The sequence below is a fragment of the Paenibacillus sp. J31R30 genome (genome assembly GCF_059692115.1).
On record NZ_JCAUAV010000005.1, the window covers coordinates 1 to 115,343 of the forward strand.

The 115,343-nt window shown below is 48.1% G+C and carries 102 protein-coding genes, 1 rRNA gene, 1 other RNA gene and 2 riboswitches (1 of these 106 running past the window's edge); of the genes, 32 read left to right on the forward strand and 72 right to left on the reverse strand.

Translation table 11 applies throughout. The annotated features are described in order from the left end of the window. The 17 genes from AC58QO_RS18750 to rpoE form a co-directional block, all read right to left on the reverse strand. Positions 1 to 186, reverse strand: a 16S ribosomal RNA gene (locus tag AC58QO_RS18750); the annotation flags it as partial. A gap of 288 nt (positions 187 to 474) precedes the next feature. After that, the gene (locus tag AC58QO_RS18755) at positions 475 to 744 is read right to left on the reverse strand and encodes a pro-sigmaK processing inhibitor BofA family protein (protein WP_497268163.1); all 270 of its coding nucleotides are present in this window, start codon (positions 742 to 744) and stop codon (positions 475 to 477) included. A gap of 3 nt (positions 745 to 747) precedes the next feature. Further along, positions 748 to 1,032 (reverse strand): DUF2508 family protein, encoded by a 285-nt coding sequence (locus AC58QO_RS18760; RefSeq protein ID WP_497268165.1) that lies wholly within the window; start codon positions 1,030 to 1,032, stop codon positions 748 to 750. A 133-nt stretch (positions 1,033 to 1,165) separates the two neighbouring features. Continuing rightward, complete coding sequence (gene recR, locus AC58QO_RS18765; protein ID WP_497246045.1) at positions 1,166 to 1,762, reverse strand: recombination mediator RecR; 597 nt, start codon at positions 1,760 to 1,762, stop codon at positions 1,166 to 1,168. A gap of 45 nt (positions 1,763 to 1,807) precedes the next feature. After that, the gene (locus AC58QO_RS18770; RefSeq protein WP_310501899.1) at positions 1,808 to 2,119 is read right to left on the reverse strand and encodes a YbaB/EbfC family nucleoid-associated protein; all 312 of its coding nucleotides are present in this window, start codon (positions 2,117 to 2,119) and stop codon (positions 1,808 to 1,810) included. A 20-nt stretch (positions 2,120 to 2,139) separates the two neighbouring features. Further along, a complete protein-coding gene (gene dnaX / locus AC58QO_RS18775) occupies positions 2,140 to 3,885 on the reverse strand; it encodes a DNA polymerase III subunit gamma/tau (RefSeq protein WP_497268167.1) in 1,746 nt (581 codons plus the stop codon). 78 nt (positions 3,886 to 3,963) lie between these two features. Continuing rightward, positions 3,964 to 5,400 carry an ATP-binding protein gene (locus AC58QO_RS18780; protein ID WP_497268169.1) on the reverse strand — a complete coding sequence of 479 codons (1,437 nt, stop codon included), beginning with the start codon at positions 5,398 to 5,400 and terminating at the stop codon, positions 3,964 to 3,966. 170 nt (positions 5,401 to 5,570) lie between these two features. Continuing rightward, an RNA gene (ffs, locus tag AC58QO_RS18785) (signal recognition particle sRNA large type) lies at positions 5,571 to 5,834 on the reverse strand. Between the two features lie 199 nt (positions 5,835 to 6,033). Continuing rightward, positions 6,034 to 6,444 carry a hypothetical protein gene (locus tag AC58QO_RS18790; protein WP_497268170.1) on the reverse strand — a complete coding sequence of 137 codons (411 nt, stop codon included), beginning with the start codon at positions 6,442 to 6,444 and terminating at the stop codon, positions 6,034 to 6,036. A gap of 91 nt (positions 6,445 to 6,535) precedes the next feature. Then, positions 6,536 to 6,733, reverse strand: a complete 198-nt coding sequence (gene rpmE, locus AC58QO_RS18795) for a 50S ribosomal protein L31 (RefSeq protein WP_056621960.1) — start codon at positions 6,731 to 6,733, stop codon at positions 6,536 to 6,538. Between the two features lie 130 nt (positions 6,734 to 6,863). Next, on the reverse strand, positions 6,864 to 8,138 hold the full coding sequence (locus tag AC58QO_RS18800; RefSeq protein WP_497268172.1) for a radical SAM family protein: 1,275 nt from the start codon (positions 8,136 to 8,138) through the stop codon (positions 6,864 to 6,866). 44 nt (positions 8,139 to 8,182) lie between these two features. After that, on the reverse strand, positions 8,183 to 9,481 hold the full coding sequence (rho, locus tag AC58QO_RS18805) for a transcription termination factor Rho (protein ID WP_497268174.1): 1,299 nt from the start codon (positions 9,479 to 9,481) through the stop codon (positions 8,183 to 8,185). Between the two features lie 62 nt (positions 9,482 to 9,543). Continuing rightward, positions 9,544 to 10,803, reverse strand: a complete 1,260-nt coding sequence (gene murA / locus AC58QO_RS18810; RefSeq protein ID WP_497268722.1) for a UDP-N-acetylglucosamine 1-carboxyvinyltransferase — start codon at positions 10,801 to 10,803, stop codon at positions 9,544 to 9,546. A gap of 322 nt (positions 10,804 to 11,125) precedes the next feature. Then, positions 11,126 to 11,980 carry a class II fructose-1,6-bisphosphate aldolase gene (fba, locus tag AC58QO_RS18815; protein WP_497268175.1) on the reverse strand — a complete coding sequence of 285 codons (855 nt, stop codon included), beginning with the start codon at positions 11,978 to 11,980 and terminating at the stop codon, positions 11,126 to 11,128. Between the two features lie 132 nt (positions 11,981 to 12,112). Next, positions 12,113 to 12,505 (reverse strand): response regulator, encoded by a 393-nt coding sequence (locus AC58QO_RS18820; RefSeq protein WP_497246057.1) that lies wholly within the window; start codon positions 12,503 to 12,505, stop codon positions 12,113 to 12,115. Between the two features lie 162 nt (positions 12,506 to 12,667). Beyond that, on the reverse strand, positions 12,668 to 14,269 hold the full coding sequence (pyrG, locus tag AC58QO_RS18825) for a CTP synthase (RefSeq protein WP_497268177.1): 1,602 nt from the start codon (positions 14,267 to 14,269) through the stop codon (positions 12,668 to 12,670). 379 nt (positions 14,270 to 14,648) lie between these two features. Next, entirely contained in the window at positions 14,649 to 15,230 is a 582-nt protein-coding gene (gene rpoE, locus AC58QO_RS18830; RefSeq protein ID WP_497268179.1) for a DNA-directed RNA polymerase subunit delta, read from the reverse strand. Between the two features lie 488 nt (positions 15,231 to 15,718). Between rpoE and AC58QO_RS18835 the strand changes: the two genes are divergently transcribed. Further along, a complete protein-coding gene (locus AC58QO_RS18835; RefSeq protein WP_497268181.1) occupies positions 15,719 to 16,885 on the forward strand; it encodes a S8 family peptidase in 1,167 nt (388 codons plus the stop codon). Between the two features lie 89 nt (positions 16,886 to 16,974). Here AC58QO_RS18835 and argS read toward each other — a convergent pair whose 3' ends face one another. The 4 genes from argS to speE form a co-directional block, all read right to left on the reverse strand. Then, positions 16,975 to 18,648 (reverse strand): arginine--tRNA ligase, encoded by a 1,674-nt coding sequence (gene argS, locus AC58QO_RS18840; RefSeq protein ID WP_497268183.1) that lies wholly within the window; start codon positions 18,646 to 18,648, stop codon positions 16,975 to 16,977. Between the two features lie 6 nt (positions 18,649 to 18,654). Then, complete coding sequence (locus AC58QO_RS18845) at positions 18,655 to 19,065, reverse strand: YwiB family protein (protein ID WP_436239119.1); 411 nt, start codon at positions 19,063 to 19,065, stop codon at positions 18,655 to 18,657. 206 nt (positions 19,066 to 19,271) lie between these two features. Beyond that, positions 19,272 to 19,775, reverse strand: coding sequence for a DinB family protein (locus AC58QO_RS18850; protein ID WP_497268186.1), 504 nt, complete (start codon positions 19,773 to 19,775; stop codon positions 19,272 to 19,274). Positions 19,776 to 20,299: 524 nt separating this feature from the next. Next, the gene (gene speE / locus AC58QO_RS18855; RefSeq protein WP_497268188.1) at positions 20,300 to 21,127 is read right to left on the reverse strand and encodes a polyamine aminopropyltransferase; all 828 of its coding nucleotides are present in this window, start codon (positions 21,125 to 21,127) and stop codon (positions 20,300 to 20,302) included. 287 nt (positions 21,128 to 21,414) lie between these two features. Here speE and AC58QO_RS18860 point away from each other — a divergent pair, with 287 nt between their 5' ends. After that, entirely contained in the window at positions 21,415 to 23,517 is a 2,103-nt protein-coding gene (locus AC58QO_RS18860) for a transglycosylase domain-containing protein (RefSeq protein ID WP_497268190.1), read from the forward strand. Positions 23,518 to 23,690: 173 nt separating this feature from the next. Here the strand turns inward: AC58QO_RS18860 and AC58QO_RS18865 are convergent, their stop codons facing one another. After that, entirely contained in the window at positions 23,691 to 24,182 is a 492-nt protein-coding gene (locus AC58QO_RS18865) for a YwhD family protein (protein WP_497268192.1), read from the reverse strand. Between the two features lie 188 nt (positions 24,183 to 24,370). On the opposite strand from AC58QO_RS18865, the gene AC58QO_RS18870 reads away from it, so the two are divergent. From AC58QO_RS18870 to sugE, 5 genes are all read left to right on the forward strand, one after another. Continuing rightward, positions 24,371 to 26,371, forward strand: a complete 2,001-nt coding sequence (locus AC58QO_RS18870) for a M1 family metallopeptidase (protein ID WP_497268194.1) — start codon at positions 24,371 to 24,373, stop codon at positions 26,369 to 26,371. 83 nt (positions 26,372 to 26,454) lie between these two features. Continuing rightward, entirely contained in the window at positions 26,455 to 27,273 is an 819-nt protein-coding gene (locus tag AC58QO_RS18875) for a hypothetical protein (RefSeq protein WP_497268196.1), read from the forward strand. Positions 27,274 to 27,441: 168 nt separating this feature from the next. Beyond that, a riboswitch (cyclic di-AMP (ydaO/yuaA leader) is annotated at positions 27,442 to 27,580 on the forward strand. 3 nt (positions 27,581 to 27,583) lie between these two features. Beyond that, positions 27,584 to 28,054, forward strand: coding sequence for a C40 family peptidase (locus AC58QO_RS18880; RefSeq protein WP_497268198.1), 471 nt, complete (start codon positions 27,584 to 27,586; stop codon positions 28,052 to 28,054). Positions 28,055 to 28,201: 147 nt separating this feature from the next. After that, a complete protein-coding gene (locus tag AC58QO_RS18885) occupies positions 28,202 to 28,813 on the forward strand; it encodes an MSMEG_1061 family FMN-dependent PPOX-type flavoprotein (RefSeq protein WP_497268200.1) in 612 nt (203 codons plus the stop codon). A gap of 65 nt (positions 28,814 to 28,878) precedes the next feature. Further along, positions 28,879 to 28,981, forward strand: a riboswitch (guanidine-I (ykkC/yxkD leader). Positions 28,982 to 29,067: 86 nt separating this feature from the next. Beyond that, complete coding sequence (sugE, locus tag AC58QO_RS18890; protein WP_497268202.1) at positions 29,068 to 29,388, forward strand: quaternary ammonium compound efflux SMR transporter SugE; 321 nt, start codon at positions 29,068 to 29,070, stop codon at positions 29,386 to 29,388. Between the two features lie 14 nt (positions 29,389 to 29,402). Here sugE and AC58QO_RS18895 read toward each other — a convergent pair whose 3' ends face one another. The 5 genes from AC58QO_RS18895 to AC58QO_RS18915 all read right to left on the reverse strand — a co-directional run bounded on the left by AC58QO_RS18895 (position 29,403) and on the right by AC58QO_RS18915 (position 35,257). Next, positions 29,403 to 29,852 (reverse strand): YdeI/OmpD-associated family protein, encoded by a 450-nt coding sequence (locus AC58QO_RS18895; protein WP_497268204.1) that lies wholly within the window; start codon positions 29,850 to 29,852, stop codon positions 29,403 to 29,405. A gap of 29 nt (positions 29,853 to 29,881) precedes the next feature. After that, on the reverse strand, positions 29,882 to 30,775 hold the full coding sequence (locus AC58QO_RS18900; RefSeq protein ID WP_497268206.1) for a methyltransferase domain-containing protein: 894 nt from the start codon (positions 30,773 to 30,775) through the stop codon (positions 29,882 to 29,884). Positions 30,776 to 31,355: 580 nt separating this feature from the next. Beyond that, on the reverse strand, positions 31,356 to 32,312 hold the full coding sequence (locus AC58QO_RS18905) for an ABC transporter permease subunit (RefSeq protein WP_497268208.1): 957 nt from the start codon (positions 32,310 to 32,312) through the stop codon (positions 31,356 to 31,358). Beyond that, positions 32,309 to 33,385, reverse strand: coding sequence for an ABC transporter permease subunit (locus AC58QO_RS18910; RefSeq protein WP_497268209.1), 1,077 nt, complete (start codon positions 33,383 to 33,385; stop codon positions 32,309 to 32,311). The genes AC58QO_RS18905 and AC58QO_RS18910 overlap by 4 nt, the downstream gene beginning before the upstream one ends. 156 nt (positions 33,386 to 33,541) lie before the next feature. Further along, the gene (locus tag AC58QO_RS18915) at positions 33,542 to 35,257 is read right to left on the reverse strand and encodes an ABC transporter ATP-binding protein (RefSeq protein WP_497268211.1); all 1,716 of its coding nucleotides are present in this window, start codon (positions 35,255 to 35,257) and stop codon (positions 33,542 to 33,544) included. A 175-nt stretch (positions 35,258 to 35,432) separates the two neighbouring features. Between AC58QO_RS18915 and AC58QO_RS18920 the strand changes: the two genes are divergently transcribed. After that, positions 35,433 to 36,215, forward strand: a complete 783-nt coding sequence (locus AC58QO_RS18920; RefSeq protein WP_497268213.1) for a lipase family protein — start codon at positions 35,433 to 35,435, stop codon at positions 36,213 to 36,215. A 404-nt stretch (positions 36,216 to 36,619) separates the two neighbouring features. On the opposite strand, the gene AC58QO_RS18925 is transcribed toward AC58QO_RS18920, so the two are convergent. From AC58QO_RS18925 to cysK, 6 genes are all read right to left on the reverse strand, one after another. Then, a complete protein-coding gene (locus AC58QO_RS18925) occupies positions 36,620 to 37,093 on the reverse strand; it encodes a DinB family protein (RefSeq protein ID WP_497268215.1) in 474 nt (157 codons plus the stop codon). Between the two features lie 23 nt (positions 37,094 to 37,116). Continuing rightward, the gene (locus AC58QO_RS18930; protein WP_497268217.1) at positions 37,117 to 37,626 is read right to left on the reverse strand and encodes a HugZ family pyridoxamine 5'-phosphate oxidase; all 510 of its coding nucleotides are present in this window, start codon (positions 37,624 to 37,626) and stop codon (positions 37,117 to 37,119) included. Continuing rightward, a complete protein-coding gene (locus tag AC58QO_RS18935) occupies positions 37,571 to 38,413 on the reverse strand; it encodes an ABC transporter ATP-binding protein (RefSeq protein ID WP_497268219.1) in 843 nt (280 codons plus the stop codon). The genes AC58QO_RS18930 and AC58QO_RS18935 overlap by 56 nt, the downstream gene beginning before the upstream one ends. Then, positions 38,406 to 39,410: a FecCD family ABC transporter permease gene (locus tag AC58QO_RS18940; protein WP_497268723.1), complete on the reverse strand. Its 1,005-nt coding sequence runs from the start codon at positions 39,408 to 39,410 to the stop codon at positions 38,406 to 38,408. The genes AC58QO_RS18935 and AC58QO_RS18940 overlap by 8 nt, the downstream gene beginning before the upstream one ends. Positions 39,411 to 39,425: 15 nt before the next feature. Next, entirely contained in the window at positions 39,426 to 40,430 is a 1,005-nt protein-coding gene (locus AC58QO_RS18945; RefSeq protein ID WP_497268221.1) for a helical backbone metal receptor, read from the reverse strand. Between the two features lie 188 nt (positions 40,431 to 40,618). Continuing rightward, a complete protein-coding gene (cysK, locus tag AC58QO_RS18950) occupies positions 40,619 to 41,557 on the reverse strand; it encodes a cysteine synthase A (protein ID WP_497268223.1) in 939 nt (312 codons plus the stop codon). A 227-nt stretch (positions 41,558 to 41,784) separates the two neighbouring features. On the opposite strand from cysK, the gene AC58QO_RS18955 reads away from it, so the two are divergent. The 3 genes from AC58QO_RS18955 to AC58QO_RS18965 all read left to right on the forward strand — a co-directional run bounded on the left by AC58QO_RS18955 (position 41,785) and on the right by AC58QO_RS18965 (position 43,737). Further along, positions 41,785 to 42,543, forward strand: coding sequence for an exodeoxyribonuclease III (locus tag AC58QO_RS18955; RefSeq protein ID WP_497268224.1), 759 nt, complete (start codon positions 41,785 to 41,787; stop codon positions 42,541 to 42,543). A 128-nt stretch (positions 42,544 to 42,671) separates the two neighbouring features. Further along, positions 42,672 to 43,328 (forward strand): DUF2306 domain-containing protein, encoded by a 657-nt coding sequence (locus AC58QO_RS18960; RefSeq protein ID WP_497268225.1) that lies wholly within the window; start codon positions 42,672 to 42,674, stop codon positions 43,326 to 43,328. 22 nt (positions 43,329 to 43,350) lie between these two features. After that, a complete protein-coding gene (locus tag AC58QO_RS18965; protein WP_497268227.1) occupies positions 43,351 to 43,737 on the forward strand; it encodes a hypothetical protein in 387 nt (128 codons plus the stop codon). Here the strand turns inward: AC58QO_RS18965 and AC58QO_RS18970 are convergent. The 3 genes from AC58QO_RS18970 to AC58QO_RS18980 form a co-directional block, all read right to left on the reverse strand. After that, positions 43,729 to 44,133, reverse strand: a complete 405-nt coding sequence (locus AC58QO_RS18970) for a VOC family protein (RefSeq protein ID WP_497268229.1) — start codon at positions 44,131 to 44,133, stop codon at positions 43,729 to 43,731. The two genes, AC58QO_RS18965 and AC58QO_RS18970, sit on opposite strands and share 9 nt — an antisense overlap. Positions 44,134 to 44,210: 77 nt before the next feature. After that, on the reverse strand, positions 44,211 to 44,654 hold the full coding sequence (locus tag AC58QO_RS18975) for an SRPBCC domain-containing protein (RefSeq protein WP_497268230.1): 444 nt from the start codon (positions 44,652 to 44,654) through the stop codon (positions 44,211 to 44,213). Between the two features lie 16 nt (positions 44,655 to 44,670). Continuing rightward, positions 44,671 to 46,242: an ABC-F family ATP-binding cassette domain-containing protein gene (locus AC58QO_RS18980; RefSeq protein WP_497268231.1), complete on the reverse strand. Its 1,572-nt coding sequence runs from the start codon at positions 46,240 to 46,242 to the stop codon at positions 44,671 to 44,673. A 171-nt stretch (positions 46,243 to 46,413) separates the two neighbouring features. On the opposite strand from AC58QO_RS18980, the gene AC58QO_RS18985 reads away from it, so the two are divergent. Genes AC58QO_RS18985 through AC58QO_RS18995 form a run of 3 tightly spaced genes read left to right on the forward strand, consistent with a single transcriptional unit; the run spans position 46,414 to position 48,130 of the window. Then, positions 46,414 to 46,860, forward strand: coding sequence for a hypothetical protein (locus AC58QO_RS18985; RefSeq protein WP_497268233.1), 447 nt, complete (start codon positions 46,414 to 46,416; stop codon positions 46,858 to 46,860). A 1-nt stretch (position 46,861) separates the two neighbouring features. Beyond that, the gene (locus tag AC58QO_RS18990) at positions 46,862 to 47,083 is read left to right on the forward strand and encodes a helix-turn-helix transcriptional regulator (RefSeq protein ID WP_497268235.1); all 222 of its coding nucleotides are present in this window, start codon (positions 46,862 to 46,864) and stop codon (positions 47,081 to 47,083) included. Positions 47,084 to 47,116: 33 nt separating this feature from the next. Continuing rightward, positions 47,117 to 48,130 carry an NAD(P)-dependent alcohol dehydrogenase gene (locus AC58QO_RS18995; protein WP_497268236.1) on the forward strand — a complete coding sequence of 338 codons (1,014 nt, stop codon included), beginning with the start codon at positions 47,117 to 47,119 and terminating at the stop codon, positions 48,128 to 48,130. Here the strand turns inward: AC58QO_RS18995 and AC58QO_RS19000 are convergent. Next, positions 48,090 to 48,980 carry a LysR family transcriptional regulator gene (locus AC58QO_RS19000; RefSeq protein ID WP_497268238.1) on the reverse strand — a complete coding sequence of 297 codons (891 nt, stop codon included), beginning with the start codon at positions 48,978 to 48,980 and terminating at the stop codon, positions 48,090 to 48,092. The two genes, AC58QO_RS18995 and AC58QO_RS19000, sit on opposite strands and share 41 nt — an antisense overlap. Positions 48,981 to 49,177: 197 nt before the next feature. On the opposite strand from AC58QO_RS19000, the gene AC58QO_RS19005 reads away from it, so the two are divergent. Next, a complete protein-coding gene (locus tag AC58QO_RS19005; protein ID WP_497268239.1) occupies positions 49,178 to 51,376 on the forward strand; it encodes a YhgE/Pip family protein in 2,199 nt (732 codons plus the stop codon). A 206-nt stretch (positions 51,377 to 51,582) separates the two neighbouring features. Next, positions 51,583 to 57,780, forward strand: coding sequence for a carboxypeptidase regulatory-like domain-containing protein (locus AC58QO_RS19010; RefSeq protein WP_497268241.1), 6,198 nt, complete (start codon positions 51,583 to 51,585; stop codon positions 57,778 to 57,780). A 53-nt stretch (positions 57,781 to 57,833) separates the two neighbouring features. Here AC58QO_RS19010 and AC58QO_RS19015 read toward each other — a convergent pair whose 3' ends face one another. Then, positions 57,834 to 59,036 carry a glycosyltransferase family 4 protein gene (locus AC58QO_RS19015; RefSeq protein ID WP_497268243.1) on the reverse strand — a complete coding sequence of 401 codons (1,203 nt, stop codon included), beginning with the start codon at positions 59,034 to 59,036 and terminating at the stop codon, positions 57,834 to 57,836. Beyond that, positions 59,026 to 59,991, reverse strand: coding sequence for a lysylphosphatidylglycerol synthase domain-containing protein (locus tag AC58QO_RS19020; protein WP_497268245.1), 966 nt, complete (start codon positions 59,989 to 59,991; stop codon positions 59,026 to 59,028). The genes AC58QO_RS19015 and AC58QO_RS19020 overlap by 11 nt, the downstream gene beginning before the upstream one ends. Positions 59,992 to 60,205: 214 nt before the next feature. On the opposite strand from AC58QO_RS19020, the gene AC58QO_RS19025 reads away from it, so the two are divergent. After that, a complete protein-coding gene (locus AC58QO_RS19025; protein WP_497268247.1) occupies positions 60,206 to 60,937 on the forward strand; it encodes a suppressor of fused domain protein in 732 nt (243 codons plus the stop codon). Here AC58QO_RS19025 and AC58QO_RS19030 read toward each other — a convergent pair. Both AC58QO_RS19030 and AC58QO_RS19035 read right to left on the reverse strand, forming a co-directional pair. After that, positions 60,934 to 61,161, reverse strand: coding sequence for an XRE family transcriptional regulator (locus AC58QO_RS19030; RefSeq protein WP_497268249.1), 228 nt, complete (start codon positions 61,159 to 61,161; stop codon positions 60,934 to 60,936). The two genes, AC58QO_RS19025 and AC58QO_RS19030, sit on opposite strands and share 4 nt — an antisense overlap. A gap of 120 nt (positions 61,162 to 61,281) precedes the next feature. Beyond that, the gene (locus AC58QO_RS19035) at positions 61,282 to 62,511 is read right to left on the reverse strand and encodes an MFS transporter (protein WP_497268251.1); all 1,230 of its coding nucleotides are present in this window, start codon (positions 62,509 to 62,511) and stop codon (positions 61,282 to 61,284) included. A 172-nt stretch (positions 62,512 to 62,683) separates the two neighbouring features. Here AC58QO_RS19035 and AC58QO_RS19040 point away from each other — a divergent pair, with 172 nt between their 5' ends. Then, positions 62,684 to 62,920 (forward strand): hypothetical protein, encoded by a 237-nt coding sequence (locus tag AC58QO_RS19040; protein ID WP_497268253.1) that lies wholly within the window; start codon positions 62,684 to 62,686, stop codon positions 62,918 to 62,920. A gap of 64 nt (positions 62,921 to 62,984) precedes the next feature. On the opposite strand, the gene AC58QO_RS19045 is transcribed toward AC58QO_RS19040, so the two are convergent. From AC58QO_RS19045 to AC58QO_RS19060, 4 genes are all read right to left on the reverse strand, one after another. After that, positions 62,985 to 63,422, reverse strand: coding sequence for a rhodanese-like domain-containing protein (locus tag AC58QO_RS19045; protein WP_497268255.1), 438 nt, complete (start codon positions 63,420 to 63,422; stop codon positions 62,985 to 62,987). Positions 63,423 to 63,514: 92 nt separating this feature from the next. Next, a complete protein-coding gene (locus tag AC58QO_RS19050) occupies positions 63,515 to 64,402 on the reverse strand; it encodes a LysR family transcriptional regulator (RefSeq protein ID WP_497268256.1) in 888 nt (295 codons plus the stop codon). A gap of 196 nt (positions 64,403 to 64,598) precedes the next feature. Next, complete coding sequence (locus AC58QO_RS19055) at positions 64,599 to 65,438, reverse strand: sulfurtransferase (RefSeq protein ID WP_497268258.1); 840 nt, start codon at positions 65,436 to 65,438, stop codon at positions 64,599 to 64,601. Positions 65,439 to 65,466: 28 nt separating this feature from the next. Continuing rightward, entirely contained in the window at positions 65,467 to 65,940 is a 474-nt protein-coding gene (locus AC58QO_RS19060) for a GNAT family N-acetyltransferase (protein WP_497268260.1), read from the reverse strand. Positions 65,941 to 66,150: 210 nt separating this feature from the next. Here AC58QO_RS19060 and AC58QO_RS19065 point away from each other — a divergent pair, with 210 nt between their 5' ends. Next, complete coding sequence (locus tag AC58QO_RS19065) at positions 66,151 to 66,684, forward strand: GNAT family N-acetyltransferase (protein ID WP_497268262.1); 534 nt, start codon at positions 66,151 to 66,153, stop codon at positions 66,682 to 66,684. Here the strand turns inward: AC58QO_RS19065 and AC58QO_RS19070 are convergent. The 3 genes from AC58QO_RS19070 to AC58QO_RS19080 are packed head-to-tail and all read right to left on the reverse strand — an operon-like array spanning position 66,673 to position 69,137. Then, positions 66,673 to 66,972, reverse strand: a complete 300-nt coding sequence (locus AC58QO_RS19070) for a 4a-hydroxytetrahydrobiopterin dehydratase (RefSeq protein ID WP_497268264.1) — start codon at positions 66,970 to 66,972, stop codon at positions 66,673 to 66,675. The genes AC58QO_RS19065 and AC58QO_RS19070 overlap by 12 nt on opposite strands. A gap of 20 nt (positions 66,973 to 66,992) precedes the next feature. Further along, positions 66,993 to 68,804, reverse strand: a complete 1,812-nt coding sequence (recQ, locus tag AC58QO_RS19075; protein WP_497268265.1) for a DNA helicase RecQ — start codon at positions 68,802 to 68,804, stop codon at positions 66,993 to 66,995. Between the two features lie 39 nt (positions 68,805 to 68,843). Beyond that, the gene (locus AC58QO_RS19080) at positions 68,844 to 69,137 is read right to left on the reverse strand and encodes a hypothetical protein (RefSeq protein WP_497268267.1); all 294 of its coding nucleotides are present in this window, start codon (positions 69,135 to 69,137) and stop codon (positions 68,844 to 68,846) included. 193 nt (positions 69,138 to 69,330) lie between these two features. Between AC58QO_RS19080 and AC58QO_RS19085 the strand changes: the two genes are divergently transcribed. Beyond that, positions 69,331 to 70,929, forward strand: a complete 1,599-nt coding sequence (locus AC58QO_RS19085) for an SWIM zinc finger family protein (protein ID WP_497268268.1) — start codon at positions 69,331 to 69,333, stop codon at positions 70,927 to 70,929. Beyond that, entirely contained in the window at positions 70,917 to 73,796 is a 2,880-nt protein-coding gene (locus AC58QO_RS19090; RefSeq protein WP_497268270.1) for a DEAD/DEAH box helicase, read from the forward strand. Before AC58QO_RS19085 ends, AC58QO_RS19090 begins: the two co-directional genes overlap by 13 nt. Positions 73,797 to 73,959: 163 nt before the next feature. Here the strand turns inward: AC58QO_RS19090 and AC58QO_RS19095 are convergent, their stop codons facing one another. Next, positions 73,960 to 75,141 carry an EAL domain-containing protein gene (locus AC58QO_RS19095; RefSeq protein ID WP_497268272.1) on the reverse strand — a complete coding sequence of 394 codons (1,182 nt, stop codon included), beginning with the start codon at positions 75,139 to 75,141 and terminating at the stop codon, positions 73,960 to 73,962. A 210-nt stretch (positions 75,142 to 75,351) separates the two neighbouring features. On the opposite strand from AC58QO_RS19095, the gene AC58QO_RS19100 reads away from it, so the two are divergent. The 3 genes from AC58QO_RS19100 (at position 75,352) to pyrH (ending at position 80,785) form a co-directional block, all read left to right on the forward strand. Then, positions 75,352 to 78,234 carry an ATP-binding protein gene (locus tag AC58QO_RS19100; protein WP_497268274.1) on the forward strand — a complete coding sequence of 961 codons (2,883 nt, stop codon included), beginning with the start codon at positions 75,352 to 75,354 and terminating at the stop codon, positions 78,232 to 78,234. Between the two features lie 330 nt (positions 78,235 to 78,564). Continuing rightward, on the forward strand, positions 78,565 to 79,890 hold the full coding sequence (locus AC58QO_RS19105; RefSeq protein WP_497268276.1) for an MFS transporter: 1,326 nt from the start codon (positions 78,565 to 78,567) through the stop codon (positions 79,888 to 79,890). A 154-nt stretch (positions 79,891 to 80,044) separates the two neighbouring features. Next, a complete protein-coding gene (gene pyrH / locus AC58QO_RS19110; RefSeq protein ID WP_497268278.1) occupies positions 80,045 to 80,785 on the forward strand; it encodes a UMP kinase in 741 nt (246 codons plus the stop codon). Positions 80,786 to 80,838: 53 nt separating this feature from the next. Here the strand turns inward: pyrH and AC58QO_RS19115 are convergent, their stop codons facing one another. Continuing rightward, on the reverse strand, positions 80,839 to 81,720 hold the full coding sequence (locus AC58QO_RS19115; RefSeq protein WP_497268280.1) for a GNAT family N-acetyltransferase: 882 nt from the start codon (positions 81,718 to 81,720) through the stop codon (positions 80,839 to 80,841). Positions 81,721 to 81,897: 177 nt separating this feature from the next. On the opposite strand from AC58QO_RS19115, the gene sigY reads away from it, so the two are divergent. The 4 genes from sigY to AC58QO_RS19135 all read left to right on the forward strand — a co-directional run bounded on the left by sigY (position 81,898) and on the right by AC58QO_RS19135 (position 84,447). Further along, on the forward strand, positions 81,898 to 82,422 hold the full coding sequence (gene sigY, locus AC58QO_RS19120; RefSeq protein WP_497268281.1) for an RNA polymerase sigma factor SigY: 525 nt from the start codon (positions 81,898 to 81,900) through the stop codon (positions 82,420 to 82,422). After that, positions 82,423 to 82,854: a YxlC family protein gene (locus tag AC58QO_RS19125; protein ID WP_497268283.1), complete on the forward strand. Its 432-nt coding sequence runs from the start codon at positions 82,423 to 82,425 to the stop codon at positions 82,852 to 82,854. It begins immediately after the preceding gene. Then, the gene (locus AC58QO_RS19130) at positions 82,841 to 83,053 is read left to right on the forward strand and encodes a sigmaY antisigma factor component (RefSeq protein ID WP_497268285.1); all 213 of its coding nucleotides are present in this window, start codon (positions 82,841 to 82,843) and stop codon (positions 83,051 to 83,053) included. The genes AC58QO_RS19125 and AC58QO_RS19130 overlap by 14 nt, the downstream gene beginning before the upstream one ends. A 188-nt stretch (positions 83,054 to 83,241) precedes the next feature. Beyond that, positions 83,242 to 84,447 (forward strand): MFS transporter, encoded by a 1,206-nt coding sequence (locus tag AC58QO_RS19135; RefSeq protein WP_497268287.1) that lies wholly within the window; start codon positions 83,242 to 83,244, stop codon positions 84,445 to 84,447. 15 nt (positions 84,448 to 84,462) lie between these two features. On the opposite strand, the gene AC58QO_RS19140 is transcribed toward AC58QO_RS19135, so the two are convergent. The 9 genes from AC58QO_RS19140 to AC58QO_RS19180 form a co-directional block, all read right to left on the reverse strand. Further along, positions 84,463 to 84,669, reverse strand: coding sequence for a GNAT family N-acetyltransferase (locus tag AC58QO_RS19140; protein WP_497268724.1), 207 nt, complete (start codon positions 84,667 to 84,669; stop codon positions 84,463 to 84,465). A gap of 182 nt (positions 84,670 to 84,851) precedes the next feature. Further along, complete coding sequence (locus tag AC58QO_RS19145) at positions 84,852 to 85,622, reverse strand: DeoR/GlpR family DNA-binding transcription regulator (protein ID WP_497268289.1); 771 nt, start codon at positions 85,620 to 85,622, stop codon at positions 84,852 to 84,854. Positions 85,623 to 85,679: 57 nt separating this feature from the next. Next, positions 85,680 to 86,720, reverse strand: a complete 1,041-nt coding sequence (locus AC58QO_RS19150; protein ID WP_497268291.1) for an aldose 1-epimerase family protein — start codon at positions 86,718 to 86,720, stop codon at positions 85,680 to 85,682. Positions 86,721 to 86,723: 3 nt separating this feature from the next. Beyond that, positions 86,724 to 87,275 (reverse strand): D-lyxose/D-mannose family sugar isomerase, encoded by a 552-nt coding sequence (locus tag AC58QO_RS19155; RefSeq protein WP_497268293.1) that lies wholly within the window; start codon positions 87,273 to 87,275, stop codon positions 86,724 to 86,726. A 4-nt stretch (positions 87,276 to 87,279) separates the two neighbouring features. Beyond that, a complete protein-coding gene (locus AC58QO_RS19160; protein ID WP_497268295.1) occupies positions 87,280 to 88,494 on the reverse strand; it encodes a carbohydrate kinase family protein in 1,215 nt (404 codons plus the stop codon). A 1-nt stretch (position 88,495) separates the two neighbouring features. Next, positions 88,496 to 89,653, reverse strand: coding sequence for a Gfo/Idh/MocA family protein (locus AC58QO_RS19165; RefSeq protein ID WP_497268297.1), 1,158 nt, complete (start codon positions 89,651 to 89,653; stop codon positions 88,496 to 88,498). Then, positions 89,653 to 90,495, reverse strand: coding sequence for a class I fructose-bisphosphate aldolase (locus AC58QO_RS19170; protein ID WP_497268299.1), 843 nt, complete (start codon positions 90,493 to 90,495; stop codon positions 89,653 to 89,655). The genes AC58QO_RS19165 and AC58QO_RS19170 overlap by 1 nt, the downstream gene beginning before the upstream one ends. A 131-nt stretch (positions 90,496 to 90,626) precedes the next feature. Next, positions 90,627 to 91,757: a trans-sulfuration enzyme family protein gene (locus AC58QO_RS19175; RefSeq protein ID WP_497268301.1), complete on the reverse strand. Its 1,131-nt coding sequence runs from the start codon at positions 91,755 to 91,757 to the stop codon at positions 90,627 to 90,629. Positions 91,758 to 91,794: 37 nt separating this feature from the next. After that, entirely contained in the window at positions 91,795 to 92,805 is a 1,011-nt protein-coding gene (locus tag AC58QO_RS19180) for a Gfo/Idh/MocA family protein (RefSeq protein WP_497268302.1), read from the reverse strand. Between the two features lie 107 nt (positions 92,806 to 92,912). Here AC58QO_RS19180 and AC58QO_RS19185 point away from each other — a divergent pair, with 107 nt between their 5' ends. Then, positions 92,913 to 94,721 carry a sensor histidine kinase gene (locus AC58QO_RS19185; RefSeq protein ID WP_497268304.1) on the forward strand — a complete coding sequence of 603 codons (1,809 nt, stop codon included), beginning with the start codon at positions 92,913 to 92,915 and terminating at the stop codon, positions 94,719 to 94,721. After that, positions 94,699 to 95,745 carry a response regulator gene (locus AC58QO_RS19190; RefSeq protein WP_497268305.1) on the forward strand — a complete coding sequence of 349 codons (1,047 nt, stop codon included), beginning with the start codon at positions 94,699 to 94,701 and terminating at the stop codon, positions 95,743 to 95,745. The genes AC58QO_RS19185 and AC58QO_RS19190 overlap by 23 nt, the downstream gene beginning before the upstream one ends. A 61-nt stretch (positions 95,746 to 95,806) precedes the next feature. Here AC58QO_RS19190 and AC58QO_RS19195 read toward each other — a convergent pair whose 3' ends face one another. The 8 genes from AC58QO_RS19195 to AC58QO_RS19230 form a co-directional block, all read right to left on the reverse strand. Continuing rightward, positions 95,807 to 98,281, reverse strand: a complete 2,475-nt coding sequence (locus AC58QO_RS19195; protein WP_497268306.1) for a hypothetical protein — start codon at positions 98,279 to 98,281, stop codon at positions 95,807 to 95,809. Then, the gene (locus tag AC58QO_RS19200; RefSeq protein WP_497268308.1) at positions 98,278 to 100,023 is read right to left on the reverse strand and encodes a polysaccharide deacetylase family protein; all 1,746 of its coding nucleotides are present in this window, start codon (positions 100,021 to 100,023) and stop codon (positions 98,278 to 98,280) included. The genes AC58QO_RS19195 and AC58QO_RS19200 overlap by 4 nt, the downstream gene beginning before the upstream one ends. A 44-nt stretch (positions 100,024 to 100,067) precedes the next feature. Next, positions 100,068 to 101,303: a DegT/DnrJ/EryC1/StrS family aminotransferase gene (locus AC58QO_RS19205; RefSeq protein ID WP_497268310.1), complete on the reverse strand. Its 1,236-nt coding sequence runs from the start codon at positions 101,301 to 101,303 to the stop codon at positions 100,068 to 100,070. Between the two features lie 18 nt (positions 101,304 to 101,321). Continuing rightward, a complete protein-coding gene (locus AC58QO_RS19210; RefSeq protein WP_497268312.1) occupies positions 101,322 to 103,796 on the reverse strand; it encodes a glycoside hydrolase family 38 N-terminal domain-containing protein in 2,475 nt (824 codons plus the stop codon). A gap of 56 nt (positions 103,797 to 103,852) precedes the next feature. Beyond that, positions 103,853 to 105,451, reverse strand: coding sequence for an extracellular solute-binding protein (locus tag AC58QO_RS19215; RefSeq protein ID WP_497268314.1), 1,599 nt, complete (start codon positions 105,449 to 105,451; stop codon positions 103,853 to 103,855). 38 nt (positions 105,452 to 105,489) lie between these two features. Continuing rightward, positions 105,490 to 106,359 carry a carbohydrate ABC transporter permease gene (locus AC58QO_RS19220; RefSeq protein ID WP_497268316.1) on the reverse strand — a complete coding sequence of 290 codons (870 nt, stop codon included), beginning with the start codon at positions 106,357 to 106,359 and terminating at the stop codon, positions 105,490 to 105,492. Positions 106,360 to 106,372: 13 nt separating this feature from the next. Beyond that, on the reverse strand, positions 106,373 to 107,326 hold the full coding sequence (locus AC58QO_RS19225; protein WP_497268318.1) for an ABC transporter permease: 954 nt from the start codon (positions 107,324 to 107,326) through the stop codon (positions 106,373 to 106,375). A 249-nt stretch (positions 107,327 to 107,575) separates the two neighbouring features. Further along, positions 107,576 to 108,409, reverse strand: coding sequence for a DUF6597 domain-containing transcriptional factor (locus AC58QO_RS19230; protein WP_497268320.1), 834 nt, complete (start codon positions 108,407 to 108,409; stop codon positions 107,576 to 107,578). A gap of 93 nt (positions 108,410 to 108,502) precedes the next feature. On the opposite strand from AC58QO_RS19230, the gene AC58QO_RS19235 reads away from it, so the two are divergent. Beyond that, positions 108,503 to 108,952: an SRPBCC domain-containing protein gene (locus tag AC58QO_RS19235; RefSeq protein WP_497268322.1), complete on the forward strand. Its 450-nt coding sequence runs from the start codon at positions 108,503 to 108,505 to the stop codon at positions 108,950 to 108,952. Positions 108,953 to 109,014: 62 nt separating this feature from the next. On the opposite strand, the gene AC58QO_RS19240 is transcribed toward AC58QO_RS19235, so the two are convergent. From AC58QO_RS19240 to AC58QO_RS19255, 4 genes are read right to left on the reverse strand one after another with little or no spacing between them, the layout of a single operon-like run. Then, complete coding sequence (locus AC58QO_RS19240) at positions 109,015 to 109,686, reverse strand: GNAT family N-acetyltransferase (RefSeq protein ID WP_497268324.1); 672 nt, start codon at positions 109,684 to 109,686, stop codon at positions 109,015 to 109,017. A gap of 20 nt (positions 109,687 to 109,706) precedes the next feature. Beyond that, the gene (locus tag AC58QO_RS19245) at positions 109,707 to 110,375 is read right to left on the reverse strand and encodes a GNAT family N-acetyltransferase (RefSeq protein ID WP_497268326.1); all 669 of its coding nucleotides are present in this window, start codon (positions 110,373 to 110,375) and stop codon (positions 109,707 to 109,709) included. 4 nt (positions 110,376 to 110,379) lie between these two features. After that, positions 110,380 to 111,237: a carbon-nitrogen hydrolase family protein gene (locus AC58QO_RS19250; RefSeq protein WP_497268328.1), complete on the reverse strand. Its 858-nt coding sequence runs from the start codon at positions 111,235 to 111,237 to the stop codon at positions 110,380 to 110,382. A gap of 58 nt (positions 111,238 to 111,295) precedes the next feature. Next, positions 111,296 to 112,285, reverse strand: coding sequence for an acrylyl-CoA reductase family protein (locus AC58QO_RS19255; protein ID WP_497268330.1), 990 nt, complete (start codon positions 112,283 to 112,285; stop codon positions 111,296 to 111,298). A gap of 160 nt (positions 112,286 to 112,445) precedes the next feature. Between AC58QO_RS19255 and AC58QO_RS19260 the strand changes: the two genes are divergently transcribed. Next, positions 112,446 to 114,032: a histidine kinase N-terminal 7TM domain-containing diguanylate cyclase gene (locus AC58QO_RS19260; protein WP_497268331.1), complete on the forward strand. Its 1,587-nt coding sequence runs from the start codon at positions 112,446 to 112,448 to the stop codon at positions 114,030 to 114,032. A 367-nt stretch (positions 114,033 to 114,399) separates the two neighbouring features. Here AC58QO_RS19260 and AC58QO_RS19265 read toward each other — a convergent pair whose 3' ends face one another. Next, positions 114,400 to 115,343, reverse strand: the 3' portion of a protein-coding gene (locus AC58QO_RS19265; RefSeq protein ID WP_497268333.1) for an ABC transporter ATP-binding protein. Its footprint extends 826 nt past the window's final position; only the last 944 of its 1,770 coding nucleotides appear in the window; the start codon falls outside the window, past its right edge; it ends in the stop codon at positions 114,400 to 114,402.

The window sequence follows — 115,343 nt, forward strand, 5'->3', positions numbered from 1 at the left end:
GCGAGAAAACCAGTTATCCGGTCTTAGCTATCGTTTCCGATAGTTATCCCAGTCTTAAAGGCAGGTTACCTACGTGTTACTCACCCGTCCGCCGCTAGCTTACCCCGAAGGGTAAACCCGCTCGACTTGCATGTATTAGGCACGCCGCCAGCGTTCGTCCTGAGCCAGGATCAAACTCTCCATAATAGAAAGATGACTTGCTCATTTGAAGCTAGCGAGATTTTGCAATCTCTTTTATAGTCGATTGCTCGACTGTGCTTACTCACTCGTTGTTCAGTTTTCAAAGATCAATTGGCTTGTCCTACCCGATCTCTCTCGAAAGCCGGAAGATCAATATACCATAGTTACTTTTGTTTTGCAACTTGTTTTTCTCAAGTTACTTTTGTATTTCCGCATGTCTCAGCGGCAACTTTTATAAGATAACACAGATGCCGCAACAGAGTCAACCCAAATACAGATGTATTATTTTTACATTTAAAGTAAAGCCAATTTCACTCCAACCAACAGCATAACGCCAGGGATCCCTAATAGGGTAGCCGTCCCTAAGGTTGCCGTATTAATAGGCAATTCTACATGTGTATACGTGCTCAGTAGATTTATTATGTATAACAGAAATGCTGCAACTACCACATTTAAACCTAGAGACGCTACTAGTCTGCCACCACCGCGGCTGCGGAATACAATTAACACCAACATGAGAGAGGAGAGTATTAACACCCCCCAAATAGCATATTTAAGAATCACGTTCTACACCTCCATTAGACGATCGCTGTCAATCATGCTTATCCCTAGCTTCTTAGCCTGTTTAATGAGCATTTCAAATCTCTTCTCTGCCGCTTCCATTGCATAAATCGTATAGTCGATCTGATCCTTGTCCACTGCGAAGTCAAAGTGAGCTTGTGCCGCTACCCAAGTCTGGTGTGCAGAACGTATCTCTTGAATCAACATAATCTTGTCCCTTTTCAGTTCTTCCTGAACAGTCTTCGCTCGCGGACTCTTAAATCCACGCATGCCTAATAGAGCCGGTTTCATAGGGCAAACCTCCATTCCTCCCACAATTGGGTTAATTCATACATATGGGGATTATGGAATTTTCAGAACTTGTACCGCTCTTTTTCTAGACAAAAAAAAGAGAGCTTCGCAGCTCTCCTTATCATGTATGCTTTTATAATTCCCTGCGACCTTCCATTGCCTTGGATAAGGTTACCTCATCCGCATATTCCAAATCGCCGCCTACCGGCAAGCCATGAGCAATACGAGTAACACGCAACCCAAAGGGTTTGATTAGTCTCGATAAATACATCGCTGTGGCCTCACCCTCAATGTTGGGATTGGTCGCCAGAATTAATTCCTGCACCGTTTCATCACCCAAACGCTTGAGCAATTCCGCAATATGAATTTGATCTGGACCTATTCCCTCCATCGGAGATATCGCACCATGCAGCACATGATAATAGCCTTCAAATTCTTTGGTTCGCTCTAGCGCAACCAAGTCCTTCGGCTCCTGCACGACACAGATGACGGAATTATCACGACTTTTATCCTGACAAATCCGACAAGGATCCACATCCGTAATATTGCAACAGATGGAGCAATAATGCAGGTTCCGCTTTACATTAACAAGCGACTTGGCAAAGTCGATCACGTCTTCTTCTTTCATACGAAGGACATGAAAAGCTAAGCGTCCCGCTGTCTTAGGACCTACCCCCGGCAATCGGGAGAAGGCATCGATTAACTTCGCTATCGGTTCGGGGTAATACAAAGGAAGTACTCCTTCATGGTACAGAATCGTTGGTTCTTGGCTATCTTAGAACAATCCAGGGATATTCATACCGCCTGTGAATTTGCCCATATCTTTGTTAGCGATTTCTTCTGCTTTGGACATTGCATCATTAACAGCAGTCAGAACTAGATCTTGCAGCATTTCAACATCCTCTGGGTCAACCGCTTCTGGTTTGATCGTGATGCTTTGTACTTTCTTGTGTCCGTTAATGATACAAGTTACTACACCGCCGCCAGCTGTTCCTTCAATCATTTTCGTGCCTAGCTCTTCTTGTGCCTTCATCATTTGCTCTTGCATTTTCTTCACTTGCTTCATCATTTGGTTCATGTTATTCATAATAGATCGCTCCCTTATCGTTAGTCTTCTTTAATAGTTACTAGGTTTTCACCAAACAATTGGATGGCTTCAGATATCCATTCCTCTTTGACCGCGTTGCCGCGACCATCCTCAGCCACTAATTCCATCTCTTCAGGCGGGGCGTGCGTTGCTTCATTCTTCGCATCATCCCATTCCTTACGCATCAAGGTTAACAAACGCATCGGCTTACCAAAGACAGAGGAAAGAACTTGTTCAATAATGACTTTATTCTCTGGCTTCTCTGTTGTATTGCGATGCATGTCATTCTTGAATGCAACAAGTACAACATCATCTAGCATGGCTACCAGATCACCATTAACAAACCAAGCATGAACGGTAATTTTCTTCTCTTTGACATCACCTAATACTTGACTCCACTTCAGAAGTGCGTTCTTCGTCTCTGGACCTTCGGAGGCTTTCAAATAAGGGTCCAGCTTAAGCCCCGACTTCTTGGATGGTGCCGAGGCAACGGCCACCTTCGCCGCAGGCGCTTGCTTAGAGCTATCACCCGAAGCAACTGTCACTCCCGATTTTACCAGTTGTGCTAGCTGATCTTCAAGTTGTTTCATTCTTTGGCTCATCTGAGCGATAAGATCACCTTGCGGAGCGCGTCCTCCTGCTTCCTCCAAGGAACGAACAACCGAGCTGCCTTCTGTCCCGCGATGGCCGCCACTTATTTTCATAATCGAAATTTCAAGTAAAGTTTGCGGCTGTACCGAGTATTTCATCTCACTCTGATAATGGTTCAGCGTTTCAATCATACTCATCATCTCACTAGGCGTGAAGTGACTCGCAATTTCTTTGAGCTCCGCCATATCAAATACGCGCTCGGAGATCACAGGTGAATTCGGCACCATGCGCACCATCAGCAAATCGCGGAAATAGTGAATCAAATTCTCGATACACTTGTCTGCGCTTTTCCCCTCTTGCATGAAAGTATCAATTAACTCTAGAGCAGCCCCTAGATTCTGTTCCTTGATATACGTGACCAGTCTCTTAAATTGGTCCGAAGCTATACCGCCTGTGATCGACAAAATATCTGCGAGTTGGATTTCTCCCGTAGCAAATGACGCCGCCTGATCCAGCAGACTTAACGCATCCCGCATCCCGCCATCCGATAATCTTGCTATATAGTGAAGAGCTTCTTTATCAATCGAAATTCGCTCTTGATCACAAACATACTGTAGACGCCCCACCTCATCCTCCATGGAAACGCGACGGAAGTCGAAGCGCTGACAGCGTGAAATAATCGTTGCGGGAATCTTGTGAGGCTCCGTTGTCGCCAAAATAAACATCACGTGCGCCGGCGGCTCTTCCAGTGTCTTCAATAAAGCATTGAACGCTTCTGTCGTCAGCATATGCACTTCATCGATAATGTACACTTTTTGCCTGACTTCGGTCGGTGCGTATTTAACTTTATCTCGGATATCACGAATTTCTTCCACACCACGGTTGGAAGCAGCATCAATCTCGACTACGTCCATTACAGCGCCTTCTGTGATACGTTCACAGGCAGAGCATTGATTGCACGGCTCTTCAGAGGGTCCGTTTAAGCAGTTGATGGCTTTGGCTAATATTTTGGCTGTACTTGTTTTACCCGTTCCACGGGGTCCGTTAAACAAATAAGCATGGGTTAGGCGATTTTCACGCAAAGAGTTCTGCAGTGTCTGTGTGATATGCCTCTGTCCGACAACATCACGAAACGTCTGCGACCTCCACGTACGATACAAAGCAATGTGTGCCATAGTGTTCCTCTCCAATAATCCCTGCGTGGATTGACTGTATCTATTATACTATAACGCTTCGAGGGATGAAATAGAGGATCACGTATAGGGAATCGTTATGGTAAATGTCGTTCCAAAGCCTTTGGAGGATACACGAATCGTCCCGCCCATATCATGAATGATCCGTTGACAGACAGAAAGTCCGAGTCCAGTGCCCGTATCCTTTGTGGTAAAGAAGGGATCGAAAATTTTATCAATGACGAACATTGGAATTCCTGAGCCCGTGTCATGAATATCCACACACACATTTCGCTCACTTGTGTCGACACGCTCCGAAATCGCTAATACCCCGCCATCAGGCATGGCTTCGATCCCATTTTTACATACATTTAAGAATACTTGCTTCAATAACTCATTATCCGCAATCACTTCAGGGAGGTGGGAAGAAGCGTCGTAGTGGAGCTGAACATTATAGAGGATCGCTTCATTATGAATAACCGGCACGATACCACGCAGCACCTCCGTAACGTGAATACGTTCGTAGGCAACATGTTTCGGCTTACTCAGCATTAGAAACTCGTTCACCAGCGCATTAATCCGATCAATCTCGCCCAGCATCACATCGGTAAAGTTCTGTTCCTTATCCATTCCACGATCACCGAATGTGCGTCGCAGCATCTGTAAAAAGCCCTTGATTGAGGTTAAAGGATTGCGGATTTCATGCGCCGTACCTGCGGCAATTTGTCCGATCATCGCAAGACGATCACTTCTTTGAACCATTTGTTCCAAAGAGCGCATATTGGTAACATCTTTGAAAATAATGTAGGCTCCCACGATAGTCCCTTGACTATCCTTCAACACATTAGAATCGAGAAGCAAGTCAAACCGTTCTTCATTATTCGTCCATGAAACGGCATGATTGCGAACAATCGCCCCATTTAAAATGGTTCGCTGCACAAGCCGATGCTGACTAGGCACCGTGGCAAAAATCTCATCCAACGACTTATTGAGAATATGTTCTTTCTCCATCGCTAGCATTTGACAGGCCCGATCACTGATATCGGCAAGTCGATAATCCATATTAATTAATAACACGCCTAAATTGATATCTTTTAGAAAGGCATCCGAAAAGCGTTGCAGCAAGTTTAACGTTTGGCCTTCTTCTTTATTTTTCAAAGACAATAGATATATACATGTATTCGCGTGAGTAAGTTTGAGCATCGAGAATTGAAAGTAGATCATTCCCCCGTTCTTACCAAGGAGAAAACCATGGGGCCACTCACCTACATCCATCTCACTTTTAAAATAAAACTCATACAACTCACGTAAGGAAGCCTTCACTTTAAAAAACTGAGAGAACGCAACACCTGTAATTTCATCTGCTGAATAGCCTGAAACTTTTAAGAGCTGATCCGTGGCAAGAAGAAGCTTCTCATCCTCATCAACCATCAGCATACCTGTTTGTAAACTATGATTGAATAACTTCCGTAATTCGTCTATCGATACCGTGTACATTTGAGGCGAATGAATGGGCATGTCAACAGCTCCTTCACTATCTCTTATCGAACGATCTTCGAGCGGCATCAGCACTTGTGTTGTGTAATTATTCTCTTTAAAGTCATTTTTTTCCTTCTACGGATAAAAGAAAAAACGCCCTGCATTCTGGGCGTTTGGTTATGTGTTCTTACATCTACGGTATGATTACACCGTGCACCTGTTATTGATAAAGTGATACAAGCGAACTCTTATCGTTGGCTCAAATCAGGCAGCCCCTCGGCACATGAAACATCTCACTTACGGCTGCTTCCTTCCAGACCTGACCGGGTTCATGAGCATCCATTGCGAAGGACCCAACTCTCAACACCACGTGTAAGAGCCAGACCTCACATCACAGTACCGCTAACAGGAATTCAACCTCGCTACAGCGGATTGCGAGTTACAGGGCACCGCTACCTCCCCGTCTAGCACAGTAAAAATAGTATATCTGATTCACTGCCAAATAGCAACCTGAGGGGAAAAAGTACCATATATAGGGATCTTTAGCGTTAGCTAAAGTCTCTCTGCTTTGGGATCTTTAGCGTTAGCTAAAGTCTCTCTGCTTTGGGATCTTTAGCGTTAGCTAAAGTCTCTCTGCTTTGGGATCTTTAGCGTTAGCTAAAGTCTCTCTGACTAACGAACCATTCTGACCTGTATTTTATACCGTGGCATGTTCGTTTCCAAAGCCATTTGCGCTTGCGAGCGCAGCTCTTCAACCTGGGCTGCAGTCAACGAAGCATTCGGTTGTATGCGCACGTTGGCCGAAGGCCCATTGATGGCAATATTGGTCTTCTCAATGCCTGACAGCTGAGCAAGCACGGCCTTCATGAGATTCGTATCATCCTCGTAATGATGATACGTAGGGTTCAACGGATTATTCGGGTTCACACTCGTGATGCCCAGCATGCCGTCTTGCTTATAATTCTGAACTTTATACGTAGAGTTGTCATTCGTTTTCTTGTTGTTCCCCGTCCACATGCCACAGCCTACTAAACTCGCTATCAGGAAAGCCGCTCCTGTTAGCTTAACTAGACCTTTGAACATAAAAACACCTCCCATTGGACTCTAAGCCTAAACTTAGGATGACCAAGGGAGGTTGTCTTATGCTGATTGGCAATCAAGCAAATGATACCAATTAGATTCCGTATTTCTTTTTGAACTTGTCGACACGGCCGCCTACATCGATAAACTTTTGTTTACCAGTGTAGAAAGGATGGCAATTCGAGCAAATCTCAACACGAAGATTTGGCTTGATTGAACCCGTTTCGAACACGTTACCACAAGCGCAAGTCACTGTGGTTGCATGATAAGTAGGATGAATTCCTGCTTTCATTTGGTTCACCTCTTTCCGCCCTGAATCATTTGCTGAAACAGAGTTAATGGACGTACCATTGCATTGTAGCATACTCGCAAGTCTGGATGCAACGAGAAATCATTGGTGTAATACTTCCACTTCGATTAGCTTAAAGCACCGTCGTAAGCGTACGATCACTCGTATAGAATTTCGGTGTGTGGGAGTAAGAACCTAGAACAACATCCGGTAATTCCTGTTCAAAAATCTCGATCATTTGCTTCATGCCTAACAGCTCTCCCTGAGCCTTAGGGATAATGCTTAAGTAACTCTCGGGATCAATATTCAGGTTGCGCAATTGAATCAATTTCAATCCCGTTCTGCGTACAAATTCAATCATCGCTTCAATTTCCTCTTCCCGATCGGTCACACCTGGGAATACGAGGTAGTTAATCGATGTGATGACACCTTTGTCAGTTGCATAACGAAGGGATTTCTCCACATTTTTAAGCGTATAAGCTCTAGGCTTGTAATAAGCGTTGTAGTGATCATCCAAAGCGCTGATCGTACTTACACGCATCAGATCAAGGCCTGCATCGACAATACCGCGAATATGGTCCGTAAGGCCTGCATTCGTGTTGATATTGATGTAGCCCATTTTCGTCTGCTCACGCACACGCTTGATGGCATCAATTATAATGACAGCCTGCGTGCTCGGCTCCCCTTCGCAGCCTTGTCCGAAGGAGATGATGCTATCCGGCGTCCGTAGATGCTCTAACATGATCTCGGTAATCTCTTCGACTTTCGGTTTGAAGTTCATGCGCGTCTGTGGAGCGACAAAGCCGCTCTCATCCGGCTGCTCTGAGATACAACCAAAGCATCCTGCGTTGCAGGAATACGAGACAGGGACAGCACCCTCCCAACGCTGCAAGAACGTATTCGAAGCCGTCAAGCATTCGTAGCCCAGCGCACAGTTCGACAAATGCGCATATAAGCGATTCTCGGGATACTTTGCGACTAGCCGTTTGACTTCAACCTCGAGCTCATCAGGGTCACAGTGAACCGGGTTCCAGAAGTACGGATTATCCGTCAGCCGCGCAGCTACGTAGAAGCCATCTTCTTTCCATACGACAGCCGTGTAACCGAACAAAGGTAATGCCTTCGTTTTATCCGATTTCACATACCCCGGGAGAAGAAGTCGTGTGAAGCCTTGCGGAAGCAACGCGCCAACAGCGTGATAATCCCCTTCCACCAACTTCATCTCCCCCGTTGCAGCATCAATGCCGACTGGACGCGTGAAGGGAAGACTAACGAGTGTTGACCCCTCAGGGAGAGGGATCAGTTCTTCATCTAATATTTCAGTGATCATTTCTGCATTTCGACCTAGGGCCAAATAATCAGGATGATCAAATACATTTCCTTGTGCATCTGAATAAACCAAGTTCATAACGGTACTCCTCTTTGTATAACGATCACTCGTTATCTGTAAACTTACGATGCTGAGTTTTTGACTTTCCCCTTGCTTGCTCCTGAGGACGCTCCCGCCCCTGGGGATGCCAGCGAGTCCAAAAACTCTTGATTCGTCTTCGTATCCGCAAGCTTTTTAATAAAGGCTTCGGTATATTCATGTGAATCATTCATGCCTTTGCGAAGGGCCCATACTTTCTCGAGCTCATCTTTGCTGAGCAACGCCTCCTCGCGGCGAGTCCCTGAACGACGAATATCGATAGCAGGGAAGATACGGCGCTCTGCCATTTTACGATCAAGATGAAGCTCTAAATTACCCGTACCTTTAAATTCTTCATAAATGACGTCATCCATACGCGAACCTGTTTCAACGAGTGCTGTAGCAAGAATGGTTAAGCTGCCGCCCTCTTCGATATTACGAGCAGCTCCGAAAAAACGCTTAGGACGATGGAAAGCAGCGGGGTCAACACCACCGGACAACGTCCGGCCTGAAGGCGGAACGACGAGGTTGTAAGCTCTAGCTAACCGAGTAATACTATCGAGCAAAATGACAACGTCTTTCTTATGTTCAACTAGACGCATTGCACGTTCTAGAACAAGTTCTGCAACTTTAATGTGATTTTCTGGAAGCTCATCAAAAGTTGAAGCTACGACTTCGCCTTTGACAGAGCGCTGCATATCGGTAACTTCTTCCGGACGCTCATCGATCAATAGAACGAATAGTTCAATCTCGGGATAGTTCGTAGAGATACTGTTGGCGATTTCTTTGAGCAGCAACGTTTTACCTGCTTTAGGAGGGGCAACAACAAGTCCACGCTGACCCAAACCGACTGGGGCAAGCAAATCCATAATACGCATGGAGATTTTGTTCGGCTCTGTCTCCAGCGTAATGCGTGTATCTGGATAGAGAGGCGTAAGTGCCGGGAAATGCAAGCGTTCCGAAGCTGTTTCAGGCTTCTCGCCATTCACGGCTTCTACCTGGAGAAGCCCATAATAGCGCTCGTTCTCTTTGGGAGGACGACATTTACCAGAGACGATATCCCCTGAACGTAAGTCAAACTTTCGAATTTGAGAGGCTGAAATATAGATATCCTCTGAACTAGGCAAGTAGTTGATTGGACGTAAGAATCCGAATCCCTCTTGCAAAATTTCCAGGACACCTTGCATGAACAGGAATCCGCTCTCTGCTGCTTGTGCACGTAAAATGGCAAAAATGAGTTCTCTTTTCTTCAGCGTACCGTAATATGGGATCTGAAATTTCTTAGCTAGTTTATATAATTCAGTAAGCTTGAGTACTTCAAGCTCAGCAAGCTGCATGCTCATGTTTCAACCACCAAACTATTAAATTTTCAATTGGATTCTAGCATTGCCTGTTGTTTGGCACTTTATTCCTCATTCTCACGCCAAACTTCGGCTCCTAGAGAAGATAGATTAAAAACTAAATTTTCATATCCGCGATCTATGAACTCCACACCTGACACTTCCGTAACTCCGCCTGTCATTACACTGAGGCCAGCAATGACCAAAGCTGCTCCCGCGCGCAAATCTGTCGCTCTTACTTTGGCTGAGCTCAGTTGTGAGCCTTCAATGATGGCCGAACGCCCTTCAACCTTCATCTTAGCCCCCATGCGTACAAGCTCTGGGATATGCTTAAAACGATTACTATAAACATGATCGGTTAATACACTCACACCCTTGGCTTGGCACAGCAGACTAGCCATTGGGGATTGTAGATCCGTTGCAAACCCAGGGTAAATTAATGCTTTCACATCTACGCTTTCATAAATAGGCTGACCTACAATACGGATCGATTCGTCCATTTCGTAGACATGTACACCCATCTCTTGCAGCTTTGCCGTAAGTGCCTCCAAATGCTTAGGAATCACATTGTCTACCGTAACATCCCCGCGTGTCGCTGCTGCAGCAATCATATACGTTCCTGCTTGGATCCGATCAGGGATAATGGAATGACGGCAGCCATGAAGTTCAGAAACCCCTTCAATACGAATCGTATCCGTACCAGCTCCCTTAATTTTCGCACCCATCGAATTCAAAAGTGTTGCCACATCTATAATTTCAGGCTCTTTCGCCGCATTTTCAATTGTTGTTAACCCTTTGGCACGTGAAGCTGCCAACATGATATTGATGGTTGCGCCAACACTTGCCATGTCCAAATAAATCTTAGCCCCGCGCAGTTCCTTCGCACGAATATGAAGCGCTCCGTTCTCATTGCTAACCACAGCACCTAAAGCTTCAAAACCTTTGATATGCAAGTCTATCGGACGCGGTTCAAAATTACACCCGCCTGGAAGTCCAATTGTCGCCTCGCCAAATCTCCCCAAAAGAGCGCCCATTAAATAATACGATGCCCGCAGCTTCTTCACTTTGCCATTCGGCATTGCAAGAGACTTCATTTGACTTGGGTCGATCGTCATCCGATCTTCATTCCAATCGATAGTTGCGCCTAGATCAGTCAAAATTTCTGTATATATAGCCACATCACTTAGATGCGGAAGGTTATCCAACGTTACTGGTGTTTCTGCAAGTACTGCGGCTGGAATAAGTGCAATCGCACTATTCTTTGCCCCACTGATTTGAACTGTTCCCCGTAGCGGACGTCCACCGACCACCATTAATTTCTCCAACATACTTCTCCCCCTAAACCAGGTGCCTTCTTACAAACGTTAATCAACAAATCCGACTAAATTGCACAAGCAGCGACAGAAAATCCAAAACATAAAAATGGAAAAAAATAAAAAAGCGTGAGGTAAAACAAACGACTTCGTCTTCCCATATGGATGAACGCGTTTGTCACATTTAATACGAAGCAAAAAGGATGACATTTCCTGCTATGTTATCAACAAACAGAAGAAGGAAACGCCTGTAATGACACAGACTGATGGCAACATTTGTCGACCATCCATCTGTGTATTACTGCATTTCCTATCCTGTCTATACAATTTGGAATTAAGCTTGGTTGCTGCTTCCGAACAATTGAATTTTGGATTTTACTACTTCGATCATAGCGTTACGAGCTGGGGTGAGATATTTACGAGGATCATAAATTTTAGCATCTTTGTTCAGAGCTGCGCGGATGCTCTCTGTGCATGCCACTTGATTCTCTGTGTTCACGTTGATTTTGCCAACGCCTGCTGCAATTGATCTACGGATCATTTCGTCTGGAACGCCAGATCCACCGTGCAATACAACTGGAACTGGGATTGCTTTGGAAACTGCTTCAATAATATCAAAGTGAATGTTCGGCTCGCCTGCGTACATACCGTGTGCAGTACCTACTGCGATTGCCAAACAATCCACGCCTGTTTCTTCGTAGAAACGGATCGCTTCTTCTGGTTTTGCAAGGTTAGCGTGCTCTTCATCAACGGAGATGTCATCCTCAACGCCACCAATTGTTCCAAGCTCACCCTCAACGGATACGCCCATTGCACGAGCAGCTTTAACAACTTCTTTCGTCAAACGAATGTTTTCTTCGAAAGAATAGTGGGAACCATCGAACATAACGGAGCTGAATCCTGCACGGATACATTTCATTGCTACTTCAAACGAACTACCGTGGTCCAAGTGCAAAGCGATTGGAAGACCGGATTTCTTAGCTGCTGCTTCAGCAATAGCTACAGTAAACTCGATACCCATATATTTCAGTGCGCCTTCGCTAACACCATAAATGAACGGGGATTTCAGTTCGATTGCAGCTTCAACAATCGCTTGAGCGAACTCAAGATTGTTCATGTTAAATTGTCCTACCGCGAACTTGTTTGCTTTTGCCTTAGGTAAAAATTCATTCATTGAAACCAATGCCATGTTTCTCTTCCTCCTAGAACCTCTTTAGTAGATGCGCATACCGCTCTCTGTCATTACCTGAGTTATTATAGCACATAACTTTTCAAATGATAACCAAGCCTTACTATTCGACAACAAAAAAAGACCCTATAACTAGGATCCTACAGCAAAACCACTGCTTGATTCATTATTCAATTGCATATTAACAGCCAGTCGGAGTTCATCAATATCAAATGGCTTCGTAAAATGCATAATCGCACCTAAATCCGTCGCTTCTTTGATCATATCCAGCTCACCATACGCCGTCATCATAATCACTTTGATCGACACATCAATTTCTTTGACATGTTTCAAAATATCAAGTCCATCCATACCGGGAATTTTCATGTCTAGCAGTATGAGGTCAGGTGAAACATTTCTTACAATATCCAAGGCCAACTTACCATTGGAAGCTTGATAGGTGTCGTACCCTTCGTTACTAAACACTTCCATGAGGAGTACACGAATTCCATTTTGATCATCCACTACTAACACTTTTTTCTTCATCTGCATAGTCCCCTCCCGAAAACGAATAACAAGTTCCAATCCTATGAGTCAAGGTATTCGCTATTCATTTTCGTTTTCCTTCTGAGGAGATAAGCTTTTTTTGAAAAGTTTTACATAAAAGTTGATTATCAGGAGACAACCCCCTGCATAATAACCCAAATTTTAACGCGTGATCAGTTGTGCAGCTTTCACGAATTCACGGAAAAGCGGCTGCGGACGGTTCGGACGGGATGTAAATTCCGGGTGGAATTGTACAGCCAAGAACCAAGGATGACCTGGAAGTTCTACCATTTCAACTAGACGACCATCCGGTGATGTACCTGAAATACGCAAGCCTGCGGATTCAATCAATTCACGGTATTCATTGTTAAATTCGTACCGGTGACGGTGTCTCTCATAGACAAGCTCATCATTATAAGTTGTAGCAGCTAAGGAGCCTGGAGTCAGCTTGCATGGGTATAGACCTAAACGCATCGTACCGCCTAGATTTTCGATATCCTTTTGCTCTGGCAATAGATCGATAACTGGGTAAGCCGTTGTTGGATTAATCTCAGAGCTATTCGCGCCATCCAAACCGCAAACAGAACGTGCGTATTCGATTACAGCAACCTGCATCCCTAAGCAAATACCGAAGAAAGGAATCTCCTTCTCACGCGCATAGCGAATTGCCGCGACTTTCCCTTCGATCCCGCGATCACCAAATCCGCCTGGAACAAGAATCCCTTGTACGCCAGAAAGAAGTGAGTGCACGTTGTGGTCGTAAATATCTTCTGCATTGACCCAACGAATATCAATCTCGGAATCATTATCGATACCAGCGTGTCCTAGAGCTTCAACGATACTCAGGTACGCATCATGAAGAGCAACGTACTTCCCTACGATAGCGATCTCCGTTTTCTTCGTTAAGGATTTGACCTTGCGAACAAGGCTCTCCCACTCCGTCATATCCGGTTGATTCGTTTGAAGTTTCAAGTGGTTCACAACGTAATCATCTAGACCTTGTTCGCGAAGCATCATCGGTACTTCATACAAAGTCTCTGCATCTTTACATTCAATCACTGCGGCTGGATCAATATCACAGAACAAAGCAAGCTTACGCTTCATATCTTCTGTCAATGAATGCTCTGTACGACAAACGATCACGTGCGGTTGAATGCCTAGGCCGCGTAATTCTTTGACGCTATGCTGGGTTGGTTTTGTTTTGACTTCTCCAGCTGCTTTGATATAAGGAATCAGCGTAACGTGAATGTACATGACGTTCTCGCGGCCGATATCATTTTTCATTTGACGAATCGCTTCTAGGAACGGCAAGCTCTCGATATCCCCTACAGTACCACCAATTTCGGTGATAACAACATCGGATCCAGCTTCACGACCTGCGCGAATCACACGCTCTTTAATTTCATTCGTAATGTGCGGGATAACTTGTACAGTCCCACCCAAATACTCCCCGCGGCGCTCTTTGGTAATGACAGAAGAGTATACTTTACCTGATGTCACGTTCGAGCTTTTGGACAAGTTAATGTCGATAAAACGCTCATAATGACCTAAATCCAAATCCGTTTCTGCACCATCGTCAGTTACGAAAACTTCGCCATGCTGGTAAGGACTCATCGTTCCTGGGTCCACGTTAATATAAGGATCGAACTTCTGGATCGTAACTTTCAAACCTCTGTTCTTGAGCAGTCTTCCCAAGGAAGCTGCGGTAATTCCTTTGCCAAGGGATGAAACTACGCCTCCCGTAACGAAAATGTATTTTGTCACTATGTACGCCTCCTCTAAGTTTATGCCAGAAAACTGGCTTCGTTAGCTTGAACTGAAAATGATTGTGAACAGGTGCTTGAAAAGCTAGTGCTTGGCTTTCATATCAAACTGACTTCATAGCATGAGCTAAACGTTTTCGCTAGAAAACTGGCTTCGTATGCGTAAGCTCTTGGGTGTCGCCAGAACAAAGGTGTGTTAGCATTAGCTTCTGCTAAATAAGTGTTTTCATGAACAAATTACAAAAAAAAAAGCGCAAAAAAACAAAAAAAGTGACACCCGTAGTGACGGGGCACTTTTTGAACGCATGCGCGAATTGTTAAGATTCTTTTAAAGCCCATGCAATAGTTTACTCTGAACGCGTAGTGACTGTCAAGACAAGTTATTTGTCGTCTTCGTCGTCATCCAAATCTTCGTCATCAGTATCCTCATCGGATTCCAAATCATCTTCGTCGTCCTCAGTATCATCGGTCTCTTCGATACCCGCTTCGCCAAGATCCTCTTCGATTTCTTCGTCTTCGAAGAATTCAGTATCCTCTTCCGCTTCTTCTTCCTCTTCGGTTTCGGTACCAAATGCATCGTACTCGTCTTCTTCTGCGTATGTATCTTCTTCTTCCGCGTAGACGTCTTCATCCAGATCATCATCTTCGTCGTTGATGATTCTAGGACGCTTCGCATTTCCAACCGCATCGTCGGACTTCTCAACTGGATACCAACGCTTCAAGCCCCATAGGTTCGTACCTACACAAGCAAAACGTCCATCGATGTTGATCTCCGTATATAGTTGGGCAATCACATTCATGACATTATCTTCAGAAAGCCCTTTTATTTTAGCAATTTCAGCCATAAGTTCTCGATAGTAAAACGGCGTATTCGCCGACTTCAGCAATTCGAACGCCAAATCCACCATGGGCATTTCGCGTGCTTGCTCTGTGGTGATTTTGAGTGTGTATTCGCTGCTCATCTAAGGCACATCCTTTTCGATCATTTCTTGACTACGTTATCTACCATAACCAATATCTTCATTAAGTAAAACCTATTTTTTCTAAAATTGCAACTACCCTAAAATAAACGTCTACACCGACCTCTTAGGTCGAGTGCGTTTATCATGAAATATAGCCCTGTTTATCGTGGAACATATAAAATCTATATTCTGAAATACACGGCTTCCTAACATCTAAAACATCCCATGAAACGGAATACAAGCGAAGGTCCCCCTTCGCCTGCGACTGTACCCAAAGGAACCGCCACTGATGAACAGATGACGTTTCCGCTACCTGAGAAAGAGACACTCCTGCCCGCGCCTCTCTATGTATCCTATGTTGAACCTACGCATCTGACACGGCTTTGCACCCATTTATTTCTATAAAGGCGATGACACGGTCAACCGAGATGACATGTACATAGGATAGGGGGAGATATGATCATATGTTGTAACGGGGGGATGGCACGATGGATACAGCCACCTTTCTTCATCTGCTCCATGAAGATCTAGGTCTTACTAAACAACCAGCTAAAAAGCATCTCATCCATTTCGCCTCAAAGACGGATTACTTCGCCTGCAAATCAGAGCTCCTTCGAATGACGTCTGACTTCCCCAACCTTGCCATGGTCTTGCCTCTAGACATTGTTCACGCCTTCTCCTGCACGCTGTGTCCAGATACCAAACTCAGAAGCTTTGCCAGCACGACACGTATCGAAGCGGATACGAAACTCCTAATAAATAAAGTTAAAGGCAGAAAAACCGTGCCCAAACGAGCTAGCATCTTATCCAGTTCACGCACGCGCACCATCCCTTGGGGGGTTGATCAAATCGGCGCTCCTGAAATCTGGAGTAAATCCGTTGGCCAGAACATTCATATCGGTGTTATTGATACCGGCATTGATTTCAGGCATCCTGATTTGAAAAACTCGATTTCTCAAGGCATCAACTTATTAAATCGCAGACTGCTGCCCCATGACGACAACGGACATGGCACGCATATAGCGGGTACGATCGCGGCAACAGGCCGTAATTCCGGCATTGTAGGTGTAGCGCCACGGGCGATCATTCATCCTGTTAAAGCTTTTGACCAAAATGGAAGCGCCTATGTATCCGACATTATTGCTGGTATCGATTGGTGTGTCCAAAACGACCTCGATATTATTAATATGAGCTTCGGCATGAAGACGTACAATCCCACGCTGGAGCAAGCGGTTCTTAACGCTTATTACAGAGGGAAGGTTATCGTAGCCTCCTCTGGTAATGATGGCAGAAAGAAAACGATTGATTACCCCGCTCGGTTTTCCCAAGTTGTCTCCGTTGGAGCCACAACACGAACCGGCAGGATTGCTCCCTTCAGCAATCGCGGGACACAAATCGACATCTACGCCCCTGGTGAGCGTGTGTATTCCGCTTGGATAGGCGGCAAATATAATGAGCTCAGCGGCACTTCGATGGCTACAGCGCATGTAAGCGGTGTTATCGCTTTAATGCTTTCGCTGCGATCCATGTCGCCGGCGCAAATCAAGAGCGCGCTGCGCCGCTGCTCGTTCCCGCTGAACAAGCGCGCGAACGCCCGCTGGCAGCCAGGGCAATTGAATGCCCAGCGAGCGATACGCGCAGCTGGGCAGGAGTGAAGGGCGCAGCGCGGCCCTCTGCGCCTGGAAAGTGAATAAGCTCCCCCTGACCACTGTGTCAGGGGGAGCTTATTCGTGCTGAGCGGGTGTTACATCCGCTCAGGGGCAGATACGCCAACCACGCGAAGCGTGTTGGCTAGGGTGGTGCGCAGCGCGCCGAGCAAGGCGAGGCGTGCTTGGGTTAAGGCTGCGTCATCTGTGATGACGTAGTGGCCTCTGTAGTAGCTATGGAACTGGCTTGCCAGTTCGTAGACATAGCGGATCAAGCGGTGCGGCGCGTACTGCTCAGCCGCGATGGCGATCTCTTCCGGAAGCTCGCCGATCTTGCGCAGCAAGTCGAACTCGGCTTCCGATGCAAGCTGGGACAGGTCAACCTGCTCCAGCGGCAGCACTTGAACACCCTGTTCTTCCGCCTGGCGGAAGATGCTGCAAATCCGTGCATGGGCATACTGCACATAGAACACAGGGTTCTCATTGGACTGAGAAACCGCCAAGTCCATATCGAAGTCCAGATGCGAATCCATGCTACGCATCGCGAAGAAATAACGAATCGGATCTACGCCGACTTCGTCCATTAAGTCCTCCATCGTAACGGCTTTGCCGGTACGTTTGGACATTTTCACCTTTTCGCCATTCTGGAATAGGCTCACCATTTGGGCGATCAGCACGACGAGTCGATCTGCTTCGAAGCCAAGGGCCGTCATAGCTGCTTTCATCCGCGGGATGTAACCATGGTGATCAGCGCCCCAAATATTAATTAAGCGGTCATAGCCGCGTCCAAATTTGTTGCGGTGGTAGGCGATATCCGGTGTAAGGTAGGTAAAGGAACCGTCATTTTTGATCAAAACACGATTCTTGTCATCCCCAAGCGGTGTGGTATTCAACCACGTTGCGCCCTCTTCTTCATAGATATGGCCATTGTCCCGAAGCTCTTGAAGCACAGGAGGGATCAAGTTATCTTCATAAATCGACGTCTCGGAGAACCAATTGTCGAAATGTACACCAAAGCGGCCAAGGTCGCGTTTGATTTTGTCGAGCTCTTTTTCAAGTCCGTAGGTACGGAAATAAGCACGACGCTCTTCGTCCGGCAAGCTAAGTAGACGATCGCCTTCTGCAGCTGCCAAATCGGTTGCAAAGCCTTTGATATCTTCACCAAAATAGCCATCCTCTGGCATTTCCGCTTCTTGACCAAGCGCTTGCAGGTAGCGAGCTTCAATGGATTTAGCTAAGTTGATAACCTGATTACCGGCATCATTGATGTAGTACTCGCGAGATACGTTGTAGCCTGCGAGATCCAGCACGTTACAAAGCACATCGCCAACAGCTGCACCACGCGCATGTCCCAAATGCAGGGAACCCGTTGGATTCGCACTGACGAACTCCACTTGCACTTTAAGTCCTTGCCCCACATTTGATTCCCCATAGCGGTCACCAAGCTTCGCTACATCGGCAATAACCGGGTAGAGGTAGACATTGTCCATTTTAAAATTGATAAAGCCAGGCCCCGCAATTTCCGCTTCCGAAATATTAGCTGCGTCTTTGTTCAGACTCGCAATGATTTTCTCCGCGATCTGTCTTGGATTCACCTTCGCAATACGCGTCAGCTGCATCGCTACATTCGTGGCAAAATCACCGTGTGTCTTCTCTTTCGGTACTTCCAGAATAATTTCGGGCAGCTGCGCCTCTTCCACGATACCCGCTGTGATCACAGCTTCTTTGATCGCTTGCTTCACTTTCGCTTTTACTTCATTAAGAACATCCATCTCGTCTTACTCCTCCTGAATTAACAACTTGATTCGATAGGCTCCCGCATGCGTGCCTGATGCATATAGATCATAGCTCCACCTCGTAATTCCGATTCCATGGATGGCCTCCGAGGTCAGCTTGTGCGTCTCAATTTCCAGTTCCATCCGAAGCTGTGGTGTGTGATAAAAGCCAGTCCGCTTCTCCCCAGGGACGAAGGTTTGCTCCGCTTGTACATCCCCTTGGCGAATAATTCGGATCTGATTGTCTTCCAGCTTAATGATCGTCACAGTCCGTCCCAGCTCATTCGGCTCTTCTTCATAGCGGATATAGGTATGATCGCCTTTGCGGTAAAGATCTCCGCGTGCCTTCTGCACCGTGGTCTCGCTCCCGCTTCGACTTTCGATTCGAATCCGCACCCGCTGCTTATCCGTCATGATTCGAGATTCCCCTCTTCTTCTGCTTAACATGGCACCTTATGCCAAGTATAGGCATGTTAGCTAATAGTTTATATGAAAGGATTCGTAAATTCAATGTATCCCTGCAAGGCCGCCGTTGGATTTATGCTGCATGGCCTCGAATTAGAAGCAAAGAAGCCCCCTTATCCGTTAGAAAACGGACTTGGAGGCTCACTTGTGTATTCTTATAACGCTGGAACTGGCATCCCGATAGCTGCCCACTGCTCTTTAGCTGGTCCGTAAGCTCCGATAACCGGAAGCCCTGCCTGGCGCATCAGAATCGTCAACTGACCGCGATGGTGAATTTCGTGTTTCAAGTAACTATACAGGGTTGTGCTGATCGTCCACGACATTCCGAACATCGTGACTACATCTTGCAGTTTCTCATCCGTCAATTGCGTGGTGATCGCATTAATAATGTTCTGCGTTGTTGTCCGATACGCCTCTGCAATCACAGCTGCCTGTGAAGGAGGCTCGCTTACAGCTGGCGGCGATTCGAATTTCAAGCCCGTTCCGTACAGCATGCCGCGCTCTGCGTGAACGAGATGCCAAGCAATATAACCAAGAGGACGGTAGCCTTCCGCTTGTGATTGATGAAGCGACTCATCGGTTAATGTGTCCAGCAGCTTTTTTGTGGTTTGCGCTTCTGCTTGAAATTCTTTGACTAAACTTTCAATGGTAGTAAACATATATAAAACCTCCTAGGGGTGGTGGTACAGGCTCGCGCGATTGGTGCTAGTGCTCATTCTGGCGCTAGTGCGTTCATGTCCTGTCCCTTATGTTTACAGTATAGCTAGGTGCTGCTGACAGCTGTATGGCAGTGATTGAAATCCGATCCGCATGAAGGGAACGTAAATGCACTAATTAGCTCTTAAGTAGTTGAAAATAAAAGCAAAGGGAACGTAGATACCTTATTCACTCTGAAAATAGCCTAAACTAGGCAAATTAACCGAAATAGTGCACTGTCGTTCCCCTCAATTCCAAAAATAACGAAAACGCCCTAAATAGCGAATCCTCGTTCCCCTTAGTTGAAAATGATAGTGAATGAATAGATTTTAAGCTAGTGCACGGGTTGCGCAAGGTGCGTTAGGTCGGCATAGACTGGTTAAAAACAGCGACGACGTCGGGAGGATGCGCCCGAAAAACAAAAACAGGAAGCCGATGAATCGGCCTCCTCTTCTATACAGAACCTATTTAACCGCGCTTCCGCAGCTTATTTAATCAAATCTTCAACAAATCTAGGCAGCACGAACGCTGCTTTGTGCAAGCGTGGTGTGTAGTATTTCGTTGGGAATTCAGGGATTGCTGATTCTTCCACTTGTAGTGGATCGTGCTTTTTGCTGCCCATTGTGAATGTCCACAGACCGCTTGGGTATGTAGGGATATTCGCACTGTACACACGAACGATTGGGAAAATTTCTTTCACATCGCGATTAACCGTTTGGATCAAATCGGCTTTGAACCATGGGTTATCGGTTTGGGCCACGAAGATCCCGTCTTCTTTTAATGCATCGAAGATCCCTTGGTAGAAGCCTTTGGAGAATAGCTCAACAGCTGGTCCTACAGGCTCAGTGGAATCAACCATGATGACATCGTACGTATTTTTGTGATCGTGAATATGCATGTAGCCATCGTTAACGATAACTTCAACACGCGGGTTGTCCAACTCACCAGCAATCGTAGGCAAGTACTTCTTGGAGTACTCGATTACTTTGCCATCGATATCAACAAGAACGGCTTTTTTCACCTTTGGGTGCTTCATGATTTCACGAATTACGCCGCCATCGCCGCCGCCTACAACAAGTACGTACTCTGGGTTCGGGTGAGTCACGAGCGCAGGGTGAGCAACCATTTCATGATAGACGAACTCGTCTTTCACAGTTGTCATTACCATACCATCAAGTGTAAGCATCGTGCCCCACTCTTCGGTTTCGATCATGGATAGATCTTGGAAATCCGTTTGCTCTCTTACGTAAGTTTCTGTGACTTTCGCTGTAATGCCGAAGCTATCGGTTTGTTTCTCTGTGTACCATAATTCCATGTGTAACCCTTCTTTCGCTTCTCTATTTGGATGAATAATTCCTGACATTCGTTATCTCTAACAGTGTTCCACCAGTTGGAAAAGTCATACGAGTTCGAGCTTTATTTCCCAGCCCTCTCATATGCACAAATTGTATTATAGTTCATTGCCCCCAAAATGCAATATTTTCCTCGTCCTTTTGCCTAATTAACAAAAAAAATATTTACAATTCCTTGAATACGGACTGCCATGCTTTTCCATACTGGATAGTAGCGCCTTTGGGCATGGAGAAGGGAGGCATGAGAAGTATGTCTGAGAACGAGAAGCCCCGGCAACAAACATCCGAAACACCATCAGCTAGACGGAAAGATGAGATCCCTGCTTCTATGCGGTGGATGCGGCGAATCAAGAAGACGTTTTCGTTCTTCTTCACACTCAGCTTGTTGTTGCTCATTGGAGCAGCCGCTTTTCTAGTTTATTTGCGTTCCCAAACGCTTCCAGTGACCAAAACGATGCAAACCTCCCAAATGTACGATGTCCATGGCGAGGTAATTGACACCTTTTATTCTGGGCAAAATCGGCAGGTCGTTCCATTAAGCGAAATTTCACCCTACTTAATACATGCAACACTTGCAGTCGAGGACCAGCATTTCTACGAGCATTTCGGCGTTGATGTCAAAGCAGTCGCACGCGCGGCCATTGTGAATGTCCAAGCGATGGCGAAGGTACAGGGAGCTGGCACGATTACACAGCAATTAGCTCGGAATTTATACTTAACTCATGATCGTACGTGGACGCGTAAATTCAAAGAAACCGTGTATGCCGTGCAGATGGAAATGCAGCTAAGCAAAGACGATATTCTGGCTGACTATTTGAATCAAATTTATTATGGGCACTCCACCTATGGCATTGAGACCGCATCTGAGCTGTTCTTCGGCAAGCATGCCAGTGAGCTGACGTTAGCAGAAAGCGCTATGATCGCTGGGGTTCCGAAAGGACCGCGCTACTATTCCCCCTACTATGATCTGCAAAATGCGAAAGATCGACAAAAGATCGTCCTCCAGACGATGGTCAACAGCGGCTTCATTACTCAAAGCGCCGCTGAAGCCGCAGGCAGGGAGAAGCTGACGATTCAGCCGTTAACGAAGAAGAAACCTTCTGCTGCGCCTTATTTCCGAGATTATGTCCGTAATCTGGCGACAGAAAAGCTCGGCATCACGGAAGAGCAATTCGATGAGGGCGGCATTCGCATCTACACAACATTAGATAAGAATGCCCAGCAAATTGCTGAGAATGTGATCACGAAGCAGCTCGAGGGCAAGCCCGAGCTGCAAGCCGCGCTGGTCGCGGTTGACCCGCGGACTGGCGAGATCAAGGCCATGGTCGGCGGTCGCGACTATACGGAGAATCAGTTCAATCGCGCGCTGTCGAATACGCGACAGCCTGGATCTTCCTTTAAACCATTCGTCTATATGGTTGCCTTGATGAATGGCTTCACCCCTGTCAGCATGGTCAAAAGTGAGCCGACTGTGTTTACTTACGATGATGGGCGGCAGCAATATACGCCGAGAAATTTCAATGACCAGTATATCAATGGGGATATTGATATGCGTCAGGCGATATCGAAGTCGGATAATATCTATGCGGTGCACACGATTCTCGAAGTGGGCCCACAGAAGGTCATCGACTTCGCGCGTAAGCTGGGCGTGGCTTCACCGATGAAGCCGTTGCCGTCTCTAGCGCTAGGTTCCTTCCCCGTGAGTCCGCTGGAGATGGCTTCGGCCTTTGCCTCCATTGCGGATCAAGGCATACATCGCGAACCTATCGCTATCTTGCGAATTGAAGATGCGAATGGCAGTGTCTTATATGAAGCGAATCCAGTGGAGGAACAAGTCATTCCACCTGCGGTTGCGTACGTGATGACGAATCTCATGGAGAGCGTATTCGAGGAGGGTGGTACGGGCAACCGAGTCGCCAGCACGATTAAGCGGCCCATTGCCGGTAAAACTGGTACAACCGATACCGATGCGTGGCTCGTCGGCTTCACACCAGAGCTTTCCACTGCGGTCTGGGTCGGCTATGACAAGAGCCGCAACATCACAACGGTGGAATCTCATCTGGCCTCCCCGATCTTCGCAGATTTCACGGAACAGACCTTGGATGCGATTCCCCCGAAGCTGTTCCCGATCCCTGAGGGTGTATCAACCGTTTATATTGATCCTGCGAGCGGCAAATTGTCCAATGAGGACTGCCCGAACGCCAAGATGGAGGCCTTCCTCGCGGGCACGGAGCCTACCACGTATTGTACAGGCAAGCCTGCAAATCCAGGTGCAACGGGTGGTCAAAAAGCCGGCTCCAAAGGAGATAACGGCTCTTGGTGGAACGACCTTAAACGTTGGTGGAACGATTAATTTATCAGTAAGAAGACAACACAAAAAGGCAGTACTAAGCGCGTCTTAGTCCTGCCTTTTTGCTGTCCTAGTATATGAGGTAACATACACTAGGGTCTAGTATACCCGCTTCGACTTTACGTAACAATGGATGACACATAATGTTCATATTCTCCATATTCGCTATAGAAACCTTAGGAGAGTGAGTCCTTAAGGCTTTGATCCGAGCGGTTCCACCAGTCTTCATTATGCGCAATCAGTGTGTTTCGAAGGACTGCTCGCTCACTGTCCGACAATCCTTCTAGGATAAACTTCCGTTTCATAGCTCCGTCCATTTTGTTCACGTGCTCCGCAAGAATCTTCCATCCGCGGCGCGCTTCTGTATCGATTAACATCTCACAAGCAGACATCCCCGCATAGTAGGCGCCTTCTTCTGTGCGATCAACCGCTACCCACACAATCCACGCTTTACGACCATTCGGAACATCCTCCTTGTTCGTGGAGAACTTAATCCCTTTCTCGATCTTGCTCTTGGCGTGAAGCGTTCCTTCATCTAGATACGCTTCATCTCCGTCAATAATAATACCCGAGACATTGCTGAGATCAATGGCTCCTGCTCCGAAACCTTTGTGATTCACTTTCGAACTTACTATATTTAAGGCCAGCTTCTTCTTATCCGCTTCCATTATGGCACCTTCCACTCTACATGAAGTTAAAATGACGACTTGCTTTCATTGTAGCGAAAGTCACCCGCTAGAACAAGGGGCGAAGGCTCTTCGATACGTATTTCACACATTTCTTTCACCTCGCAGAAATATTCCCTAGGTTGTCTACATATACATGCTGTAGATGCTTGTTTAGGCGGGGTGAATCCATGGATATGAATGCTCTATTCAATAGCCGCAAGGTACAGTGGTTTGCTGTCATGCTCCTTGCTGCCGGCGCAGTGTTACTAACGAACACCTTGCTCCCCTCCACATCAAGAGGGACTGTTCCTGTCGTCTCTAAAGAGGTACCTATTGTTAAGACACCGGACATGCAGCCTGCAGATAATGGCAAACCCGTAGAAACCTCAACACCACTTAGTTATCGGATTGCCGAGTATCACATGAACGTTGCCTACACACCAGAGACCCAGCAGCTCCAAGGGCAACAAACGCTCACGTGGGAAAATCCAGGATCAGTTCCTGTACAAGAAATTTATCTGCATCTTTATCCGAATGCTTTTGCTTCAAAGAAAACAACGTTTATGCGTGAATCCGGCGGAAAGCTGCGGGAGGATGAAGCAAAGGCCGATAGCGGCGGCAGCATGCAGCTGTTATCCGTGAAATCCGATTCTGGCGATGATCTCACCAAACGGATGTCTTTCGTGCAGCCGGATGACGGCAATAAGGACGACCATACGCTGCTCAAAATCCCGCTGTCTAAGCCCGTAGGCTCGGGAGAACGAGTAACCATCAATACCGAATTCCTAGTTAAGCTGCCAGCAGCTTTTGCCAGAATGGGGTATGTGGACGATTTTGTCATGGCAGGGCAATGGTTTCCGAAGGTAGCCGCTTATGAACGCAAAGGCACAAGAGGACGGACGGAGCCTGGCTGGGATCTTCATCAATACCATGGTAACTCCGAGTTCTATGCCGATTTCGGGATGTATGATGTGAAAATTCAAGTGCCCGCGAATTACATTGTGGCTGCCACAGGCTTTCAGGTGAAGCCTGCTGTGACGGACAAGGGTACGAAAACGTATCAGTTTTATGCCGAAGATGTGCATGATTTCGCTTGGTCGGCTTCTCCTCATTTCGTCTATGTGGAAGAGCCCTTCTCAGCCCCACAAGTTCCCGGGGTCAAAATCAAGCTTTATCTCGATCCCAATCATCAAGATTTAAAGGATCGTTATATGTACGCTGCCAAAAAAGCGCTATCGCGCTATAGCCAGTGGTACGGAACGTATCCGTACTCTACGCTTTCCATCGTTGTACCGCCACCAGGCGGGAATGGCGCCGGCGGCATGGAATATCCGACCTTGGTCACCGCTTGGGGTGCCAGCGACAAAGATCCCGACTTAGAACTGGAGCGTGTCGTTGTCCATGAGATAGGCCACCAATTCTTCTACGGACTCGTCGCCAGCAATGAATTCGAGGAAGCCTGGCTCGATGAAGGCTTTACCTCTTATGCGGAAGATAAAGTCATGGAAGCTGAATATGGGGATGCCCCTAATTTACCTGTAGAATCCAGCTACATCACTTCACCTAACGGGCTGCAGAAAGAAGCTTGGGCCTACACAGGACATGATCAGTATGCGGAAAATGTGTACACACGCGGCAAGCTCGTACTAAAGGCGATTGAGCAGCAGGTCGGAACCAAAGTCATGGATAAAATTATGAAAACCTATTTCCAAAGATGGCAATTCAAGCATCCCTCGACGAAGGACTTCCAACAGGTTGTGGAGGATGTCAGCAAAACGAAATGGGATGACTTCTTCAATCAGTATGTGTACGGCGATATGATGATGGATTATTCCGTCGCGAGTGTCAACGTTCGGCCTCAGGGCACTAAGGGATCCGAGACTTACGAAAGTACAGTTCGCATTGTTAAACATGGCGGCAACTCGCCGGAGGTGCCGATTCAGTTCCATTTTGCAGATGGCACAACGCTTGATAAAACATGGGATGGCAAGGAAGGCAGCATCGAGTTCAAATTATCGCATACGTCCCCTGTCGACTGGGTGCGCATTGATCCCAAATACACGCTCATACTCGAAAATAAGCACATCAACAACTTTTATCAAACACAATTAAATACAAAGTGGCAAATCCGGTGGAATCTCGGCATTATTCAACTCCTGCAAGCCATATTCGGCTCAGTCGCCTGGTAAGGACATGGCTTACGTCTTATGACAAACTCAGCGTATGCTTACGAAGCCAGTTTTCTAACGAAAACTTTAAGGAGGGACCCTCGTTGGCCACCTATATCAAATCCGGCTTCAGGGCAGCTATGGCGCAGCCTTTTGCCACCATTATTTTGTTCCTGTATCAAATGGGTTGGGGTATTCTCTTGTATAAGCTAGTGCAGGGAATACTCGTCCCCCTCATGCATCGATTCCCTGGTGCTGAGCAGCCCAAGCAGGCTTTGCAAATCTTTCTAGCAGAAGGCCAGTTTCAATTACTCAAAACTGATCTTAGCTATTCTTATCTCTGGTGGCTCGCTGCTCTCTTATGCGCCCGCATGCTGCTAACGCCCCTCTTAAATGGCGGTGTTTACTATTCGCTCACGCACGCTCACCAGAATGCTGGCTACCGTTTCTTTCGCGGGATGAAGGAGCTCATGCTCCCTTTCCTGCTTGTGTATCTGATCCGGATCGCATTTACCCTGCTTCCACTGATCTGGATTTTCCCGAAAGCTACGTATATTCTAGGGCATAGCAGCTCCTATGAGCAGGTTGTTCTCAAGCTTCTGCCCTGGATTCTCAGTTTACTGGTCTACGGATTTCTCCTGCAGCTTCTGTTTATGTATGTCCAATTCGCGATCGCAGCCAAGTTAGGGATCACATCGACAGTCATCTCTTTCTTTCGATATTCGCTGCCGATTGTCGGACTTGCCATTACCCTCTTACTTTTCGCAGGACTATTGGCAGGTGTCACGGTCACAGCCACCTACTTGTGGGCAGGTCTGGTAGCGCTAATCATTTATCAGCTGTACCCACTTTTTCACATTTTCATCCAAATCTGGGGCATTTCTTCCCAATATCAGCTACTTTCAGCCAAAATATCCAATTAATATCCAGCAAAACAGCGAATAGGCAAACATTCTCCCCCTTCTCCTTGAGAAAGGGGCTTTTTTTTGTCTTTTTTCCGAACTATTCCACTTATTTTTAGCCTAATTTTTAAACTTAAAAGAGGAATTTCATTCTTTATGACGAATTACAAGGACTAGCATCAAAAAACCAAATATTTCATGCCGAATTCCTCAGTTTATGGGGAAACGGGGGAACCACTCCGGGTGAATTGATCTTGCAAGACAGGGATCATAGGGAACCTTCAACCGAACCCTCCAGCTAACCTCGTAGGCACCGGAAGGAGACAAGCAGTTGAAGAAATTTGTTGGTCTTGTTTTTAGTCTTGTTTTGTTTTTGAGTGTTAGTGTAGGAAGCGTTTTCGCGGCATCCGATATGGATAAAGCGGTAGACGAGCTTGTAGGAACGCCTTACAGATGGGCAGGAACGACAACCAAAGGATTCGATTGCTCTGGTTTCACGTCCTACTTATTCGGCGAATTCGGCATCGATCTTCCACACAGCTCCAAATCACAAAACGGCGAAGGCTACTGGGTTGACAAAAAAGATCTTCGTAAGGGCGATCTTGTATTTTTCAACACGGATGGCAGCGGTATCTCTCATGTAGGTATGTACCTCGGAGACGGTGAATTCGTTCACTCCGCTACGAATCAAGGTGTTGTGAAGAATAAGTTGAGCGAATCCTATTATGCGAAGCGATATGTATCCGCCAGACGTGTTCTGTGGGATGATATCTACAATCAACTAACTGCTGAATCCAAGTAATGTTCTCGGCACAGAATGAAGCCCTGCAAGCTTTGCTCGTAAGAGCGGCTTGCAGGGCTTCATTCATTTGAACGTGTGTATCGGCCACAAGATGAGTAAAACAAAGATAAGTAATAGCCCATGGGCTTTGAGGAAGGATTGGCTAGTATGGACACTTCACAAAATAGTACATCACCCCCATTTCCCGGTATTATACGATCCATCGATGAGATTAGAGCCGTTATTGGGGAGCCTCATCCTGCGGTTCAACATAAGGTTATTAATCAAATCGACGAGCACGCACGTGCGTTCATTGCAAAATCGCCATTATTCTTCTTCTCTACGTCGAATGCTAACGGCTCGAGCGATGTGTCTCCCCGCGGGGATGCCGCAGGATTCGTACGGGTTGTGGATGAACGCCGCCTCGTCTTCCCAGAAAGACTTGGCAATCGCCGACTAGACTCGATGCAAAATCTGCTGACCAACCCGGAAGTCGGTCTCCTGTTCATCATCCCAGGCGTCGAGATGGTGCTCCGCGTCAATGGCCGCGCTTGGTTGACGAAGGACGAGGAGCTGCTGTCGACCATGCAGCTAAACGGGAAGTCACCGATCGCCGCTGTCGGCGTCGAGGTGCAAGAATGCTTCGTGCATTGCAGCCGCGCGCTCAAGCTGTCGAAGATTTGGGATCCCGCTACATGGGTACCTGAGCAGGAACAGCCGGACGGCATGGATATGTTCCGCGCGCATGTCGCGTTGAACGGGATTGCGTTGGAGGATTAGGCTTAATGAGCAAATAGCCAAAAAGTGTAACTTGACATAGCATGTGAGCCATCCTATAATAACGGCATGTCGTTTTCTAGGGTTCCGCGGCGCATGTTCGCCGGCTGGTCCAAGGGAAAACACACAGCGGATACGCTGTGGTCACGGAGGGAGAAAAGCCCGGGAGTCTATCGCAGCAGTGCGATATTCCCGGGCTTTTCTTTGTTTTTTTTGTGGCACTGACGACATAATACTTACATGAAGGAGTGTTCATAATGGCATGGTTATACCTGGTCATTGCAGGTGTTTTCGAGGTGGTGTGGGCCATCTCATTGAAATTTTCCAACGGATTTACACGGCTCGTTCCCACGATTATCACGATTCTCGGGATGATCGTTAGCTTTTATTTCTTAGCTTCAGCCACGAAAACCTTGCCCATCGGAACGGCTTATGCCGCATGGACCGGAATCGGTGCTGTCGGCGCGATTATCATTGGCACACTTTTCCTCAATGAACCGATCAGCTTAATTCGTATCTTGTTTATGGTATTGATTTTGGTCGGTGTACTCGGGCTGAAATTCACGTCGGGGCACTAAGTAGTGTTAGGCTCTTACACCTCGCTCATCTGCGTAACAACATTGGCAATCCGGCGGAGGCGTGTCTCTTGCGTTTTCGCGTCCTCGACCTGTCGGACGAATTCTTTGCGCTTGGAAAAAGCCAGTGCTTCAAATCGCTGAGCGGCACCTTCTGCTTCAGACAAAGCGGCTTGAAGATCGGCTGGGACCTCTACCGTCCGAGGGGCGAGATCCAGCGCCAATGTGACCTCGACGGGGTCATCGGCCTTCAAGCCAGAGGCTTGTCTGTGGGCTTCACTGAGCGGAATCAGATATTCTCCCCCCATCACCGCGATTGTTGTGCGATATGTGTAACCGTTCATGGTCACGGAAACGCTTGGCTTTTTGCCTCCCGCTAACGTGGTCATGACCTCTTCGGGAATAGAAATCCCAGTAGCATTCTTATTGTGTGCTTTCATAATGGTCGTATGGAACGTTACACTCATGGTCGATGCCTCCTACGGAATAGTGTGGATTATTTGATCGTATAGCTCACGTACCAGATGCTGCCCCCCACGAATATCCGCAAGTGTTGCGATAGCGGTCGAAAGATGTCATTCAGCTCTTCGTAGCTAAAATAGTTCTTGAGAATTTCGTGCTTGGAGCCGTCGGCTAGTTCGCGTCTTTTGTAGGTGTCTTCACTATCCGCATAAGTGATGAGCTCGCCGCCTCTTCCAGGTACATACACGTTATCCGCGATAAAAACCTGCGCACCGCTGCCCAATCTTTCATGGAAGCCTTGTAAAAAGCTGTCGATCCGATTGCGCGGTATATGCGAAAACCAGAAATTCGCCAGCCCATAATCAAACTCTCCTCGTACCTCCGAGAGCTCATACGCATCGCCTTCCCTAAAGGCAGCATTTCCCTTCGTCCATGGCTTCGACTCTGCAATGCGCAGTACCTCAGGGCGTATGTCTACCCCCACAAGCTGCGTCGCGGTTTCAGCTGCAATTTGTGTCCAGTAGCCAGTGCCGCAGGCGATTTCCAGCACTCGGCGTCCCTCCACCTGCTTCTTAATGATATCGGACAGAAAGGCCAGTTCTTGTTGATATTCCGCATCCTCGCGGTGATAAATCCGTTCATACTCCTCTGCTCGTGCACCGTAGTAGGCTTGCATGCTCAGCTTTTCCTGGTCCAAAAGCGTCTGCTTCTCTTTCACCTCGTGAAGGATGCGATGTCTCGCTGATAGCAAATCCGCAAAAATCGCTCCGCCTTGCGCGGCGTAATTCGCTAACAGCCCCTGCGTCGCCATGACGATCAGTTGTGTCATCGACAAGCCCGTGTCTTCAGCCATCTGTTCTAGTTCGGACTTCACTTTCTCAGGCAAATAAACTGAGAGTCGTTTCGTTTTGTCTTGTTTATCCTCCATGTTTAGATGCCTCCTTTTTCAAATATTGTAACACATATTATATACCATGTTAACATTTATTATGATGTATGAGGTAAGGTCTTGTGTGCTGGCGCCGAACCCCGTAACCATTCAATAGGCTCCAAAAGGGCGCTAAAGCCGCCAGAAGTGTGCCGAGTTGAGGCAATAACGCCCTGAAAGGGCGTTAAATCGCCGGCGGCACCGCGAGCGCGGCGCGATTTGCGCCGAATAAGACCCCAAAAGGGCGCTAAAGCCGCCAGAAGTCTGCCGAGTTGAGGCAATAACGCCCTGAAAGGGCGTTAAATCGCCGGCGGCACCGCGAGCGTGGCGCGATTGCGCCGAATAAGACCCCAAAAGGGCGCTAAAGCTGCCAGAAGCGTGCCGAGTTGAGGCAATAACGCCCTAAAAGGGCGTTAAATCGCCGGCGGCACCGCGAGCGCGGCTTGATTGCGCCGAATATTTCCAGTTAAACGAGAGGAATTCCTGCCATTAAGCCGTTACAACTAATTGGTGCTTAGCACCATCCACGTCGGACAACAAAAAAGCCGAGCCCCACCCTTCGGATGGACGCTCGACTCGATTACATCAGCTGACGCTCCTCGCCATAGCGGCGTTTGAGCTGATTCAAGAAAAATTGCAGGGAAAGGAACAACGCGGCGAAGCTTGTACCCGCACTGAGAATAATCCACGGGTGCAGACGAATATAGCGTGCGCCGTAAGCGATCAGCGACAGCCATTCACCGGAAGTGCTGATGGTGATCTGGAACCCGGCCTCCTCGTCGCCGATTGTTTCCGTACCGCCGAGCACGATATTGAATACGGCAAGCTGCCCGAGCAGGAACAGCACCTGCATAAACTCGCTTAAGAAAATGAACATCATTTCATTTCTAATCGAAGGGAAGATATGCCGCAGTGTCCGATGCCAGAACGAACCGCCCATGAGACGGGACGCTTCGATAAACATTTTGCCACTATAATAACGTGTCCGATCTGCAATCTGGTGGGCTAACGGGAATATACCAATCAATGTAATTAAGATGACGAAGGTGATGCTGAACAATAATTTGTTGTGCGGGTCTGCTTTGGTACCGAGATCGAGCCTTAGCCCGTAATACATTCCCGCTAGCGGTGGATAGAGGAAAATAAATGCCGGTACCGCCGCAACCGCCCACTGTAAGGATCGGAGAAGGCCTCGGCCCTTGCCCGTCATCCCGCTCCACAATCCCCAAGGCAATGCCACCGCAAAACGAAGCAAGGTTAGCGCAAGTGCCGTACCTAGCGTGTATTTTAACCCATTCAATAATAAGCTGAGCATGTCGAAACCTCGATGATCAGTTCCGAGCAGGAATGTGCTATTCGGTGCATACGGCGGGATTGCGTATCTGGTTTTGCCGTCTTCTTGGTACTGGATCATGTTGATTTTGTCCTCTGGCGTAATGCCATGCGGCTTCAACCAGGACCCGAACAGCATGACAAGCAGGAATAGTGCCATAATAGCGATCGATACATAAAAAGCGGTAGAAGGACGTTTCATCATGGTCTAGCCACCTCCTCTGCACGTACCACAAACCGTTTCCGCAGCAGTGCATATAGAATATGAAAGGCCATTGCGACCAAACCAAGCACCACGCAGATCGCAGACATGGAAGTAATCCCCTGATAGATTGGCAAAATGATAAAGCCTCCCAAGCCACCTATACCGCAAATGGCCTCCGCGACCGCCATACTGGCTAAGGCTAATGTCGTAGCTCGCGGCAAAATAGCCAACACATCCTCCATCACATTCCGGAGCACATGCGAAAACAGCACCTCGCGTCGCGTCAATCCCTTGGCCAATGCGGTTATAACGTAATCCTGTCCCAGCTCACGTGCAATGGCGACACGAAGTGTCCCATAAATCGTCACGGACGGGATCAACGCAATTGTCAAGAAAGGAATGAGGAACGGCGTTCTGTCCCCAACTTGAACGACTAGCAATACATAGTGCCCTAGAAGTCTAGTTGCATAAATCGCACCCAATTGAATAAGCACGATCAGGAAAAAGTCCGGCAAGCCGACAAGCAATGCATGAATGCCATCTAGGATGGCACCGATTCGCCTCGCGATTGAAGCCCATAACGCAAGCAGCATACTGAGCAGGATAGCGAGCAGTAGGCCAGGTATGAAGTAGGTGCAGGTTTTTAGCAGCATTTTGGGAATCGCTGTCGTCATCGCCACTTCCTTGCGTGTATAGGGATCTCGATATTTGCCAAAATCACCATGCAGGAAGCCCTTCAGCTGGTCCTTGACGGTGTAACCATAATAACGCCACGAAATGATGGGCTTATCTAGCGGAACGACCGATGATCGCAGCACACCTTTGATCGTCATAGCGGTGCCCTGGTATTCCCAGAACTTGCCGTAGGGGACTTCAAGCAGACCGCCTTTTTCATTCAAAATCTTACTGCCAGGCAGCATCTCACTTAGCTTCTGCATGCTAATGCTAGCATTGACCGTCACTTTGATCTGATCGGGCTGGACGGACAAGAACATCTGCCTAATATTACTTAATAAGAAAATACCGATCAGCGTGATCGCACCCAGCAATAGCCAACGTCCGATTGACCTCAATCCGTGCCACCTCATTTATTATTTACCTTAGGTAAAATAGATTTCGTATTGGCTTAGTTTACCATGAAGGTTTTGGTGGGACTAGTCTATTCTGTTGAAAAAGAAAAAGCCTCCACCTCCCGGATCGAGAACCGAGAGGTGAAAGCTTCCATGACCTTAAGAGCTAAACTGCGCTTGATGCAAGCGGCTGTACACACCGCCGACAGCGATGAGCTCATCATGCGCGCCTTGCTCGGTGATGCCGTCTTCCGTCACAACGACGATACGGTCCGCGTTCTTGATCGTCGCGAGTCGATGCGCAATGACGAGTGTCGTGCGGCCCTTCGACAGCTCCGCCAAGGATTGCTGGATCGCCGCTTCGGTCTCGGTATCCAGCGCCGAAGTCGCCTCATCTAGGATGAGAATCGGCGGATTCTTCAAGAACATGCGCGCAATCGCGAGGCGCTGCTTCTGCCCGCCAGAGAGCTTGACGCCGCGCTCTCCAATCACCGTATCCAGTCCCTTCGGCTGGGACTGGATATAGCCCTGCAGCTGCGCGCGCCGCGCAGCGTCCCAGATCTCCTCATCCGTCGCGCCCAGCTTGCCGTACGCAATGTTCTCCCGCATCGTGCCGGAGAACAGGAACACATCCTGCTGCACGATACCGATTTGGCGGCGCAGCGATTCCAGCTCGATATGGCGGATATCGAGCCCGTCAATGGCGATGCTGCCCTCGCTGACATCGTAGAAGCGCGGCAGCAAGGAGCAGATCGTCGTTTTGCCTGCACCGGATGGCCCAACGAAAGCGACCGTCTCCCCTGCCCGAATGGAGAGGGAGATATTATTTAAAACACGATCCTCGTCCCCATAACCGAAGGACACGTTGTTGAATTTGATTTGGCCATCGAGGTGATCGACCTTGATCGCATTCGGATGGTTCGCTACCTCAGGCTCGGTGTCGATGACTTCCACATAGCGTTTGAAGCCAGCGATTCCCTTCGGATAGCTTTCGATGACGTTATTGATTTTCTGAATGGGACCTAAGAATACATTCGTTAATAGAACAAAGGCGATAAACTCGCCATAGGTAATTTGCTTATCGATCACAAACCACGTACCGCAGATGAGCACGAATACCGTCACGGAACGCATTAAGATATAGCTTAAGGAGATGTTCCACGCCATGATTTTATAAGAAGCCAGCTTCGTCAATCGGAACCGGCCATTGTTCACTTCGAACAATTTCTTCTCATGAGATTCGTTCGCGAACGCTTGTACCACACGAATACCGCCTATGTTATCTTCGACTCTTGCATTAATATCCGCGAGATCGCCCATCATGCGACGGAACGTTTTGGTCATTTTCTGATTAAAATACACCGCAATCCACAGCAGGAACGGCACAATAACGAACGTTAGCAAGGCTAGCTTCACATTAATTTGCAACATCAGCAGAAGTGCGCCAATGAGCGTCATGACAGCAATAAACAGATCCTCTGGACCATGGTGCGCAACCTCGCCGATTTCAAGCAAATCATTCGCCATGCGCGACATCAACTGTCCGGTTTTGTTATTGTCATAGAACCGGAAGCTCAGCTTCTGCAGATGGTTGAACATCTTTTTCCGCATATCCGTTTCGATGTTAATCCCCAGCATATGTCCCCAATACGTCACGACAAAGTTCAGCAGTGTATTCAGCGCATATACGCACAACAATCCTACGCACGCCCATATAATCCAAGCCCAATTCCCTGCAGGAAGCAATTTATCGATAACCTGATTGACGGCCAGCGGGAACCCCAGCTCCAGCAATCCAGCCACCACCGCACAAGTGAAATCCAAAATAAATAAGTGCTTATAGGGCCGATAGTACGAGAAAAACCTTCTCAACATGTGTCTATTCCACCTTTCGTATCGTTGACAACCAACCTTGCTCGCGTACGTAATGGTTGCAACACTTGCCTATTATACCTGAAATCCCCCACAAATAGGCAGTTGTCGGAGGACATGTATCCAATATTTTCATATGAATAGGTATATCATATCCTGGCTGTGGAGGCATGGAATCATGTTCAGCAACTCTATGGATACGCGAACTGCCATTCGCCTCGCGGCGATGTGCGGTCAAAGTTATACGCAATTGGAACAGGGGACGGAAGGCATTATTTTGCCTGCTACTTATCGAATCGTTACTCCCTTTACGGCAATATCCGTGCTAAGCGGGCGTGAACCATTCGGATTTATTGCTGAATCTGACAATCAGATTGTCATTGTATTTCGAGGGACTTCCACCACCTCAGATTGGGTCTCCGACGCCATTGCTAGGCAAACCGAATTTCCCTATGCCAAACAAGGCGGCCTTTCGCACCAAGGGTTTCTGGATATCTATCAATCTGCGCGCAAGCAAATTATCACGGCCATGAACAAGTTATCTGCTCACAAGCAACTCTACCTCACGGGGCATAGCTTGGGTGGTGCACTAGCGACGTTATGCGCCTCTGATCTGGCAACGAATACCAAATTCAAAGATCCCGCTGTCTATACCTACGGTTCACCTCGTGTGGGAAATACGACCTTCGCCAATCAATATAACCGTAAAACAGGACCTCACTATCGCATCTATAATCGCAATGATATGGTCCCTAAGCTTCCCCCGCTCGTTTATACCTCTCCGCTCTCTGGTGATCTCTATCACTATATTCATGTGAAAAAGGGTGTTGAGCTCGACTTTCCAACCGGCTCGTTCGCTGGTAACCATGCGGTTAGTGGTTATTTCAATGAGCTAGCGAAACTGGATCCGAAATACGCCAAGCTCATCTGTGCCAAAACGCCGGGCTTCTGCCCGAACTGAAACTTAAAGAACGAACCCGTACGTCTATCGTCCCTTCATTGGGATTGGAATATAGTGGACATAAATTTCGACAGAATATCCGATGTCCGTATCCAATCTTCTACGTCACCAGGCCCGTACCTCACCATCTGCTGGGAAATGCAATAGTGCAACCTTTCTCTATCAAATAGATGATTTCAGCTAAAATTGATGCAAAAAGGCATCAATTTCTGCATTTTCAGCTCTTTTTTGACACTTCCAACCCCAAAAGATGCCTTTTTGCATTTATTTAATATGTTGAAGCGAATTCCCCTGAGAAGGATGCTTTTTTGCATTTTTGCCATAAAAAAAAAGATAAGGCCCTCCTTAACCAAGGAGGGCCTTACAACCGAATAGTGCGCAGCACTCCACCTAAAAGAACAGCGTTAGTGCGCCGCATTCTCCTGAACAGCGAAATGCTTTTGAATCAACGAAATTTGACCCGAATGAATGCCTGTGTGATACATCAATCTTCCCACTGCTTCTAGTGGTGTTGATGGACCCATCGGCGATTCGACAGGCACCGTCCAAGCCTCTTCAGGCAGGGCACGCATCGCTTCAATGAGATAGTTGTTCGAGGCTGTCAGATCATCAACCAATTCCTGCAGGTTCGTAAAGGCTGGTTTCACCTTCGGGCCATTAGGTCCGCCTGCTGTATACAGCTTGATCCCTTCCGGGATTTTCACACCGAAAAACCAGTTCGCAAACATGTATTCAACCTCAGCGTTATGACGAAGCATATAGCCAATTGAAGCTGAACCTAATTCGAGGGTCAAATCAGCTTCAGGGAGCTTTTGGACTGTTTTATGAAAACGACCTTGAATCGCATTCCAAATCGGCAATACCGTTTCAAAACTCATAGTTAGCGCTCCTTCAGGTTCAATTAGGATGACTTTGCAGGTTGGTGGCCGTCTCTGGCTACGTGCTCGAATTTGGTTGCTGCCAAGTCGATGTCGAAGGCTTGACCGAATCCAGCTACATAGCGTCCTTCCAGCGTTGAAAGCTCGAACAAGGAGAAGTCCAGCGTTTTCAACACGTTGATCATCTGCTTTCCAAAGCGCTCACCGAACAAATCGAAAATATCTTCCTTATCTTCATTTCCAACATTAATAGCTGTACATACGAAACGTGCACGTTGTCTAGCAAACAAGTTCTCTGTAGAAGTTTCATCTTCAATCAGCATAACATCAACGGAAGGGTTCGTCTCCATATAACGGAAATGATTCGCAATTCTACTAATAAAGATATACAGCTTCCCATCCTTCTTTACAAAAGGCGCATAGGAGATGAACGGCTTCCCATTCTCATCCACCGTGCTCAACATTAACGTTTTCAAACTATCTGAGAATTTCAAGTACTGGAGCTTGCTGATTTCTTGATCCAATTGTTTCATTCGGTAACACCCCTGCTTTCTTCAAAATATGTATGCGGGGACCCGCACCATGAACGCCATATTGAATGTCGGATTCCACATCGTAGACATGTCTGAGCAAGTCGCTCGTTAACACATCTTGCGGTTTGCCGTATTGATAACGTTGCCCGTTCTTCAGTACACAGATGTTATCGCTGTACGCACTCGCATGATTCAAATCATGAAGCACCATAACTACAGTGATCTTCAGTTCACGATTCAATTTACGTACTAATTCTAATACATCCAATTGATGCGCGATGTCCAAGTACGTCGTAGGCTCATCCAATAGCAGCAGCTTAGGACGCTGCGCTAGAGCCATGGCGATCCAGGCACGCTGCGCTTCGCCGCCGGACAAAGAGTTGATGAGACGGTCCTTGAAGGTGATCAGCCCTGTTTGTTCCATTGCCCAATTGATAATATCGAAATCTTCCTCATTAAAACGCTCGAACCATTTCTTATGCGGCATCCGTCCGTAGCCAACAAGCTCTTCAATCGTCATGTCCGCAGGACTAGTGTTCGACTGGCATAGCATACACATGATGCGTGAAACTTGCTTCGTGCTGAGTGATTGCAACTCTTGATTGGCAATACAGATGCGACCGCTCTCACACGGCACGAGTCTGGAAACGCCTTTGAGAATGGTCGATTTCCCGGAACCGTTAGGTCCGATAATCGATACGACTTCTCCCTCCTGCACAGCTAATGAGAAGTCATTCACAATCGTTTTCTCCCCGTATCGAATCGTTAAGGACTGAACATCAAGCACGGCTTGCTTCCCCCTTTCGCATCAGATATAGGAAATAAGGGCCTCCGACCATCGCCATCACAATGCCTGAGGGTATCTCTAACGGTGCAAACGCGGTTCGCCCGACCGTGTCGGCTAGTAATAAAATGAGCGCTCCGAGCACGACACTGATAGGCAGCATATAACGATAATTGGAGCCAACTAGCATGCGAGCAATGTGTGGAACAACGAGTCCCACAAATCCGACAAGTCCGACCGCAGAGACCGAGACTGCAGCCAAGTAAACAGCGACGAACGACAGGGTAAACCGGATACGCGTCAGGTTCTGCCCTAAGTTATGCGCAGCTTGCTCCCCCAAACGCAAAATGTTTGCTTGGCGAATGCATAGGAAAGCTGCCACCCACCCAACGATTGAATAGGGGAAAATCGCCATCACACTGCCCATCCCTTTACCGGATAGGCTGCCATTTAGCCATTGAAGTGCAGTAGGCAGCTTATCGCTATATAAAATAGAGAGAAGTCCAATGACGCCGCCGAAGACTGCATTGACGGCAACCCCTGATAAAATTACGCGAATCGGCGCGAAGCCGCTGCGTTTATTCCAAGCCCAGACATAGACCATGATTGCCGCAAATGATCCTCCAATAATGGCACCTAGCGGTATCAAGGTAGACAAGCCTGGAAACACAAGAATAATAAACAACACCGCAACCGCCGCACCACTTGAAACACCTGTCAGTCCAGGATCAGCAAGCGGATTAAGCAAAACGGCCTGGAGTAAAGCACCCGATGCCGCTAAGTTAGCTCCGATCATTAGTGCAAGGAAAACTCTCGGAATACGAATATCCCACAAAATTGTCTGATTAGAGCCATCACCGTAACCGAATACGGTAACGATCGTGTCTATCGGTGAAATACGGGCGCTGCCTAGGCCGATAGAAAGCAACGTGCCCGCGAGAAGCAGAACACATGCAATCCCTATATAAGTGATGTTTCTTTTCTGCTTCTCGACCACGATTGCATTCCCCCGGCTTTATTTATACAGAACTTGCGCTAGATCTTTGAAAGCCGCAGGGGCATTAACGATAGATGCGATACCGAATAGATTGTAATCTAGCGGTTTAACTTTACCGTTTTTGAACGCGTTCAGCTTCTCCCAAGCGCCGTTCTTCTTTAAGTCCTCTTCTAGTTTCTTCGTTACGGCCGCAGGATCACCATGTGCTACCAGCAAAATAGCATCTGGATTTGCTGTTACAATGCTTTCCATGTTCAGTGGCACGTACGCTTCTTTCAGCTTAAGAACGTCGGATACCACGTTGGAAGCTCCTAGTTGTTTAACCAAGCTGCCTGTGAACGTGTTTTCATTCATGAACATCAACGACTCAGCTGATCCGAAAAGGATGAGTACCTTCGGTGCTGCTTTGCCTTTGCCAAGCTCACGCGCTGCTGCTTCTTCGGTTGTTGTTTTCTCAAGAAGAGCTGTTGCCTTCGCTTCTTGTTTGAATAATCTACCAAGAACAACTGTAGAAAGCTTGAGCTCATCTAAGGAATCCACAGGAATATACGCGGTTGGCAGCTTCGCTGGTTGGAACTTTTTCTCCAAGCTATCTTTAATAGACGCTGGTGAAACAATCACATCTGGCGTTAGCTTAGCTATTTGCTCCAAATCCGGCGCATGTGAGCTGCCGATTTTCGTCACATTCGCATACGCTGCCGGCATTTTGCTCGCCGTAGTTGGTACACCAACTGGCATAACGCCAAGCTCATTGAGAATTTCAGAGATACCTACGGAGACGGTAACAACTTTAGCCGGGTTTTGCGTTTTGAACTGTGCGAGAAGCTCCGTCGCTTTAGCTTCATCAATGGCAACCTTCGGTGCCGCAGTTGGTGCTGCTGTTGGAGCTGGTGTTGCGGCTGCTTTCGCTGCAGCACTCGGTGCTGGCGTTGCAGCGGGTTCGGTTGTAGTCCCTTGGCCGCAAGCGACTGTCAACGAGAGTAAAAGCACGGCCATTCCTAGTTTTACTGATGCCTTTTTCATGATTTTGAATCCCCCTATGTAATTGATAATGATTTTCATTATTATTATATTGATAATGATAATTGTTTTCAATAAGAATTTTTATGTCGTATTTCGCGTGGCAAATTCCGCTAGATTTCAGCATGCAAAAAACCGTGAAAGGTGCGATTTCGCTACCCTTCACGGTCTATTTGGTTTCGTTAGTACGCCTATTCGAGCTCGGCATAAAGCGCCGATGACAAATATCGCTCCCCGGTATCTGGCAGAATGACGACGATCGTCTTCCCTTTGTTCTCAGGTCGCTTCGCCAATTGGACGGCTGCGTGGGCTGCCGCTCCAGACGAAATACCGACGAGAAGCCCTTCGCTTTTGGCCAATTGGCGTGCCGTCTCCATCGCCGCTTCATTGCTAACGGTGAGGATTTCATCCACGACAGCTCGGTTGAAATTATCCGGCACAAAACCAGCGCCGATCCCTTGAATCTGGTGCACGCCACGTGTACCACCCGACAACACAGGGGAATCCGCAGGCTCCACAGCCACAATTTGAACATCGGAATGCCGCTGTTTCAAGATCTCTCCTACACCCGTAATGGTGCCTCCTGAACCTACGCCAGCTACGAAAATATCAACCTTCCCGCCCGTATCTCGCCAAATTTCTTCTGCGGTAGTTGTGCGATGAATCTCGGGATTGGCTGGGTTGCTGAATTGCTGCGGGATATAGGAATTGGGCAGCTGAGCAGCTAATTCCTTGGCTTTGCGAATGGCACCTTGCATGCCTTCCGCAGCTGGTGTGAGCACGAGCTCTGCGCCTAGGGCTCTTACAATTTTGCGGCGTTCCTCGCTGAACGAATCCGGTAGAATAATGATTAGCCGATAGCCTAAGGCAGCAGCTGCAAAGGCGAGGCCGATGCCTGTATTCCCGCTTGTCGGCTCAATGATGACGGTGTCTTGATTGATTCTGCCTTTGCGCTCGGCATCCTTCAGCATGCCATAGCCAATGCGATCCTTCACGCTGCCCGCTGGGTTAAAATACTCCAGCTTCGCGACAATCCTCGCTTCAAGCTCTTGGCGTTTATTGAAATTCCAAAGCTCAAGCAGCGGTGTATTGCCGATGAGCTCTGTTAAATTATTATATATTTTGGGCATGGGAACCCTCGCTTTCATGGTTATATATTAAACCTATACGTTTAGTTGGATAAATAAAGTATAGCATCTGTTCCGAGGGAAATTAAATCAATAATCCTGATGAAAGAGTATGGGTTTTTCTTATATTGGGGGGATTTGTTTGATTAGGACAACCCTATTGACGAACATATGGTACACTGATTTTTAGGTTGTACAAATCATAAACAGAGAAGCAAGGAGAAACACGGATGAAATTGGTATCTTGGAATGTGAATGGCTTGAGAGCCTGCGTGAATAAAGGATTTACCGATTACTTCAAAGAGGTGGATGCGGATCTATTCTGCTTACAGGAAACGAAGCTGCAGGAGGGTCAAATCGACCTCGACCTCGGTGAAGGATACAAACAATATTGGAACTATGCGGAGAAAAAAGGGTATTCCGGCACGGCCGTATTCTCGAAAGTGGAGCCACTATCTGTTCGGTACGGTATGGAAGAAGATTCTGAGCCAGAAGGTCGCATCCTGACCTTGGAATTCGAGAACTTCTATCTAGTAACGGTGTACACACCGAATGCGAAGCGAGACCTCTCCAGACTGCCTTATCGGTTAGAGTGGGAAGATCGGTTCCGCAATTATTTGCTCGGGTTGGATGCGGTCAAGCCAGTCTTGGTTTGCGGGGATTTGAACGTTGCCCATAACGAGATCGACTTAAAAAATGCCAAAGGCAACCACAACAACTCCGGCTTCACCCTCGAAGAGCGTGGCAAAATGACCGATTTGTTGGCAGCAGGCTTCATCGATACGTTCCGACACCTGTATCCAGAGCGAACGGATATGTATTCGTGGTGGTCCAATATGCCAGGCGTTCGCGCTCGGAATGTGGGCTGGCGGATTGACTATTTCCTCGCTTCTGCGCGATTAGCACCTAAGATTACCGAAGCATCGATTGCATGCGATATCTTGGGGAGCGATCATTGTCCGGTGGTTTTGGAGCTGGATCTAGCCTAGAAAGCTTGGCTGAGCCCAATCCCCGACTTAAGGAGGAGCGCCTGCTCCGACCTTCGTCGCTTCTGGAAATAACCCCCTCAGTGATAAGATCGAATCAACAAGAATTCGATGAGCTGTGAGGGATGCATGTGAAGAGAAACCGAAGAAGAAGACGGAGTTGGCTGTTTGGCATTTTGGCTTTGCTGGCCGTTGGGATCGCGGCTTATGCCTTGTTCTTCTATGGGAATCCAGATGATATTAAGGATCAAGGATTTGTAATTGAAAAGGGCAGCATGTCTGATCTGTGGTATCCTGTGCTTTGGACCCATGCGGTTGCTGCAGGGGTTGCATTGGGAGTGGGTTGGCTTCAGTTTATCAAGAAGATTCGACTACGCACACCGAATATTCATCGTGCCATTGGTTATGTGTATGCAACCATGATTACAGTGGCAGGTGTGACCGGCCTGTATTTGGCGTACTATGCCAGCGGCGGCTTGAGTGCTCAGATTGGCTTCGGAGTCCTATCTCTCATGTGGTTGTACACGCTTTACCAAAGCCTAAAGAGCATTATTCCCGATCGCAATCCGCGCAAGCACGGTCAATGGATGCTGCGAAATTATGCGCTGTCCTGCGCAGCGATCTCCCTTCGCGTCATGACCCCGTTGGCGGGTGTGTTCTGGGGTCTGACGGATACAAATGATACATTTGGCGTTATTGCTTGGCTCTGCTGGCTGCCGAATTTGCTCATCGCGGAGATGATCATTCGCAGTGGGATTCGCAGAGTGGCGCGTCCTTTGAACATTTAAGCATTGGAAATACCCCCTTCGATTGCGAAGGGGGTATTTCAACTTACTGTTCGCGTTCCGCGTCTATCACACCCATGCCATAGAATCGCAATCGGATTTCTATTGGTGGAGCGCCTATTTCTTCGCACAGCCGGCGAGATGGGCGGGCCTTCTGAGCGCGTTGCGCTTTTTTGAAGACAGCACCACACTGCCTCTAGTGGAGCGCATGGAAGAGCTTTTTCGGCAACGCAATCACCCGAGGAACATCACAAATTTTGATATTTCCGCGAATGATCTCATGCTGGATTCTGAACTGATGTCGGAGGTCGTTCCGCTATTCAAAGCCCTACTCGATGCTTCAGAGAGCACTCATCAAAGCATAGCCGCTTACATTCGAAACCACCCCGGTGCATTTGTAGCGTCAAATTGATTCAGGGTTAACCGCAAAAAGTGAATGAATATTCCCATCAGGATCAGCAAAGAAGGCAGTTACATGTCCCCAGGACTTTGCTTTGGGTTCCATAATCGCCGCTGCCCCTTTGGAGACGTATTCCTGATAAAGTGCGCTCACTTCTTCCGGTGAGTCACATTGAAAATTGAACTCAAAGGATTGCCCTTTGCGCGCTTCCGCAAACGAAGGATGATCATTCGTATTATCCGCCATAAGGGGAGTCGAGCAAATCGCTAGACGTACGCCGCTATTTTCAAATTCGACATACCCCGCTTCTTCCACCACGATTCGAAAGCCAAGTACCTCACGATAAAAACGAGCTAGCCTTGCCACATCATTCGATAAAATGGTGATGCCTTCTAATTGGATTCTCATATTGCGATCCCGCCTTTCAGAAGCTTGTATAACAAATTATATCACGCAACCCAAAAAGCGATCAAGTGTTCTTATTTCTAATAAGGCAACTCTCGCCCCTCCAAATGAGCCTTCAAATTCTCCAAAGACATGGCGTAGCCCTCTTCCGTCGGCTTTGCCTGCTCCTTCGATTCATACCCTGTCTCCGTGATGGTCACGCGGGTACCACCCTCTTCCTCCGCAGTGAGAAATGTCGTGATCATCTCATAATCCGGCACACTAAACTCCCAACGCAACGCGAAGCGTTGCTGAGGTTCAACTCCCTCGATGATCGCACGCAAAGTGACAACCTCCGTCCCCGCGTGGTACTCATTCGGTACATGGTGAAAGTAAACCTCAGCTCCCGGCGAAAGCTCGGCGACGTCCCATGGCGAGCCCGGGGAGTACCACTTCGAAAGCTCCTCCCCTTCCGTCACCGCTTGCCATGCTCGTTGCAGCGAAGCCTGAACCCAAATACTTTGTTCGACTGTAAACTGTCCCACACGAATCTCTCCTCACTTATAAATTCTGCTCACTGACTCCCGTCGCGGGATCAAACGTCAGCATTTTCGTGCCTATTTTATCGATAAAGAACCGATCATGACTTACCGTTATCACAGCGCCAGGGAAATGAATCAAGGCCTGCTCCATGACCTGAATACTCATAAGATCGAGATGATTCGTCGGCTCATCTAAGATGATGACCGCGGCGCCGGAGAGCAGACACTTCGCTAGCGCGACCCGCGCTTTTTGACCGCCAGAGAGGTTGCCAATAAACTTACTGAGGTCCATCTCCGAGAACTGCAGCATGGCGAGGAATTTGTTTACCTTTTTCCGCGGCGCGTCCAATCCCAGACCGTACGTGTTCACCGCATGGCTAACGGTATCCTTCGGATTAAGCTCTTCCCACATCCGGTTAAAATACGCGTAGCTGACGCCTTTTTCCCAGATCACCTCGCCGGACTCCGGCTTCTCCTGTCCCGTAAGCACCTTGATGAGCGTGGATTTCCCGCTTCCATTAGGGCCAACGATGACTAGGCGGTCTTCCTTTTGAATATCGAAGCTGACGTCTTGGAAAATAGTCCGATCCTCGTAGGTCTGCCCGATACCCTTCACCTCGCACAGCTTATCCGGAAACCGCAGCCGCTCATAAATATCCGTGATCAGCACGTTGACGGGGTGCGGTTCTATCCGTTTTTTATTATCTGCTAACTGACGCGAGAGACGGTCCTTGGACGATTTCTTGCTGGCACGGCTCTCAATAGCCTCCGACTCCATGAGGAGCAGCTCTTCTTCCCACTCAAATTGGCGGTCGAGCTCCTTTTTGCGCATTTTCTTTTTGCGGATATAGTCGGTGTAATTCCCCTCGTATTCCTGAAAGCGATAGTTCTCGATCTCGATCACCTGCGTGACCACTTTGTCGATAAATTCCCGGTCATGGGATATCAGAATCATCGCGCCTTTGAACCGATAGAGCCATTGCTCCAACCAAGCGATCCCTTCAATATCTAGGTAATTCGTCGGCTCGTCCAGCAAGACAACATCTGGCAGCTCTATGAGCATTTTGGCCAGCGCGGCACGGTTTCTCCAACCACCGGATAATTCGCCGATAGGCTGATGACGCGACCGATCATTGAAGCCAAGTTTCGTTAGCACCGTGTTAATCTCAACGGACACGTTCCATCCGTCCAAATGCTCCATTTGCTCAAAAAGCTCAGCCTGCCTCGTCAACAGCTTATCCATCTCGCCGTCATCGGTGACGGTACCCAGCTTTTCACCAACTTCCTGCAACTCGCGTTCAATCAACGCAACCTGCTCGAAGCACATTTCCAGTTCTTGCTGAACGGACAAGCTTCCGGTCATTTCCGAGAATTGCGAGAAGTACCCTATTTTAACCTGCGGATCTATATCTACCTTGCCTGAAGTCGGCTCTTCCTTGCCCATAATTAGCTTAAAAACCGTCGATTTGCCGGCACCATTCCGTCCAATCAGGCCGATTCGCTCACCTTGACTGACCTTAAAATAAATATCGCGAAAAATCATCGCGTCCTCATATTTCTTCGTAACGTTCTCCAAACGAATTACACTCATGGCTATCCCCTTTTACCTGCATCATTCTAGGCTGATTATATCATGTTTGGGTTCACGACATTTTTATATAAAATGGTGTATTGTATAGTTGACTTAATGTATAGTATAAGTTACATTGTGTATATAATATTTTACATTGTGTGAAAATGATTATACAGGAGGCATGAAAGAATGTCCTATCAGGAGAAAAAGCATATCGTCTCATTTATAAGCACGGTGTTCATTTTTGGTTTCTATTGTTGGTATGTCTTTCAAAAGGTTCAGGATACGAGTATGGATACGATGGAAACCCTCCGCTTCTGGGCGGCAGCTATCTTAATCTTAATTCCGGTATCCATTGCAGCGAAAATCATCATAGCTATTATCTTCAATATCATCTATCGCATAACGACCAAAGAAGTAGAGCCTTCCTTCTCAGATGAACTCGACAAATTAATTGATCTGAAAGCCATAAGAAATTCTCACTATGTGTTTACGCTAGGCTTTCTTCTAGCTATGGGATCGCTGGTGATGAATATGACACCTACCACGATGTTCATCATTCTGATCTTCTCAGGGTTCTTATCAGAAATGGCCGGTGTGTTCACATCGCTCTACCATTATCGGAAAGGAGTTTAAGATGGGCAAAAGTCTTATAAGCAATCACATCCGGAAATTACGTTTCAATCAGGATGAAATGACCCAGCAGCAGTTGGCGGATAAGGTTGGGGTGACCCGACAAACCATTGTGGCTCTCGAACAGGGCAAATACTCCCCTTCTTTGGAATTAGCATTTCGCATTGCACGTGTCTTCAAATTACCATTGGAAGATATTTTCTTTATCGAGGATGAGCAAGTGTGAGAACGACCAACTACATTCCAGGAGGGATTCTTTATGAGAGCGATTGTATGTATGAAGTACGGAACACCGGAGGTTCTTCAGCTCACAGAAGTAGCAAAGCCGACACCCAAGGACAATGAAGTAAGGATTAAACTGCATGCGGCCATCGTTACACCTTCGGATTGCGCGTTTCGGAAAGCGGACCCTTTTATCATTCGGTTCATGTATGGTCTAGCCAGACCGAAACATACGATATTAGGCGTGGAATTTGCAGGTGAAATTGATGCAGTGGGTAAAAGCGTCACGACCTTCCAGGTTGGCGACCGTGTTTCCGGTATTAGTCCGACGAAATTCGGTGCTTATGCCGAGTACACCTGTCTGCCTGAAACTGGCCTACTAGCTATCCTACCGGCCAATGCGAGTTTCGAGGAAGCTGTAGGCCTCTGTGACGGCGGCTTAACCGCGTTGACCTTTCTGCGAGATACGGCAAGACTTCAACGTGGACAAAAGGTATTGATTAACGGTGCTTCCGGATCCGTAGGGGCTTATGCGGTACAACTGGCGAAGTACTTCGGCGCGGAAGTGACGGGGGTATGCAGTTCTACTAATATGGCATTAGTGAAATCTCTCGGTGCGGACCAGGTCATCGACTATACTCAAGAGGACTTCACCCAAAGCGGTCGGACTTATGATGTTATTTTCGATGCGATAGGCAAACGGTCATTCTCACAATGTAAAGGCTCGCTATCTGCGAAAGGGATCTATCTCTCCACTGTGCCATCGCTGGGCATTATGCTCCAGATGTTATGGACATCCAAATTCGGCAGCAAAAAAGCCAAGTTCACAGCTTCGGGCTTACAGCAGAAGAAAGAGAATCTGGTGTTTCTCGCGGAGCTTTTTGACACAGGAGTGATAAGAGCAGTGATAGATAGACGCTATCCGTTGGAACTGATGGCTGAGGCTCATAGCTATGTGGATACAGGGCGTAAGAAGGGGAATGTGGTTATTACGTTTGGGGGTCGTCCCCTCACTCCAAATTCGCATACAAATGCTGCGTATACTCCTTAATGATCGCGGACACTTCAACATCCTTCTTGGTGATTCGCCACAGATAATTCGGGTATTTTCGATATGTTCCAATCGGGATCGTGACGACCTCGCTCTTGAACTTCTCAGGCATGGTCGTCACGATGTAATCCGTTGCGATGGTAATGGCATTGCCGCGGCTGACCATTTGCATGATGGCTTGGGTGTTATTCGTCGTTAATGCGATTCGGTTGCCTGTATCTCCTGAAATCAACTCCGCTGCAATCTTCTCTATATAAGCATCTTTATAAATAACGAAGACTTCATTATGTAATTCAGAGCCTGTTATGGCAGTTAAAAATCGCAAAGGCGATTGTTTATTCACGACAATAACAGCTTCCCCGCGAATCACTGGCTCCCATGTGAACGAATCATCCTGACTCTCACGAGACAAGGAGACGAACCCCATATCCGCTTCCCCTTTCATCACCTGATTCATTACCGCTGTATTATCGCCTTCGAGAAGTTGAACATTAATATGAGGGTAGATCCCCATAAAGGTAATCGTTGAGTTCGTAACCAATGAAACCATGCCAGGAATCGTAGCAATCACGATATTCCCTGTATTGATTGGATTGGACTTTGCGAGCTCGTTTCTCATATTACGGACGTTGGTTAGAATGGTACGTGCATATTTCATAGCTTTAAACCCATCCTGTGTAAGAGCAATACCTTTTTTGGAACGGGTAAAAAGCGTAGCTTCTAATTCATTCTCTAGCTGACTGATGGATTGACTGACGGCGGGGACGGTAATCCCGTGCTTTTTGGCCGTTTCTGTAAACGAACCAGACTCAGCAGAATCAATGAAATACTGGAGTTGTATAATATTCAATGTCTCTCATCCTTAACTTTTTGTTTAGGTTAATAAATTAAACTTAAATATATTTTATCACTTGTCGATGGTATTATACAGTAACAGTCATTAACTTGCCGAATCCCTCATAGGTGGAACACGACATCTTTCGAATAATTACGAGGAAAAAGGGAACATCATTAACGACGATTGTCACATGTAAAGGAGCATCGCCATTGAAAAAAAATATTTTGCAGGTATTTGCAGGTGAATTTCGCCGCTTTATCAAGAACCCTATGATGATCATCACCTTCATCGCTGTTGCATTAGTCCCTATTTTATATAGCGGATTTTTAATAAAAGGAACTTGGGATCCCTACGGTCAACTGGAGAAGCTGCCGATTGCAGTCGTCAATCTCGATCAAGGCGCTGCATTTGAAGGTGAATCACGCAACATCGGTAATGAATTTATGGATGAGTTACGCAAAAACGAAAACTTTTCCTGGGGCTTTATGAATGCCGAGGACGCCGCACAGGGGATGAGAAATAACCATTATTATGCCACGATTACGGTGCCCGCTTCGTTCTCAGCAGATGCAGCTTCGATTACGAGTGCCAATCCGAAGCAGGCTGAAATCATTTTCGAATCCAATAGCTATTACAACTTTGTTGCTGGTCAGATTGGGGAAAGTGCAACGAAGGAATTGAAAAATAAGCTATCCAAAACACTCACAGAGGCCTACTCTACAAGCATTCTGTCCGAATTCGAAACCATTTCGAACGGACTCGGCGAAGCTGGTAAAGGTGCCTCCGATCTCAACGCTGGCGCAAAATCCTTAAGCGATGGGATCCACCAAGTCAAAACCAATTTGGTCATCCTAGCGGATGGCACCAAGCAGTTGGACGATAGTGCTGGTTTGCTGCAAAAAGGAGCCGCGGGACTCAGCTCAGGCGCTTCGGAGGTCAGCAAGGGTGCCGCTGCACTATCGAGCGGAGTGAGCCAATTGCAAGATGCAGGCGCACAATTGGAACAAGGTGCGCAGAAAACCTTAGCAGGCACCTCTTCCTTAGTTTCAGGGCTGCAAGCCTCCCAAACGGGAGCGGATCAATTGGCCTCTGGCCTTGCTTCCTCTTCTAAAGGCAGCGCGCAATTGGTAGACGGTCTTACATCAGCCGTAAGCGCAAGTGATAAATTAGAGGACGGCTCCGCACAGCTCGCCTCAGGTCTTGAGGCATTCGTCGCGGGGCATCCCGATCTAGCTTCGAATGCTACAGTTACCAAACTCCTCGCAGCCAGTAAAGAGGTCGCTGAAGGAAACAAAAAGCTGCATGACGCCGAGAAGAAGCTTCTCACGGGTGGGCAGGCCTTGGCTTCCGGCACGGATAAGCTTGTGACTGGAGCTGAGAAGCTCAATGACGGACAGAAGCAATTAGTTGCTGGCGCTACTCAGCTCCAAACGGGTGAGCAGCAGCTCGCAGATGGCTTGCACACGTTCAATGCGAACTTGCCGCAGCTAACTGCTGGCGGCACTAAACTGCAGAACGGCGCCGCTCGGCTCAGCAGTGGTGCCGGAGAGCTTGCTGGCGGGATGACGCAAATGACTGCGGGCATTCATAAAGTGGCCAGTGGCGCCGCGCTGCTGAATGAGGGTGCGACTGCGCTGGATGCAGGTGCACCGAAACTAGTGGATGGCAGCGGTGAACTGGCAGCGGAATTGAATGATGCCGCGCAGAAAACCGCAGCCGTCAAGGCCGATGACAAAACGATTAGCATGCTGGCAGAGCCTGTGAAAATTACAGCAAATGACGACCGTAAGGTTGCCATCTACGCGAATGGCATTGCCCCTTATTTCATTTCCATGGCTCTATTCGCAGGCTCGCTGGTTTTCACGACCATCTATGCAGCACGAAGCACCTCTACGCCAGGTGCACAAGGGCTCAGATTGCTCGTTAGCAAGCTTTTAACCTTTAGTCTAATGAGTACGTTCCAAGCTTTGATTGCGACGACCGTTCTCACCTATGTCTTAGACTTGAAAGTACAGAGCATTCCCTTGTTCTATGTCTTTACCTTCGTCGTCGGCTTAACCTTCATGCTGATCATTCAAATGCTGGTCACATGGCTCGATCAACCGGGTCGATTCGTAGTTCTCTTGCTGATGATTCTCCAGTTAGCTTCAAGCGCTGGGACTTATCCCCTCGAGCTGCTGCCGAATTGGGCACAAGCCATTCATCCTTGGCTGCCTATGACCTACGCGATTCAAGGGTTCCGATATGTCATCTCCAGTGGTCAGTACGCTGAAATGTGGCATCAAGTGGGCTACTTGAGTATCTACCTGATAGCTTCCTTGATTCTAACAAGTGTTTATTTTCTTACTCGTAAAAAGAAAGTAAACAACGACGATGAGCATGAGCAGTTAATGCCGGTTACAGTGTAAATTTGAAAGGCTAGGAGTCCCCAAATGGGTGATTCCTAGCCCTTTTTGTTATTTCAGATGCTAATACGACACGGTGGATCAATTCTTCATTAAGTTTTAACAAAATTCGTCAAAAACCAACAAAAACCAACTGACATATGGTACGATTTATACATCTAAAGAACTATTAATGGCTCAGGAACAGTATAAGTAGGAGAGATGTACATATGCGGAAGTTAAAGGTTTTTATAAGTATTTGTTTACTGTCTACCACATTGCCGACATCGGTATTTGCAAGCTATACACTCGATCCAGAGACGAATGGCGTTGATATTGAGGATGTGGTGAAAGCCATTCACGATGAACATGCAATGAGCATGATTACAGGGAAAAGTACATTTGATAAAACCGATGTACGAAATTTATTAAGCCAAGTTGCACCTTTGAGTTACCAGATCTCCCTGGGTGAAGTTAGCGGCTTCGTCACGGATGAAACAGGGGCAGCGGTTGTTGACGCTGAAATTAAGCTAGATGGAAAAACTATGCAAACAAACGCTCTTGGATACTTTAAATTCGATGCCGTCCCTGTATCATACCAGACATCGGTTTCTATCAAAAAGTCAGGTTATACGGATGTTGTATCGGATGTTTTCAATATTTTGACTGGTGACAAGCGCAATTTAGGTACTTTGGTTTTGAGAAAAATCCCAACCTACGGTTCCGTCTCCGGTTATGTGTATGGACCTGACCATCTGGCATTGGCTTCGGCACTCGTTTCAGTCGATGGACAAAGCCCTCCTATGACTGTATATACGAATACTACCGGATATTTCTACTTAGACCTTGTGCCCACAGGCACTCAAAGCCTCACTGTAACGAAGGACACCTACACAACAATTACAACAGTTCCCTTTAACATAACGAAGGACAGCCTAACCACGATTCCAACCATTCATCTTAAAAAAGTAGTTAATCCACAACTGACGGGCAGTATTCAGGGTGTGGTTAAGTCCGACAATGATCAGCCTCTAAGCAATGCTTTGGTTACTGTCACCGGGACTACTTATGCAACCTCAACAGATAATAATGGGTCGTTTGTTCTAACTAACATACCCGTGGGTGTAGCAGGACTAGACATTACAAAGCAAGGTTACTTACCTTTCCACATCTCAGGTATCACCGTTTCACAAAATGTTTATGATACTGGAACAATCAAGATATCTCCTATTGTCGTTAACCAAGGAACGGTTCGAGGTAATTTGTCCGATGTGAATGGTATTCCAGTTGAAGGAGCCATGTTAACCCTCAATGGTTTCACCGTGTGGACAGATGCCTCTGGTGAATTTATTTTCAGTAATGTCGCGGCTCTTTCCAATGCATCTCTACAGATTACCAAAGATACATATGAAACGTTAACCGTTCCTCCTTTTAACCTCGCTACCGGGGAAACCAAGAATCTGAACAATCTTGTGATGTACAAAGTCAAAGGCAGTATTTCAGGCCATGTTGCTTCTACTACTGGAGGCAGATTAGAATCCGTACAAGTCCATGTCAAAGGAAGCGAAATAACCGAATATACAGATGCATCTGGCAATTTTACAATCAATAATCTTCCAGTAGGCAGCCATACTCTTCAGATTTCAGCGGAGAACTATGTCGGTCAATCCATATCTGTAACTGTCCTGCAAACTGGGAGTCAGCCTGTCTCTGTAACCCTCACTCCTGTTAAAGGCATTGTAAAAGGAACAGTAATAGATGAAGACGGCAATTTCGTTGTTGATGCGAATGTTTCGCTTGATGATGTTTCAGCGACCACCAATGAGAGTGGGGAGTTTACTTTCAACGATGTTACGGCGCGCAGCGGTGCAGTACTTGTCGTCACGAAGACTAACTATGAAACGTTGGCGGTGCCTGCCTTTGATTTAGCTACAGGCCAAATCAAGGATCTTGGCAATGTAACCCTCGTGAAAGCTAAAGGCTCTATTTCAGGAAAGGTAACTTCTGTGTATGGCGGTAACTTGGCAGCGATACACATCACCATCCTAGAAACCGATGCTATGTTTGAAACCGATGCTAATGGCGATTTTACAATCGACAACTTGCCGGTCGGCAGCTATACACTGCAGTTTTCCTCGGCTGACTACATTGGTGATGTAAGAACGGTGACGGTCTCACAAAATGAAGTTAGTTCAGTTCCAGTGAGTCTCACTCCTGTTAAAGGCATTGTAAAAGGAACGGTAATTGATGAGGATGGCCATTTCGTTGTTGGTGCAAATGTTTCGCTTGATGGCGCCTCAGCGACCACCAATGAGAGTGGGGAGTTTACTTTCAACGATGTTACGGCGCGAAGCGGTGCAGCACTCGTCGTCACGAAGGCTAACTATGAGACGGTGTCTCTAGAGCCTTTTAACCTGGCTACAGGTGAAATCAAGGATCTTGGCAATGTAACCCTCGTGAAAGCCAAAGGCTCTATTTCAGGAACCGTCGCTTCGAGCAACGGAGGCACTCTAGCCTCGGCAGCCATCCATATCAAAGGAACAAACTCAACGGTATATACGGATGAAACCGGCAACTTTACGATCAACGATCTCCCGGTAGGCAGCTATACGCTCCAATTTTCAGCGGAGAACTATATCGGTCAAGACATAACTGTGACTGTCCTGCAGGCTGGGACCCCTTCGGTCTCGGTAAGCCTTACTCATCAAACAGCTAATGTTGAGGGCTATGCCATGTCCACGACTGGTGAGTTCATACCATATGCACAAGTTACAATACCAGACACAAGCTACATGACAGCTACAGACGCTAACGGTAAGTTCACATTTTATTCCCTTCCTGTAGGATATGAGATACAAGAGATCGCTATCGCAGACTATCAGCCAAAACTGCCTCTAACCGCATTTACGGTTACACCTAATGCTAACAGTATCGGTACTCTTGAATTTATACCCGTCGGAACAATAACAGGTGTCGTTCGAGCTAGTGATGAAAACAATAACAATCCCGTATTAGCTAATGTGAATGTCACCCTGCAGGCAAATGGCGGTAGTTATGTGCAAACCGTCACATCGGATGCTGAGGGTACCTTCCATTTTACAAATATCCCTGCAAATGCAAGTTATACCCTTACTTCTGAAAAAGCAGGCTATTTATTGTATCCGATGCAGCCGTTCACTGTTAATATGGGGCCAAATTATAAGTATATTTACTTGCAACAAGGTGTAGCTGTAACGAATGAAACCCAGCTACTAGCGGCATACGCTGATACTAGCGTTCCTTATATTTTACTGCTCAATGATATACATCTAACGGTACCTATCGTGTTCAACCGAGATATAAGGCTCGCAGGCGTGTATGCTAACAATTCCAATACCAAGCTTTCTGCTCCTAACTTTTCAATTTCATTCAATCCTTTTCCTAATGTCGGGTGGAGTGGATTAGATATCTATTGTGATGTTGGTAGTGACGAAACGAAGCTTCAATCAGCACTTCGCAGTTTCGTAGGAATAATTAAAGTAAACGGTCTAGGCAATTATTCAGGATTTATTAAAATAGTACCTCAAAAGAATTACTTTATCACTGATGGCACAAGCAACCTTACTGCGTTTGTAAACAACGCTGAAGGATTAGGAAATGCACTTGCTAATCCAAATGTTTCAACCATTTATGTTGCTGAAAATATCTATTCCTACGGTAATTTGGACTTTCCAAACCGATCAATTCACTTTACTAGCCAATCAGAGAAGATAATTCAAAAAGACAGCTATTCCAATACTAATCAAGTACAACTGACGAACGTCAGATTATTGCCAGAGTCTGATACAACGCCACCCACGCTGACTTCCGTTTCTACGGGAATCGTGGAACTTGATCTAAACGATGTAACAGCCACATCAAACGAGGCGGCTACACTTTATTTGGTGCCAGAAGGGACAGCACGCGAGTTAGGGGAAATTACCTCACACAAAGTTACAAGTGTGTTCGCCGCTACTGGCGTGCAAGCCTCATTAAAATTGTCTGCTGTACCGCCAGGAGAGTACGTCGTATATGCCGTTGATTCTGCTGGTAATATCTCCGATGCTTCTGCCACAATCAACGTACGCAAATCACTAGCGAAGGTTTTGTCAGATATCCGCTATGGCTTAGAAATAGCAAACATGACTTGGATTACCGGCTCTGATTTCATAACCGCGGGGCTTCAAAATTTGATCGAGAATCAGCTCGACTTGTATCAATTTGCTCTTACTATGGATAAGAACGCACTGCTTTCAGCATCCACTAATCAGGATTTTGTTGCAAGAATGCAAGAATGGGTAAATACCGCGAATGCGGCGCCGGTCATTCAACGTGCGTTAATGTCAGGCTTTGGTAGCACTTACGATTGGTCCAAGCTCAATAATGATGCTGAGCGCATCCTCAATGAATATGAGTTAACAGGTATCTCCTCAACTTCACAGCTTACGGTAGCGGAGCATCTGTTGGAGCTTGCACACAAACGCGGCAATTATAAGCTTTTGACACGATCAGCCATTCAAGCAGCGCTTCAAGGTACAACACCATCGCCTCAGCTTTCCCTTTGGGCTGGGACGCCTGTTCAGCATGCATCTGGAACGAAGCGAGTAACCCTAACTTTGGTTCTCAAAAATAGCAATGGCGATTCTTTAAAAGGCTACACGGCGGACGATTTTACAGTAATGGTCGACGGTATGGCTAAATCCCTCTCTGATATGAGTGTTTTCCCATCTTTCACTTACAAAGATGAGATTAATGCTTATCAAATCGTGTTTGAAGGCAGCCAGGACGCGGCAACTTATATCATTTCAGATCTTTCACTTAACGGTACACGCTTGCAAACGGAAGGATTGGCTGTTCAGACGCCAGGTGCAGGAATCCCAGTCACATCGATTGGATTAAGTTTATATACCAACTCTGATCGCATTCAAACCAATAGTTCCAATACGCTTCGACTTACTATTGAACCGTCAAATGCGACGAATAAAGACATCGTCTGGCGTGCTGAGCCTAGTGAGATTGCAACCGTAACTCAAGAGGGATACCTAAACGTTACGGGCATAGGACCATTTAGACTTACAGCAACGAACCCGTTATCCGGCATAAGCAAGACACTGGAGCTGATTGCCGTTGATAGTCAGACTGCGCTGAGTACCGTACAGGCTTATGCAGCCAGTGAAGGGACAACATCCTTGACTTTGGAAGATTTAAAGAATACGTGTGTCGGTAACATCGTGGATAGTGCATTTGTGAATTACAAAAGAGCGATAGTAGCTAAAGGCGAGGAATTCGCTGGATTACAGAACTATCAAGTTTACAATTTGCTGCAAACTATTATTAGCGACTACAGCTCCAATGCACTTCTTAACCAAGCGCTCTACGAGTATGTCGATGACAATCCCGCGGCTTGGGATGCATTGAATAGAGTTGATCTACTTGCGAATGGCATTTATCAAACGGATGATACCAACATCCAGTATGTCAAACAAGTGATCTTGGATGCGTTTATCGAAGATGGCGGCCCACTCGGTCAGACGCAATTGCATACATTGGTTTCTAAGGTGCCAAGCTTCTCCATTAGAAGTTATAATCCAACCGTCTATACTACTCAAGTGATAAGCCAACATTTAAATAGTGCGGGAACCAACGTTGTCGTAACGTTCAAGGTTGCTAATTTATTCAATGAGGGTAATTCTGGCCTTGATTCTCAGGATGTGAAAGCAATCGTTAGTGGAGAAGCTAGAGGCTTAAACGACTCCGCCATGTTCTCGAACTTCATAAATCAAGGCAATGGCGTATACAGTTTTGAAGTCCGGCAATCGGCCCTAGCGAGTCCTCTCCTTATCGATACATTAAAGATTCGAGTTGGCTACACGGATATTCCGATTGCAACTGATATTTCCGTGAGTAGACAAGCTGCACTGATCGAACATTCTATTGCCAATGGCAACCTAAATATCGTGGATGGGCTGTTGTTCACAGCAGGTAATCTGCCGAACATACTTGGACTAAATTTGTTGGATCTTCTCAATAATCTGGAAGCCGCCTACACCGCTCATGGCAATGTGCTCACAGAAAGTACGATTCGCCGAATTATAAACGGTATGCGTGTTGTAACGTCGTATTACCCAACACAATCCGCAAGCAACGACACTTACCATCTTGTATTCGATCAAAACGTAATAGGGAACTTGTTCAATTCTGTATCCGCACGTAACCAGAACGGTTACCTCGCAAAATACGGTACGAGCACATCCCCCAACACCAATTGGTATGACTTCACATTTGGACATACGTCAACATTCCCCGTTGTTTTTACTTACATAGCAGGCGCAACGGAGAAACTGAGATACACCAGCGATAATTCACTCGCGCCTGATTTTGAAATTATACTTACGGATTCTTCTTCCTAGCATCAGAAAACCCCGCTCTCCGTTTTAATGAGAGTGGGGTCTTTGTAGTTCTATCACATATCCTGCTTTAATGGCCGCCGTTTTCTGACTAGCTTCCTGTCAGCCCGGGGGCTTGCGCACAGCTCTTCCACGTATTGATCGAACGTCTCTGCGAGCACTTCATACTGGAAACATGTCTTCGCACGTTTGTAGCCGTCCGTTACTAGACGCTCTCTCAGCGCCTCATCCTCTGCCAAAAGGACAATGCTATGTACGATTTCGGCATGTGAATCCGGATCAACGAGAAGCCCCGTCACCCCATCAAGCACCGCCTCCAAAGCTCCACCTGACCTTCCGGCTATAACAGGCACTCCTGCCGAGGCTGCTTCCAAGTAGACGATTCCGAACCCTTCGGCATCCCCCTTCTCCAGCTCTCGACACACCATAATAAACTGGTCAGCCAAGTTGTAATAATCATTCAAGCTTTCACTTCCACTGATACTGCCGATGAACATAACCGCATCCGCAACACCAGTCACCCGTGCAAGCTGTTCAAGTCGGGCACGATCGGGGCCATCCCCGATAATGACATATACAGCATGAGGAATCTGCTTGAGGATTTCGGGCATGGCCTCGATGACGCGATCCTGCCCCTTCCTCGTGACCAATCGGCCAACGGATAAAATGACATATTTATTTTCAAGTCCATGCCGTCGGATCAACTCTAAGTTGACAGATCTCTGATCAAAGACAGCCTCCACGCCAGGATGCACAAGACTAATACGTGAAGAATCGACTCCATAATCTTCTACTAGTTTTTTGGTAAAAATACTATTCGTCAGCACGCCGTCGGCATGCACCAATATTAACTTTACGATCTGATTTAAGCCGAAAAACCGACGAAACATCAACATATCCATCCCATGTGTCGAAATCACATAACGGCGCTTTCCGAATATCCGAAACAGCAGACCGATGAACCCGATGAGCACATATCCGTAAACCGTAACATCCGGCTCTTCCACCATCATCATTTTCCTCACATGTCGGAACAATCGCCCCCAACTCAAGATGTGAGCGCGCTCGTTACGCATAAAAGCCCCGCGAACCGTCCGAAAGGACTGTTTCCCATCGAAAGCTTCACTCCCTGGGTACTCAGGAGCGAGAACGGTAATGTCATGTTTCGTATGCTTGGAAAGGTTATAGTAATAACTTTGCATACCACCAATTCCAGGCGGGAACACGCCAGCAACAAGTACGACTTTTTTACGATTCATAGCTTCTCACCTTTCGCGCTAGTCTGTAGGCCATCTGAATCAAGGCCCAGAATGTGACTTCAGCCATCATGTTCCATAACCGTGCTATGATCGAAATGTGCAATGCCGCCTCTGCACCTAGCTTATGCGACAAAAAGTAAACCAAGAAGCCTTCCCTAACACCAAGCCCGCCCGGAAGCGGACTCAATAATCCGAGCAGCCAGGACGTGGCGAACGTACCAGCTGCGTAGAATACGTCAATTCGGCCAGCGCCGAAGCTGTTCGACAACATCCAGAATGCGATCCCCATCACGAAATGGCTGCCTAGAAAACAACTGAAATAACCGAAAAATTGATTGCGAGTCAAGGAGGCTCCCGAACTGATATTCGATAGGGAGTAGGCTGAATTTGTCAGTCGATCTAGCGGCTTTTTAAGCAGCTTCCACCGAGAAACTTGGGCGAATATTCGGCCTATCCAAGCGGTTATGCGCGAATAATACACATATGCGGCACCCGCAATGGCACCAATAGCTAAACAAATAGGAATTGACATAACGTCTAAGCTAAAAGCAAGCAGAATCGCATACGAAAGTGCTGCGGACACCAAGAGAACGTTTTCGTATACGATAGCCGCAAACTGTGCGGCAAGTGATACCCCTGCCTTAGTGGCGAGCACGATGCGGCCCGCATAGTTCCAGAAACCGCCTGGTATGTACTTGGCGAATTGGGAGTTAATAAACATGCGCAAACCTGACAATAAATCCAGCCTTGTACTACTGCCTGTTCTTGCTCCCACGGCATTTATAATGAGCACCCAGATGCTCGCCTGCAGCATTAAGAAAAAGGCGAAAAGGACCATAGACACATAAAAACGATAATCTGCTTCCATTAGAAACGTTACTAAGTCAGCGGGCTTGAGCGATAAGCTTCTCTGGGCGAAATACAAGATGACCGCTACGAGTAAGACTTTCAGCATCACCGGCCACCATTTCCGTAGCATCGCCTGGCTTCACCGTCCCTTCCTATTCGTACGGCCGTCCAATTATTGTATAACAGCAATGTAAACCGGAATGCAGGCAATCATTTTTATTTTGTTAATTTACTGAAAACCCTCTAAAACAAACTAAATATTCCCAATTCCGACAGATTCCGATATAGTTATCTTAATTCTAATATCAGATGGAGGCCCTATGAATACTAAAGAGCAATCCTCAGGCGGCAGCACCATATATCGCCATCAAACAACAGATCGACCCTTCACCTTCGCCCAAGGGGATGAAGCTTCACTCGAACTCATTTCTCAACATGTGGAGAAGTATATCGGCCCCATCCAATCCGTATTTCACGAAATCGTCTCCGACTTGGTTCATATCGACGTACTTTACGTAGCTCCAACCAAGGAGCGCAATTACATCACATTGGTAACCTCAGGAATGAGCAACTTGCGAATGACTGTCCCTGAAGGCGCGGAAGCCTTCCGTTATGCCGAACTCATGATCTGTCTCCCAGCGGATTGGCAGCTATCGAACGAAAGCATCCAAAAGGAAGAAAATTACTGGCCTATCCGCAGCCTAAAAACACTTGCTCGCCTTCCTCATGAATACAACACATGGCTATATGTCGCCCACACGATTCCCAATAATAATCCCGCCGAACCGTATGCAAGCAATACGAAGTTGATGGGCATGATGCTAACGATCCCCTCTATCGTGGAGCAGATTAACGAGTTCTTCACACTTGCCATCTCGCCGGACAAAGAAGTTCATTTCTTCAGCCTAACACCGCTCTATAGCGAGGAAATGGACTATAAGCTTAATCATGGTGCCGAGGCGCTATTCGAAAAGCTCGACAAAGCTGGCGTTACTGAAATTCTTGATCCTCGTCGTAAAAATACGTGCAAAAAACGGTTTGGTCTTTTCTAAATAGGGTCAGAGCCCACCGCAATCAACTCATACAAGTCGTTCACCTGACAACCGATGGTATCCGCAATCGATATGGCCACCTTCAGGGGCATGATTCTCTTATTTTCCATATAGTCCACTAATCGTTCAGGCTTATAAAACAAATCCCGGGTTAGTACTTCTTTAGCAATGCCGTATTCCTCTAGTCTTTCCTGTAACAGACAACGTCCAATTTCAAATTTCATATACGATCCCCTTTGTTCAAAAGAATATTACCCACAGCCTAGCCAAGGTTTACGGCTTTTATTCGAAACAAATAACCACCTCAAGCCTGCACAGTAGCGCACAAGCTCAAGGTGGTTTTGTTAACTTCCTGATAAAGACCGCAGCCGTCGGAGCGACGGAAACAGATACATCCATAAGCCCGCAACAGCGAGTGTCCCAATACCGCCAACAAAGGCGGCAGGAGCTGCTCCGATAAACCCAGCCACGATACCCGATTCGAACTCCCCAAGTTGATTCGACGTCCCGATGAATAGAGAGTTCACAGCGTTAACCCTGCCTCGCATCTCATCCGGTGTCTGCAGCTGCACGAGGGATGACCTGATTACGACACTAACCACATCCGAAGCGCCCACGAGGAATAAAGCGAATAACGATACGAACAGGTTCGTCGATATAGCGAAAAGCATCGTTGCGAGTCCAAAGACAGCGAGTGCCCCGAACAACTTGAGTCCGACGGATTTTTTAAGCGGAAAATAGGCCAACACGATCGACATCAACAAGGCCCCTATGGCCGGTGAAGTTCGCATAAGTCCGAGTCCCACAGGCCCCGTATGCAAAATGTCTTGTGCAAAGATCGGTAAAAGCGCTGTCGCCCCGCCTAATAAAACGGCAAAGAGGTCCAGGGAGATCGTTCCTAAAATGATCGGTTTTCGATAAATAAACGTCAACCCCATGAAAACAGAGCGCATGGTGACAGGCTCGAACTTTCGTTCGATAGGCGCCATGCGAATGAAGAACGTAAGGATACCAGCACCGAGCAGCGCAATAGCTGCTGTACCGTATACGAAAGTAGGACCTATCGAGAAAAGTAGTCCCCCTAACGATGGACCGACAATTTGAGAGGTTTGTCCGACGGATGTGCTCCAGGCGATGGCCTGTTGCAGAATCGCATTCGGTACCAACTGCGGCAGCAGCGCCGAGGAGGAAGGTCCTTCAAAGGCGCGGCAAGCACCTAGAATGGCAGCCGCCGCCAGAATTTCTTCGCGGCCCAGCCAGCCATGTAGATTGCCAAACAGCAGCAGAGCGGCAATCAATGCTTCGATAATCTGACAGATGAAGACAATCTTCCGACGGTCGAATCGATCTGCTACCTGCCCGACAACGAAGGTAAGCAGCACCATCGGCACAAACTGGGCAAGTCCCACGAAACCAAGACTGAACGCATCATGGGTCAAGTCGTACATTTGCCATCCGATTGCGACGGAAAGCATTTGGAACGAAGACGAGGAAAACATGCGCGAAATCCAGAAATTGTTGAACGATCGATGACTCAACACAGAATCTTTGGAAGCAAAACGCAATTGGCTCACGCCCTTATCATAGAGTAATAGAGGTTGGGCTGTCCCGTCTCATCGATGTAAACAGGTTTAATTATACGACTAATGTAGGATGAGTTGAAAGGTTAATTGTCTTTGCTTTTAGCTGCCAGTCATGTTGCATTGTTTCCAATGAAACAGAATGTCGAAGGGGCTGTTATGATGGATGATTTTAGAAAACTTAGGTAAACGCATTTCACATAAAGCTATTGTCATAAATAAGCAACAAATTGAAGAAAAAAAGCTAATGCTGCAGCTTGTGCAGGATTGGGGTATCTCCAACGTTACGCGCGATTTAACCTTGTCTGAAGTGCATGTTATTGAACAAATCGGCCATATGGCTTCGATCAATGTTCAAGTGATTCCCGGTACTCCTTCAGAAGATAACGATGCCGACGCGTAAAACTAAAGAGGGCTTATTCGTCGGCCTCCTGGCAAAACGATCAAGCCCTTTTAGCTTCATTCCCTTAACCAATCAAAGGCGCCGCTTCACCAAGTGTTCCTTCTACCTCGTTCCCTTCCTTCCTCCAGTACTCAATCCCTCCTAGCATTTCTTTCACCCTAAATCCTAGACCCGAGAGACGAGCTGCTCCTTTGGTTCCGCCATTGCAAGCCGGCCCCCAGCAATAGACGACGATCGTTTGCTCTTTCGAAAATGAGGCAGTCGTTCCTTCGCTGATTTGGTTGGAAGGGAGATTAATCGCGCCCGGAACATGGCATTCTCCATAGGCTTTGGCACTGCGAACATCGATAAGCAGGAAGTCATTCAGGCCATGTTGCATGTCATAACGTACATCCGCAACATCCGTTTCCACGGATAACTTGTTCATGTAATGCCGGTGAGTATGCTCCGGTGATGCAGCAGGTGTCTCAAGAACGAGTGATTTATGTGTTTGAATGGTCATTTGGGTTACCTCCAGTGGGTTTGTGCATTTCTTGATGTTAATGTAACACAGCACCCAACATTGGAGTTATCGATAGTTATTGATACTTAACTTCAATCATTTCGATAGTTAGTGCCAGCGATTAGCTCTAGGAAACCAAGATAGGCTTTCGATCTCCACTTTTTCTTAGCGATGATTAATTGTGTATAGAACTTGCACGCCGGATGAACGAAAGGTATCGCGACGATCTGGCCTTTGCGTATTTCCTCGGCGACGGCAATTCGGGGCAACAACGCGATACCAAGTCCGTAAGTTACACACTGCTTGATCGCTTCCAGATTGCCGAATTCGTAAGATAACTTGTAGCTCACTTGATTTCCTTTCAATACCTTAAGCAGCATCGCGCGGTATGTACAGCCGTCCTCGGTCAGAATCAAGGATTCGTTCTCTAGATCTTCCACTTTTACTTCGCTATATCCAGCTAATGTATGATCAGGACTTGCAATGATGACTAATGGCTCTTCTCTTAAAATCGTGCAGTCCAGATCTGGATCCGAAAAGGGTGGGTCCAGAATGATCCCAAGGTCCAGAACACCTTCTTTCACCGATTCGATAATGAAGGGCTCATTCCCCGGTTGAATGACAATGTTGACGTCCGGGTAATTACGACGATATGCCTGCAGATGCGGAGGCAAAAAGAAGGCAGCCAACGTCTCGATCGTCCCTATCGTAATCGTACCCTTGGATTGCTGAGACACGACTTCTTTGGACTCTTCATGCAATCGATGAATATCGTTGGCGTATTGCAGGAGCGCTTCACCGGCCATCGTCAATTTCATAATTCGTCCGAATCGTTCTAAGAGAACAACACCGTAAGATTCCTCCAGCTTCTGGATCTGCGCCGTTATGCTGGATTGTGCATATCCTAGCATTTCCGCGGCTCGCGTGTAGCTTCCATATTTCGCCACTTCGCGAAATGTTCGTAGATAGGTCATTTCCACAGGGCTCAACTCCCCTCTCCAATCAACTCAACTATTCTTAGCATAGTGCCAGCCATTTGAAGAAGCAAGGTAGAACCCACATTAACCTGTCATAAAAATAAGAAAGCGCCCTCTCACCATCCGGCGGGAGAACGCTCTTTTATCTATCAGTAAAATAATTTTGTACACTCATTGCCCGTTCGACGCGGCTTTTTAGTTACTCTTCTTCACCCGTCGCAATCGGGTTATCTTCCCACGAAATCCAGTCGCTCCAGCTTCCGCTGTAGAGCTTCACGTTCTCAAAGCCCGCTTCGCTAAGACCCAGCACGTTCGGGCACGCTGTCACGCCTGAGCCGCAATAGACGATGATTTCATCAGCGTCACGCAGTGCGGCAAAGTGCTGCTCCTGCTCCGCAGCTGACAACCAAGCGCCGTTCTCGCCGAGAACGCCTTTCCAGAAAAAGCTGCGCGCGCCCGGGATGTGGCCAGCCACCGCATCGATCGGCTCTTCCAAGCCGAGGTAGCGGCGCTCCTCGCGCGAATCCACCAGCACGGTGCCAGGGCGACCGAGCTTGTCCTTCACTTCATCCATGCTCGCGAGCATGGAGCGGTGCACCTTCGGTGAGAAGGTGCGCGGGAATACCGCCGGCACTTCAGCCGAAACTGGGTACCCTGCGGATTTCCACGCGTTGTACCCTTGATCCAGAACGTATACCTCGGAGTGGCCAAGGAATTTCAGCATCCACCACAGGCGCGATGCCATGGCTCCGCCTTGATCGTCGTAGGCAACAACGGTCTTCGTGCCGTCGATGCCGAGGCTCCCGACGAGGATCGAGAACGCACCGAGATCCGGGAGTGGATGTCTTCCGCCGTGCGCCATCAAGGCACCGGATAAGTCCTTCTCCAAATCGACATACACTGCTCCCTCAATATGATCCTGCTCATACTGTTCACGGCCCGATTCAGGCTTGCCAAGCGCAAACCGACAATCCGCGATCACGATATTCGCATCCCCCAGCTGCCCAAGCAGCCAACTCTGACTTACGATGTTCTCCACGGTTCCTGCCACCTTCCCCTACCTACAGTTAATCTCCCATCCCACTAGTGGGATTAACGGAGTATGATTGCCAATTGCTTCGATCTCCACCCATTTTATCGTAAAATGCTTGCGCGCGTAAGTTATCTGGAGCCGTTGTCCAGGTTAAATTTGCATATCCGTGTCTGGCCGAGTACCCTTTGCATGCCGCAAACAGCTTCGCCGCCGCTCCCTGTCCACGTTCCGCTTCCACAACGTACAAATCGTTCATGACCGCAATCTTGGAGGCACGCAGCGTGCTAAAGGTGAAGTATAAGGTCGCAAAGCCAACTAATGCCCCCTCCTCCGTCTCTGCCACAAATTGAATGCCAATTTTCTGCTCGAGCAGTTCATGAATCAAAGCGTTCAGCTTCTCATCCTCAGGTTGTCGGTACTGATAGAAATCCACAATATAAGCGAGCATTAAGGTTTTGAGCTGGGGGATATCGGACATAACGGCTTCACGAATGGTCACTTGTGTCATCACGGGTGCCCTCCTTATTCTAATGTATTCGAATTGCAATGCACTTCTATAGTTGCGGAACGTCGTTCCGCTATTTCCTGAGAATCCACCCCGGCTCCAAAGATACGTAACGTCGTTCTGTACCTTTTGGCCATCGGGTGGAATTAGGGGGATTGTTATTTTAAAATAGAACAATGGCCAAATACGACCTATAGAAAGGTTGCCCAAAATATGCCTCAACCTATTACCGTAACTTTACCATGGCGTGTGGTTCCGCTAACCGAAACGCAATGTCAGGAACTCTGCACGTGGAGCTATCCCGCTCCTTACCACATCTACAACTGGTCCCCATGGGCCACCATGCTTCGGAACCAATCCGAATTCGCTGATCCGCAAATACGAGAAGAGCAGTATCGCGGTGTTGTCGATGAATTAGGGACATTACACGGGTTCGTGCAGTTCTTTCCTATTGTGGGTGTTACCCGACTAGGACTTGGGCTTCGACCAGATCTTTGCGGAAGAGGCGGGGATAACAACAGCGGACTCGGCACGCGATTTGTTCAACTGCTCGTAGCTGAAGCACAGCGGCGCACGCCCGAGCTAGAAATCGATCTCGAAGTGCTCGTCTGGAACAAGCGAGCCATTAGAGCCTACCAACGTGCCGGTTTCACCATCACGGATACTTACGAGAAGTGGACACCGACTGGACCCGCAGACTTCCACTGCATGGTCTACACCGGTCCCGCCATAATCTTAGCGCGTTAACTCCGCATACGCCTGATCAAACTTCGCAGCGGTCCGAAAATCGAGCTCGGTCAGACCGCCAGCACTCCACGAGGTCAGGCGGAGCGTCACCATTTTATAATCAATCGCGATCATCGGGTGGTGGTTCATAGCTTCGGATAGCTGAGCAACCTCATTCACGAACGCGATTCCCTTCATGAAAGCAGAGAATCGATACTTGCGCACGATCCACTTGCTCTCCTCAGCTTCTAGATCCCATGTCCCCAGTTCAGCAAGCTTCCCATCAACCTCAGCTTTCGCTAGCTTCACCCTCGTCCACTCTCCCGCTCTCACTCGTAATCATACGCAACCGCGCCCAAATCGCTCTCTCCCGCATACGTGCGGAGCAGCTCCAGGAACGGCTTCCCGTAGTTGCGGTATTTCACCTCACCGACCCCTTTGATGCGCAGCATCGCGGCTTCCGTGGTCGGACAGCTTTCACTCATCTCACGCAGCGTACTGTCGGCGAAAATGATATACGGCGGCACTTTCTCGCGCGCAGCCATTTCACGACGCAGCAATCGCAGCTGCTCGAACAACGTATTGTCCATCGCGGCGACCGCGCGGACAGGCTGCTTGCGCACCTTTTGATTCACGGTCAACTTACCCTGAAGCACCTCTGCAGCAGGCTGCATCAACCGAACAACCGGATATTGCCCCTCCGACAGCTGCAAGAAGCCTTCCGAAATGAGCACATTGATCAATTCGGCGATCTCTTTCTCCGGCAGGCTGCTCATAATGCCATGCGTCGGTAGTCGATCAAACCGATAGTCCATGATTTTCTTCGCCTTGGAGCCCTTCAAAACAGAGGCAACCATCGAAATCCCGAAGCGCTCATTCATACGGCGGATGCAGGAGAAAATCTTTTGCGCCTCGACGGTAATGTCGACGGTGTCACGATCGTCCTTGCAGGAACTACAGTTCCCGCACGTATCTTTAATATTTTGCTCATCAAAATAATGTAAAATAGCGTTCCGCAAACAGCGCGGCGAATAGCAGTAGTCAATCATGGTTTGGAGCTTTTTGTACTCGTTCGCTTTGCGCTCAGGCGAGAGCTGGTTCTGCTCAATCAGGAACTTCTGCGTCATAATATCCTGCGCACTGAACAGCAGAATACACTCGCTTGGCTCACCATCACGCCCCGCACGGCCAGCCTCTTGGTAATAGGCTTCCATATTTTTCGGCATATTGTAGTGAATCACGTACCGGACGTTGGACTTATCGATGCCCATCCCAAAAGCATTCGTCGCGATCATCACGCGAATATCATCGTACAGAAATGCCTCCTGCATATAGGAGCGCTCATCATCCGACATGCCGGCATGATACTTGCCTGCGGCGAAGCCTTTTTTGCGCAACGTTTCGTACAAATCCTCAACATCCTTACGCGTCGCAGCGTAGATAATGCCGGGCTGATGCGTATGTTCCTTCACATAGTTCTGTATGTAATCCCGCTTCTTCTCTCCGCGTAGAATGGTTAGCTCCAAATTGTCGCGCGAGAAGCCGTTGATGAAAATCCCTGCGGTATCCAGCTCCAGCAATCTGGCTATGTCCGCTGTGACCTCAGCCGTTGCCGTTGCCGTGAAGGCAGCCACAATCGGCCGATTCGGCAGCTGACGAATGAACGGCGCGATCGAGACGTAGCTCGGGCGGAAATCATGACCCCACTGCGAGACACAGTGTGCCTCGTCGATCGCAACCAGCGGCAGATTCAACGCCGCCATCCGTGCGCGAAAACGCTCCGACTCCAGACGCTCAGGCGCGATGTAGAGCAGCTTATATTTACCCTGCATAGCCCCCTGCATGCGCTGTTCCACTTCTCTGGCTTCCAGCGTACTATTAATGAATGTGGCAGGAACACCTAGCGCGCCTAGCGCATCCACCTGATCCTTCATCAAAGAGATGAGGGGGGAAATGACTAACGTCACTCCCTCCATCAGCAGCGCCGGCACTTGGTAACAAATCGATTTTCCGCCGCCCGTTGGCATAATGCCTAAGGTATCCTTACCTTCGAGAAGGTTCGTAATAATATTTTTCTGACCTTCACGAAACTCGGGATACCCATAAACCTGTTGTAGAACCTTTCTTGCTCCATCCAACATAGCTTCATTACACCTTTCTATATCACACTTCTACTTGTTTTAGACCAAATAAATGACCGAAACCAGCTTTTCGCCATCATGGACCTTAAGCACGTGGTTACCCGCATCATGTTTGACTGAACCTGCTCCTACATGCATTACTGGTGAACTTCCTAGTCCGTAAAATATATCATCAGCCAGCGTACGCAGGCATTCTTCTTGTTCACCTTTATCCAGCTCCTGCCAGTCCTCTGCACTCATCTCCAGCAGCTCGTAGAATCCATTCACCATTTCGATCCCGCGTACAAAATCAGTTACAATATCTTTGTATTCCCTTCCAAACTTAATGCCCATTGCACAGTCTCCCTCCAAAAAGCATTTTCTCTAGCTTCACTTTATCATATTCTAGGTGAGAATGCAGGGTTAACCCCTTTCGGCACGGATTAAAAATATCACCTTTGGCATAAACTGTGGAAATGGGCAATTTCGGAAAAAATCTGTTACTATGGAAGAAGGAATGCGCCGCTCGGAGGGTAGGAACGATCACATGTTGAAACTTCAAATTCCCAAAAATCGAATGAACTACCTCATCAAGCAAATCCCGCTTCACTTCGACGCCACCCGTCTGGAGCAAGGTTGGGAGTATTATCATAAAGGCCGTGTGACCGAGGTTGACCTCAAAGGCCTAAGTGTCTTAGCAACCGTCGCAGGCAAACAGATCCATACCGCAGAGGTGCATTTAGAAAATTTTGCAGCGAGTACCTGCACGTGCTCCTTTGATGGCTTCTGTCAGCATATTGGTGCTACATTTTTTAGCTTGTACGCCCCTTATGGTCGGCCAGAGCTTGTCCTGCAGCAGTTAAAGCAACAAATCCATACACGGAAGAAACCCGCTCGCGGTGCTGCAGCCTCTGTTTTGCAGGAACGCAAAGCAGCCGCACAGGCGAATGTGCCGTTGGAAGAGAGTATGCCTAGCGACTGGCATCGTTTTTTTGAAGGGAAATTTCACGGCTTCTCGATTTCTCACCAGCATTCCATAGAAACCTTCTATGAGTCTGCCTTGGAGTCACTCCCCCCTTATGCCGCTAACTGGCGCGATACGACGCGTGAGCTCTATATGTTCCATATCGTGCTGTTCATGATGCGGAAGATCGAACAATTTTATCAAGAAACGAAGAGCTCTTACCTGAGCTACTATCACGAAAACGGCTGCAAAATCGCCGCCAAAAACTGTGAAGATAAGCTTGTCGAATTTGTCGAACGCATGGAAGTGAATCATTCCTTTCAAGCAGAACCAAAAGTTTGGCTGGCTACGATGAAAATGGTCGGAGAATCCGCCCTGCAAGGCAAGGACAGTCCCGTTGATTGGCTATTCGTGTACCGTTTCATCTGGTGGAAGCTGACTGATCAGCCTAGCGCACAGAAAGAGGAAGTAACACGGCTCGACGGCCTTCTGGCCAAGAAGGAACTGCTGCCGAAGAAGAAAGACACGTTGCTTGCGGCTAGGGCGCATTTTGATATTATGCAGGGGAATACGGAGAAAGCCTTCGAACGACTTGGGCAGCTGGCTCATCCGCACGCGAAGGATTTCTTCCTCTACTTAAATAAGTTTGCGAACGATGGACAGTGGGACCACATGCTGGTCTGGCTGCGTTGGTTGTTCCCGTCGATTACGAATGCGAATCATGATGATTTCCGTACTTTTTGCCAATATTGGCTGGATACGACCAAGCATCTAGCGAACGACAGTGAGTGGGTTCAGGTCATGGAGTCTTTGCTGCCTCGATCCTACTACTATTACACGGCATATTTGCTGCAGACGAAGCGATACCGGCAGTGGGTGGATTTGCAGCTTGCGAATCGCATTTCACCCCTAAATCTATACGGAATGGAACTCAAAGCAATCGAAGAACATGATTCCGCATTGCTTCTTCCGCTCTATCATCAAGCAGCCGAACGGGCTGTTCTGGAGAAAAATAGGGCTTCTTACAAGACGGCAGTCCGCCTGTTGAAGAAGCTGCATAGCATTTATAAACACATCGGCCAGGATGACCGCTGGGAGCACTATATTTATCGCTTAGCGGATAAGTTCTCGCGTTTGCGTGCTTTCCAAGAAGAGCTCAAGAAAGGAAAATGGATTCGATGATCGAAACCAGCGCGCTGACCGTTCACGTTAGTTCCTTACCTAACGGGTCATTATTTCTATGGGGTTCCCGTGAAAACGGCGGTATTTGGGATGCTCTTGATTTAAAACATATGCTATTCGCCTGGCATCGCGCCTCCTTCTTCGGCACCTTTATGGAACCGAGTGAATGGCAGAATCGGGAAGGGATCGAGCTGCAGCCGCTTGAAGCGCTCGATTATTTCAGCGAACCGCTGCCGGTTCAGCACCTGCAATTGAAATGGCATGCTTCTAGCGCTGATGTCATTGCGCTAGCTCCTGCTATTCGCGAGTCGCTAGCGACTGGCCGCTTCATGCCGGACTACGAGAAATGGAAGACCGGCGAGATCGGTTGGAAGCTCCAGCTGCCCGAAGAGCTGCAAGTGCTTGAGACACCAGCTGTGTCACGCTGGATTCATGCGCTGATCCCGGAGTGGGTCGATGCCGACGGGATTATGAAGGACAATTTACGCAAGCTGGAAGCCGCGTATCCATTAATGCGCCGCAGCGATGTCAGCGGCGAGGTGTGGCTGGACGAGGAAGATTGGCTCGTCAGCATAGGTTGGCGTCAGGACCGGACGCCGATGCGGACGTGCCTGCAGCTCGTCGAGCCGGACCTCGCGCATGGCGCAGGCTGGCAGCTGCGCGTGCTGCTGCAGGACCGGCTCGCGCCGGAGGTGCTGCGCACCGTGACGACCGTCGGCGAGCCGGTCGCCGGTGAACAGCCACTGCCGGAGGCGTGGCTGCCTGAGATTGCCCGTGTCGAACGCGACGCGGCAAAGTGGGTGCGCATCCTGCCATGGCTGGATGCCGGCGAGGGCGTCCTCCGTCAGACGTTGACGGAGGAGGAGGCTTGGCGCTTCCTCGCAGAGGGAAGCGTACGGCTTGTTGAGGCAGGAACGAGTGTGTTCCTGCCGGCGTGGTGGGATCGCATCCGCAAGATGCGGCCGAAGCTGCGCGCGAAGATCAAGTCTTCCGTCGGTTCTGGACGGGAGACGATGTTCGGGCTGACCCAGCTGATGCAATTCGACTGGAAGCTGGCTGTTGGGGATTTGGAGCTGACGGAAGAGGAGTTCCGTCTGTTATTAGAGGAGAAGCGCAAGCTGATCCAGATTCGCGGCAACTGGATTCAGCTCGACCCGAAATTCATGGCGCAGGTCGAGCAGATTATGAAGCAGGTGCACAAGAAGCAAGGGCTGTCCTTCCGCGATGTGTTGGAGCTGCATTTTGCCGGTGACGCTGGCGGCTTGCTGCCAGCTGAAGATGATCCGGATGCCATGCGCTACCTCGACATGGAGGTTGAGCTGAACGAGCAGCTGCGCCACATGATCGACCAGCTGACACAGACCTCGGCGATCCCGACGATCGAGCCGCCGGCTAGCTTTCATGGCTCTCTGCGCCACTACCAAGTGGACGGCATCTCGTGGCTGTTGTTCTTGCGCCGTTTTGGCCTTGGCGGCTGCTTAGCCGATGACATGGGTCTCGGGAAGACGATCCAGTGGATTACGTACTTGTTAACGGTGAAAGAAAATGAGAAGCCGGATACTCCGTCGCTGCTTGTTTGTCCGACCTCCGTGCTAGGCAACTGGCAGATGGAGCTGAAACGATTTGCCCCTTCCTTGCGCGTCCATCTGCATTATGGACCGCAGCGCTTAAAAGGCTCTTCTTTTGAAGAGAAAATCGTTGGCAAATATGATCTTGTCTTAACGTCTTACACGCTTTCCCATCTGGATGAGAGTGAGCTGGGCGCTATTGCTTGGAACTCGATCTGTTTGGACGAAGCTCAAAATATCAAGAACGCTTATACCAAGCAAGCTACGGCGATTCGCCGTTTGAATGGTTTTCATCGCATTGCTTTGACGGGAACGCCGATCGAGAATCGTCTGACGGAGCTGTGGTCGATCTTCGACTTCGCCAATCCCGGCTATCTCGGAACCGTGCGCGAGTTCACGCATCGCTATGTGAACGCCATTGAGAAAACGCGCGATGAAGCGACGATCGGCAAGGTGCAGAAGCTAATCCGTCCGTTCCTGCTGCGGCGTGAGAAGAAGGATCCCGCCATTCAGCTGGATCTGCCAGAGAAGAACGAGTCCAAAACGTTCATCTCGCTCACTGCAGAGCAAGGCTCGTTGTACGAGAACTACATCCAGGATATGTTCGATCGGCTGGATAAGCTTTCGGCCATGGAGCGGCGCGGGCTCATCCTCGCCGCATTGACGAAACTCAAGCAGGTGTGTAATCACCCTTCTTTGCTGCTCAAAGAAGGGCTCGGCGCGCCGTGGAGCGGACGCTCGAACAAATTGGAGCGCTTGCTCGAGATGGTGCAGGAGCTGCGCCAAGAGGGCGACAAATGCTTGATTTTCACGCAATTTGTCGAGACCGGCAACCTGCTGCAGCACGTACTTCAGCAGGAGCTCGGCGAAAAAGTGCTGTTCCTGCACGGCGGAACATCCAAGAACGGGCGCGATGAAATGATCGCGCACTTCCAAGGCACTGATGACCAGGCGGCTGATGACGAGCAGCGCAACGTGTTCATTCTTTCGCTGAAGGCCGGGGGCATCGGGCTTAACCTGACGGCGGCGAATCATGTATTCCACTATGATCGCTGGTGGAATCCCGCCGTTGAGAATCAGGCGACGGACCGCGCCTTCCGGATCGGCCAGACGCGTCACGTGCAGGTGCACAAGTTCGTGACGCTCGGCACGCTGGAGGAGCGCATCGACGAGATGATCGAGCGCAAGCTCGGCCTCAGCCAGCAGATCGTCGGCTCCGGCGAGAACTGGATCACCGAGCTGTCGACCGACGAGCTGCGCGATCTGTTCTCACTCCGCCGCGAGTGGGTCGAGGCGTAGGAGCGCACTTGAGCAGGTGTGGTTATGGCTTTACTTTTAATAAACACAAAAGAGGTTATCCCAAGCTTCACCTGGGGTAACCTCTTTTGTGCTCCATACTTATCCGATTTTATTAACTTCTCTCTATCTACCTTCTCACTGTCTACGCTACTCCCCCACTGCCTCATATCACCAAATCCAAAAACAAATAATATCCCTCGCCTATCGCACACGAGTAAGTCTGAATCTGTCGCGAGGTATCTAGGTCCGTATAGGCTTGGGAGAGGATGCCTTGCTTTTGCAGGTTCATCATCAGGATGTTGGAGATGAAATAGGGCCGCCACGTCCAGTTGGCCTGGCGATAGCTCTCATCCTTGCTCCATCCTTCCTCTGTTCGGGTGTAGTTGGACGAGGTCTGGTAGCCATCCCCCTGACAGATGTACATCCGAATGCAATTATCTGTGACGTTAGCGGTAATTCGTTCGATAGCAGCATCCGCATCTTCCGCATTCGAGATGTGAACAGAATCGTTGATCAGCATATCCAGCTTCTGATGTACACTCAGCAAGCGATGGTATCGTCCGAACTCGTCCTGACCAAACGATCTTATCTCTGCTTCCAGCATGGCCTTGTACGCATCCGGCCGCTGTAGATCAGGCTCTGCTTTTGAGAATAAAAAGCCTTGCACATACCTTGCTCCCACCTGCAAAGCGCTGCGCAGCTCTTGCTTCGTTTCGATGCCTTCAACGAGCAATGAGGCTCCGATTTGAGCTGATACAATAGAGAAGGATTGCATAACAGCCTTATAGCCATCGTGAACGATGCTTTTTTTCAAAATATTCAGGTCAACCTTCAGGATCTTCGGCTGCAGGCTGGCAATGCGATCAAAATTACTAAAGCCGCTCCCTACATCATCAATAGCTATGGTACATCCAAATTCACGATACAGTTCAACAATCCACCTCAGCTCCTGAAGCTGACCCGTAAACTCCTCCTCCGTGACTTCAATGACAATCCGTGAAGGGTTGATCTTATATTTTTTCAATAGTTCAATGGTTGGCAAGACACCCGTTCGCTTGTAGGTTCTATATATCCAAGAAGGCTTTAAGTTAATAAACAGCTCGCTATCATCGGAATCCGCGGCTATTCGTTCTATGGCCTGTTCTCTTAAATGCCTATCAATTAGAAGATGCATATCCTCGGAAATGTCAGGATCCTTGAAAAAAGGGCCTAAGCTCTCCACACTGCTTTCGCGAATCCGTCGCCCCAGTGTTTCATAACCCATTATTCGTTGACTCTGCAAGGAGATAATCGGTTGAAAATAGGGACGTACTTCGTGACGCGGCGGAATCTTGATGTTTTTCACCTGCACAGTGCGCCTCCTTCTTAAGAAATCATCATGTTACATGACTTAACACCCGGCTGATCGTTGACTCATATTTTAAACGACAATATCACTTTACGCAATCTTTAATGTTAGAAAACATAACATGCTAGACTTATAGAGGAATTTGTTGAGGTTTGTCGAATTGCTATGAGATCTTTTATTCTAGTAGAAGTAAGGTGAGCGATTGGTATGAAGGCATTCACGAGATCACGAATCTCTATGTTATACGTCATTTTAATTGTCGTTTTATTAATCATCGTCAATGTATCTAACAATTTGGCTTCTCGGAATATGGAGAATCAAAGCAACGCGATCGTGAACGAGGCCATCCCTATTCTAACGACAGCTAATAGCTTATTGACCAATTTAATTAATCAGGAGACAGGCCTCCGAGGCTACGAGCTTGCCGGAACTGAACAATTCCTTGAGCCGTATACCCAGGGTAGAGATCAGGTCGCCATGGATTTAAATACACTATCCCTGTACGACAAAAAGTATCCAACGTTGCAAATCATTATCGATACACAAGCTGTGCCTGCCATTACGAATTTGCAAAAGTACTATGATACCACCTTGGAATTATTCCGAGCTGGCAAGATTGAAGAGGCGAAAGCACGTGTCAACGGCGGCAAAACGCTAATGGATCGTTATCGGGTCGTTCATAAAAGTATCGAAAATAATATCGAACAAATCACATCACAAGCTTATTCCTCTTCCCATAAAGCAGCCACCAACGCTCGCATGATCACAAGGATCGGCAGTTTAATCGCAATTATTGCTGCAGCCCTGTCCATTATTATTTCCTTACGATCCATCCAAGCGGAGAAAGAGCTTCGCAAGAGTGAGGAATCTTACCGCTACATGGCGGAGAGTCTGGAATCTCAGAATGAGGAAATTATTGCCCAGCAGGAGGAACAACAGATCACCTTGGCTAAGTTGTCGGAACGCGAACGGGATCTAGAACTCATCTCCTCCTACCAGGAAAAGCTCACCGGCTATGTGAAGTTAACGGATTTTTTGAAACATACACTGCCCGCTTTACTCAACTCACTTGCTCAGGATGCCGCTTTAGTCGTCTTAGAACGTCGCGACCAGGAAACCGTAACGTATGATGTTATTCAATCCATCGGGTATCCCAAGGGGCAAATTCAAGCTTCTCGCAGCGAACTCTTCGGCCCAGCCCGACGAGTATTCGATGAAGGTGTTTCAATCACACATACCCGTGATGTGACGGGACATGAGCAAGGTGTCCATAATGGCATGACGCGAGCGGTCGACCATTACATTCCTCTAATGAATGACAAGCAAGACGTCATTGGTTTTCTTTTACTAACGAGTTACCAAAGCGCACTCTATCAAGATGATAATCAGCGTCTGACCAAAGGATTAGTACGTCAATTCGGACTCGCGTTCTATGCGCAGGTTGTGAATGATGAGAAGCTGCAGCAGGCCGAGAGCCTGGCAGAGCTGAACAATCAACTCACTGCGGAGAAGCAGCTTTTAGAAGGTCAGCATGATCTCATTCAAAATATTTTGGAATCCGCACACGAAGGCATGATGATGTGTGATTCGCAGGGCACGATTCTCTTCTCTAATCATCGTATGAATCAATATTTCGGGCTTAATGAACGTATCGGCCAAAATCTAGTTACCTGCAGCTATGACATTGGAGCCAGTTCACCTAGCTTTCATGGGGTAGCCGCTTCCATTGAAGCCTTGATTGATCGCTCGCTGTCCCATTTGACGCAGCGCTTTAGCTTTCAGCAGGACGAGCAGCTCCAACATGCCGAGCTTTACGCAACCGTCGTTAGCGAGGGCACCGAGCAACAAGGGTACCTATTCGTTTTCCGTGACCGCACGGAAGAAGAACGCGTTGATGAAATGAAGAATGAATTCATCTCCATTGTTTCACATGAGCTGCGGACTCCGCTGGCAAGTGTGCTTGGCTTTATCGAAATCTTACTGCATCGTGATCTTCCGCAAGAGAAGCAGAAGCGTTATATGGAAACCATTTATAACGAAGCCCAACGCCTCTCAAATTTAATCAATGACTTCTTGGATCTGCAGCGGATGGAGTCTGGTCGTCAGTCGTACAACTTCTCTCCGATTAATTTGCAGTCTGTTGTTACTGAAATCGCAGAGCAATGGGAGGATAAGCAGCTTCATCAGATTGTTCTGCATCAACAAGAGCCCGAGCTTTGGGTGCGGGCAGATGTCGATCGTATTCGTCAAGTGTTTGACAACCTCATCAGCAATGCCATTAAATACTCGCCGTCCGCTGATCATATCGACATTCACTTGTCAGCTCACGAAGGTAAAGTTACCATTGCTATTCAAGATTATGGCCTAGGCATTCCTCAGGATGCGAATGCGCATATGTTCTCGAAATTTTTCCGTGTCGACAACTCCGACCGCCGCCAGATTGGTGGTACAGGCCTTGGACTGGCCATTGTGAAGGAAATCGTAGAGGGGCATAACGGGCGCATCTCCTACACGTCTGAAATGGGACACGGCACCACGTTCCAAATTGAACTTGATCAATATGAGATTTCCGGATTAGACGGGAAAATCGTTATTTTTGAAGATGATGATAATCTAGCCAAATTAATTCAAGTCGCTTTGCATAAGCTGAGCCTGCCATCCATCCAGCTTCGTTCCGCTGAAGAAGGCATGATCGCGCTGAAGCGCTGTGAGGGAGAAGGTCCGATTCTTTTCATCGTGGACATTCATCTCGAAGGCGAGAAAACGGGCTGGGATTTCATCGCAGACCTGTACAAGCACCCCGTGCATGCGCAAACGCCGGTTATTGTTTCAACCGCACTCGATCCGCCTTATGATTATCATGAGAAAGAGATTGAGAAATATCTGAAAAAGCCGTTCACCATGGAACGACTCGTGCAGGTGGCGAAACGCTTGCTCGATAATAAAAGCAGCCTAGCCTATGTTTTTCCTGCCCAGAACAAAGAAACACTCTCCAGCACTTTACAACGCAACGGAATTAATGTGCTGAAGATGCAAGAGACGCAAGATATGATTGAGGTCGATCTGATGAAGCCCAAATCGGAGAAATAGGCTATATAAACTGAGAAATGCGAAAGTGCAACTTTTCTCCATCACATATACGATTTCAGTAGAAATTGATGCGAAAAGGCATCAATTTCTCTATTTTCAGCTCTGTTTTGACCTTTTCGACCCCATAAGATGCCTTTTGGCATTTATTTATAACATTGAAATGAATGCCTCTGAAAAGGATGCTTTTTTTGCATTTTTGCTATCTGTGAACCGAACATAATCTTAGGCGGAGAGATTTTATTATTATGGTAAAGATAGAGGGATTTCTCTACAGAATGGCCAATATATTAGAGAAATAAAGAGGTAATGAAGAGAAAGGGTGTGCCCCTTATGGCAAAGCTTGAATCCGTTTCCAAACCAGTGCGAGGCCGGAGTGTTTGGGCGTTATTTTTCTCCCTGCCGATTTTTGCATGGGCGATGTACGATTTTGCAAATACCATTTTTTCTTCCAATATCGTCACTGTTTTCTACCCGTTTTACTTAAAAGAAACGTTAGGAAAGAGCGAAGAGCTCAACCAGATTGCGAGTACCTTCATCACTTACTCCAATGCGCTGTCTAGCTTCTTCTTAGTGCTCCTATCTCCCCTATTCGGGGTCTGGATTGATCGTACGGGCAAAAAGAAAGCCTACCTCATCCCCTTCACTCTCGTCGCAATCATCGCAACACTCCTTATGGGTTTCTCGGCATTGTGGGAGACGGATCAAGAGTGGTTAGGGCTTAACACGTCGATTCTCGGCGTCATTCTGTTCTTCATGATCGCCAAATTTTTCTATAACTCCAGCTTAGTTTTCTATGACTCCATGATTTCGGATCTGGGCAATGAGCGTGAGATTCCTCTGATTTCTGGGTTTGGTGTAGCGGTAGGTTATGTAGGCACGCTCGTCGGCCTTATCGCCTTCCTGTTCGTTAGTGATAATCACTTCGAGAGTACATTCATCCCGAGTGCTGTTATGTTCCTCATTTTCTCACTGCCGATTATGTTCTTGTACAAAGAAAAGCCTCAGAAGTCCGTAGCAAGCAACAAATCGCTCCTCAGCGGCTATCGCGAGATCTGGGCGACGTTCAAGGAAGCTCGGAAATATCACGCAGCCTTTACGTTCATGATCGCTTACTTCTTCTTTAACGATGCCATCGCCACAGCGATTGCCGTTATGGCTATTTATGCGAATACGGTCATGGGCTTCTCGACGGGGCAGTTCATTCTGCTCTATCTGGTGTCCACGGTGTCTAGCGTTATCGGCTCCTTCCTCTTCGGCTATGTCACGCGCAGCATAGGACCTAAACGAGCGGTGACGATCGTCGCTCTCATTCTTATCGTGGCGATTTCCCTCGCCTCACTGGCGACGAGCCAGAGCATCTTCTGGGTAGCAGGCAGTTTATACGGTGTCTCCATGGGTGCTATGTGGGTGACTTCCCGCACACTGATCGTGCAGCTAACGCCGGAAGACAAGCGCGGCCAGTTTTTCGGTCTGTTCGCCTTCTCCGGGAAGGTGTCCTCCATTGTTGGACCTGCGCTGTACGGTTCCATTACGTGGGCATTGGCCTCGTCAGGCAACTTAGCAAGCCGTGTCGCTCTGGGCTCCTTACTTGTCCTTGTTATTATTGGTCTGATCGTCCATATGAGAGTTCCGCAAAAATTGCAAAATCCTGCTTAATTCATGTACAATTACTTCTAACCAGAGGAAGCAGACAGAAAACACTAGAGCATTTAAGGCTTTAGTGTTTTTTTGCAAGCATCCGAAGTTTGCCAATCTTGTCAGACACACATCTATCGTACAGGCGTTCTCATCAGAGAGAGGGGATATGGAAATGACTTTGCGATACAAAAGGGTTCTCATTAAACTTAGCGGCGGGGCTGTAGCAGGTGATAGCTCTTTCGGTTTCGACCCTACACAGCTGGACCATATTGCCAATGAAATTATGACGGTTGTGAATTTAGGTGTTGAAGTGTGTCTTGTGATTGGCGGAGGCAATATTTTCCGAGGCAATATGGGCGAAAGCTGGGGCATCGAGAAAGCCGAGGCCGATAATATCGGTACGCTCGCAACAGTCATCAACAGCTTGATGCTGCGCGGTGTGCTGAAGGCGAAGACGGAGGCCGAGGTGCGTGTTATGACAGCGATTCCAATCGCTTCTGTGGCGGAGCCTTTCATTCGTTTACGTGCCATTCATCACTTGGAAAAAGGGTACATCGTTATTTTCGCCGGCGGGAATGGACAGCCTTTCGTTACGACGGATTATCCATCCGTGCAACGCGCCATCGAAGTGAACTGTGATGCCATACTAGTCGCCAAGCAAGGCGTGGACGGCGTTTTCGACAAAGATCCGAAGCATCACCAAGAAGCGCTCCAGTATAAATCGCTCCATTATAACGATGTGATTCAGCATAATTTGAAGGTAATGGATCAATCCGCCTTCATCCTAGCGCGTGACTACCATGTACCGATTCATGTGTTCAATTTCGATAAGCCTGGCTCGATGAAGGACATTTGCGCGGGGCTGAATACGGGGACGATTATTAGTGCGTCATCTGAACTTATTTATCATTAACATAAGCCAAAAAGGATAGATCAGCAGAGCGATCTGCCGATCTATCCTTTTATTTAGCCGAGGAGGAGCACGTAATAGTCATTCGCGTTTCTCGTCGCAAACCCACAAGATTCATAGAGCCCAAGAGCCTTCTCGTTCTCCACCGATACTTCCAGCTTAATATGCGCAGCTTGATCATTTACTTTAAGTGCCGTAATCGTTTGGCTTAAAATCTGGCGACCATAGCCCCTGCCTCTAACCTCCGGCAATACGCAAAAGCCATAAATAAATCCGCTAGCTCCCGGCTCCACCATCGCTCCAAGTTTTCCGATCGGCTCTTTGTCTTCACCTAGCTCTGCTATCCACGTCCGTTCCTTATCCCCGCTGATCGTCTGATTGACATACTCACGCGTATCCTCTTCCGACATATCGAAGCCTGACATATTCAACTTAACGAGGAGCTCCGTATCGGAACTGTCCGCTAATCGAATGGTTAGTTGTGTTTGCGTGGAAACAGGCGGGATTACTTGCTCTTTTAACTCCATCACATACTCTGAAAAAGAATAATTCGCCCCTAGCTTCGTCAGAAAAGCTTTCCCGCTCTCCGAGCCACGCTCATTAATGAAAATTAGCTTAGGAACTTTTCTGTTCTTGCACGCTTCGATTGCCGTTTGAACGAGCTGATTGAAAATCCCTCGACGCCGCGCCTCCGGATGCACCATGCCGCTGATTTCTACCTCGGTGGAAAGGAAGCTGTAGATCGCGAGAAAGCCGATAATCCGGTCATTTTCGTAATACACAAAATCATTTGTCACGAGAGCTGGACGGCTATTCAATGTGCCCCAATTTAATTTAATCTCGATGCCTTCATGCTCGTTGCATATTTCCCACAGCGCTCGAACTTCCTCCAGCTCTTGCGGAGAAAGGCCCGCTCTTGCATATATCCCTTGTTTCATATGTTGTCCTCCATTATTCTTCTCATACATATGGACTACCTGCAGTCATTATACATGTCTGGGCGCTCGGGTGGTAAGCTAATAAATCGTTCTACACATTTTTTCGTGCAGCCGTGAACGGTTTGCAGGAGCTGTTCGTACTATCCATGAAATCAGACAGAGAGGATGTTCAATCACTTGGAAGAGAACGAAGTTATTCGTCGGGCCATGCGAGGCGACACTGCGGCTCTGTCTCAGCTTCTGCAGAAGCATTATGCATTTGTATATAAATATTTGGTCAAAATCACGCTGAATCCCTCCCAAGCTGAGGATCTCACGCAAGAAACGATGGCCCGATGTATCGAAAAAATAAAACTCTACAACGGGACTTCGAAGTTCTCGTCCTGGCTAATCACCATCGCCACTCGGTTGATGATCGATCAGAGTAGACGCCGCCTTTCGGAGCGCAAGTGGCAGGAGAAAGAGCAGCAGCAAGCCTTGCGCCAGCTTCAATGGCAGACGGCACATCACACGGATGACGCTTGGCCGGAAGTGTTAGACGCCTTGGCAGATATGCCGCGTGAGAGTCGCATACCGCTCATTCTCAAGCATTACTACGGGTACACGTACGAAGAAATTGGCGGCATGCTCTCTCTTGCAGAGGGCACCGTGAAATCAAGAGTGCACAACGCATTGAAACAACTACGAAAGGAGCTGAAGTAGATGGATGAAGATTCGCATAAGTGGAGGCGAGACGGGAGCGAAGGCCTGAGTGCGGCGGACGAGCGGCGAGATGAGCGTGAGCGAGGAAATGAGAGTGATAGGAGTGCAACGCAACGTGAAGTGCAAGCCGATGAAGTGACCGCTCGCCAACTGCGCGAGGGGCTGGACCTGCTCGATGCTGCCATCCATGTGCCTACTCCGAGTGCAGCTTGGTTTGATCAGCATATAGCCGTGACGCAAAGTAAACGGCGCTCCAAGCTGATGCGCGACCTGGTCATCCTATGGATCGGCGCGATGCTATTGTTTTATGTGTTTTATCTGACGGTAACGGCTCAGCCCGTTGCCTTCCTCTCCATCCAAGCTGCGGCGATACTGATTCCCCTAGCTTGGCTAATTCTTAGAAAGCAGGTGGCTTCTCATGACAACAACTGATTCCAAATTCGACCAATTGCCCCTTTGGGCATGGATCTGCCTTGCATTCATTATGCTACTGCAAAGCACATGGCTGTACATGGACTCCCGCAAACGCGGTGCCCGTCACCCTTGGTTTTGGGGCATTTGGGGCATCATTCAAGCTCCGGTTCCCACGATTGTTTATCTCTTTGCAGTGCGTAAGATTCACCGCAAATGATCTTCGTTCTTACTTAAAACGGTTGCCTTCATGGCAGCCGTTTTTTTCATGCCCGCGCGGATACAAGTATTGGTAATAATCAAAATCATATTGACTTCCTTCGGTCGAGTCGGCTATGATTTGGGTGTTATTTTACTAACTTAGTAAATTAGTAATTTAGTAAATTTAAATCGAAAGGAATGAAACCCATGTTAACCAATCGCTATGTCCGAACGATTCTTCTGTCTCGCGTGCTCCTGCAGCTCGGCATTTGGATCCGTAATTTCGCTATCCTCCTCTATATCTCGGACATTACGCACAATAATCCGCAGTATATATCCTTGATTTCCATTGTCGAGACGGCGCCTATTTTTATCTTCGCCTTTATTGGCGGTACGTTCGCCGACCGATGGCAGCCGAAGCGGACCATGGTTTGGAGTGATCTTTTATCCGCTGTAACAGTATTCCTTGTATTGCTTACCCTTTTATCCGGCTCTTGGGTTGCCTTGCTAATTGGGACGTTCATATCTGCCAGTTTATCGCAGTTCTCACAGCCTTCCGCTATGAAGCTCTATAAAAAGAATGTACCCGCGGAGCATCTCCAAGGTGTTATGGCCATGTCTCAGTCTCTCGTTGCCATTTTCATGGTTTTGGGCCCTGTGGTCGGGACGTTCATCTATCTGAACTACGGTATCGAAGCTTCTCTTATCCTCACGGGCGTGATGTTCTTCGGATCATTTCTAGTCCTCACTTGCCTCCCAAAAGACGACGCAGAAGAAACCTCCTCAGGAGGCACAAACTTCTTGAAAGAGCTAAAGGCCGGCTTGCGATATGTGCAATCCAATCATACACTCAGATCGCTAAGCCTCACCTTCGGTGTTACTGGATTAGCTGCTGGCCTAGTTCAACCACTTGCGTTATTCATCGCTGTCGAGAAATTAGGGCTAAGCAAACAGTCCTTACAATGGTTTTTGATGGCGAACGGGGCTTCGATGCTGATCGGCGGGGCTATCATTATGAGCGTTGCGAAGAGAGTCAAACCGCAGTTTTTGCTTGCGACTGGTTTGCTAGTAAGTGCCGTCTGTACCGTTGGCGTTGGAGCCTCTACCCTCGTACCCGTGACGCTGATCTTGCAAATCGTAAGTGGATTGTTCTATCCATGTATCCATGTCGGCATTCAAACCCTGATTATGCGTAACACGGAAGGACCGTTCATGGGGCGAGTTGGCGGTGCGATTACACCGATTTTCATGGGGATGATGCTCTTGGGGATGGCTGTAGCAGGTTACTTGAAGGACATGACGTCATTATTAACGGTGTATGTTTTGAGTGGCAGTTTGCTGGTGATAGGCGTTGTGTTGTTAAACCCGCTGCTACGGAAAAATCAACTCAAAGCGGAGCAACAAACCATGTAAGTATATTGCCGTCGTTTACTTATTTCTCAACACGGTAATAAACCCATCGAGGATTTGATGACTTATTCGGAACCCCTTGCCTTGATAAAACTTTAACGCAGCATCGTTTCCATTTGATACAAAGATGAACAGATCGCTTATCGAGTCGAAGGCATGTAGCCAATCCATGAACTTTTCGAATAAAACGGAGCCAATACCAGCACTACGATAAACTTCTTTTATATAAAACTGAGAAAGACAGCCTACGGCCTCATTTTTTTCAGTATCATCATTCTCGTTTCAAAACTCATGTTATCAAACAACTCTGGGTGTATATAGGTACACGCGATATTATCGTCTGAAATAACCTCGTTATGGATGTTCATATTTATTTCCTTACTGACATACTGTCCTGCGCACACTGATTAATAAGCAACTTCTATCTGGACGTTTGCATCTTCACAGGCCTGGACCAACTCATTTTCCGGCAGGCGATCCGTCAGTATCCGGTGCACACCAAATAAAGGCGCAAACGAAAAAAGCACTTTAGCCCCGAATTTGGTATGATCCAAAACGACGTTCGTTTCTTGCGACTGCTTGATGGCGAGTCTTTTCATTTCCGCTTCATAAATGTTTGAATTGCTAAAGCCATGCTCAATGCTAACGCCGGTCGCACCTAGGAAAACACGATTGAACGCCATCCCCTGCAGCGTTTGAACAGCTACAGGACCGATCAATGAAGATGTGGCCTCAAGCAACATACCGCCTGTCATTAGCGTTGGAATGTGTTTGCCCGCAAGCTCATTGGCCACATTCAGAGCGTTCGTCACGACGGTAATGTTCATGCCTGGAGGCAAATACCGAGCAATTTGCTGTGTAGTCGTTCCGCCGTCAATAAATATGGAGTCGCCTGGACGGACTCGCTCCGCAGCGGCACGTCCGATCCTCATCTTCTCCTCCATAAATACGCCGGAACGTTCCAGCAAAGCCACATCTTTCCCGACGAGAATGGCTCCGCCAAACGTCCTCTTAATTAAACCAGCTTCCTCCAGCTTCTCCAGATCACGCCTGATCGTCATCTCCGTTACTTGGAAAGTTTCCTTCAAATCGGTGATCTTAACTTCCCCATCACAGGTAATCCGCTCCAGGATCTGCTGCTGTCTCGCATTGAATCCGCTATTCATTCCAATCTGCATATACGAACGGCCTCCCGCCGAGGTTTTCACGACATGTAAAACTAATCTGTATCCATTTTATAAGATCAATTCCAACCGGTAAAGCACGGATTCGCCAGGAGTGAGCATACGAGGTCCGCCTCGTTCCTGTTCTGCCGCGCGTCCTTCTACTTTACAATTAGCTGGCTCAAGTCCTAAGACATGTTCGCCTGCCCCAGGCATACGCCATTGTACCAACATGGGCAGTGTGTCTGCCGACCAGCGCAGTTTGGCTGTTACAGGACGTAAGACGCCGCCGCTTGGAAATGATCGGTTATGAATTTGCACTTCAGCCATACCAGCAGCATCCGAGGCAAGATGACTAAGATGATGATAATACACGCCTTCGGAAGCTGCAGGATCAGGTTTCTCCCAGTTCTCACAGTTTTCAGTCGGCAAGCCAGCTTCCCGAGGTTCGATGTCTGCAGGAGGGAATTGAATGGTCGTTTGTTCCCCGAGCAGCGGAAAACCAAAGTTAAAATGATAGAGCAACATATGTGGGCTTGCGGTAAACCCCATATTTTCGACCCGGTCATCGATCGTTATACGGTTCTCACCAAGCCGGCCGGAAAGGACGCGATGCAGCCGTAGTCTGGCCCCGAAAATGGAGATCTCCTCCACAATTCCGGACACCTGCCATTCCAACTGGTCACCGACCCACTCTTCCCGAATGTTAACTTGTCTTGCCGGCGTATGATGTGCTCGTCCATGCAATCCGTAGCTGCCCGTCTCCGCCACGCTTGGCGATCCGACATGTGTAAGCCCGCAAGTCATGAGAAGCCCACCTGACGCCGTGCGCAGCCATCCCGTACCTTCCGGCTCATAATACGCAGGTGACACGTCACCATTAGGTGATTGCCAGGATATAGGCACTCCCCATAACTCCGTTAATGAAATATCAAGCCCTTTGGAAGGGACGATGTCAAAAGCAAGCCCAGCCCCTGTCCGAACGCGAATCAGTTCGACCCCCGCTTCTTTGCCTTCCGTCAGCTTCATCCGCCGGATCCCGCCGATCTGCCCCAGATGGCCGACCCGTGCCTCAAGCTCCCGTCTTGTCCAGTCTCGGCCATATAACTGCATCGTCTAATCCTCCACGATTACTGGCATTCTGACAATGTTCGGATCTGTGAAAATATCGAACTCATCACGGCTAGTGCTCGAAAACTCCGATACGATGGCGCCATCCGGCCCCCCTTGAAACCAATGCTTGGTTCCCGGCTGAATCGTATATTGCTCTCCAGGCAGTAATTCGATTTCATGGAAAACAGTGTAGAATTGTTCACTTCCCGCTGGTATTACGGCTTGCATGTTCGGCGTAGATTCGCCCTCGACGTATAACAACACCTTCCCCCAGCGACAGCGGAATGTTTCCATCTTGCCAGGCTTGCCCTCTACAGGCGGGTGCAGATGCTCTGGGCATGTTTGCCTTGGGAAAAGCACAAGCTCTTTGGCACAGTACCGATCTGTGTTCACATAGGTAATGAGCTCAAGCCCTTGATTGGCCAAATCGCCTAGACCGAACCCAGCGACTTCAATAGCATCCTGTTCTTCCGGTGTAAGCACGATTCCTGCCTGACGAAATAGCGTTGCTGTTTCCGTCTGGGCCTTTCTTACATCGCTTCTTCTTAGTGTCATCGATCTATCTCCCTTCACTGTTATTTATGTACTCCCATAAACAGAGTGATTCGTTCCAACTCCAGCCTGAAAGAGAGATCGTTCCGGTCCGTTGAGGCCATCCAAGCTTGATTCGATCTTGTACATCACGCCAGTCAGGTACACCGCTTACAGCATCTGCTTTCTCCACATTGCAAGCCCCAACGCCTACTGCACCGATCAGAACCTCTTCAACCGTCAGCCCTTTCAGAAGCCCCGCCAAAAATCCGGCAATCGTGCAGTCACCCGCTCCCGTTGTTCCAACCGCGTCTACTTGGAAGCAAGGTGCAAGCAGCTCTTTCCCGAGCCAGTTCTTGATCATCTTTTCGATGGGCGCACAAGTTCCCATGGAGAGAAGTCGCCCCGGGTCGGATGACGTCTTCATATATAATCCGAACTCTCCAAGCTTCAGAGCGACTACGGCCGCTCCCATTTCTAGCAATTCATTGGCAAGCTGCGACAACAGCGAACCATCCGCATACGGTAACAACTCCTCCGTACCCTGTTCAAGCTGTATCTGACGGTAACGGTCTGGCTTCAGCATATACAGAATTTCTTCAAAGCTGGGTAAAAACACATCCACAAATGGAAGCGTTTTCTCCAGTATCATTCTCCAATCGGCGCGTCCTGCCGCCGTTGAAGGATCAGGCTTCGCCAAGTCAAGCGATACCGTCAATCCTCTCGCCTTGACGCCTGACAGAAGTCGGACAAGATCGTCACCTTGATGCGCATACATGTTTCGCATCAGAGGCGGATAGCCGAAATGAAACAGCCTAACGCCTTCTAGGCCTGCCAAGTCCACGTCACTCGCCTGAAAGGTGTCATTCGCTCCCGTACAATGAAGGAAAATACGGTCCACCCCAGGCGGACTAATGACGATGGTGTACGAGCTTTGCTCATCTGGAGAAACGATCATCCCTTCCGTTAGATGCTCTCCATATCCCCGTAAGTTCCCCAAGATGGCCTGCCCGAATAAGTCATCTCCGACTTTACCCATCAGATTGACTTGAAGACCAAGTCTATGCAACGCAAGACCCGTGTTAGAGACCGCCCCACCGGTGGCGATTAGTGCTGATCCGATTTCAACTAGTTTACCAGGCACAAGAAACTCATCGATGCCATTCTTCTTTCCATGAATGGCCGGAATGATATCCAGACAAATATGTCCGGCAACCACGACATCTGCCGATCGTCTTTTCAACTTAGGTCCCCCAGTCTATCGTCACCGTTTCTCCACTTCTCTCTGATTCGAGTGCTGCCGTAAAGATACGATGGCTGTCTGCTGCTTCCTCCGGTGTGACGCAACCAAAAGGCTGCTGCATGCTCGCTCCATGTGTAAGCTCATCACAGAATGCCGCCCACATTTGCAGAATCGAATCGGAGAAACCAAATTCAAAAATTCCTCCAGTAATCGTACTATAGGCAGATTTATAAGGTACATCTACCACATGCCAAGCTTGCTGTCCTCCCGGTTGATACGGCATAGAAGCAACCTGCTTCGGATTTTTAGTTGTAAACTCTGCAGATAACGCTGTACCTTGAATACGGATAAACCAAGTATTTGCATGGCCTGGTGCAATTCGTTTGGTAGACAGGATCATCGGGAACTGTTCGTTAGCCAGCTTCACATCACATGCGAGAATCGCATTGTCCCATGTTTCGCAAGGCGCGGATCCTCCCTTTCCATCAGGACGCTCATGAACGATTTTGGATAGAAGCGCCCGTACGTTCTTGGGCTTCCAACCGAATCGGAGCGGCAGATGCAGCACGTGCATGCCGAGATCACCCATACATCCGTATTCACCGTTTGTATTGATTCTTCTCTTCCAATTGATCGGCTTCGTCGGATCCAGGTCGCTCGAGTGCCAGAAACCAGCTTCCACCTCTATGATTTTCCCGAATTTCCCCTCATTCACCCATTTCATGATCTGTTGGGCCCCTGGGAAAAAAGGGAATTCCGAAGAGCAGCGGACGATGACAGTTGGATTCTCATTAATTGCTGCTTGAATAGCTGCATTCGCTTGTTGGTCGATGCCGAACGGCTTCTCGCCTAAGAGATGCTTGCCTGCCCGAATGATGTCGACATACATGTGCTCATGTAAATTATGAGGTACAGCACAATAAATAGCCTCCACTGTCGGATCATCCAATAGCTTCTTATAATCTGTATAAGCGGTTTCCACACTCGGGACATGATCGAGGAACCATTGAGAAGCAGCTGAGTTTGCGTCACATACCGCCACAATCCGGGGTTCAAAATCAACGTCCGTCAGTTGACACCAACGCGCAGCGCTGCTTGCGAACTCTTTGCCCATTAAGCCGCAGCCGATAATACCAAAACGAATTATTCTTCTTTCCACTATTCGCCTGCCCCCTTCAGAATGCTTAGCGCTTGCTCCGCCGTTGCGCCATGATGCACAATACTCATTAAAGCTGCTGTCATCTCAGCAGGTTTCGGGTGTTGAATGACATTACGCCCATAGACGATGCCTGAAGCACCCTGCTCCATCAATTCCACCGTACGCAATACGATTTCCTCATCGCTCGCCCTACCACCACCGCGCACAAGCACTGGAATGCCAGAGGCGACTTCAATCACCCGGTGATATTCTGAAACGTCATCGCATGGGTCTGCTTTTACCACATCGGCTCCCAACTCAACGGCCTGGCGAACAAGCGGCATAATTTTGTGAATATTACCATCGACCATATAACCGCCTTTTGCTTCATTCGGAAGCATGACCAGTGGTTCAACCATCAATGGCATCCCATATTTTTCACTTTCCATTTTCAAAAGGGCGATGTTCCGCACACACTGATGATGCAATTCCGGTTGACCTGGAAGAAGCAGCAAATTGACACAAACAGCGACGGCATCCAAACGTACAGCTTGCTCAATCGCCCTGTCGATCAATTCGCTGAACACAAATTTCGGCAGCTCTGTGCCATAAATATTGGCTGCATCCGTTCGCAGGACGAGTCCCGGCTTCTGTTTCCCAGGGATCTCTTGCAGCAAGTGAGCTTGCCCAGTACTTAGCTGTATGCAGTCCGGATTTGCTTTGACAATCGTTTCAATGGCCTGTTTCATGTTCTCAATGCCTGTTAAGAAGGAAAATTCATTAAAAAAACCGTGATCCACAGCAACATCGAAACATTTCCCCTGATCACTGAACATGCGGTTGATACGTGGCAATCGAGACATCGCACTCACTCCTAATTGTTATTAACGAACATTTTATTATTCTTTTTAAACATATTTTAGGAAAAATTAGACCGTACGTCAATCTATTTATTCTTATTTCTATGCACTATTGTTTGAAAAAACATTTATTTTCACGAAAGGCTATTCAATGCTTGATCTAAGTCACTTATCAGCGAATCTACCGACTCCAGCCCGACTGAGATCCTTAGCAATCCACGCGGAATACCGGTCACTTGAGAGGCTTCCTCACTGATTCCTACGCCTGGATCGATAATTAGACTTTCAAATCCACCCCAGCTAGGGCCAAGCTCGAAATAATGGAGCTTCGGGATCATCTCCCGAATGGCTTGCTCATTAGCGCGCGGAAGGAAGCTTATTAATCCCGTGTACCCGGTAAACAGCTTTCTCCCAAGCTCATACTGCGGATGACTTTTAAGACCAGGATAATACACGCGTTCCACTTTCGGATGGCTTTCAAGAAACTCCGCAATTTTCATGGCACTTTCTTGATGCTGTCTCATACGGACAGGCAGGGTGCGCATTCCCCTCAATAGAAGCCACGACTGATGCGGATCCATACAGGATCCGAACAACGCCCGTTCCTCATGCGTGATTTTCTCCATATCATCTCCTCGTCCGATCGCAACACCCCCAATAATGTCGCTGTGACCGCCCAAATATTTCGATGCCGAATGAACGACCATATCGATACCGAAGCGCAGCGGGTTGCAAAATAAAGGGGTCGCCCATGTACTGTCAATAATGGTTCCGATGCCATTCGCCTTGGCCAATTGAGCTATCGCCTCCAAATCCTGAAGTACAAACAAGTGGGAAGAAGGACTTTCCAAATAGATCAACTTGGTATTCGGTCGAATGGCTTGCTCGAACTCTTCTAATCGATCTCCAGTCACGAAAGTCGTCTCTACCCCGAACTTCGCCAAGTAAGAGCTCAGAAACTCCCGTGTCGGGCCGTATGCGCTCCGTATGCAAATCACATGAGCCCCTGCAGAAACATATCTCATAATCGACGCCGAAATCGCTCCCATACCGGAAGAGAAACATCTAGCGGCCTCTCCTTCCTCTAGGGCGGCTATTTTCCTCTCTACTACCTCGGTAGTTGGATTTCCTATTCGGGTATACACGTAACCGTGATCTTTCTGTTTTCTAGTGAACAGGGAATTTTGAAAAATTGGAGGTACAATCGCACCCAAATATCGATCATAATCATCTCCCAGATGCATTAACATATCTTCTTTCGTCATCGTCACATTCATCTCCCTGATGTATAAATTGTTTTAACTAACTTTCCATCCATTGCATAATGGCAGCTGCTTCGTCTGCTTCCACGGCAGCTTTACATGCTTGCAGGACATCGTTAGCTGTCATAATCGCCGGCCGTCCTTCAATGCGATTTAGGAAGTCTTCACTTAGCGATAATGGAACTGTGTCCGGCTCTATTGTCCTTGCTGGCATCTCGTTCGTCACCTGGATAAATAATGGCCCCTTCTCCACAATCGGGTCTCCCTCCAGACGCAGCTCCACGCAGCCTTTCGTACCGGTCACATAGATGCGCCCGTCTCCCCAAGTCCAACTAGCTTCAGGCGTGTGCCAATCCGTATATAGCTGTGCGGTAATTCCTCCGCTGAGAAGCACTTGCAGAGATGCAGCGTCCAAAAACGTCGGATATTCCGGCAGTATGCGTTTGCTTTTCCAGCCATGAACCGAAGTTACCTCTTCTCCTGTCAGCCATCGAAGCAAGTCAAAATCGTGGATGAGAAGATCAATAATCGGTCCTCCGTTACGAGCTTTATCAAAAAACCAAGCTGGCCTGCCCGAAGCGCGCAATCTATGCGGCTTGCGCATCTGAATATGGATGATCTTGCCTAGCTCTCCTTGCCGAATAGCCTCTCTAAGCGCAAACAGTTCCGGACGAAATCGCTCCGTCAGCATCATACCGACTTGTATATGTCCCCGGCGGATGACTTCGGCAAGCCGATTGAGCCCAGCTGAGTTAACGACAGCTGGCTTATCCACCATCACATGCCGACCATGTCTTTCGCAGAGCTCAATGATATCGATTTTGTCTTGGTTGACAGCAGCGCTGCCTACAATGGAACCGCTCACGCTAAGCAGCTTCTCTGGATCGTCGAATAGCGTGACACCATACCGATCAGCCAGCCTGCTTGCCATCGCGGTATCTTCTCCATCATAAATACCCGCACAAGGGTGCCCCAAATCGTTCATTTCCTCAATAAATTGGGCGATATGCATATGCTGGCAGCCTAAAATGCAAAAAGGTTCCTGTTTCATCCACAACTCTCCTCGCAAACGCGTTATGCTTCTTTCCATTCATTTCGCCCCTTGTTATAATTATGGAACACTTCATTAACCTACTTAGACGAACGGAGTAAGCCGCTATGAAATTCTTAAAGATGGCAAGAGCATTACCCATTCGCACCAAATTGAATGTATTAATCCTCTTGTTTCTATGCCTGCCGTTTATCTCTCTCGGGGTAATCTGGTATGAAAAAACAACAGAAAATATCGAAACGAACGCTGTCCATTCCAGCCAACAGCTTATTACTCAAATCAATAATCAATTGGACAATTATTTCATCGACTTGGAACGGATCACGTTTCCCGTTATCACGCATCCGCTCATCCTGAAATTCATGCAGCTGCCAGCGGATGAGCAATATGATCGGTTTATCATCACCCGTGATATCGAAAAACAAGTACTGCCGAATTTCATGTTCGGCCGCCCGGATCTAAAAGGTTTCTCCGTCGCGACGGCAAATGGCGTTGTCAGTTATGGCGGCGTTTCCCCCAAGAGCGACTATATGAAGTTATTCCAACAATATGCGGATGCAACATCCTTCCGAATTGTCGGCATCCGCAATCCTGATAATTCGCCCGTGCTGACCGTTGTCCGCACATTTCGCGATGCTGCCAATTACAAGTCACTTGGTATGTTGGTGATGGATCTAAACATGAACCAGATTATGAACATTCTGGCAAAGGTTCAACTTGGACAAACCGGCTATATTTGGATTGCAGACAACAATGCTCAAATTCTGTATCATCCGGACCTCAGCTATCAGGGCAAGCCGGTAGATTCCAAGCTGATGGAGCGATTCCACGAGAGTCAGGAAGGCTATTTCTTAAAAAATACCGATGCAGGAAAAACACTAGTCATTTTCCATCGTTCTCCTTATACGAACTGGACAATGGTATCTGAAGTCCCGCTGCGGGAGCTGATCAGCAACCTGATCGATCTCCGAAATATAACACTGTGGATTGCCTTTTTCGTTATCTTGTTCGTAATGGCCGCGTTAGCAGGATTTTCCTTTAACCTAACTCGATCGCTTTCTGTTCTCCAGCGGTTAATGAAAAATGCGGAGCAGGGGAATTTGGCTATCCAAGCCCCCGAGCACCGAGAGGACGAAATTGGAAGCCTATACCGCAGCTTCAACAAGATGGTTAGGGAAATACGCAGACTAATCGAAGTCGTGCATTCTTCCAAGCTCAAGGAGAAAGATCTGCAGCTTAAGCAGCGAGAAGCTATGATGCAGGCGATGCAATCGCAGATCAACCCGCATTTTCTCTATAACACGCTCGAAGCCATTAACTCCTACGCCGTTGTGGAAGGCGTGCTACCTATTAGCAACATGGCAACCTCTCTCGCAGATTTGTTCCGCTATAGCGTAGGCAGCTCCCAGCAAATCGTCAGTCTCAAAGAGGAATTGGATCACGTCAATACGTATTTGAACATCCAAAACGAGCGATATCCCTACTTAACATTCGATTGCGGGATCGAAGCACGAACGGCATCAAACGTACAAGCTGTTCGCTTAATCATTCAGCCCTTGATCGAGAATTCGATCGTCCATGGGTATGAACGCCATAAACTTCGCCCGACCTCTATCAGCGTTTCTTCCGAGCAGTTGGAGAATTACTGTCTGCTGCGGATTACCGACCAGGGTCAAGGCATGGATGCAAAGCTATGCGAGACATATAACCAAATTTTCGAAGGTTCCCTCGCTGGCGAAGAGACAGAGCTTTCCTTTCATCACATCGGATTGCTGAATGTCCATCACCGCATTCGATTGACTTATAATGAGCCCTACGGACTTTATATAGAGAAATCAGATACGACAGGCACTGTCATTCAAGTTAGACTGCCTTATAAGGAGGGTTCACAACATGTATCAAGTCATCACGATTGACGACGAGCCGATGGTCAAAAAAATGCTTGGCAAGCTGATTGACGCAACAGGCCGCTTCAAGGTCGTTGCAGAAGCGGAAGACGGCCAGGAGGCTCTTCGGCTCATCGAACAGCACGCTCCTGATCTGATTTTGACCGATATTCGCATGCCGATTATGGATGGTCTTGAATTGCTGCAGGAACTGCATAAGCGGAACCAAAAGCCTAAAGTAGTCATCCTCTCTGGCTATGACGATTTTACCTTTGCCCAACAAGCGATTCGGTATGGGGTCTCTGAATATTTACTGAAGCCCATCCGGCCGGCTTCACTTCAAGAAACGCTTGATCGCATTTTCACTAGCTTAGAGCAAGAAAAATTATCTTTGTCCGACCGTGGTCGCTGGATTCTATTAGTCAAAGAGCATGCTGAATCTATGAACGAGAACGTCTGGATTCTGAATGATGATGCCGTAATAAGCGATCTTAAGAAATTCCAAACAACTCTTGAGCTGGAAGCAACGGAAGACTCGCAGATACGAACTGCCTATTTCGAACTGCTTTGCCATATCGACGCAAGATTGAGCGAAAAAGGAATTCGGATGTTCGATGACGGTGCGGATGACCCCATTCCGGTCAAAACGGAAGAGCTGTTCAACCATACATGCTCCCTCCTGGCGTCGGCTTTTCAGCAAATTCGCCAGTCCCGTAATTGGGGCAGTCATCAAGGCATCCAACGCGCGGTGGACTACATCAAACAAAATTATACGTCGGAGGCCTTTTCCATGCAGGAGGTCGCGGATTATATTCAGATGTCTCCCGCTTACTTCAGTCGTTCCTTTAAGGAAGAGATCGGGGTCTCCTTCATCCATTATCTGACCCAGCTGCGAATTGATATGGCTAAGGACATGTTAAGTGATCCCGCATGCAAGACAATCAACATTCCTCATGCCATCGGTTATGCAGACTATCCCCATTTTGCTAAAGTATTCAAAAAGAATTGTGGACTAACCCCCACCGAATACCGAAAAAGGCTGGGCATCCAATAGCAACGAACCGAGCAGAGAAGATCCCCCTCTGGGCCTTCTCTGCTCGGTTATTTTTGTACGATCAAACCTCAAGCGTATGGCATCCGCCTGCGGCAACTGTTATGTCAAAGCTGTGGCCATTCGCTAGGGTGATTGTGCAGGTAACCGCATGCTCACCTTCGTTCAATAAGATCATGTTGCCATCGGCAATGGTCATGTCAAGCAACACTTTTGCAGTCAAATCGACAGACAGCTGACAAACCGCTCTGCGATAGAGGGAAGAAAAGGAGGATACATGGCCATGCCAGAAATACGCTTCCCCTCTCATGGTTTGCCTGCCTTCATAGATATTTAGTGCCATGCCTGCAACGATGCGTTTTTTCGCAATCGTACGCACCGCATCTACACGGAAGTTGGCAGCGACGATACAGTCCTCGGTCTCCACAACGATCGTTTCGTCATTCGTTTCTAACTGAACCGTTTGACTGCTTGCGACTTCTGTCTGGGCCGCCGTATGGTTCGGCATCGAGACCACGATGAATGGCTCCCGTGTCTGCCCTTCCGTTAGCTGCATGGAACCAATATCATTGAGGACGAGTATGTCTTCTACGCCCTTCCATTTCAGATATTCATGCTTATTGATATATTTGACGCCATGTCCGCCGATGATAACGTAGCCGATATAATCATCTACATTTACGTAGGCAGCACTTCCATACGTTTCAACCTGATTGGGCTCCTGCCCATAGAAGCCCCGGAACTGGTCGGCACCGCCCGGATAATATAAAGTGCGCGTGCCGGGGGCTAGCTCTGGCATGGCTGCATAATTCTCATTGCGGATACCAATGATGCCAGTTTGCGCATGCTGAATTGTCACATTCTTTAACGCTTCGAAACGCTCGATGTATACCGTACTGCCGTTTGGCAGTGATAGAAACGCCGCATGCTGCAGCAGTTCCCTAGCACCTCTGGCAATCGTCACTGTTGCTGCGAAGCCATCATGGTAAGGTAGAATGCTTTCCCGCTCCACATCACGGATGATCGACTCGTTACTCAGGCCTTTAATCCCCTTCTTCTCGGCAAACTCTACCGTACCTGTGTAGCTCGCATAAAGCGGGGTTACCTGCCATAAGCCTTTGGAAGGCAATGTTAGCGCCATGACATTGTTACGCCATGTAAAGCTCGCAAAGGAATCCTTGCGACGGTGTACGATCGAGTTACCATAAGGGTAGGTATATACCCCCAACAACCGATTGGTCATTTCCTCAGTATTGCTTGGCTCTGCGCCAGGGCCTCCAAAGAGGTATATCAAATAGGAGCAAAGCAGATCGACCGCTGAGCCGTGCTCCAAGTCTCTGGCAAACTGCGCGTGTGCTTTATTGATGATACATTCTTCCCCGCGTTCTTCTAGCAAGCAACCGCGTGAATTGCTGGCTTGTATGCGTTCAATTGAATCGAGTGAACCTCTTACCAGATTAGCAGCATCCCGATTGCCATGAATGACATTCAGGATCGTATGCGTCAGCTGGCGCTCGTGCTGCCGATTATACCACCAGTCTTGACCTTGCACTGGAACGGCTAAGCCATCGAACTGCGCCCAAATTTTAATTGTACGCTCATACAACTTCTCGTTGTTGTGTACAGCCTCACTGAGAATTTCTTGACCCGCGGTTAGTGACATTAAAGCAAAGATTCCGCGTAGATTGGTCCCTGCGCACAAATAGCTTGGATGAACGAAAGCATGGTTTTCCGCTGTCATGTCAGGATGGAACGTCACCGTTCGCACCAGATTTCCAACAGGATTATCAATTAAACCAGACGGGTCAGCGAGCCTGTCCTTGTAGGTGGTGACGGAGTTTACCGCCCACAGGCGGAATCCATGCTTCCACTGTGCGTGATGCGGATGATCGGGAAACAGTGCAACCGCCGCTCCGATCCCTGCCGCTGTCCATCCGTTTTCCTCGCATTGCGTATCATAATAAACGCCATTACGGGGTTCGTCGACTGACCATTGATCGGCGTAGCTGGAAACAACATTTTGCACGAGCATCTTCGTCTCTATGTCCAAGTCATCCCACAGCATCCAAGCAGCGTAGGCAAAGAAAGCGATGGAGCGGCCGTTTTGGCTAGCCATGAAGAAGCTATCGCCTTGACCTCCCCACTTTTTCCCGCTCGTGTAAGGCAGCACGCCTTCTACTCGGACACAATCCTCTGGACCCGTATCATGCGTAAATCCAATATATCGAATCGCTTTGATGGCACGTTCTTTCAAAAGATTCCGGGAAATCCCCGTTGCCTGCTCATCATATTCGCCTAGCTTGGCAAGCACCGCGTAAACAAGCGAGTTTTGGGCCGAGTCGGATTGGTACCAGAAAGTTCCTCCGAAGAAATGACCGCTGTTCGGACGTACATCCCAGTCCTGGAAATGCTCGTTAGCAAAGGGCAGCCATTTCAACAAAATGGCATAGATACGGCGCGACATGTCATTTTCTTGAGCTAAATCCCAACGGATAGGAGCAATGCGCCATATATCTGTTGATGGAGTGTAGGTAATCATGCGCTTATCACTTCCTGAGCCATTAAAATGACTTTCTTGCACGCTACGCCGTAAAGCTCCCTGATCTCGCCGCTTGAGCTATCCAAGCTGTCCGAGCTGCTCGATCCGTCGGCGATTCCATTCATCACTGGCACCCAAGCAACAACACGGCCACCTTCGACCGGCACGTTATCCGTAATCGGATAACCGTCTGCCGTCAATCCGGAAATGGCGACCTTGCGGCGAGCCCGCACCCAGCGGTTGATTTCTTCATTCGTCCAGAAGACAAACCCTCGCTTGCGTGCTTCGTCTACAACATAACGGAACGCATCCCGCACCACTTCTTGGTGGTAGATGTGGAATTGATGGAACAAGAAATGCGCAACACCTTGCACCTTGGCCACTTGTTCCAGAATCGGAATGACGATGCTGCGGTCACCCCACTTTTTCAATTCCAAATCCGGTGTCAGAAACCCGACCTCCATCACGTTGTATACCCGATTTTTCTCGTCAGAAAGCGCAATTGGAAAGAACGGCTGACACGTTCCAAATGCGAATCCAAGGTTGCCCTTCTTGCTGCCGCCACGGCTTTGGTCCGATTCGATGCCGCAGCTTTCGCACCATTGGAACAGCTCTCCCCAGCCTTCTATGCGGGTAAGATGGTTCTTATTCGTTGGCACTTGCTTCATGCCTGTTGCCTCTTGGAACCATTCGAATTGCCGGCGGAATTCTTCTGCGCTCCAATAGCCGTTGTCTACATCTACAGCGTTGTAGTGCAGCGCCAGCTCATGTCCGTCTGCTTCAATCTGCTTGTATAAGCCTTTACTATAGCCCGGCTCCAACATACACCAGGTAGAACGGACCCCGGTTTCCTTCAAAATATCTAGCGTAGCAACGGCATGCTCGTCAAAGTTATAGTCGCTGTCATGCGAAATGTGAGCCACCTGCTCCGTACCTTCCGGCCAATAGCCGAGAAACGGTAGCGCCAAGCCTTTTTCTGCTGTGCGTCGAAGCAAATGCCCGACCAATTCGTCACGCCACATGTCGGCATAGGGGTGATGAAACAACGGGATTCCCGTTTCCGTTGCGACCCGGTCGTACTCGTAATCAAGCTCGATCACATCATCTGCCTTCAGCACGCCATCGTTCACCAGGGCAGTTCCATCCGCAGATGGCGGCCCATCCTCGATAACGGGCTTGCTTCCTTGCTGAAGCTGGACAATGGTATTCACGACATCTACGGAATAACGCTCCAAGCTTCCTTGTCCAATGCTGAATTGCTGTAGGGCAGGTCCATAACCGTCGCCGCTTGGCGAGCTTTTGCAAATGGTTCCGATGTTCTGGACGTTTGCTGGCTCCTCCATCGCGTTATTCGTTACGACCCAAGGCACCGCATCCAGAAAACGAAGCGGTCTGTCGCTATGCGGGAGGTGAGCGTACCCTGCACCTGTCCCCATACCTTTGTGATACCCTAATTTCTTCGCAAGATCGTTCGTACCGGCAAAGGAAACGACGATGCCGCCTCTTTCCATGTAACGCCAAAGCAGCGCTGCATGCTCGGCAGTTTCATCCACGGCTGCAACCAGAATCACATCACATGGATAATGATCTGTTATGCTCTTGACCGAGTGAATCCAATGAAATGGAATTCCGCGATGCGTCAAGATTTCCCCCAGATAACGATTAAATACGTTTATGTTATATCGCCACCGTTTTTCAGCAGCAGCCTGATCCAGTAAAATACCAATTCGCGCCATTTTCATCGCAGCAGTTCCCCCATTCGCAAGCTCACTTGCAAGCCTGTACGTTAGTCAAACGATCTCAACACTTTATTTACGGCCGTCGCAATGTCGTGCATCGCCTTCTCATCCGCCAACAATACATTCTGATGCAGCCACATCGCTTCCTTGTTGCACGCTCGTTCGCTGACTGGACAAGCATATTGCCGATGCTCGGATTCTCCTGCCCATTTGGCAATCTCCTCAAGGATTGCTTTGTTCTTGTTTAAGGAAACGTACCCCGCATGCATGGGAATCCCTTCTCCATTCAATCGACGAATCATTTCATTCTTATCGATGCGGTTCGCGAGCTCCGGTTTCAAGAACAGTAAGTGCAAATGCTGGGCGTGACGGTTAACGCGCGGATCGCGTTTAACCGTCAGAATACCCTCGATCGGGGACAGCAGCTCATTTAGCAGCTTTGCATTGCGTTCCCGCAGGGCAAACTGCGCTTCGAAACGGCTCAACTGCCCAAGTAATACAGCTGCCTGGAATTCGGTCATACGCAAGTTCCAGCCGACAGCCTCGTGCTGATACCAACCGCCTTGCTTGATACGGCCCACATTCACAAGCGACCATGCTTTGGCAGCAAGCTCGTCGTCATTGGTTAAGATAATGCCGCCTTCTCCCGCCGTCACGTTCTTGCCCGACTGGAAGCTAAACGTGCCCAAGTCTCCTAGAGCACCAACACGCCTGCCGTCCCACTCAGCTCCTACTCCTTGCGCGGAGTCCTCGATCAGACGCAAGCCATGACGGCTCGCAATCTCCTTCAATCGAGTCATGTCCGCCGAAGCCCCTGCTAAATGCACAGCGATGATCGCCTTTGTCTTCGGTGTGATTGCTGCTTCGACTTTATCAGGGTCAATCAATAGCGTATCCGGTTCTACGTCCACAATGACGGGAATGGCTCCAAAGATGAGTGCTGATGACGCCGTGGCAATGAACGTGTATGCCGGCAGAATGACTTCATCGCCCGGTTGCACACCTGCTGCCTGCAGCGCAATGGTAATCCCGATCGTTCCGTTCACCACCGTAATGGCATGCTTCGCGCCATGCATGTCGGCGAACTGCCTTTCGAGTTCAGGCAGTTTCGGTTCTAGACCTGGAACGTTGGATTTACCCGTTCCCCCCCACTTCTGCGAATGCAGTACCTCTAGCAACAGCTTCTCTTCTTCTTGGCCATAGATCGGCCAAACTGGGAATGGATCTGTACGAACAGGCGTCCCGCCGTTTACTGCTAATTGGGCAACCGTCAATTTATCCATCGCTTCTCACTCCTATTCCTATTCCATTAAGTTCTCATCGACCAGCGTTCGATCCGTCACATTCAATCGCAATGTTTTAATTTCAAATCGACCCAAGCGTATCTCTTGATTTATGCCAAGAGATGGGATCGAAACGTTCGTCAACCGTTCCTCTCCAGATGGCTCATACAAGCGTACAATGTAATCGTTAGTCATTTCTGCTTTCTTAAAAGCCGTCATCTGTATCGACGGATCACTCAAGCTGATTAATGGAGCAGGCGCCTTGCCTTCTCCTGATGGGAAATAGGTTAACGCATAAGGCTTCTCATTAAGTGCTAGCGCTTCTCGATCTAGTTGAGGCAGACGTTCTTCCCACGTCCCTGCATTAAACCAAAACGTGAAACGGCGCTCCCCTTGATCGATTCGTGGCGAAAAGCGGTCCTTCGGTAATGTATAGGGCATTTTGCCTCCCGGAAGCGCCGAATAGCCAGGCGAACGAAGCAAAGTCAGGCGCAGTTCGCCATCGTGGATACTGGAGCCATACGTTCCGTCATTCACGACGGACAGAGATGCACCCGTAGCCCCATCAACTACAGCGACCCATTTTTGAGCGACTGCTTCCCTGCCGTTAGCCGGCAGTTCGTCTACACCGTAAGCCACTTGGCCGTAATATTGCGGCTGCTTGAACGTTGTCGGCACAGACAGCTTGAGCATTTTTGCCTTCTCGTTCCAATGAACTGTAAGATCAACCTTCACTTCCGTACCCAGCTTAGGCAAATAGTAACGTTGGCAGATGAAGGAGTCTTTGTAAGCAAACACCGCTTCAATCACACTTCGTACTTCGCCGTCTTCAATCACGCGAACCGAAGCAATCGGCTTGCCCGGAATGCCTGAATAGCGGGAGCCTTTCGCTTGAGACATGAGCTTAAATTCTCCGATGACATCCGGGAAGCTTTGCGTTTGACTGCCCCATGAATCGTCATAATCCTTCACCACAACTGGCTTGAACGCATTCGGTTGTAACATGGAGACACCATCCGCTGTGTACGAATCAATGAATCCTGTATCGCAGTTAATAACAACCTCCAGCCGATCCGTCTTAAAAACAATCAACCCATTCACCGCTTGGAGTGTCGGCTTGGGTTTCTCCGGCAGAAATTCGACTGTACAATCAAACCGATTCATCTGACCAGGCTCAAGCTCTGCATAAAATACGGCACGTTTCCGCCAATCCACGTAAAGACTGCTAATTTCCTTTTCAACCTGACTCGGGATTCTTTGTCCTTGTATATGCACTACCGGAACCGCGAATTGTCCTTTCGACGCAGCCGGCAACTGAAATTCACATTCAAAAATGCCTTTCACCTTATAGGGGTGGGGATTATAAACAAAAATCGGAACCTCGCCTTCTGCGGCTTTCTGTTGACCGCCCGTCAAGGCAAAGAAAGCGCGAGCTTTCAATCGAGACAAAATTTCCAAACCGTGATCCATTAAGCGAATAGCCGCTTCTTCCACGGGTTGAACTGAAGTACCCGGCAATATATCATGAAATTCTGCAATCATTAAATCAACGGTAGCTTCATGAATGTCCTTTTGCGGATAAGGGCCATAACCCTGGAGCGCGTAAGAGGACATCATTTTTTCAACAAAAAACAACTCATTTTCAAGTTTGCGATGTTTTTGCTTTATCATAATTTGGGACGTATAGCACCCAACTGCCCAAGGATTCAAATCCTTCTCGTACGTCGGAAGCTCTTTCCCGCTCGCTTTCAGCTCTGCAAAATAGTCTTCTGGCGTGGAGTGGATCAGATCGAACGCTTCTGTCCTCTCTTTTAGCTCCTTCAGATTGTTCAAATCAATCCGGGAAGGTCCACCTCCGTGGTTCCCTATACCCCACAATACAAGTCCTTCCGACTTGTCTGGATGATCCTGCATCCAGCCTTCAACCTTCACATGCGCCTTGCCGCGCCCTGACAAATAAGCTTTATAAGCACGATGAACGGTAACTTCGGAACCGTCATGACCAATCCAACGGAATTCCTCCCCTGGTAAAGAACAGTCGTTCTGATCAGGCCGACAAACGATATAAGAATCAAAGCCTGCCTTGCTCATAATTTGCACGAGTCCGCGCGTATGACCGAACGGATCGAAATTAATAGCCGTCGTCGGCACTTTGCCGAACTTCTCTTTGAAGTACACGCGCCCTAGCAGCATCTGCCTAACGAACGATTCTCCGCTTGGCATATTGCAATCCGGCTGCAGATACCAGCCACCCATAATGTGCCACTTGCCCTCGGACACCAGCTTCTGAATGCGTTTAAATAGCGCCGGATCGTATTCTTCAATCCATTTATATAGAATGACTTCGTTATGGTTAAAAATGAATCCGCCATATTCTTCGCAGAAATCAGCCGCGATTCGGAAGGTGGACAGCGCTTCTCCCGCTCCTTCTTCAATCTCCCATAGCCAAGCAGGGTCTAAATGAGCGTTACACAGTAAGTGAAGTTTTCTCATGGTAATCTCCTTGTTTTTTAGAAAACCCCCACTGGGACAGCGGGGGTTCATGTGTATTATTTTTTATTTTTGGCTTTGTACCATTCTGTTGCCTCTTTGATCAATTGATCTCCGCCTTGTTTCTTCCAGCTAGCTACGAAATCGTTGAACTTATCCACCGATTCTTTGCCAGTAATGACTTTTGCAGCAAATTCCAGCCACAATCCGTCATAGTTCAGCTCTGGGCGTGTTTTCAAGGTTGGCATGGCAGGGATTTCTAGCGCATCGTCTTGGAAGCTCTCTTTATTTGCCACCTGCAACGATTTCACCGTTTTTTCTCCGCCTGGCTTGTTCTTGATGAAGCTATCATCCGTAAGATGCGGCTTGCCGCCAGTGAAGTGTACCCACTCTTGGAACGTATTCTCTGCTAGGATCTGCTCATTGGTTGTCGGGTAGTTATACTTGATTGCACTGTTTTCTACCTTGTACGTGTCACCTTCAATCCCATACATGAAGAACGTATCTTTGGCTTTATCGTCGGAGTAGAACCAATCTAGGAATTTAATGATGGCTTCAGGGTTTTTAGCACTTTTCGGGATCGTCCATACAAAGTCAGATACCGTGGAACCTAAAGGGTATATCCCACCCGGCTTGCCGTTAGGTCCGACTGGAGAAGGAATGATTTCAACGGCCGCTGTCGGTACATTCGCTTTAATAGCCGTTTCAACAGCACCCGGCGTTACCGCGGATGTAGACCAAATACCTACCGTACCTGCACCTTTAATCTTGGCATCCCAATCTTTGCCTTGAAGCGTAAACACTTCGTTATCCAGCAGCTTCTCTTGATATAGCTTTTGGTACACTTTCAGCGCATCAACCATACCTGGGCGAATAAAATTCGGAACTAATTGATCGTTCTCAAACTTCCAACTTTGCGGCTGCACATCATAGGCAGTGAAAAATTGATAGGCGAAAGCCAACTTCGCGCGTCCCGACATTGGAATTTCATCTTGCTTTCCGTTACCGTTCGGGTCTTTATCGCGGAATGCTTTCATAACCTCGATGTATTCATCCACGGTTTTCGGCACTTGAAGACCCAATTTATCCAACCAGTCTTTGCGGATATAAGTTACCGTGCTGTTCGTAATCGGGTTTTCTTGCGGGATACCATAAATTTTCCCGTCTTTGCTTACGCGAGCAGAATCCCAGGACGCCTTCGGCACTTTCTTTTTCAAATTCGGTCCATACTTATCGATCAAATCATTAAGCGGAAGTAACACGCCAGAATCAATAGCAGGCGCTACTTCAGGACGGTTAATCCCTTTGGTCTGCAGCAAATCAGGCAGTTCGCCGGAAGCAAATAACAACGTCATGCTTTGGTCATAGTTCTCATGAGGGATCAATTGCATTGTCAGATCCGTCTTAGATAATTCTTCTAGTTTCTTTACATACTTGTCGTTATTGATATCCGCCGATCCTTCAACATACTTGGAACCACCAGTCGTTAGCCCCACTTTGAACTTCGCAGGAGCGGCAGGGGCGGCAGATGTTGTTGAAGTCGATGATGTCGATGCAGCTTGTCCTGATTTCGTCTCTTCTTTGGAGGTACAGCCAACCAAACTACTTGCAGCTAATGCCATACAAAGTGCTACTGGCAACACTTTTCTCTTTTCCAAATTAACCTCTCCTTTTTTTATACCATGTTGTTTTATTATTATCCTTTGACCGAACCAAGCATTGAACCTTTAACAAAATGCTTCTGAATCATTGGATATATAATCAGGATGGGGATGGTGGCCACCATGATGGAAGCCATTTTAATGCCTTCTACAGACTGAATGGTTACTGCCGCGCTTTGCAGCATGCTTTCCACGTCACTTTCGACGATCAGCTTGCGAAGCTTTAATTGCAGCGGATACAAGTTAGGATCCCTAATAAACAGAATCGCATTGAAGTAACCATTCCAGTGCCCAACTGCGTAAAACAAACCTATTGTGCTTAGGGAAGGTAAGGAAAGAGGGAGAACGATGCTCCACAATGTCCGATATTCGTTGCACCCGTCGATTTTGGCTGCATCCAGTAATCCTTCCGAAATGTTGCGAAAGAAGGAAATCATGATGATCAAGTTAAACGCACTGATGAGATCGGGTATCATCAAAGACCATAGTGTATCCAACAGACCAAGTGATTTGACTAGCAAATACGACGGAATTAACGGTGCTTGGAAAATCATCGTGAACAATACAAGTAAAACGATGAATTTTCTCCCTTTCAAGTCTTGCTTGGATAGCCCATAAGCCATTAGGCTGGTGAAAATAAGATTGAGCAGCGTACCTACGACCGTAATAAATACGGTAACGCCGAAGGATTTCCAAATCCGCGAGTCATTCAGAACAACTTTATAATTCAAGAATGTAAAATCTGCTGGAAAGATCGTGACTCGTCCTTGAATGATAGCGCCTGCGCTGCTGAACGATCCCGCCATAATATGCAGAAACGGAATGAGCATAGCGATAGATATCAGGACAAGAAACGTATAGTTGAAAACAGTAAACGTCTGGTAAGCGGGCGATTTTCGAACCATGATGTGCTCCTTTCTAGTAGATCGAGCTGTCTGTCGTTTTTTTGCTAACGTAATTCGCTCCGACGATGAGGATGAAGCCAACAACGGATTTGAACAATCCGATGGCTGTCGTATAGCTATATTGTGCCCCTAATAAGCCGACTCTGTAGATGTAAGTATCAAATATTTCCCCAACTTCACGAACAAGCGGGTTAAGAAACATATAAATTTGTTCGAAGCCAAGGTCCAAAATATGACCGATCTGTAACAATAGCAATACCATAATAGTAGGAAGGAGGCTTGGAATCGTAATACTAAACACTTGACGCAATTTCCCTGCCCCGTCTACCTCAGCTGATTCATACATTTCAGGATTGATCCCGCTCAGCGCAGCTAAGTAAATGATCGTCCCCCAGCCAACTTCTTTCCAGATGCCAGAGGAAACGATAATGGTTCGGAAGTAATCCGGCTCCTGTACGAAAATAGTGCGTTCAAAACCAAAGGAAGCTAAAGTATCATTGACAACCCCTGTCAACGAAAGGAAATTAATGACCATACCGCCTACGACTACCCAAGAAAAGAAATGTGGCAGGTACAATAGCGTTTGAATCGTCCGTTTAAAAACTACCTTGCGAACTTCATTCAGCAATAGCGCTAATACGAGCGGTGCTGGAAAAGAGAAGATGAGCCTATACATACTGATCAGGAGTGTGTTTTTGAGTATTTTGTAAAACTCCGGATAGGTGAACAGATTGTCGAAGTGCTTTAAGCCAACGAACTTACTTCCCGTTACCCCCTTAAACACATCATAATCTTGAAATGCGATAATACTGCCGCTAAGAGGAATGTACTTGAATATGATAAAAAACAATACGCCAGGCAAGATCATCGAATAGATCTGCCAATGTTTTAGCATATAACTTTTCTTTTTTGGTATCGCTTTCAAGTCAGATAGAGTTGCCTGTTGCGTAGGTCCATTGATAGCCACTTTCATTTATCCCCTTTCACTGCTTGATCTCTGTTTCCACTATAAAAGTTTGAAGATCAGAAAGACATGTTATTTTTTGACTTGTGTTGTCAATTTTTAACCAACTCGAAAGCGTATTCACCCTCTCACTCATCGTTCCTCGCAATCTCCAAAACAAAAAAGAAGCGGCCGCTTAGCCCCCTCTTTTGCCTATAGAACGCCCCATTTGAACGCTAGGTGTTGGATCATTATTCATATACAGTCAGGAGGCTAATGTCTACGTTTCCCCCATACATACTCCTCCGGTGTCTGGCCAAGTATCGACTTGAAATCCTTAATGAAATGTGACTGATCATGATAGCCAAGGTCCATCGACAGCTTGGCCCAATTGTGCGTATCATTGCCATCCGTGGTCTCTGCCGCGTTTTGAATACGTGCGATTTTGATCACCCACTTCGGGCTGACTCCGACATATTGGTCGAAGAGTCGCTGCAGCGTGCGAATGTTCATTTGAAAATACTCACATATCACATCAACCTTCGTAATATCCGGCTGACCATACACATAATCCACGATCTGGTTAACCAACGTGACCTGTTCATCTTGGGCAGGCAGCTTGGCCCTAATCATGCTCTCAACCAGATTAACGTTCCGCCCATCATCACTGTGACTAAACACTTGTGCCTCCAAGCCGCGCGGATCCGTGTCGAAAATATCTTGAATACGCAATGGATTATTCAACATACTAGACACGTTTTCTTGGACAAAAGGGTAAAAGCCGCCTGGCTTAAATTTCACGCCGAACACACTCCCCTGCCCTTCCAGGTGATGTCCGTACTTCTCTTTGCCAGGACCATAAATAGCCGTTTTACCCGGCTCTACAACGAGATTCACGCAGGGATTAGGAATAACATGCTGTGTATAGGGCTCCTTCCCAACCAAGTCCCACTTGACGACCCAATAATGACGAACGAAAAAGGCGACATCCTCAGCCGGAGCATAGCGACAAAGCTGAAATTTGTGCCCGCCTTGCTGAAAATTTATGATACCCAGGCTAGGCATGGGGGGATTCATGTTTGGATTTGGATTCGCATTCGCAGGCATATCGAACACTCCTTGTCGCGTTTTTACAATACATGGGAATACTAGATGCAATATGATAGGTAGGATCATAGAAGCGAAGGAGTGCGAGCGGTTATGGAGCTGAAGTATGAATTTTATATTGGTGCAAGCACGAAGCAAGTTTGGGATATTCTTATCACACCAGAGGGAACTCGGCAAATTTTGTTTGGCAGCGTGCTGCATTCTACCTTTGAAATTGGCTCTGACTATTCCTATATAGGCCCAGGTCAAGATGGCGATGAGACGGTTCATGTGTATGGCAAAATTTTGGCTTATGAGCCTGAGAAATTACTCAGTTGTACGGAGCATGCTGGTCCTTCCTATCGGGAGAACCATGCTGAGCTCGAATCGCGTATGACAATCACCCTAGATACCGTAGGCAACTGTACGAAATTGACGCTTGTGAACGATCAATGGACGCCAGACCACCCGAGCTTTGAGTCAACAAAGGCCAGCTGGTGGATGATTCTGAGCAATATCAAGACATTAGCGGAGACAGGTAAAACACTCGATTTTGGTTGGTAAGACCTTTAACCTAGAAAGAAATACAGGAGTCCATCTGGACTCCTTTTTACATTGAATACAACCTACAACGGTAGCAGCGCCAACGTCTCTTTACCTTCCAAACCAGCAACCATTGCTTCCCAAGCATGCGGCTTGTTCGCGAGCACCGCATAATACCGTCTCAGGAACTTCGCCACCAACGCCGCACTAATTTCCGTCGCATCTTCATCGGTCGGGAGGAAACAAAGATCCAGCCCCTCAACAGCTTCCCCATTGTTCTCCCAAGATGGATGCACGTAGCCGAAGTCGATCCGCTTATAGCCAAGATGCGACAGCACCTCACGTCGAACGTAAGGATCCATCGGCTTTACGCCGCCGAAAGCATGCCCTTTGATCCGATACGGATCGTAAATTTCAGCGAACATCCCTTGCATAGGCTTACCTGACTCTGACGCCAATCGCTCCAGATCCTGCCATCGTTTTCTTGCAAGAAAACGCCCAATCCCAAGACCTGCCTGGCCAATAATCGTAAAATCCGTCATCGCCACTTGGTCATCCTCATAATAGCGATACTCCGTCGTGCCGACTACCTTGCCTTCATGAACGGCCACAAATACCCGAATCCCTGGATCTTCGAGAGGCTCCCTCCACAAAGAGTATTCGAGTACTTCCTCCGCCGGAAATACCTCTTTCATCAAATCGTGCATCGATCGAAACAGCGGATCCTCAATACTCGTTATGCGTATGAATTCCATAAGCTTAATCACTCCAATTTTTAATATGTAAAAGGGTTCCGCCACTCCATCAACAGCGCATGATTCAGCGATTCCTCATCCTCCAAATAATTCGTAACCACCCCTACTGGCGTCCGACCGCATCGCAGCAAAAAAGTGATCACTGGGTCCTTCATCGTCCCTGCCATGACAGCTGCCGCATAGTCATCGGCACTCATCTTCTCGGCCACCTTATGGTAGCCAGGCATTCGCCCGCCTCCGAGCAACCGAGCCAGCCCCAAATGCACCACGACCTCGTACATCGACTGCATGAGCCACTTGCCGAGACCAAACTTGCGGTACGCCGGCATGATGCACACATCCACAATGTAGAGCGTGTCACCATCTGGACGGTGCGTGCGGATAAACCCATCATCTGTCATCGCCGACCAGCTATGATCGACAGCCCCGGCCATCCGCTCACTACCCACCCGCAGTCCCGTGATCGAGCCGACAATCTGACCCGCCACCTCTACACACAGCGCACCTTCTGGAAAACGGGTGACATGCTCCATGAGCTGCTCCTTCGTCCACCAAAGCTCAGATGGGAATGGCGGGGGGAAGCTCAGCTGCTGAACGCGAATTAATGCATCGAAATCTGCCACTCCATAGCTGCGAATGACTGCCTCCACAGGGGTATCGCCATCAAACACATAGAGATGTTTTCTCATTAGCTCATGACCAATCCGTATACAAATCAGTGCGGCGGTCGCGCCAAGTAGTGACGGAGCCCCGCTCCCGAACGAGTGTCAGCAGCGAGAGGTCAAGGTCGGCAGTCACGACCATATCGCCGTTAATCTCACCCTCGACTAAGATGCCTTTGGGCGGAAAGGGCACATCATTTGGCGTAATCACAGCAGCCTGTCCGAAATTCGCCCTCATGAAATCAACCGTTGGCAATGCACCAACCGTCCCTGTTGTTACGACGTAGATTTGATTCTCAATCGTCCGAGCGTGACAAGTGTAACGTACCCGATGGAATCCATGCCGATCATCTGTACAGGAAGGAGCGAACAGCACATCAGCGCCACGCGCTCTAGCCATCCGCACGATTTCTGGGAATTCCACGTCATAGCAGACCAGAATAGCAATTCTGCCTTTATCCGTATCAAAAACCTGCAGCGAATCCCCAGCACCCATCCCCCATTCCTTTACTTCGGTCGGGGTAATATGCAGCTTCTTTTGCTCGCCAATTCGTCCATCTGGATAGAATAAGAACGCGGTGTTGTACAGCTTGCCACCCTCTGTCGTAATGTGCGTGCCGCCAATCAAATGCATGCCCGTTTGCTGAGCAAGTCCTTGAAATAAGTCGCGATAGGCCTCTGTAAAAGAAGGCAACGCCTCGATCGGCAATGCTTTGCCGTTCTCATCGCCAATGGACATGAGCTGCGTAGTGAACAACTCCGGAAACAGCACGAAATCCGCTTCAAACTCCTGCGCCACCTTCACGTAATGCTCCACCTGTGCGGCAAACTCCTCGAAACTGCTTATTGTATGTAAATGATACTGAACAGCTGATACTCGCATTTTCACTGTGCAACTCTCCTCACTTCAAAATGATAGGATGAATGCTTTTTTACTAGACCAACTCTTACAGCCGCACCAACACCCTGCCTCTTACCTTGCCTTCCAACACCAGCCGCGCTGCCTCGGCAACGCCGTCTAACGCCACTTCCCTATACACCGTCTGCTCCAGCAGCCGTGGCTTCAGCTCCGTTGCCATCCGCTCCCAGAGCGTCTTACGCAGGGCTGCTGGGCAATAGACGGAATCAATGCCGAGTACATTCACACCGCGCAGGATAAAAGGATACACCGTCGCCGCAAAATCCACGCCGCCCGTCAATCCACTCAGCGCCACGGAGGCGCCGTATTTCATCCGACTGAGCACGTACGCGAGCGACGGACCTCCGACAGGATCAACTGCGCCAGCCCAATACTCCTTGCTGATCGGCTTGCATTCGGCAGGCGAGAGCTCCTCCCGCGAAAGTACGCGCGTCGCCCCAAGTTCAAGCAAATACGCGTGGTCAACGGACTTTCCTGTGCTCGCTTCCACTTCGTAGCCGAGGGCGGCGAGCATCGAGACGCTGCTGCTGCCCACACCACCCGTTGCCCCGCGCACGAGCACGGGTCCCTGCTCCTTGCGCAGCCCATTCTGCTCCATTCGGTGAATGGACAGGGCTGCTGTCAATCCCGCCGTGCCGAGGATCATCGCTTCGCGATGCGTCAATCCCTGCGGGAGTGGCACAACCCAATCGGCGGGGACACGCGCATACGCGCTGAACCCGCCGAAATGCCCTGTGCCCAGCTCGTAGCTGGTCACGAGCACCTCATCGCCCTCGCGATAGCGGGGATCTGACGAGGCCACGACCGTACCCGCCAAATCGATGCCAGGTACCATGGGGTACTGGCGGATCACCCGCCCCGATGGGCTGCAGGCCATCGCATCTTTATAATTAATGCCGGAGTACGCGACGCGAATCGTCACTTCCCCAGCAGGCAAATCCGCAATGCGCAGTTCTTTTATTTTGCAAGAAAACTGATCCTGTATTCGCTCCACGACTAATGCGCTAAAGCTATCCATATTTACGCCCCCCTACTGCCTAACATCACTTCACCTGATTCTTTTAGTTTACTAAATTTTGTAACTCGTTGCCATTGCAACCCTATGACAGCCCACGTGGATGTGATACCATTAAATCGACAATATCTCCAATAATCCTACAAATGACGGAGTACGACTCATGCATCCTACCTTAACCATGTTCATTTCAATCATCGCAACCTCGGGTGTTTTTACAACCTTTCTGTGTATATATGCTTTTATCAAGCGCAAAGAGATACCCGGCGCCTATACTTTCGTCATCTATACAGCTACACAAGCTATTTATATCTTTGCTCACGCTTTTGAAATGGCAAGCGATACGTTAGTCGAGGTGAAAATTTGGACGATCTTCGAGTATATTGGCATCGGGGCTGCGCCTGCCATTGGCTTACTCATTGTCATGCAGTATGTTGGTTTGAAACTGACTCGTAAAAGGATAGGGGCGCTCCTCCTTATTCCAACGATTACCTTCATCATGGTGATAACGAATGATTTTCATCATTTGTTTTATAAAGATATGTATTTTCGCGAAAATGCCCCCTTCCCCACAACCGACGTCGTCATCGGGCAATATTACATCGTTCACGGGGCTTATATATTCGGATGCATGTTGGCGGCCGTCGTGCTGCTCTTGCGCAGATGGCGTCAAACAAAGAAAGCCTACCGTTTGCAACTGGTGACCTTAATCATGGGGCAGTTCATGCCGATGACAGGTGCATTCATTTATTTGATGGGCCTAACACCTTATGGCATTGATCCTGTGCCGATGATTCTTTGTATAACTTCTGCCATGTACATCTGGGCGATTGTGTCCACAAGAATGCTGACGGTTATTCCGATTGCGAAGGATCATATTTTTGAAAGCATGCGAGAAGGTGCTGTTGTGTTGGATTCAGCAGATCGGCTTGTTGACCTTAACGGTGCGATCAGCACAATGTTTCCAGGCTTAACGATGGACATGCTCGGGTTAACACTTGATGAAGCGTGGATTCGGTTATCGGGTACGCCGTTTCCAGTGGCGCGATTACAAGATGGTGCGCAAGAAGAATTTGTTTGGCTCGCCGCAGATGGCAAGGAGTTCTCTTACCAAATCCGTTCCTCCGTTGTACGGGGGCGCAGTGCGGAGCCGATTGGGAGCCTGCTGATGCTGATCGACATTACAGAGCAAAAGCTGCTCCAAGATCAATTAAAACAACTAGCCTATTATGATGGCTTAACGAAGCTATTGAATCGTACGGAATTTATCCGACGCAGCAAGGTGATGTTGGAAGAAGCGCAGAAACACCATACGCTTACAAGCATCCTGCTCTTCGACATTGATCATTTCAAAAGCATCAATGATACCTACGGGCACGATGTTGGCGACCTCGCCATTCAGCACGTGGTTGGCATTGCCAAGCGAATTGAAACTGAAGTGCTTGGCGTGCTTCTAGCTCGCTACGGTGGCGAGGAGTTTGTCATCGCCATACCTTCCTGTTCGCTAGATTACGCAGCTCGGGCAGCGGAGCGGATTCGCGCACAGCTCGAGGAGGAGCCGATGCGCGGGAGCTATGGCTCAATTGCCGTGACAGCCAGCTTCGGACTCTCGCAGGCAAGCCATCACGGAGATACTTTGGAGAACCTTCTGAAGTACGCAGACATGGCCTTGTATCAGGCGAAACGAGCGGGCCGAAATCAGATTCTCGTGTTTGAACAGCATGTTGTGGCGGGAAGTGGCAGCGAGTAAGCGTTGTCAGCTGAGTAAAGAGTAACACGGGACAACCACCAGCACCCTCTCCATCTGAGAAATGCAATAGTGCAACCTTTCTCTATCAAATAGGCGATTTCAGCTAAAATTGATGCAAAAAGGCATCAATTTCTGCATTTTCAGCTCTGGTTAGGCATTTGCGACACCAAAGGATGCCTTTTTGCATGTATTTACAATGTTGAAGAGAATTCCCCTGAAAAGGATGCTCTTTTGCATTTTTGCCATTTGCCACCTGTGAACCCAACATAGATCAGGGGTAAGCTTCGCTTCCCCCAAAAAAAGGGAGTTCCCATTCGCGGGAACTCCCTTTCTGTTGCGGCCGGAACGATACTTCCCGGCCTGGCCGTCAAAGCGAACTAGCCTGGCTGAATTGGTTGGCATACAAGTCATAATAATGCCCGCGACGAGCCAGCAGCTCCTCGTGCGTACCGCGCTCCACGATCTCGCCGCCGTGTATGACCAGAATCGCACTCGCTTCGCGGATCGTGCTAAGACGATGGGCGATCACGAAGCTCGTGCGCCCTTTCATTAACACGCCCATCGCCTGCTGGATGTGCAGTTCCGTGCGTGTGTCGACGGAGCTCGTCGCCTCGTCGAGCACGAGAATCGCGGGGTCGGCGAGAATCGCCCGCGCGATTGTGAGCAGCTGCCGCTGGCCCTGACTCAAGTTACCGCCGCCGGCGGTCAACTTGGCGTCATAGCCATTAGGCAGCTTGCGAATGAACCCGTCCGCGTTGGCAAGCTTCGCGGCGGTCTCTACTTCTTCGTCCGTCGCGTCCAAGCGGCCGAAGCGGATATTTTCTCGGATCGTATCCGAGAAAAGGTAAACATCCTGCAGCACAATGCCAAGTTGGCTGCGTAAGCTGTCTTTTTCCATATCGCGAATGTCGAGACCATCGATTGTAATACGACCCTCATTTACCTCGTAGAAGCGAGTCAGCAGATTGATAATCGTCGTTTTCCCTGCTCCAGTGGGACCGACTAAGGCGATCAGATCACCTGGCTCTGCGGTGAACGAAACCTCTTGAAGCGTAGGCACATCGTCGGTGTAAGCGAAGGAAACGTTGTGGAAAATGACTTCACCTTTGACATCTATGAGCTGTGAAGCCCCCTCTTTTGAATCGTATTCCGTCTCATTATCCATCACTTCAAACACACGCTCCGCCCCCGCAATACCCGACTGAATCATATTGTACTGGTTGGCGAGATCGTTGATCGGACGGCTGAATTGTTTGGAATAGTTCAAGAAGCTGATGATCACGCCAACCATCGTCCATCCCTTCAGCACCA

Coding starts and splice junctions, on each gene's coding strand:
- AC58QO_RS18760 (WP_497268165.1), bottom strand. CDS start 1,032: ATGAAACCGGCTCTATTAGGCATGCGTGGATTTAAGAGTCCGCGAGCG.
- AC58QO_RS18770 (WP_310501899.1), bottom strand. CDS start 2,119: ATGAATAACATGAACCAAATGATGAAGCAAGTGAAGAAAATGCAAGAG.
- dnaX (WP_497268167.1), bottom strand. CDS start 3,885: ATGGCACACATTGCTTTGTATCGTACGTGGAGGTCGCAGACGTTTCGT.
- AC58QO_RS18780 (WP_497268169.1), bottom strand. CDS start 5,400: ATGCCCATTCATTCGCCTCAAATGTACACGGTATCGATAGACGAATTA.
- AC58QO_RS18790 (WP_497268170.1), bottom strand. CDS start 6,444: ATGTTCAAAGGTCTAGTTAAGCTAACAGGAGCGGCTTTCCTGATAGCG.
- rpmE (WP_056621960.1), bottom strand. CDS start 6,733: ATGAAAGCAGGAATTCATCCTACTTATCATGCAACCACAGTGACTTGC.
- AC58QO_RS18800 (WP_497268172.1), bottom strand. CDS start 8,138: ATGAACTTGGTTTATTCAGATGCACAAGGAAATGTATTTGATCATCCT.
- rho (WP_497268174.1), bottom strand. CDS start 9,481: ATGAGCATGCAGCTTGCTGAGCTTGAAGTACTCAAGCTTACTGAATTA.
- fba (WP_497268175.1), bottom strand. CDS start 11,980: ATGGCATTGGTTTCAATGAATGAATTTTTACCTAAGGCAAAAGCAAAC.
- AC58QO_RS18820 (WP_497246057.1), bottom strand. CDS start 12,505: ATGAAGAAAAAAGTGTTAGTAGTGGATGATCAAAATGGAATTCGTGTA.
- rpoE (WP_497268179.1), bottom strand. CDS start 15,230: ATGAGCAGCGAATACACACTCAAAATCACCACAGAGCAAGCACGCGAA.
- AC58QO_RS18835 (WP_497268181.1), top strand. CDS start 15,719: ATGGATACAGCCACCTTTCTTCATCTGCTCCATGAAGATCTAGGTCTT.
- argS (WP_497268183.1), bottom strand. CDS start 18,648: ATGGATGTTCTTAATGAAGTAAAAGCGAAAGTGAAGCAAGCGATCAAA.
- AC58QO_RS18845 (WP_436239119.1), bottom strand. CDS start 19,065: ATGACGGATAAGCAGCGGGTGCGGATTCGAATCGAAAGTCGAAGCGGG.
- AC58QO_RS18850 (WP_497268186.1), bottom strand. CDS start 19,775: ATGTTTACTACCATTGAAAGTTTAGTCAAAGAATTTCAAGCAGAAGCG.
- speE (WP_497268188.1), bottom strand. CDS start 21,127: ATGGAATTATGGTACACAGAGAAACAAACCGATAGCTTCGGCATTACA.
- AC58QO_RS18860 (WP_497268190.1), top strand. CDS start 21,415: ATGTCTGAGAACGAGAAGCCCCGGCAACAAACATCCGAAACACCATCA.
- AC58QO_RS18865 (WP_497268192.1), bottom strand. CDS start 24,182: ATGGAAGCGGATAAGAAGAAGCTGGCCTTAAATATAGTAAGTTCGAAA.
- AC58QO_RS18870 (WP_497268194.1), top strand. CDS start 24,371: ATGGATATGAATGCTCTATTCAATAGCCGCAAGGTACAGTGGTTTGCT.
- AC58QO_RS18885 (WP_497268200.1), top strand. CDS start 28,202: ATGGACACTTCACAAAATAGTACATCACCCCCATTTCCCGGTATTATA.
- sugE (WP_497268202.1), top strand. CDS start 29,068: ATGGCATGGTTATACCTGGTCATTGCAGGTGTTTTCGAGGTGGTGTGG.
- AC58QO_RS18895 (WP_497268204.1), bottom strand. CDS start 29,852: ATGAGTGTAACGTTCCATACGACCATTATGAAAGCACACAATAAGAAT.
- AC58QO_RS18900 (WP_497268206.1), bottom strand. CDS start 30,775: ATGGAGGATAAACAAGACAAAACGAAACGACTCTCAGTTTATTTGCCT.
- AC58QO_RS18905 (WP_497268208.1), bottom strand. CDS start 32,312: ATGATGAAACGTCCTTCTACCGCTTTTTATGTATCGATCGCTATTATG.
- AC58QO_RS18915 (WP_497268211.1), bottom strand. CDS start 35,257: ATGTTGAGAAGGTTTTTCTCGTACTATCGGCCCTATAAGCACTTATTT.
- AC58QO_RS18920 (WP_497268213.1), top strand. CDS start 35,433: ATGTTCAGCAACTCTATGGATACGCGAACTGCCATTCGCCTCGCGGCG.
- AC58QO_RS18925 (WP_497268215.1), bottom strand. CDS start 37,093: ATGAGTTTTGAAACGGTATTGCCGATTTGGAATGCGATTCAAGGTCGT.
- AC58QO_RS18930 (WP_497268217.1), bottom strand. CDS start 37,626: ATGAAACAATTGGATCAAGAAATCAGCAAGCTCCAGTACTTGAAATTC.
- AC58QO_RS18945 (WP_497268221.1), bottom strand. CDS start 40,430: ATGAAAAAGGCATCAGTAAAACTAGGAATGGCCGTGCTTTTACTCTCG.
- cysK (WP_497268223.1), bottom strand. CDS start 41,557: ATGCCCAAAATATATAATAATTTAACAGAGCTCATCGGCAATACACCG.
- AC58QO_RS18955 (WP_497268224.1), top strand. CDS start 41,785: ATGAAATTGGTATCTTGGAATGTGAATGGCTTGAGAGCCTGCGTGAAT.
- AC58QO_RS18970 (WP_497268229.1), bottom strand. CDS start 44,133: ATGAGAATCCAATTAGAAGGCATCACCATTTTATCGAATGATGTGGCA.
- AC58QO_RS18980 (WP_497268231.1), bottom strand. CDS start 46,242: ATGAGTGTAATTCGTTTGGAGAACGTTACGAAGAAATATGAGGACGCG.
- AC58QO_RS18985 (WP_497268233.1), top strand. CDS start 46,414: ATGTCCTATCAGGAGAAAAAGCATATCGTCTCATTTATAAGCACGGTG.
- AC58QO_RS18990 (WP_497268235.1), top strand. CDS start 46,862: ATGGGCAAAAGTCTTATAAGCAATCACATCCGGAAATTACGTTTCAAT.
- AC58QO_RS18995 (WP_497268236.1), top strand. CDS start 47,117: ATGAGAGCGATTGTATGTATGAAGTACGGAACACCGGAGGTTCTTCAG.
- AC58QO_RS19010 (WP_497268241.1), top strand. CDS start 51,583: ATGCGGAAGTTAAAGGTTTTTATAAGTATTTGTTTACTGTCTACCACA.
- AC58QO_RS19015 (WP_497268243.1), bottom strand. CDS start 59,036: ATGAATCGTAAAAAAGTCGTACTTGTTGCTGGCGTGTTCCCGCCTGGA.
- AC58QO_RS19020 (WP_497268245.1), bottom strand. CDS start 59,991: ATGCTGAAAGTCTTACTCGTAGCGGTCATCTTGTATTTCGCCCAGAGA.
- AC58QO_RS19025 (WP_497268247.1), top strand. CDS start 60,206: ATGAATACTAAAGAGCAATCCTCAGGCGGCAGCACCATATATCGCCAT.
- AC58QO_RS19030 (WP_497268249.1), bottom strand. CDS start 61,161: ATGAAATTTGAAATTGGACGTTGTCTGTTACAGGAAAGACTAGAGGAA.
- AC58QO_RS19040 (WP_497268253.1), top strand. CDS start 62,684: ATGATTTTAGAAAACTTAGGTAAACGCATTTCACATAAAGCTATTGTC.
- AC58QO_RS19045 (WP_497268255.1), bottom strand. CDS start 63,422: ATGACCATTCAAACACATAAATCACTCGTTCTTGAGACACCTGCTGCA.
- AC58QO_RS19060 (WP_497268260.1), bottom strand. CDS start 65,940: ATGACACAAGTGACCATTCGTGAAGCCGTTATGTCCGATATCCCCCAG.
- AC58QO_RS19065 (WP_497268262.1), top strand. CDS start 66,151: ATGCCTCAACCTATTACCGTAACTTTACCATGGCGTGTGGTTCCGCTA.
- recQ (WP_497268265.1), bottom strand. CDS start 68,804: ATGTTGGATGGAGCAAGAAAGGTTCTACAACAGGTTTATGGGTATCCC.
- AC58QO_RS19080 (WP_497268267.1), bottom strand. CDS start 69,137: ATGGGCATTAAGTTTGGAAGGGAATACAAAGATATTGTAACTGATTTT.
- AC58QO_RS19085 (WP_497268268.1), top strand. CDS start 69,331: ATGTTGAAACTTCAAATTCCCAAAAATCGAATGAACTACCTCATCAAG.
- AC58QO_RS19090 (WP_497268270.1), top strand. CDS start 70,917: ATGGATTCGATGATCGAAACCAGCGCGCTGACCGTTCACGTTAGTTCC.
- AC58QO_RS19100 (WP_497268274.1), top strand. CDS start 75,352: ATGAAGGCATTCACGAGATCACGAATCTCTATGTTATACGTCATTTTA.
- AC58QO_RS19105 (WP_497268276.1), top strand. CDS start 78,565: ATGGCAAAGCTTGAATCCGTTTCCAAACCAGTGCGAGGCCGGAGTGTT.
- pyrH (WP_497268278.1), top strand. CDS start 80,045: ATGACTTTGCGATACAAAAGGGTTCTCATTAAACTTAGCGGCGGGGCT.
- AC58QO_RS19115 (WP_497268280.1), bottom strand. CDS start 81,720: ATGAAACAAGGGATATATGCAAGAGCGGGCCTTTCTCCGCAAGAGCTG.
- AC58QO_RS19125 (WP_497268283.1), top strand. CDS start 82,423: ATGGATGAAGATTCGCATAAGTGGAGGCGAGACGGGAGCGAAGGCCTG.
- AC58QO_RS19130 (WP_497268285.1), top strand. CDS start 82,841: ATGACAACAACTGATTCCAAATTCGACCAATTGCCCCTTTGGGCATGG.
- AC58QO_RS19135 (WP_497268287.1), top strand. CDS start 83,242: ATGTTAACCAATCGCTATGTCCGAACGATTCTTCTGTCTCGCGTGCTC.
- AC58QO_RS19145 (WP_497268289.1), bottom strand. CDS start 85,622: ATGCAGATTGGAATGAATAGCGGATTCAATGCGAGACAGCAGCAGATC.
- AC58QO_RS19150 (WP_497268291.1), bottom strand. CDS start 86,720: ATGCAGTTATATGGCCGAGACTGGACAAGACGGGAGCTTGAGGCACGG.
- AC58QO_RS19155 (WP_497268293.1), bottom strand. CDS start 87,275: ATGACACTAAGAAGAAGCGATGTAAGAAAGGCCCAGACGGAAACAGCA.
- AC58QO_RS19170 (WP_497268299.1), bottom strand. CDS start 90,495: ATGTCTCGATTGCCACGTATCAACCGCATGTTCAGTGATCAGGGGAAA.
- AC58QO_RS19175 (WP_497268301.1), bottom strand. CDS start 91,757: ATGACGAAAGAAGATATGTTAATGCATCTGGGAGATGATTATGATCGA.
- AC58QO_RS19180 (WP_497268302.1), bottom strand. CDS start 92,805: ATGAAACAGGAACCTTTTTGCATTTTAGGCTGCCAGCATATGCATATC.
- AC58QO_RS19185 (WP_497268304.1), top strand. CDS start 92,913: ATGAAATTCTTAAAGATGGCAAGAGCATTACCCATTCGCACCAAATTG.
- AC58QO_RS19190 (WP_497268305.1), top strand. CDS start 94,699: ATGTATCAAGTCATCACGATTGACGACGAGCCGATGGTCAAAAAAATG.
- AC58QO_RS19195 (WP_497268306.1), bottom strand. CDS start 98,281: ATGATTACCTACACTCCATCAACAGATATATGGCGCATTGCTCCTATC.
- AC58QO_RS19200 (WP_497268308.1), bottom strand. CDS start 100,023: ATGAAAATGGCGCGAATTGGTATTTTACTGGATCAGGCTGCTGCTGAA.
- AC58QO_RS19205 (WP_497268310.1), bottom strand. CDS start 101,303: ATGGATAAATTGACGGTTGCCCAATTAGCAGTAAACGGCGGGACGCCT.
- AC58QO_RS19210 (WP_497268312.1), bottom strand. CDS start 103,796: ATGAGAAAACTTCACTTACTGTGTAACGCTCATTTAGACCCTGCTTGG.
- AC58QO_RS19220 (WP_497268316.1), bottom strand. CDS start 106,359: ATGGTTCGAAAATCGCCCGCTTACCAGACGTTTACTGTTTTCAACTAT.
- AC58QO_RS19230 (WP_497268320.1), bottom strand. CDS start 108,409: ATGCCTGCGAATGCGAATCCAAATCCAAACATGAATCCCCCCATGCCT.
- AC58QO_RS19235 (WP_497268322.1), top strand. CDS start 108,503: ATGGAGCTGAAGTATGAATTTTATATTGGTGCAAGCACGAAGCAAGTT.
- AC58QO_RS19240 (WP_497268324.1), bottom strand. CDS start 109,686: ATGGAATTCATACGCATAACGAGTATTGAGGATCCGCTGTTTCGATCG.
- AC58QO_RS19245 (WP_497268326.1), bottom strand. CDS start 110,375: ATGAGAAAACATCTCTATGTGTTTGATGGCGATACCCCTGTGGAGGCA.
- AC58QO_RS19255 (WP_497268330.1), bottom strand. CDS start 112,285: ATGGATAGCTTTAGCGCATTAGTCGTGGAGCGAATACAGGATCAGTTT.
- AC58QO_RS19260 (WP_497268331.1), top strand. CDS start 112,446: ATGCATCCTACCTTAACCATGTTCATTTCAATCATCGCAACCTCGGGT.